The following is a 91,695-nucleotide window of genomic DNA, read 5'->3' as shown; positions in this document are numbered from 1 at the left end:
CGGTAGATGTCAACCTGTGTGGAGTCATTTTGTGGCGGGTTGGGGTCCGGTGGAGTTGATTCCTGACCAGTTCGGGGCGGGTGGGGCGGTTGGTGGTTGGCGGAATCGGTCTGGGTGTTCGGTGTAGTAGGCGTCGAGTGCTTGTTGCCGGCGGCGGTGGGTTTCTCGCCAGGATCCGTCGTGGACGTCGTTGGGTGTGTAGAGGCTGATGCCGCTGTGGCGGTGGTGGTTGTTGTACCAGTCGGTGTAGGTGGTGACGTAGTCGCGGGCGTCGTTGAGGGTTTCGAAGATGCCGGGGAAATGTTTGCGGTGTTTGAGGGTTCGGAACTCTGACTCGGAGTACGGGTTGTCGTTAGAGACGCTGGGACGTGAGTGCGATTCGTTGATCTTGTTGTTGCCGAGCATGGTTTTCATGGCATCGGAGCGCATCGCTGATCCTGAATCTGCGTGTACCCATTGGGGTTTGGTTCCTTCTGTGGTGAATGCGGTTTCGAACATTTCCACTGCCATGTAGTCGAGTTCACGGTTTTCGACGCGGTTGGCGATGATCTTGCGGGAGAAGATGTCGATGATTGAGTACACCTTGAATGCTTGTCCGCGGTAAGGGGCTTTGAAGTCGGTGATATCCCAGGACCAGATTTGGTTCGGTCCGGTGGCCAGCAGTACAGGTTTTTCGCGGGGCCCGGTTTTGGTGCGGTGGGTTTTGACTGGTCGCTGTGATTGTTCCAAGGCTGCGGCGTAGCGCCACCAGGTGCGGCGTGAGCCGACTGTTATGCCCTGGTCCCAGGCGGTGGCGTAGGCCTGGTCGACGGAGTCGCCGCGCGTCCAGGCCCGTAGTACGTGCTCCTCGATCGTGGTGATCTCGGTCAGATTCAGTGCGTGTGGTTGGTGGCGTTGGGGGTGTGAGATCGGGTTGCTCACCCGGTTTCGGGGGCGTTGGCGGTATTGCCAGGTTGACCGTGAAATATTCAGTACGGCAAGGGCTTTGCGTTGGCTCATCCCGGGTAACTGTGCAAGTAGGGTGACCAGCATGTTTTCGGAGGTCAGGAACTGGGTGGCTCGGGTGGAGTGGGGGTGTCGTCGGGCGTGTGCTCGCTCCACTTGTGCATGAGCCCGATAGCTTTTCCCAACGCGTCGTTGGCCGCTCGTAAGGAGGAGTTTTCCTCGTGGAGTTCGGCCAGTTGCGCGTCGTGTTCGCGTTGTTGTTGGGTCAGGAGTTTTTCCAGATCCTCAAGTCGAGCAGGGTGGCTGGTCATTCCTCGAGTCTTGCGAGGTACGAGGTCGCGGTCAAGGTCGCCGTGGAGATAGGCGCTGCGCCAGCGTGCTAACTGTCGGAGGCTGAACGGTTTGTCCTGCAGCCAGGCGGTCTTGCTGCCGTGGCGCTGTTGCAGGTAATCGAGGACGAACTCTCGTTTCTCATCGGTGGTGAAGGCGAGCATCGGGCTTCCTCTCGGTGCGGTGACTCACCTTGAGGCTGACACGGAGGGGTGTCGGCACTTTCGGCACGGTGAACGGTGATTTCGGCACGCTCGACGGGCGGTTCGGCACGCTCGACGGTGGGCGTTCAGTGGGGGCCGATGCTCTCCCAGAGGAACTCGTAGGCGAGTGCTGATTTGAAGGCCGCCTGCTTGTTGTCGGCGGCGCCGCCGTGGCCGCCCTCGATGTTCTCGTAGTAACTCACCGAATGTCCCAGTTCCTCCATGCGGGCGACGAACTTGCGGGCGTGACCGGGATGGACGCGATCGTCGCGTGTCGAGGTCGTCATCAGCAGCTTGGGATAGTCGACGTCACGGCGAAGTAGTTGATATGGGGAGTATTTCGAGATGAACTCCCACTGCTCCGGATCGTCGGGGTCGCCGTATTCGGCCACCCAGGAGGCGCCGGCGAGTAGCAGGTGGTAGCGCTTCATGTCGAGCAATGGGACCTGGCAGACCAAGGCGCCGAACAGTTCCGGGTAGCTGGTCAGCATCACGCCCATCAGCAGTCCGCCGTTGGACCCGCCCTGTGCCGCCAGTTGTTCACTGGTGGTCAGGCCGCGCGCGATCAGATCCTTGGCGACACTGGCGAAGTCCTCGTAGACGAGATGGCGGCCGGCGAGCTGGGCCTGGGTGTGCCATGTCGGTCCGTATTCACCGCCGCCTCGGATGTTGGCGATCACGTAGATGCCGCCGCGCTCCACCCAGCTGCGCCCGGAGACCGCGCCGTAGCTCGGTGTCAGCGAGTTCTCGAACCCGCCGTAGCCGTACAGCAGGGTCGGTCCCGAATCCACGTCGTCGCGTTTGACCACGAAGTACGGAATTTTCGTTCCATCGTCCGACGTCGAGAAGTGTTGGGATGCAGTGACATTGCTGGTGTCGAACAACGCCGGTGACTGTTTGATCGGGGCGACGCCGTCGGTACTCGTCCCGTGCAGCAGGCTCGGCGGGGTGGTGAAGCTGCTGGCCGACAGGAACAGTTCGTCGCTGTGGTCGGCGTCGGTGTCCAGGACCGAGATGGTCGCCAGCTCCGGAAGGCCGGCGAGCTCGGAGACCGACCAGTCCGACAGCGACAGCAGACGCACCTGTGTCTGCACGTCACGCAAGGTCACCAGCACCAGATGCTTGGACGTGAAGGAGAAGTTCTGCAGACTGGTGTGGTCGTCGGGCGAGAACAGCACGGTCGCTTCCCGATCCCCGGCCAGGTACGCGTCGTGGTCGAAGACCAGGAGCGTTCCGGTCGGGTATGTCTGCGAATCGCCCAGTTCCCAGGGCGAACGGGTGAACACCAGCAGCCACTGACGGTGAACGCTGGTGTGTGCGTCGGTGGGGACATCGATCAGCGTCGGTTCCGTGCCGTCGGCGAGGAGATAGAACTCCTGGTGGAAGAAGTCGGTCGACCGGACGACGAAGTGCCGTTCGAAACCGGGGGTGTCGTCGTACATCGCCTGTACCGCAACGTCTTCAACAGATCCAGCGAAGACGGTTTCCGCAGATTCCAGTGGGGTTCCGCGGGTCCAGCGCTTGACGACGCGGGGGTATCCGGAGTTGGTCAGCGCCGGTTGGCCGTCCGAGTGGGTTCCGAAATCGGTGCCGACGTAGACGGTGTCGTTGTCGATCCAGTCGATGTCGGATTTGTTCTCCGGCAGGGTGAACCCGCCGTCGGCGGCGTCGACCCAGGTCCGCGAGACCATGTCGAACTCGCGTACGACCGAGGCGTCGGCGCCACCACGCGAGAGCAGGATCAGCGCCCGCTCATGGGCCGGACGCAGAACCAGGGCACTTTTCCAGACCCAGTTCTCGTCTTCGGCGGCGGCGACCGCGTCGAGATCGATCAGTACATCCCATTCGGGGGAGTCGGTGCGGTACTGCTCCAACGTGGTGCGGCGCCACAGCCCACGCGGGTTGGCGGCATCACGCCAGTAGTTGTAGAGGTGGTCGCCGCGGCGTCGGACGTACGCAATGCGGTCGTCGGTGTCGAAGACCTCGAGGGCGGCGGCTTCTAGTTCAGAGAAACGGGTTGCGGTGGTCAGCCGATCCAGGGTGGGCTGATTGTGCTCACGCACCCAGGTCAGGGCGTCATCGCCGGTCACATCTTCGAGCCAGAGGTACGGGTCGGAATCACTCACGCCGACCAGTCTGCCGCACCCGACCTCTCGGTGTTCACCAGCGGTCCGGAGGCGCCGGGACCCAGGCGGGCCGCCATGACCGCGAGATTCATGCGCAGGATCTCCAGGGCCAGCGACGAGTCGATGGTCGAGAGGGTGTCACGTTCGCTGTGCACATCGGTGTTGGACCGGTCATCGGCCTCGATGGTCAGGACCGCCGGGATTCCGGCGTCGATGAACGGCACGTGGTCACTGGCGAACGGGTTCAGCGACGTGGTCACCGACAGCTCCGTGTAGGTGGCCGCGGCCGTGACCAGGTCGTTCATCAGCGTTTGCGAGTTCTGTCCGCCTTCGATCATGACCCCGAGGGCGGGTGAGTTCTTCCGGCCGATCATGTCCATGTTGATGACGGTGGTCATCCGGTCCCGCGCCTGCGGTGCGAGCGCGGCGACGTATTCGGTGCTGCCCAGCAGGCCCTGTTCTTCGCCGCCGAACAAGATGAGCACCACATCGTGCTGCCATGTGTGGCCCGCCAGGACGACCCCGAGTTCCAGCACCCCCGCCGACCCCGAGGCGTTGTCGTCGGCGCCCGGTGCCGGAAGCGAACGTCCGGCTTCGTTGACCGAATCCAGGTGGGCGGTGGCCAGGATCAGGTCACGGGGTTCGGGGCCGCTTCCGGGCAGGTGCGCGATGAGGTTCGCACTCGATTCGGAGCCGACCGCCACCGGCGTGCGGTAGACGGTGTATCCGGCACCGTCGAGTTCGACGGCCGCGAACAACATCGTGGACCCGAACTCCGGACTCAGCGAATGTCGGGTCAGCGGGGCGGCGATGGTTGTCAGGAAGCGGTCGTAGCGCGGGCGCGACAGGGCAGAGAGCAATGCGGCGATCTCTGGATCGGGCATGGCCCTGACCATCGGTGGGTGTTCGATCATCGGTGCGATTCGCATCGCCGCCGATCGTCGGCAGGTGCGTTCACGTCCGGCTTCGACGGTGTCCTCGGTCGGCATCACAGGGTTCCTTTCAGTGCCGGCGTCTCATGGCCGCCGGACCTCGATCCGGTCACTGTCGCGGTGAACGATCTCGGGTGCCGGAGCTCCGGTCGATTCGTGCAGCCGCTGCCCGGGTACGTCGTCGCGGCCGAGTCCGAGCTCGACCACCGATCCGTCGGGTTCGAGTTCGATGCCGCGCCGGCCCCTGGCCGGTGGGAACTCGAAACCGTCGGGGCGGTAGACGGCCACGTCGTCGTGGTCTTCTTCGAAGGAGTGCCACCAGCGCTGTTGGGCCACGGGGGTCACAGCACCGGAGTGGGCGACGTCGGGGCGGCGGCCTGGGCGCTTCCAGCCGCCACCAGCGCGGCCCGGGCGGTGTCGAGGCTGGCCCGCATCCGACTGACCTGCCCTGCGGTGAACATCATCATCGAGTCGTCGTCGGTGTAGTCCATGTAATCCATGAACAGATCGCCGTGCGGGGCGTTGTTGCAGCTGACATGGGGATAGGTCGGCTTGCCGGTGTTCTCGCGGCCCTGGTTGGGGGTGTCGGAGACCTCGTCGGTGCCGCCGCAGCCGCTCCCGTCGTCGCCCCAGATGTGGAACAGGTTGAGGTAGTGCCCGATTTCGTGGGTGGCCGTGCGACCGAGATCGAACGGCGCTGTGGCGGTTCCGGTGGTGCCGAACGCGGTGTGGGTGATCACCACACCGTCGGTGTCCGCGGGACCGCCGGGGAATTGTGCGTACCCGAGCAGTCCACCACCGAGTAGCCCGACCCAGACGTTGAGATACCGGTCGGTGGGCCAGGCGTCGATGCCACCACTGGCGGTGAATTTGATGGCATTGTCGGAATCAAAGCTCGGGAGTGTGGTCGAGGTGCGGGTGATACCGGTCGTCGGGCTGCCCGTCGGGTCGACGGTGGCCAGGGAGAACTCCACGTGAGCGTCGCCGATCCGGTCCTTGAAGAACTCCGGGACCCGGTCGATGTCGTCGTTGGTGGCCCGGAAGTCGCGGTTGAGAACCTCTATCTGGCTGTGTATCTGCGCATCTGAGATGTTCTCGGCGTCTGTCCGGGCAACCACATGCACCACCACCGGGATGTGGACCATCTCGGTACTGAGCCGTTCGAGGGCTTCGAGTTCGATGGTTGTGTTCTCGAGTTCGGCCCGCGCCCGACGGTAATCTGCCGACTCGGTGAGCAATCTGCGGTGTTCGGGCATTGCCCCGCAGCGGCGGGTGGTCGGGGGTTCGATGGTGGTCATGATGTTCTCCGATCAGAGGATGAGGTCTGCTGTGCGGATGAGTTCTCGTGCGATGTGGGAGCTTTCGATGTGCTCCAGCGGATCGGAACCGAGGTAGGCGCTCAGGTCGAGGCCGGCTGCGGTGGCGATCCGGCGGACCGGAACCTGGTAGGTACGGTACGCCCCGAAGGCAAAAGCTTCAGGCGCGGTGGCGAATTCGTCCAGAAGCGCCTCCTGGCTCAGCAAGTAGCCGGTGGACGACAGTGTGCCATCGGTTTTGACCATCGTCGCGACCTTCCAGAACTGCTTCGGAAGTTTGAACCCGCGGTAGGACGGGTCGTCGTCGGCGAATATCGGCCCGGTCAGGACACTGACCTTGAGGGCGTTGTTCTGTGCGCTACGCAGCAGATGGTCCTCCAGCCCCACCCACAATGTCCGGCCCGCATTGAAATCGTGGTGTTGCGGCGTGCAATTGGTGAAGTGGAAGGTGTCGTCGTTGGCGGCCTTCGCTTGCGGACCCCACGCCGGGTCGAGACGGCGTACGAGGTGCCCGCGGTCGAGGGGGTTGTCGCGGTAGAGGGCTTCGTCGGTCTGTGCGTCGGCGCCGATCCGCGGATCACGAATCCACCGGTCCGACTCCCGGGGCGGATCGTTCGCCTGACCACCGTCGATGTTGACCGCGGTGAACAAGGCCATCCGGCGCACACGGTGCATCACGACGCTGAAGTGGTGGTACCGAAGTTCTTCCGAAGCAACCTGTTTGATGGCCTCGGGCAGAACGGGCAACGGTACCGGCCGGGTGAGGAAACCGGGGTCGTAGCCACCGCGGGTGTTGTAGTCGGGGTCGATGGTGACCGCCTCGGTGCCGGTGTTCACGGTGCCCGCATCCGCCCGGATCGTGGTGGCGCTGCCGTTGAGATGCACGGTGATCTCCACCGGGAGCCGGATCGTCGTGGCCGTGTTCGCGAAGTGTGCCTCGCCGTGGTCCGATTGCCCGGCGCCGGGGATGTGCACCGGGGCCGGCGGCGGCGGGTCGTCGCCGAGTAGGGCGCCGGCGAGTTCGGTCTGCGCGGCGGTCAGGGGCTGTGCCCGCAGGTGGGCCAGGATGCTGCTGACGCGTACCCCTTCGTTGAGGAACCCGCCGAACTGCGTCTGCTGCGGGGCGGGCACGCCGGCATGGTGCAGCGCAACAACTTCCCACTGGTCGTTGAACACCGGGGAACCGGATGATCCGGGTTCTGTGTCGGCGGAGTAGTGGACGAAGCCCTCGGCGATGTCGACGAGTTTGTTCTCACGCAAGACGATCTGCTTCTTTCGACCACCGGGATGCTGGATGATGGTGACGGATTCACCGACGATCACCGTGCCCTGCGCCGAGGTGAGCCGGTTGTACCCGTATGGCGCCAGTCCTGCCGCCGGAGCGTCGACGGCAACCAGCGCGAAGTCCCGTTGGCGGTCTGCGAGGAAGAAGCGGTCGGGTGCAAAGGCGAATGAGTTGCCGGACAGCGCAACCCCGCCCACCCCGTCCTGGTAGTTGAACTCGATCCGACTCGTCCGGGCCGTCTCGGCGTCCGGCAGCACATGGTGATTGGTCAGGAGCAGTGAGGGGGCGACGAGGAATCCGGTGCCGAACCCGCGCGATCGGCCGGAGCCGACCCCGATGTTCACCCGGCCCACCGATCGCGCCGAGATCACGCCTTCGTCGAGGTATCGGATGCCCAAGAAATCAGGAGCGTTGATGATCTTCTCGAGGTCGGCGCCCTTCATGTCGAGCGCATCAGCGGCTCGGACCACTCCCGCGGCGATCGTGGGTTCGGGTGCCAGGGACGCCGAGCCGGGTGCGTAATAGCGGGCGATCCGGGCCAGGCGGTTGGTGATCCGCGCCGACGAGTCCGCGTCGGCCAGGGCGCCCCGCGCCACCGCATCCTCGTTGCCGCTGCGTTTGCCCTGGCGCTCGGCGATCCTTCGCGTGGCGGCGTCGATCTGAAGTCGATACTCGGAATCGAATGCGTCCAGGTGTGACTGCGTCAGCTCATCGGATTGCGTCTGGATGATCGTCATGGCATGTCCTCGTCGAGTTCGGGTCGAGGTGTTCGGGCGCCGAGGTGGAGGCGTGGTTCGACGATCCCGCGATCCGGCAGTCCGCGCGCGCGTAGTCCGCTACCCGAATCCGTCACCCGGCACTACGTGACCTGCCTCGAGGACGCGTCGATTCATGGGGTTGCCGATCGTCATTGCAGTGTTGGACCGCAACAAAGCGGCCCACAATGGACGAAACCAAAGGAGGCCGATGATGCGATACGCACTACTTCTGAGCAACCGTGAGCCCGGTGAAGGCGAGATCTCCGAAGCGGAGTGGGCCGAGTGTCAGGACGCTTTCGGTGTCTACGGCAACGCACTTGCCGCCGCCGGGGTCCTCGTGGCCGGCGAGATCCTGCAACCGGTGGGGGCGACCACCACGCTGACCCGACGGGACGGCAGCCTGCAGATCCAGGACGGCCCGTTCGCCGACACGAAGGAGGCCTTGGCCGGGGTCTTCGTGATCGACGTCCCCGACCTCGATGCCGCGCTCGCGTGGGCCGAGAAGAACCCGGGCGCCCAGTACGGCGTCATCGAGGTGCGCCCGGTCGGGATCTCGCTGGTGGACGGGCACTGGGTCTGAACCATGCCCGAGTCCGGGTCTGAGGTGGACGTACGCGCGGCCATGTCCGCGCGTACGTCCTACGGCCGGTTGCTGGCATTGCTGGCCGCCGCCGACGGCGACGTGCCTGCTGCCGAGGACGCGTTGGCCGACGCCTTCGAGCGGGCTCTGACGCACTGGCCGCACGCGGGGGTGCCCGACAACCCGGACGGGTGGATTCTCGCGGTCGCGCGCAATCGCCAACGGGATCGGTGGAAGTCTGCCGCCTACCGAAATTCGGTTGTGCTGGAAGAGGATCGACATGCCGGTGTGCACCTCGACGTCGTCGATCCCGACGTGATCGGGGACAACCGGCTGGCACTGATGTTGGTGTGTGCGCACCCGGCGATCAACCCGGCGGTGCACACCCCGCTGATGTTGAACACCGTGCTCGGGTTCACCTCCGAACAGATCGGCCGGGCACTGGCGATCCCCACCGCGACGCTGGCCGGGCGTCTGGTTCGGGCAAAACGACGGATCAAGCAGGCCCGCATACCTTTCCGGATCCCGGACCGTACAGTGCTGGCGCAGCGGATGCCGGCCGTCGCCGAAGCCGTCTATGGCACGTTTGCCATCGACTGGCACAGCAGCGGAACTCAGCGCAGAGACGATTTGGCGACCGAAGCACTGTATTTGGCCGAGACGCTGGCCGCCCTGGCGCCGGCGGACGATCGGGAGATCTCGGCCGAGGCGCATGGGCTCGCGGCACTGATCTGCCTGTCCAATGCGCGACTCCCGGCCCGGTACAGCCCGACCGGCGCATTGGTCCCGCTGGCCGAACAGGATGTGACGCGGTGGGATGTCGGCCTCATCGCACGGGGGCAGGAGCATTTACGGACGGCGCACAGATGCGGTGTGCTCGGACGCTTCCAGCTCGAGGCTGCGATCGAATCCGTGCACATCGCGCGGCGAGAGCTGGGAACCACCGATTGGTGGGCACTGCGCGACCTGTATCGGGTACTCGACACGGTGGCACCGACTCTGGGCAGCACCGTCGCATTGGCCGCGGTGACGGCGGAGGTCGACGGCCCGGCGGCCGGGCTGGACGTACTCGAGCAGGTTGCCGACCGGACCGGCCGCTTTCAGCCGGCCTGGAGCACCCGCGCCCACCTGCTCGGGCAACTCGGCAGAACAACGCAGGCCCGGGATGCGTTCGCCAAGGCCATTTCTCTGACCATCGATCCCGCGCAGCGTCACGAACTCGAACGGCGGCGCGGCGAACTCAGCTGACCGCCTCGGCTTCGGAGACCTCACCGGTACGGACCGGGCACCGGGTACGCGAGTAGATGGTCGGCATGCACAGGTTGCAGTGCACACATTTGGACACCGTCGTCGGGTCGGCCTCGATGCGCAGAAGGAGGTCGGGCTCACGCAGGAGTGCGCGACCCATCGCGACGAAGTCAAAGCCCTCGGCGAGTGCGAGATCCATCGATGCACGGTCGGTGATGCCGCCCAACAGGATCAGTGGCATCGACACGGCCGCGCGCAACTGGCGAGAGAGGGGCAGCAGGTAGGCCGGCTCGTAGTCGTACTTCTTCAGGAAGAACGGGGCGACCGCTTTGAGGCCCAAGCGCATCGCGCCGCGGAAGGCGTCGGCGAACTCCTTGCGGGGCACGTCGCCGTGGAACAGGTACATCGGGTTGAGCAGTGAACTACCCGCGGTGGGTTCGATGGCATCGAGGTAGCCGTCGGACTCGAACATCCGGCCGACCTCGCATGCCTCGTCGACACCGAACGATCCGGGGAAGCCGTCGTACATCCCGAGTTTCGCCCAGATCGCGACATCGTCACCGACCTCGTCCCGCACCGCTTCGCTGATCTCGCGGCAAAAGCGTGCCCGGTTGACCAGCGAACCGCCGTACTCGTCGCGCCGGCGGTTGAGCAGCGGGCTCAGGAAACTACTCGCGAGATAGCTGTGACCGAAATGGAGTTCGAGTCCGTCGAAGCCGCTGTCGACCGCGAGCCGGGCGGCCCGCCGGTACTTCGACACGGAGTCGGCGATGTCATCGGTCGTCAGCTTCTTACACAACGACATGCCCATGGGCGCCGGAATGCGGGACGGTCCATGGGCTTTGGCCTGATTGGAGATGGAGTTCGCAACCGGACCGGCATGCCCGAGCTGCGCAGCGGCGAGGGCACCCTCGGCGTGAATGGCCTCGGTCAGGTCGATCAGACCGGGCACGGCCTCCGGGCGCATCCAGATCTGGTGGCGGTCGGTGCGGCCTTCCGGCGAGATCGCGCAGTAGGCGACGGTGTTCATCGCGACACCGCCTGCGGCAACTTCCCGGTGGAACTCGATGAGTTCAGGAGTCACCAGGGCATCGGGTGTGGCGCCCTCAAACGTGGCGCACTTGATGATCCGGTTGCGGAGTTTGAGCGGACCGAGGGACGCGGGGGCAAACGGTGTGGGCTGCACTCTGCTGAGGGTATCCGCCATCGGATCGGTGAACAAGAACAGGTTCTAGTCCCGGCCGCCCGGGTGATTCCATCCGACTGCGGTCGGGTGACGAATAGAGCGTGGAGGTCCGATCCGGGCGACCGGGTGGACGCCGCCATGAATGGTGTGTCGGGGACTGTGGACGCAAGGGATGTGGCATGAAAGCGCAGCGCAAGGTGCATCTCGAGGTCTGTGACCCGGGCCGCGACGATGGACTCGAGGCACTGCCCGCCGACCCCGATGCCCAGGAGTTCGCCGACGGTGGTCGCGGATACGCCGCGCTGATGTCACCGCCGGACCGTTGGTTGTGGATCCCGGCGGGGTGATCGCCGACCGGGCGCCTGCGTCCCATTCACATGAAATCAGGCCCTGGCTAGGGGGATCTGTCAGCACGCCGTAGTGCAGAGACGTAGGGTAGAGCGCGTGGCTGAACACTTTGACACAGTTGTCCTTGGCGGAGGTCCGGGAGGTTACGTCGCTGCGATCCGGTCGGCGCAACTCGGGGCCAAAACTGCCGTAATCGAAGAGAAGTACTGGGGCGGTGTCTGCCTGAACGTGGGCTGCATCCCGTCCAAGGCGTTGCTGCGCAACGCCGAGCTGGCACATATCTTCAACCATCAGGCGAAGACCTTCGGGATGTCGGGGGACGTGACCTTCGATTTCGGCGCTGCGTTTGATCGCAGCCGTCAGGTCGCGGACCGGATGGTCAAGGGTGTCCACTTCCTGATGAAGAAGAACAAGATCACCGAGATCGACGGATACGGTCAGTTCACCGATGCGAAGACCATCAAGGTCGGCGACCGCGAGATCACGTTCGACAACGCGATCATCAGCACCGGCTCGGTGGTGAAGCTTCTGCCCGGCGTGGAACTGTCCGACAACGTCGTCACCTACGAGGATCAGATCCTCACCCGCGAACTCCCCGGCTCGATCGTGATCGTCGGCGCCGGCGCCATCGGCATGGAGTTCGGCTACGTGCTCGCCAACTACGGGGTCGACGTCACCATCGTCGAGTTCCTCGACCGTGTGCTTCCGAACGAAGACAAAGACGCGTCGAAGGAGCTGGCCAAGGCCTACAAGAAGCTCGGGATCAAGATCCTCACCTCCACCAAGGTGCAGTCGATCGATGACCAGGGTTCGAAGGTCGTCGTCAAGTACGTCGACGCCAAGGACAACGCCGGTGAGCTCACGGTCGACAAGGTCCTGATGTCGGTCGGCTTCGCGCCGCGTGTCGAAGGCTTCGGCCTCGACAAGACCGGCGTGGAGTTGACCGATCGTGGTGCCATCGCGATCGACGACCACATGCGCACCAACGTCGACGGCATCTACGCCATCGGCGACGTCACCGCGAAGCTGATGCTCGCGCACGTGGCCGAGGCCCAGGGCGTCATCGCTGCCGAGACCATCGGCGGAGCCGAGACGATGATCATCGACGACTACCGGATGATGCCGCGGGCGACGTTCTGTCAGCCGCAGGTCGCCTCCTTCGGTCTCACCGAGGACCAGGCCAACGACGAGGGTTTCGACGTGAAGGTCACCACCTTCCCGTTCTCCGCCAACGGCAAGGCGCACGGCCTCGGCGAACCCACCGGTTTCGTCAAGCTCATCACCGACAAGACCAACGATGAGCTGCTCGGCGGACATCTGGTCGGCGACAACGTCTCCGAGATGCTGCCCGAGCTGACACTGGCCCAGAAGTGGGACCTGACGGCCAAGGAACTGGCCCGCAACGTCCACACCCATCCGACGATGAGTGAGGCCATGCAGGAAACCTTCCATGGCGCCATCGGTCATATGATCAACCTGTAGTTTTTCATGACTGATGAAGGGCCCGGCGACAATTCGCCGGGCCCTTCATTCATTTCCCGGCTCTGGACACCGCCGGGTCCACTGGATCTGCGGGCCACATTGGGTTTGCATCGTCGCGGTAGTGGCGATCCGTCCACCAGGTTCGCCCCGAACGGTTCGATCTGGCGGGCGGTCCATACCCCGGACGGTCCCGGGACCCTCGCTGTTTCACCTCACGGTGCCGAGGTGCTGGGACGGGCGTGGGGTCCGGGTGGACCGTGGTTGCTCGAGCATCTGCCGAAAATGCTTGGCAGCGAGGACAACCCGGAGGAGTTCGTCGCCCACCACGCGGTCATCGCCAAGCTCGCCCGGCAGGGGCGAGGTTTGCGCATCGGACGCACGGATCGGGTCTGGGAGTCGCTGGCGGCCGGGGTGCTCGAGCAGAAGGTCACCGGCGCCGAGGCCTGGCGGTCATGGCGTTACATCCTGAAGAAGTACGGCGAACCGGCGCCGGGCGCGCCGAGTATGAGGGTGCCGCCGCCGCAACAGGTCTGGCGTGAGATCCCGCAGTGGGAATGGCATGCCAGTGGCGCGGAGCCGGCACGACGACGGACAATCGTCTCCGCCGCCGGCTACGACGTGGAGCGCAAGGCCGATCGACTGCAGCTGCTGCGTGGGATCGGGCCATGGACGGCAGCGCAGACCAGGGTTCGCGCGGTCGGGGATGCCGATGCGGTGCCGGTCGGCGACTTCCACTATCCGTCGATGGTCGGCGGCGCGCTCATCGGCAAACGGGTCGACGACGACGGGATGCTCGAACTCCTCGAACCCTATGCCGGACATCGCTATCGGGTGATCCGCCTGATCGAGTTGTACATGCCGATGCCGGCCCGGCGGGCTCCCCGGATGCCGACCCGCGACTACCGGGACCTCTGACCGAGCGCCCACCCCGCACCACCGTCGACCGTGCCGATATCGCCGTCGAGCGTGCCGAAATCACCGTCGAGCGTGCCCAAGCGGTCAACGGTATGCGCCGCGATCGCGTAGATGGTGCTCGATTTCGCGCAGCAGATCGTCGGGCTCGTCCCGCATGCGTTCTGCCGTGACCCGGATGTTGACCCATCCCAACCGCCTCAACTTCGCATCCCTGGCCGCGTCGTGTGCCTTCTGCTCGGCTGATCCGTGGAAGTCGATGCCGTCGAACTCGATGCCTATCTTGAAACGCCGATACCCGAGGTCGAGGCGCGCGAATTCGTAACCGCGCTCGTCGAGCACGCCGATCTGGCCTTCCGGACGAGGCAGCTCGCCGTCGATGATCAGCAGCCGAAGCCAACTTTCCGGGGGTGATTCGGACAAGGTGTCGATGTGGGGCATGAGGCCGCGGATCTGTCTGATGCCGCGGGTATCGGGATGATCGACGATGTACCGCCAAAGCGAACGGAGGTCGAGTCCGGTGGCCTTGACGAGGTCGTCCAGATGGCCCAGCGCGCGCCACCGGGGTGGTCGCCGGCCCAGGTCATAGGCGGTACGCAGCGCTGTCGTGATCCGGCGTCCGTCGATCAGTGTGATGTCGGTGGGGGCCAGATCCGCGCGGACGACCCGGATGCCGCCCCGGCAGCGCCCCTGTCCGGTGGGGTGACGACTGATCTCGACCGGGGAATCGTCGTCGAACCACCTCATTCCGTGGAGGAATGCGGCCGACAGGCCAGACAGTGCCGCGGTCGGGCCCGCGCGGAGCAGAGCGGCGTCGATCAGGTCGAGCGGCCCCAACGTCTTCGCGGAGTTGATCAGGACTCCGCGGTGAAGTCGCCGGTAGTCCCTCTCCATCATCCGACGAGTGATGCCATCCGGAAGTGGGGCGTCGGGGCCCCAGAACGGATTGTCGCCAAGTGTCATACCAGTGTCGACGCCGACAATCGCTGCGTGGTTCCGGTCACTTCCGGCCTGTGGACAACTTCGGCACGGTCGATGGTTGTTTTGGCACGGTCGACGGTGATATCGGCACGGTCGGCGGAGGTCTGGGTGCTGGTCAGACGCCCCTGCGCGCACTGTCGGAGTGGCAGGGCACCATGGGGACATGACCACTGGAATCACCGCCACCCGCGAGCAGGCTCAGACCATCCTCGAGCAGCTGGCCGGACCCGACGCCACGCTGCGCGACGACCAGTGGACGGCCATCGAGGCGCTGGTGGTCCAACGACGACGGGCGCTGGTGGTCCAACGGACCGGCTGGGGCAAGTCGGCCGTGTACTTCATCGCCGCCAAGTTGCTGCGGGCCGAAGGTCGGGGCGCGACCGTCATCGTGTCGCCGTTGCTCGCCCTGATGCGTAACCAGGTCGCCTCGGCGGAGCGGGCCGGGGTGAAGGCGGCGACGATCAACTCGGGCAACGTCACCGAATGGGACGACATCCATGAGCGGGTGAACAGTGGCGACCTCGACGTACTGCTCGTCAGTCCCGAGCGACTCAACAATCCGGACTTCCGCGACAACGTCCTGCCCGCACTCGCCGCCGACGCCGGACTGGTGGTGGTCGACGAAGCGCACTGTGTGTCCGACTGGGGCCACGATTTCCGGCCCGACTATCGCCGGATCCGGACTCTGGTCGCCGAGTTGGGCACCGATGTGCCGGTCCTGGCCACCACCGCGACCGCCAATGATCGCGTCGTCGACGACGTCGCAGCCCAGCTCGGTGTCGGTGGCGGCGACACGCTGGTGTTGCGCGGTGGGCTCGATCGGGAGTCACTGCATCTGTCGGTGGTGAAGGTGCCCACGTCGGCCGAGCGGGTGGCATGGCTTGCCGCCCATATTGATTCGATCGAGGGGTCGGGCATCATCTACACCCTCACGGTGGCCGCCGCCCGCGACGTCGCAACGCTGCTCACCGACCTGGGACACAAGGTCGCCGCGTACACCGGCGCCACCGATTCGGGGGAGCGGGAACAACTCGAAGCCGACCTGATGGCCAACCGGGTCAAGGCGCTGGTCGCAACCTCCGCGCTCGGGATGGGTTTCGACAAACCCGACCTCGGCTTTGTCATCCATCTCGGCGCTCCGTCGTCGCCGATCGCCTACTACCAGCAGGTGGGCCGTGCCGGCCGTTCGACGGCCAGTGCCGAGGTGATCTTGCTACCAGGCAGTGAAGACCAGGAGATCTGGCGATACTTCGCGTCGGTGGCGTTCCCCCCGGAAGCGTTGGTGCGCAGGGTGATCGAGGTCCTCGATACCGACCGTCCACAGTCCACCCAGGCACTCGAGCCGCTGGTCGACCTGGGCCGCTCGCGGTTGGAGATGGTTCTGAAGGTGCTCGACGTCGACGGTGCGGTCAGGCGGGTGAAGGGCGGTTGGCTCGGGACCGGTCAGCCATGGGCGTATGACGAGGACCGCTACGAGAAACTGGAGATGGCCCGCAAGCGCGAGCAGCAGGCGATGCTCGACTATCAGAACACCCCCAACTGTCGGATGGCGTTCCTGCGCGCCCAGCTGGACGATCCCGACCTGGTGCCCGACAGCAAATGTGGACGCTGCGACAACTGTGCGGGACAACGGTATTCGCCGTCCGTCGACAACAAATCCCTCGAGGCGGCGCGGGAACAGCTGCAACGCCCGGGTGTGGAACTGGCTCCACGTAAGCAGTGGCCGTCCGGGATGAAGAAGCTGGGGGTCGACCTGTCGGGGAAGATCTCCGATGGTCCGTCGATGGGGCGCGTGATCGGCCGACTCAGTGACCTGGGCTGGGGAAACCGCCTGCGCCGACTCCTCGATGAGCCCGATGCGCCGGCTCCCGAAGAGGTGCTGCGCGGCGCGGTGGCCGTCCTGGCCGCATGGCCGTGGCAGACCCGACCGACCGCCATCATGGGCCTCGACTCGGATACGCACCCCATCCTGATCGGCTCTGTCGTCGACCGGCTCTCCGAACTGGGCCGTCTGACCAACCTCGGGACGTTGCGGTACTCACCGGAACACCGCCCGGTCACGGCGGCCAACTCGGCGTACCGGGTTGCGGCCCTGGCTGATGCGTGGACGGATCCGGACCCTGCGGTGATCGCGCAACTCGCCGGCCCGGTGCTCCTGGTCGACGACCTCGCCGACACCGGGTGGACGATGACGATGGCGGCGCGTCAACTCCGTCGCGCCGGCGTCACCGAGGTGCTGCCGTTTGCGCTGGCGAGTACCAACTGAGGGTGTATCACCGGTGATACACTTGGGTATGGAGAGCGTGACAGTTCGCGCGTTGCGAAACCACGGTGGCGAAGTCTTGGACAAGGTCCTTCGCGGTGAGAGCCTCGTGGTGACCAGGGACGGTAAGGAAGTCGCGGAATTGATCCCCCGGCGGCGGTCACCGGTGACCACCGTGGAGTTGATCGCGCGGCGACGCACCCTCCCGCCGATTGATCCCGAACAGTTCCGGCGGGACCTCGATGACACCATCGATTCGTCGCTGTGAGTACCGGCGAGCCCGTGCAGACCGATGAACGCGGGTTGCTTGACACTTCGACAGTGATCCTGCTCGGGCGCCTGACGGATATCGACGAACTGCCGGCGCACTGCGAGATCAGCGCGGTGACTCTGGCAGAGTTGTCGGTGGGCCCGCATGTCGCTGCGACACCAGCGGAACGGTCCGGCCGCCAAGCCCATCTCCAGCAAGCCGAAGCCGACTTCGACGCCGTTCCGTTTGACGCCGCCTCAGCTCGGGCGTTCGGACGGGTGGCGGCGTCGTTGCGGCAAGCCGGCCGAAAGCCGTCCGCTCGGGCGTACGACGCGCTCATCGCGGCAACTGCGATTGCCCACGGATTGCCGCTCTATACCTGCAATCCGAGCGATTTTGCGGGTATCGATGACCTGGATCTGCGCCCCGTTACGCACCCCGACGGTCCTGCGACGAGTGGCTCCGAGCACTGACCACCGTTCCGCGGCTCTTCGAGTCGCCGGGCTTTTCGGTCAGCGCAGGTGGAGCCGCATCAGCACTCGGGGATGACCGGCCAGTACCGAGGTGGTGTCGGCGGCGTGGGTGAAGCCGGCGCGTTCGAAGTTCTTCCGGATCCCGGCGTACGCCATCGTCAGGTCGACCTTGGCATCACCGTTGTCGAGCGGGTACGCCTCGATCGCCGTCGCTCCTTGGGCGCGGGCGAACTCGACCGCTCCGGTGATCAGGGCGTGCGAGATCCCCTGTTTGCGATGACCGGGGCGGACACGGATGCACCACAGCGACCAGACCGGCAGGTCGTCGACATGCGGGATCTTGCGGTTGCGTGCGAAGGAGGTCTCCGAGCGCGGCGCCACGGCGGCCCAGCCGACCGGCTCGTCACCGTCGTAGGCGAGGACCCCCGGCGGCGGGTCGGCACGGCACAGCTCGGCGACGTACTCACCGCGGGCCGGCCCGCGAAGCTCGTTGTTGAGCTTGGACGGGATCCGGTAGCTCAGGCACCAGCAGACGTTGGCACCCGGCGACTTCGGTCCGAGCAGGGTGCGGACATCTTCGAAGTCTGAAGCCGGACGAACGTCAATGGTCATGGCGTTGGAGTCTGGGGAAGTTGGCCGGCAGTCGATCGGTCCGGATCCTGAATCCGGGCGAAGGGCTTCGCTGCCTCGAGTTCGAAAGCGAGCTCGAGCAGGGTGCGTTCGTCACCGTGGGCGGCGGAGAGTTGGACTCCGATGGGCAGTCCATCCCTGGTGCGCCCCATGGGCAATGAGATGGCCGGACCGCCGGCGGCATTGTTCAGGGGTGTGAAGCTGACGTAGTTGACCAGTCGCGGGAACATCACCTCGAATCCGGCAGCGGGGGAGAGGTAGCCGAGTTCGGGTGTGGTGTGGCCGACGACGGGTGAGAGTGTCACCTCGAGATCGGAGAACGCTGCGCGATACTGCTTTTCGCTGCGTTTCAATCCGCGGATCGATGCCGGCGTCAGCCACGGTCGGCGCAGGAAGTCGCGGGCCAACCCGGCTGTGAGTGGGTCGACCTTGGTTCTGTCGAACCGGTCTCCGGTCACCTGCTTGCCGAAATACTTCGAGGAGAACGCCAGCAGCGCCCAATAGTGGACGAAGTCGCGGACGAACGTCTGATCGGTGGGGACCGCGACCTCTGAAACGTCATGACCGAGCGAGGTCAACAGCTCCGCCGTCTGCAGAACGGCATCTCTGGTTTCTGCATCGGTGGGGTCGCCGACGATGGAATTGGTGATCAGACCGATTCGCAACCGACGATCTGACGGACCTTCGACCTGCCCGATCGGCTTCAACTTCTTTGCAGGCCGGTACATTTCGATGGCAGCGGCGAACGCTGCGGTGTCCCGTACGGTGCGCGTCAGAGCGCCGTTGGACACGATGTCGACCGGCATGGCCTTGCCCTGCATCGACCGCACCTCGCGGCCGCGGGTCATCTTCAGTCCCACCAGGCCGCACGCCGCGGCGGGGATCCGGATCGAGCCACCTCCGTCGTTGGCGTGGGCGATCGGAACGACTCCGGCGGCCACCATTGCGGCCGAACCGCCGGACGATGCACCCGACGAGTACCCGGTGTGCCAGGGGTTCCGGGTGGGCGGCAGGTCAACGAATTCGGTGGTGGCGTTGAAGCCGAACTCGGGCAGGGTGGTTTTGCCGAGCACGGTCATGCCGGTCGACAGGTACTGGTCGGCGTAGGGCTCGTTGGCCGTCTTCGGTGTGGGACGGACGGCCTGTGAACCGAACGCTGTCGGTAGACCGGCAATGTGGGTGTTGTCTTTGACGAAGGTCGGCACTCCGGCGAGCACGCCACGTGCCGGACGATCGGAAGCGGCGAGCGCGCGGTCGAAATCGCGCACGACCAAGGCATTGAGGTCTGGATTCACCTGTTCTGCCCGGACGATGGCGGCTTCGGCGGCCTCGCGGGCGCTGATCTCGCCGGCCGCGATGGCGGCGGCCAGGGACACTGCGTCATGCTCGCCCAGTGCATCGTCGGTGAACGCGTGGACGTGGGTGCGATCGGCCATGCGCACACGGTACTGCAGAGAATTGGTCTGACCACTTGACCTCTTACGGTCGGCGGTCCTACGGTCGAAGCATGCCGTTCCAGCCGATCGAACATCGCAGCGTCCCCGAGGACGTCTTCGAGCAGATCATCGAAGGCGTACTCAGCGGTGATCTGGCTCCCGGACAGTCGTTGCCCAGCGAACGGGAACTCGCGCGCGTGCTCGGTGTCTCGCGGCCCGCCGTGCGGGAGGCGTTGAAACGGGTGGCCGCGGTCGGGCTCGTCACGATCAGGCAGGGAGACGGCACCACCGTCCGGGATGTGCGGAAGTTCGGCGGTCTGGACCTGTTACCCCGCCTGCTCATCAGACAGGGCGAACTCGATGTGTCAGTGGCCCGTTCGGTCATCGAGGCCAGAGCTCACATCGGACCCAAGGTGGCAGAGCTGGCGGCGCTGCGTGCGAACGACGAACAGATCGCTGTCGTGCGTGATGCCGCGACCACGCTTGCTGATCTGACCGACCCCATTGAGCAACAGGTTGTTGCGCTGGACTTTTGGGATGCACTGGTGGACGGCGCGGATTCGATCGCGTTCCGATTGATGTACAACACGATGCGGGCCGCGTACGAGCCCGCTCTCCCGGCGCTGGCCGGTGCGCTGTCGGCGGAGGTCGGGAATTCCGGCGGCTACCGCGCGATCGTTGCCGCCGTTGAAAGGCATGATCCAGCCGGTGCTGCGCGCGCCGCGGCGGTGCTGCTCGAACCCGCCACCACAACCCTGATGTCGGCGTTCACCGAGATGGAAGACCTGCTCCGAGAGGACCCCGATGGTGAATGAACAAGCGGCAACCGGGCGCAAGGACCGCCGGAAGGTCACTCTGCAGAGCGCCTTTCGTGAGTTCGTCAGGTATCCCTCACCATGGATGATCATCGTGTTCCTGGGTGCTTCGGCAGTCGCACGCGTGGTGGTCGGTGATTTTTCCTGGACCGATGCGCTGGTCCCCGTCGTGATGGTTCTGTTGTTCCCGTTTGCGGAGTGGATGATTCACGTCTGCATCCTGCATTGGCGACCCCGGACCGTTGTCGGGCTGAAGATCGACACCCTGCTCTCGCGCAAACACCGGGAGCACCACAACAATCCACGCGACGTCCCACTGATCTTCATTCCCTGGCAGGTCCTGTGTCTCATCTTGCCGGTGGCCCTCGCGCTCGGTCTGTTGGCCTTTGGCAGAACGGGCCTGGGTTTGACGTTCATGGTGACGCTCGGGATTCTCGGGCTGATCTACGAGTGGACGCATTACCTGATCCACACCGACTACAAGCCGAAATCCGGCCTCTACAGGGCGACCTGGCGCCACCACCGGTTCCATCACTACAAAAACGAGCACTACTGGTTCACGGTCACCACGTCGGGAACCGCGGACCGGCTACTCGGTACGAATCCCGATCCGGAGTCGGTGGAGAAATCTCCGACCGCCAAGAACCTGCACGCGATGAGTTGAATCATCACGGGAGGTAGGGGCCGTCCTGCGCCAGATCCAGTGAGCGAAGGCGTTTGGCGTCCTGGCCTGGTGGTGCACCGAACATCCGTCGGTATTCGCGGTTGAACTGCGTCGGACTGTCATATCCGACGAGGTGGGCCACGCCGGTGACATCGCCGGCATCGGCGAGCAACAGGGTCCGCGCCTGCTGGAGGCGGATGCTCTTCTGGAACTGCAACGGACTCATCGCCGTGATGGCGCGAAACCGCCGGTGGAACGTCGAGGTGCTCATCCCGGCCATGCCTGCCAGGTCGGAGATGCGCACCGGCTCTGCATAGTTGCCACGGATCCACCGGATGGCGTGATTGATGTGGGTGAGATCGCTGTCGGGCAGGCCGATCTGACGGACGGCATCGGAGTGCGGGCCGGTGAGCAGACGCCAGAGAATCTCCTGCTCGATCAGCGGGGCCAGAACGGGAGCATCTGACGGGTGATCGATCAGGCGGAGCATCCGGACCACCGCGTCCAGTAATGCCGGCCCGGCCCGACCGGTGGTGATGGTCGCCGGATTGCCGGGCCTGCTGCGCCCCCAGGTTTCGGCTGGTTTCTGGAGCAGCAGTGGGGCGATCCGGTCCGGACGTAGCCTCAGTCCGACACCCAGCGCGGGTGTTCGAGTGCTCGCGCCGATGAAGTGACCCGTGACCGGTAGATCCGCGGTCACGACCAGGCACTGGCCGGCGTGGTACTCGAAAACCTTCTCGCCCAGCAGAAGTCGTTTTGCGCCCTGGGCCATCACCACAAGTAGCGGTTCGGTCAGCGAATGATCCGGTGTGGCCCTCGCGACCTTGGACACCAGCAGCCCGTCGATCGGAGTCCGCATGTCGGACCGGGCCGCCGCTTCGATACGCCGGCAGAGCTCGGCCAAGAGTGCGGCGGATTCGTCCATACGCAATCCAAGCATCCCCAGATCTGATCAGGCAACCTGTTTCAGGCGTAATCGGCAGGATTGGGCAAGACCGGAACAGGATTGCTCTACCGGCGCAGTGGCCGGTCGGAGTTGAGTGGTGGGTGACCCGATTGCAGTATTTCCAACCTGATTGAAGGAGTTCACCATGTCACTGGACCGCTACGTCACACTCGGCCGCTCAGGCCTGCGCGTCAGCCCATTCGCGCTCGGGGCGATGACCTTCGGCGAAGATCCGGGCGGCGCCGGATGCAGTGTCGAAGAGTCCGAGAAGATCCTCTCGACGTATCTCGATCTCGGCGGCAACTTCATCGATACCGCGAACTTCTATACCAACGGCCATTCGGAAGCCATCCTCGGCGACTACTTCGCGGCCCGTCCCGGACGACGCGACCGCGTTGTGCTGGCGTCGAAGTTCTTCACCAATCTCCATCCCGGCGATCCCAACGGCGGTGGTGCCGGACGCGCGTCGATCATCGCCCAGCTCGACGAGAGCCTGCGGCGCATGAAGACCGATCACCTCGATGTGTACTGGTTGCACAATTGGGACCGCAACACCCCGATCGAGGAAACCATGCGGGCACTCGACGACCTGGTGCGGGCCGGCAAGATCCGCTATATCGGGTTCTCGAACATCCCCGCCTGGGTGACCGCCCAGGCGCAGGTGACGGCGATGCTCAAAGGCTGGACGCCACTGATCGCGCTGCAGGTCGAGTACTCCTTGCTGGCGCGGACCGTCGAGGGCGAGATCGCCTCGCTCGCAGCAGATATGGGGATGGCGTTGGTGCCGTGGAGCCCCCTCAAGAACGGCTTTCTCTCGGGGAAGTACCGCAGTGGGGTCGAGGTCACCGATTCGGCCCGTGCCGCTTTTGTCGGTGGCCCCAGTGAGGCGGAGTACAAGGTGATCGACGCAGTGGCCGCGGTGGCCGATGAGCTGGGGACCAGCGCCTCAGCGGTGTCTCTGGCATGGTTGCGCGGCCGCAGCGGCACGATCGTGCCGATTCTGGGCGCTCGTCGCCTGGAGCATCTCACCAGTAATCTCGCCGCGCTCGAGTTGTCGCTGACGGCCGAGCAGATCAAGCGGCTCGATGAGGTGTCCGTGCCAGATCTGAACTACCCGGCTCCGGTGAACGGTGCGGTGCGCTCGATGCTCCAGTTCGGTGGAATCACCGTCGACGATGAGGAGTCCACCGCCTATCCGCCACTGGCACTGAGTGACACCCGCTATTGAGACGTGCGTCAGAAGTCTCGTTGGATCCGCAATGTGCCGATGGTGGTGGCCAGTGAATCGTATTGTCCGACAAGGAGGACGAACTCGATCAGCTGACGCTCGTCGAGGTGGGAGGACAGCTCTTTCCAGGTGTTGTCACGCAGGTCCTTCGTCTGCACCAATTCGTCGACGCCGCGCAGCAGGGCCGCCTCCAGGTCCGTCCAGCCGGCGTCCGGTCCGGCCAGGATGCGGCCGAACTCGGTGTCATCGATTCCGGCCCGACCACCGAGGCGCTTGTGGTGATCCAACTCGTACTGGCAGTTCCGCAGATGGGCAGTCCGGATGATGACCATCTCGGCGTGGTGCCGCGAGAGTTTGCCGAACGGCATCATCCGGCTCGAGAAATGCAGCCATCCCCGGAACAGGCCCTTGGCCCGCCCGAGTGTCGAGAAGATGTGCGCGTCGGGAACCCCGATGACGCGGGCGGCGCCTCGGCTGAACACCCAGTTGAAGGGCCCGAGCTGACGGAAGTTGCCAGGATCGATGCGTGGTGTGGTCACGTCTGCCAACGTAGCGGAAGGCGCGTCGAGTAATGCCTGATCACCGACCTGCTCGTTCGAGGACTAGAGTTCTATCGGTGCGTCGGATACTGATCGTCATCGCGGGAGCGATTGCTGCGATGTCGATACTGGCGGGCTGCGGGGATGACGGCGGTACCGGAATCACTCGGCTCGAGGAGTCGGGTGTGCTGCGGGTGGGCACCGAGGGTACGTATCCGCCGTTCAGTTACCACGATTCGGCCACCGGCGAACTCGTCGGCTATGACGTCGAAGTGGCGAAGGAAGTCGCCGAGAAGATGGGCCTGCGGGTCGAGTTCGTCGAGACACCATGGGATTCGATTTTCGCCGCGCTCGAATCGAACCGGTTCGACGTCGTTGCCAATCAGGTGACCATCACCGATGAGCGCAAGGCCAAATACGACCTGTCGACGCCGTACGCGATCGGCGAGGGCGTGATCGTGACGCGGGCCGACGACAACTCGATCACCTCGCTCGCCGATCTCAAGGGCAAGACCACGGCGCAGTCCGAGACCAGTAACTGGGCGCAGGTCGCGCGGGACGCCGGAGCCGACGTGGAGTCGGTCGAGGGCTTCACCCAGGCCATCAAGCTGCTCAACCAGGGCCGGGTGCAGGCGACGGTGAACGACAGCCTGTCCGTCCTCGCCTATCAGGCGACCACCGGCGACACGAGCATCAAGATCGCCGCGAACATCGGCGAGAGGAGTGAGCAGGCGTTCGCGGCGCGACGGGACAGCGGGCTGATCGACGAGATCGATGCTGCGCTCGAGGAGCTCAGGAGCGACGGCACCCTCGCAGCGATATCGCAGGCCTATCTCGACGCCAACGCCGCCGGCACGTCGGAACCGAAGACCGCGCCGAGTACGTGGGAGCTGATCGCGGAGAACCTGTGGCCGATGGCCAAAGCCACCATCACCGTGACCATCCCGTTGACCGCGATCAGCTTCTTCTTCGGTCTGATCATCGCGCTCGGTGTGGCGCTGGCGCGGATGTCCAAGAGTCGGGCGTTGTCGTCGGTCGCGCGTGTCTACATCTCGCTGATCCGCGGAACACCGCTGCTGGTCCAGCTTTTCATCATCTTCTATGCACTTCCCGAACTGAACATCCTGATCGATCCGTTCCCGGCCGCGGCGATCGCCTTCAGTCTCAATGTCGGTGGTTATGGCGCCGAGATCATCAGGTCCGCCATCGGCAGCATCCCGAAGGGGCAGTGGGAGGCCGCCGAGACCATCGGGATGAGTTATCCGGTCGCGCTGCGGCGGATCATTTTGCCGCAGGCGTTGCGCACCGCCGTCCCGCCGCTGTCGAACACGTTGATCTCACTGGTCAAGGACACCTCGCTGGCCTCGACGATCCTGGTGACCGAACTGCTGCGCACCGCCCAGATCGCCGCAGCACCGACCTTCGAATTCTTTGCCCTGTACGGCACTGCCGCCCTGTACTACTGGGTGGTGTGCCTCGTATTGTCGTCGGTACAGGGCCGCATCGAGATCCGACTGGACAGGTACGTGGCGAAATGACCGAAACTCCCGTGCCGAAGCGCCCAGCTGCCGGCGAGGTGGGCGACCTCGTGACCGTGACCGGTCTGCAGAAGTCCTACGGCGACAACCACGTGTTGCGCGGCATCGACTTCACCGTCCGAGCCGGCTCGGTCACCACGATCATCGGTCCGTCGGGGTCGGGCAAGACAACAATCCTGCGTTCACTCAACGCTCTCGACATGCCGGATGGCGGCCAGATCACCATCGGCGATGTGGCCGTCGACTTCGACAAACCGATACCCAAGGCCCAGCTGGTCAGATATCGGGCACAGTCGGGCATGGTCTTTCAGGGCCACAACCTGTTTCCCCACAAAACCGTGTTGGAGAACATCATCGAGGGTCCATTGATCGTGCAGAAGCGGCCCCGTGCCGAGGTCGTCGCCGAGGCGGAGGCACTGTTGCAACAGGTCGGGCTGTCGGACAAACGGGACCAATACCCCCATCAACTCTCCGGTGGACAACAACAGCGCGTGGGAATCGCTCGCGCCCTGGCACTCAAGCCTCGGCTGATGCTGTTCGACGAACCGACGTCCGCGCTCGATCCCGAGCTCGTCGGAGAGGTCCTCGGGGTCATGAAAGACCTTGCCACCCAAGGCTGGACGATGATCGTGGTGACCCACGAGGTTCATTTCGCGCAGAAGGTCGCCGACCAGGTGCTGTTCGTCGACGGTGGCATCGTGCTGGAGCAGGGTCCTCCGGCCGAGGTGCTCGCCAAGCCGAAACATCAACGGACGAAACAGTTCCTACGTCGGATCCTCGACCCGGTCTAGCCGCGTCAGCGCACCAGGTACGGCGAGACCGTGCTGCGGTGTTCGTCGATGTCGAGTTTCGCCCCGAGCGCCGGGAACGCGCGCTGAGGGCAGTTCATCCTTTCGCATACGCGGCAACCCGCACCGATGAGCGTCACATTGGCCTGCGGGCCGATCTCCAGCCCGTCCGAGTAGACCAGCCGGGCGGCATGGCGCTGTTCGCAACCGAGTCCGATGGCGAAGGTCTTGCCGGGCTGGCCATAACGCGCCGCCCGGCGTTCGACGGTCCGGGCGACCCAGAGGTAGTTGCGGCCGTCCGGCATCTGGGCGATCTGGGTCTGGATCTTGCCGGGCGAACCGAAGGTCTCGTACACATTCCACAGGGGGCACGTGCCGCCGCTGCTGGAGAAGTGGAATCCGGTGGCGGACTGTCGCTTCGACATGTTTCCTGCGCGGTCGACCCGGACGAAGGTGAACGGGACGCCCCGCAGGTTCGGGCGCTGCAGCGTGGAGAGCCGGTGGCAGATCGTCTCGTATGAGACCGCGTAGAACGCCGACAGCCGTTCGATGTCGTAGCGGTAGTCCTCGGCCGCGCCGTGGAACTGGGCGTAGGGCAGTACCGCGGCGGCGGCGTAATAGTTCGCCATCCCGAGCAGTGCCAGCGCGCGGGCCTCATCGGACGTGAAATTGCCCTCGTCGACCATGTCGCGCATGAGGTCACCGCATTCGAGATGACCCAGTTCGGCAGCCATCTTGAACACCCGCTGACCCTGCGAGAGGTGGCCGGAGATATCCAGGCGGCGCGTCTCGGGGTCGAAGTGGTGCAGGACCGTGTCGCCGAGGTCGACGCGTCGCACGATCTGCACGCCGTGGACGGTCTGCAGACGGTTCGCGATCTCGCTACGAACGTCGCCGGAGTGCATCCGCATCCGGGTCGTGAGCTCCTCGGCGGCGACGTCGAGCTCGTGGAGGTAGTTGTGTCGCTGATAGAAGTAGTCGCGAACCTCTTCATGGGGGGCGCTGATGGAACCCCTCATGGTGCCGTCGCCGCGTTCGTCGGTGGCCGCAGCGAGCTGTTCGGTGGCGATCCGATACCGGCGGTGGAGGTTCACCATGGCCTTGGCCATATCGGGATGTGTGGTCACCAGGTCGGTGATCTCCTGGGCGTCGGCATTCGCGCCGAGGTCCTCGTCCATCATCACTTCGCGCATCTCGGCGATGAGCCGGGCGTTGTCCTGAGAGTTGAAGAACCCGGTGTCGACCCCGAAGACCTCGCTGATCCTGAGCAAGACCGGAACGGTCAGAGGCCGGGCGTCGTGTTCGATCTGGTTCAGATAGGACGGAGAGATCTCGAGTGACTGCGCCAGCGCAACCTGGGACATGCCGCGCTCGGAGCGCAACTGTCGCAAACGTGCGCCGACGTAGGTCTTGGACATCCTTCTAGGGTATGCGGCGTGGTCACCGGACCAGCGCATGTCGCCCGGTCTGACACCGCATCGGCGGGCTCTAGGCTGTGGGGATGCGCGGGAAGCTGTCGGTAGCAGCGATGGGTCTCACATCGCTGTGCCTGTTCGGTACCGCGTGTTCCGAGGGTTCGTCGCCGGCATCGGAATCATCGGCGTCGACGGAGTCCGTGCCGAACACACCCGCTGCACTCCTGCTGCCCGCCCGGGAGTTCCCCAAGGGTTACCAGCCCGCTGATCTGGGCATCGTCGACCTGCGGGCGCAGAATGCCGCCGCGCTCGAATCGGCCCGATCGGCGCAGTTCGACCCTCCGCAGTGCCGACCGACCGCAGACGCCGATCTGAACGACCAGCTCGACGTGTCCAACGCGGCGCTCTCGGCATGGCAGTCACCGACGGGCGGCACCATCACCGAGCTGGTGACCACGGTGCCTCGCGACATCGACGCCGACGTGCGGGTCAGCGTCGGCGAATGCGCGCAGTTCACGATCACGGTGACGCAGGGCAGCACGGCCGGGACCACCGTGCTCACGCAGAATCGGCGCCTGACGCCCCCGGCCCTGCCGACCTCCCTGTCGCTGATGGTCGGCTCGGTGGCGACCACCACATATCCGGGGGGACGGACGGCCACGTCGCAGACCCTGGCGGGCTATGCCGTGGTCGACGGGATCACCGTGCAGTTGGTCGCCAACTCGACCGAAAAAGGCCTGAGCGACGTCGAATTCGCGGATTTGTTCGCCGAGGCAGTGGACCGGGTGGCCGCCGCGAACAAGTGATTCGCGGTCGTCGCCACTGTGATTCCGCTCACCATCGGCAGGCGCAACGTTGGAATGGCGAGCGCCGGTGTGCGCCGAGCGACGGGCCGGATGGAGTGAGAGTCGATTCGTATACTTGCAGTACGCGCGTACTTTTTGGCGTACTCGCCAGTAACTAAGCGCGAGTTGTTCACACCGAAATCTTCGCAACATTCGCAAGGCTCTGCGAAAAGCTGGCCTGAATTCGCATTTGCGGCTTGTAGACCTGCGGCTTTACCTGTGGCACTCTCGGTGAAGCAGACGCCCTCAGGGGTTACTAAATTGCTAAGTCGATCCGGACGAGTTCACTTCCACCGAACTGGTTCGGACTGCCTCACAGCACAAGCTCAACGAATATGGAGCGCGAGATTATGAGCACCGTCGGAAAACCAAGGACTGCCGCCGAGATCCAGCAGGACTGGGACACCAATCCTCGTTGGAAGGGCATCACCCGCGACTACAGCGCTGAATCGGTCGAGAACCTGCAGGGATCGGTTGTCGAAGAGCAGACTCTCGCTCGTCGCGGCGCCGAAATCCTCTGGGAAGGTGTCACCAAGGGTGACGGCAGCTACATCAACGCACTCGGCGCCCTCACCGGCAACCAGGCCGTGCAGCAGGTCCGCGCCGGCCTGAAGGCCGTGTACCTCTCCGGCTGGCAGGTCGCCGGCGACGCGAACCTCTCCGGACACACCTACCCGGACCAGTCGCTGTACCCCGCGAACTCGGTTCCCTCGGTTGTTCGCCGCATCAACAACGCACTCCTGCGTGCCGACGAGATCGCCCGCGTCGAAGGTGACAACTCGGTGGACAACTGGGTTGTGCCGATCGTGGCCGACGGCGAAGCCGGCTTCGGTGGCGCCCTGAACGTCTACGAACTCCAGAAGGCCATGATCGCTGCCGGCGCCGCCGGAACCCACTGGGAAGATCAGCTCGCATCGGAGAAGAAGTGCGGCCACCTCGGTGGCAAGGTGCTCATCCCCACCCAGCAGCACATCCGCACCCTGAGCTCCGCCCGCCTGGCAGCTGACGTCGCCAACGTGCCGACCGTGGTCATCGCCCGGACCGACGCCGAGGCCGCCACCCTGATCACCTCTGACGTCGACGAGCGTGACAAGCCGTTCATCACCGGCGAGCGCACCGCCGAGGGCTACTACCACGTGAAGAACGGCATCGAGCCGTGCATCGCGCGTGCGAAGTCCTACGCTCCGTACGCCGACATGATCTGGATGGAGACCGGCACCCCCGATCTCGAGCTGGCTCGTAAGTTCGCCGAGTCGGTCAAGAGCGAGTTCCCCGACCAGCTGCTGTCCTACAACTGCAGCCCGTCGTTCAACTGGAGCCAGCACCTGGACGACTCCACCATCGCCAAGTTCCAGAACGAGCTCGGCGCAATGGGATTCACCTTCCAGTTCATCACCCTCGCCGGCTTCCACGCCCTCAACTACGGCATGTTCGACCTTGCCTACGGTTACGCCCGCGAGCAGATGACAGCATTCGTCGACCTGCAGAACCGCGAGTTCAAGGCTGCCGACGAGCGCGGCTTCACCGCAGTCAAGCACCAGCGCGAGGTCGGCGCCGGCTACTTCGACCGCATCGCCACCACCGTTGATCCCAACAGCTCCACCACTGCGCTGAAGGGCTCCACCGAAGAAGGCCAATTCCACTAAGCTAGACCGCCTCTCCGATTCATTGGCGTACTAGTCAGGCGGTCCGCGACTACCCGTTGCGGGCCGCCTGCTGGTTTTCTACCGGCTTTTGGGCGTACCCCACAAGGGTTACCCTCATCTTGCCCTTATGTGTGGTTTCTTTTGGTTCAAAGATGTTGTGGCTCAGCAGTTTCAGGAGTTTGTGATGAGCGAGAAGATTACGCGGGTTGGTGTCATCGGTGCCGGGCAGATGGGCGCGGGCATTGCCGAGGTGTGTGCTCGTGCGCACGCCGACGTGCTGGTCTACGAGACCACTCGCGAACTCGCTGCTGCCGGACGCTCGCGCATCCTGCGTTCGCTCGACCGTGGCGTGAGCAGCGGCAAGCTCACCGAACGTGAGCGTGAACAGGCTTCCTGGCGTTTGCGTTTCACCTCCGACCTCGGTGACTTCGCCGACCGGCAGATGGTGTGCGAAGCCGTCGTCGAGGATGAAGCGGTCAAGACCGAGATCTTCAAAGAGCTCGACAAGGTGGTCACCGATCCAAACGCGGTGCTCGCCTCCAATACCTCGTCCATCCCGATCATGAAGCTCGGGATGGCCACCGCCAATGCACATCGCGTGGTGGGGATGCACTTCTTCAACCCGGTGCCGGTGCTACCACTGGTCGAACTGGTCACCACATTGGTGACCGCCCCGGAGATCACCGCCCGCGCCGAAGAGTTTGCCCACGACATCCTCGGCAAGCAGGTCGTGCGGTCGTCCGACCGGTCGGGATTTGTGGTCAACGCGCTGCTGGTCCCGTATCTTCTCTCGGCAATCCGTATGGTGGAGAGCGGTTTTGCCACGGTCGAGGACATCGACAAGGCGATGGTCCTGGGTTGCGCGCACCCGATGGGACCACTCAAGCTCACCGACCTGGTCGGCCTCGACACCGTCAAGGCCATCGCCGACAAGATGTACGAAGAGTTCAAGGAACCGCTCTACTCGCCGCCGCCGCTGTTGCTGCGCATGGTCGAGGCCGGCCGGCTCGGCAAGAAATCCGGGCACGGCTTCTATCAGTACGACGCAGCGAAGACCGGCGTCAAGAACTAGCGACGCCCGTCAGTTCCTGACCCGCGCGGGGCGGGGGGATCTGTCAGTCGATCGTGATCTCGCCCATCTCGGACCAGCCGTCGGCGTCGATCTGCTGACTGACGATCCTGGGTGTGGCCGTCAGTGCCTGCGGCATCTCCTGCTGCGTGGCCTTCTTGAAATGGTCGCTGTTGACGTGGGCGCCGGCCGCATCGTCGTCGAATGCTTCCACGAGCACGAATTCGTTGGGATCATCGACGCTGCGGGACCACTCGAACCACTTGTTGCCGGGCTCTTTCCGCGTTGCCTCGGTGAACGGACCGACCAGATCGAGCCACTTCTCGGTCCACTCGGGCTTCACCTGAAACTTCACCACGATGAAAATCACTTCGCCCTCCAGAAATGTCGACTACGGGTGCACCCTGCCAAAATGCTAGTTGTGTGGGGCGGGGATCTGGCAGGTATCCGGGGGAGTGGGCACTGTCGTCGCATATTGAGACCCCAATGACGAGAAGTGCCCTTCCCGTGATGGGAAGGGCACTTCTTGACGATGTTGCTGTAAGTGCGTGGAGATTTACGGGAACAGTCCGGGGATCAAGTTGCCCAATCCGAGACCGCCGAGTGAGCCGCTGCTGTCGCCGCCCGCAGAGCCGGTGGCCTTGAAGTTCGTGGTGCAACCGTTGAACGACACCGAGTCGACGTATACCGTTTCGCCGGGAGTGGCCGGCTGCGCGGAGACCCCATAATTTGTGACGACAGTTGCGCCGCCGGCAGCCTCGATCAACGCATCGAGTGTCGATGGGGTGCCCTTGGGAATGCCGGGCAGATTCCGGGTCGACCACCAGTTGGTTGCGTCGGTGGCATCCTGGTCGCCGGCGGTACCCGGGCTCGCCCAGGCAAAGGTGGCGAAGCCGTTCTCGGAGGCGGGAGCACCTTGTGTGTCAGCGCCGGTGACACGGATCTGCCAGTTGGCATTGCCTTCGGTCTGCTTGAACGTCAGCGACCCTTTGATGTCCGTGGCCTTGAGTTCACCCGCGGGGTGATACCAGGCCTTCCGCGCCGAGGATGGCTCGGTGGCCAGCACCAGCGAGCCGTCAGTATCGAGAGCGGTGGTGTCGCTGTACTTCGCTCCGGCCTCTTCCGGGAACGGGTTGCCCCAACCGTTGGCGTCGGTGCCGGTCGACACCGTTGCGCAGTTGGTGGCATCTACCGGTGCCGCCGTGGCCACGGCGGGAAAGAAGAGAGCGGCGGCGCTGACTGCGGCGGCAGCGGTGGTGGCGCGAACGAAAGTGCGGTTCATAGCTGTGAATCGACCCCCAAAAGGTTGGTTTGTTGCGTTTGTGTCACGTCAACTTAACAACTGTCATGTGGGTGAATGCAAACGTCGATTTCCTTGAATTATTCGACCTTTAGCAATGGTTCTTAGTTGGGGTGGTTCGAATATCAAGATCAGTGAGATCTGCTAATTAATTTGAAAACCACTGGGCTGGTCCAGCTTTGAGCAGGCTGTATGTCCGTATTTCGGTAGTGGAAAGCCGCCCTGTGGGGTTTGCTGGTCTGAATAGATTGAGCCATATCGATCCTCGTTGGTGCATTAATGTGTCCATTAACTGGGGCTTGAAGGAGGTCAATTGACCTGATATGGAAATTCGTCGAAATTCATATGACCCCATTACAGGGGGAGCCGGGTTGGCCACCGAAAATTCGCGCCACTTGCCTGCGTTCGCGCCCGTTGCAGCTGGCGCGAACGCAGGCAAGTGGCGCGAATTTTCGGTGGCTAGGGGTGGGGCCTACTGGCCGGGCGGGAACAGCGGTCCGCCACCGAACGGAGCCCGGTGTGACTTCGGCACCACGCCGTCGTTGTTGGCCAGGCCGTAGTCGGCGCCGAGCTCGGCGGTCACCAAGGTCTGTCCGTTGCGTTTGTCCAGATCCGGGTCTCGCCAGAGCCGGTCGATGACCCGGCCGACGAACTCGGGGTGTTCGGCTTCGCCGATCTTGAAGCCGGCGAACTCGTCGATACCCAGCGACAACAGCAGCTCGGTCTGAATCAGCCCCAGCCACAGGGAGATTGCGCTCACGCCGGTGCCGGACAACTCATGGCCCATGTCGAAGGCCATCTTGTCCAGTGCGGCTTTGCTCATCCCGTAGAGGACCGAATGCAGGTGCCCGCGGGTGCCGAACGACGAGATGTTGACCATCAGCCCATGCCCTTGCGGCACCATGAGCTGCGCCGCATGGACGCATGCCACGTAATGCGCGCGAAGGCCGACGGTGATCAGGGTGTCCCAATCGGAGACCGGACGCTCCCAGAACTTGTCACTGAAGCCGCCGAACCCCTTGGGTGCGGCCCAGGCATTGTTGACAAGAAGGTCGAGCCGACCTTGTTCGGCGGAGATCGTCCCGAACAGGGAGGCCACCGCCTCGTCGTCGGAGTGGTCGCAGCGCACACCGAACCCGGTGCCCCCGGCGGTGTTGATGTCGGCGACTGTCTGACCCAGCGGATCCGTCGGCGCGGTCCCACCGCGTGCGGTCACGTACACGGTCCATCCGGCCGCTCCCAGCGCCGTGGCCACCCCTTTGCCGACACCGCGGCTGGCCCCGGTGACCAATGCGACCGGAGCCGCTGACATTTCCTCACCCATGGGGGTCAATCTATCGGTGAAGGCGCCTCGGGGAGTGGATGTTCCTGCGCGTTGAAGTAGTCGCTGGAACCGCCGGCCGCTGCGATCCCGGAGATCGCCGACCACACCAACATGGTCAGGTAGTTGATCAGCTCTTCCTTGCCGAGGCGCTGCTCGACCATCCACCAGTGCACCGCGAGCTGGATCGCGCCGACCAGGCCGTAGGCCCACGTCTCCACACCGGCGGTCTCGGAACCCTGATCGACCATCCGGTTGATCATCACGAACGCCAGCATCTGCGCGACGAGCTTCTGCGAGTCGGCGAGTACCTGAGCACCCGAGCCGCCCGCCGTGACGAACGAGTAGATATGTGGCTCATCGGCGACGGTCTGGACATAGACGGAGATGACCATCCGGGTCAGGTCGAACTCTTCGAGATCCTCGTTGATGGCATCGCTCAGACGTGGGACCAGAACCGTTTCGATGAAGCGCATCATCGCGGCAGTGGTCAGGTCGCCCTTGTCGCTGAAGTATCGGTAGAGGACGGTCTTCGAGACGCCGATCTCGGCGGCGATCTCGTCCATGCCGGCGTCGGGCCCGAGCGTCCGGACCGCGGCGAGCGTGCCGTCGACGAGTTCGGTGCGGCGGGCTTCCTTGTGGCTTTCCCAGCGGCGCTTGCGACCGTCTGTCTTGACGTCCTCGATACCCACCTGACTGCGAATGGCCTTGGGCAGAGACACACCCTTGGCGGCGGCCGTCGCAGCCGCGGCGACCGCAGCACGCGCGGCTGCTGCCGGATTCGGTCGGGCGCACATCACCCGTCCACCTTATGTTCCCCGGCACGCGGGTAGTGCATTGAGAGCAGGGTCGCTCGTGCCATCTTCGATTCAACTGGCGAGATTCGGTAACACTGGATGAATGCAAACGACACAGGCGCCACCGGTCGTGCCGGCCGTGCCCAAGCGCAACATCGCCGGGATCGGGGGTGGCGACGCGCAGCGTAGGGCCGCACTGCGCCGAATGAAGATGGTCGCGACCGGGTTTCTGCTGCTGGCGGCGGTGATCTATTTCTTCTGCCGTTGGCTCGAAGATCGCGACGGGGACAACGTCGCGGCCTGGGTCGGCTATGTGCGCGCCGCGTCTGAGGCGGGCATGGTCGGTGCACTCGCCGACTGGTTCGCCGTCACGGCGCTGTTCAAGCATCCGCTGGGCATTCCGATCCCGCACACCGCTCTGATCCGCAAGAAGAAGGATCAGATCGGCGATCAGTTGGGCGAGTTCATCGAAGAGAACTTCATGACCCCGGATGTGATCGAGGAGAAGGTCACCCAGCTCGCCCTGCCGAAACGGGTGTCGTCCTGGCTTGCCGATCCGAAGAATGCACCTCGGGTGGGTGCGGAGGCCGCACGTGGGATCGCGTTCGCGGCGGAGATGCTCGACGATGAAGACATCGAACAGCTGATCCTGGCGGGGATGAAATGGGCGGCCGAACCGGAGTGGGGCCCGCCTGCCGGGCGCGTACTCGAACAGCTCATCGCCGAGAACCGTCTCGAACCGGTGATCCAGCTCGTCTGTGATCGCGCACATGACTTCGCCCTCGGCAGTGAGGAGCTGATCGATCGGGTGATCGACAAAGATGGGCCGGCGTGGGCGCCCAAGTTCGTCAATCATCTTGTGGGTGACCGGATCTACCGAGAACTGGTCGAATTCTCGTTCAAGGTCAAGACCGACCCGCACCATCAGGTGCGGACCGCCATGACGGCGATGATGGTGCAACTCGCCTACGACCTCCAGCATGATCCGGCGACGATCGAGCGGCTCGAGGCGATCAAGTCGGAGCTGCTCGAACGCGACGAGGTGACCGGGGCGGCGTCGACGGCCTGGAACGCGGGCAAGGCGTTGATCGAACAGCTCCTGGCCGACCCGAACGGAACCCTGCGCAAGACGCTCACCGACTCGGTCATCGGCGTCGCCGTGCGGATCCGCGATGACCACGAGTTGCAGGACAAGATGAACCTCCTGATGGTCCGGGTGGCGCGGCACGTGTCCGAGAACTACTCGCAGGAGATCATCTCGGTCATCACCGAAACGGTCCGGGGATGGGATGCCGATGACACCAGCAACAAGATCGAACTGCAGGTGGGACGCGATCTGCAGTTCATCCGCATCAACGGCACCGTGGTCGGAGCGCTGGCCGGGCTGGCGATCTACACCGTGTCCGTGTTGCTCTTCAACTGACCGAACACCCAAGAAGGACGGGTTGCTTTGTGGCCTTGGTCACGAATTAGCACATTGCTTGCAATTGCTAGCAGACGTGGCACCATGGTTACCGAAACCTGAAGGAGTCACCGATGGTTCCAATGCCAACTGATCCAGAAGACGGGCCGGTGGCGGCGGCCGCGAACGCGGCCCAGGACATCGCCCAGGACCTCAGTGCCAACGTTGCCACTGCAGCCCAAGACATAGGCAGCTTCATCAGGTCTCAGCGGATTGCCGCCGAGGTGTCACTGCGCCAGCTCGCCGAGCGTGCCGGGGTGAGTAATCCGTATCTCAGCCAAATCGAACGAGGGTTGCGCAAGCCTTCGGCCGATGTGCTGGCCCAGATCGCCAAGGGTCTTCGCGTATCGGCAGAAGTGCTCTATGTGCGGGCCGGGATTCTCGAAGAGCGTCCCGCGAGCCCGGTGCGCGACGCGTTGATGGCCGACACCGTCATCAGCGAACGCCAGAAGCAAGTGTTGCTCGAGATCTACGAGTCTTTCTGTAAAGAGAGCCGTGCCGAGGTCGAAAGTGGCACCAACACAACACAAAGCACTTCAAAGTCCACGCTGGAGGGACATGATGACCAAAGCTGATCGTAATCTTGCAAACCCGTTGTACGCCGCCGTCGGCGCCGGAGATCTGGCGCTCAAGCAGGTCAACGACGTGATCACGCAGTTGCGTGAGCGCACCGAGACCGCGCAGGCACGATTCGAGGAGACCCGCACCACCGCGCAGGCTCGTATCGAGGAGACCCGCAGCACTGCGGAGAAGCGTCTGGAAGAGACGCGCGAGCGGATTTCGGCTCTGCCGGAAGAGGTTCCGTCCAACATCGAAGAGTTGCGGACGAAGTTCACCAGTGAGGAACTGCGCAAGGTCGCCGAGGCTTACATCGAGGTCGCGACCAACATCTACAACTCGCTGACCGAGCGCGGCGAGGAGACCGTGGAGCGATTGCGTGCCACACCCGCCGTCGACGAGCAACTCAGTCGCGTCGAGAAGGTATACGGCGACGCGGTCGACCTCACCGAGGACACCCTGGGCACCATCTCGACCCAGACCCGCGCCGTCGGCCAGCGTGCGGCAAAGCTGGCGGGCATTGCCTCGACCCGGATCGAAGAGACGTCGGAGAAGATCGAGGACACCTCCGAAGAGGCCGCCGAGCAGATCGCCGGCGCCGCCGGGACCGTGGAGGCGAAGGCTCGGACCGCCGCTGACTCCCCGGCAAAGAAGATCGCCGAGGCCAAGGCCCCGGCCAAGAAGACTCCGGTCGCGAAGGCCCCGGCCAAGAAGGCTCCGGCCAAGAAGGCGACCCCTGCGAAGAAGGCCCCGGCCAAGAAGGCCACGACGAAGTAGGGCCGGCCGAGTTGGCTTCGGTTATTCGACCGGCCGCAACAATGCGACGCCGCGACCGTCAGGCGAATTGGACAGTAAGGTGAACGCGTGGACATTCTATCTTTCATGGGTTATGCGCAGAGCTTTGTCCTTCTCGCTCTGACGGTTGTGGCCGGCATTGCGGCGGCAGTCTCGCTGGTGCATGCCGCGATCCAGCGGCCGGATGCGTTTCCGGCCGTCGATCGCCAGAGCAAGGTGATCTGGGTGTCGATACTGGCCGCCGCGACGGTGTTCATCTGGCTCTTCGGTGCCATCGGTCTCCTGGGGATCGTCGGAGTCGTCGCGACGCTGGTCTACATCGTGGATGTTCGCCCGCGCGTCGATTCGATCCAGCGCAAGTCGTGGTTCCGCAAGGTTTGATCGGCGCCGTCGTCGTGGGGTCGACGCCGTCGGACGTGAGGCGACAGACCTTGACAACGCGTGGTGTCATATAGCACGCTGGTCCCATCGCCAAGAACCGCTGGTGGCCGACCTAGAATGGGCAGATGGCTGAATACCGGATCAACGAGCTCGCGGATATCTCCGGCGTCAGCGTTCGCAACATCAGGGTGTATCAGGATCGTGGGCTGCTGCCTCCGCCGAAGATCAAGGGACGCACGGGGTGGTACTCCTCCGAGCACCTGAGCCGGCTGAAGATGATCTCGCAGATGCTCGAGCGTGGCTACACCTTTGCCACCATCAGTGAATTGCTGATGGCAGCGCGATACGGCCTCAAGGTCGAGCACGTACTCGAGGGCGAGCCCAAACGTGGCAGTCGCTGGAAGAACTTTCGCCGGGTCGCGACGATCACGATCTCCGAGCTGCGCAAGGGCCTCGGGGCCACCGACAGCAGCATTGCCCTTGGGCAGCGGCTCGGTCTGCTGGTCAAAGAAGGCGCCGGATACGCCGTCACCAACCCGGAGGTCCTGGCCGGTGCCGAGGTTCTGGTCAAGGCCGGAATCGATCTGGAAGTCCTGCTCGATCGCTGGGAGCGGGTGCAGGACGATTTGCAGGACATCGCTGCGAGCTTCGTCTCGATCGTCACCGACAAGTATCTCGTCGAAGGGGAACCCTTCGAACTCGAGGAGAGCGAAGTGATCAGGCTCGCCGAGCTGGTGCAGACCGTTCGGCCGATGGCGCACGACATCGTCGAGGTCGCCTTCAGTAAGGCCATGGACGCCGAGATCTCCAGGGCTCTCGATCGTGGTGCCGAGATGATGATGGCTTCCGAAGACGAGAAGCCGGTTGCCACCGGCGATGTTGAAAGCACTAGAGAAGCATGAGGGGGTACGTGTGAACGGAAAGAAGATCGCGCTCGGGGGAGCGATCGCCGGGGGCGGAGTGGTCGCGGCCGGTGCGGCGATCACCGGCGCGTTCCTGGGATCGATCGTCCGCGCAGCGTTGCTGGCGCCGGATCCCGTTGACGACCAGCCTGATCCGCTGCTGGCGGTCCCTGCCACCGAGCCCGAGCGGATACCGGTCCGGACCGCCGACGGTACCGAACTCAACGTGCTCGCCTACGGCCCGCCCGACGGCGAGTTGCTGGTGCTCGTGCACGGCTGGACCTGCAGCACTCAGTACTGGTATCCGCAGATCAACGCCTTCGCTGATCGGTACCGCGTTGTCGCGTACGACCAGCGCGGGCACGGCAGTTCGCCGCGGGGGACCTCGAAACTGACGGCCGATCTCCTGGGGCAAGACCTGCAGGCCGTGCTCAGTGCGGTTGTCCCGCAAGGCCGTAAGGCCCTGATCGCCGGCCACAGCATGGGTGGTATGACAATTCTGTCGTGGGCGAACCAATTTCCCGACAGCGTGCCCGAATCGGCGCGCGCGGTGGTCTTGACCTCCACCTGCGCCGAACACCTGCTGCCCAACCTCGGCCTGATCCCGCTCGACCTGCCCGATGCGCTCTCTCCGATGGAGTACCTGACCAGCCGCCTCGTCGCCGGTGCCACCATTCACCTGCCGCGAACCAAGATGTCGCGCAAGGTCACCCAGTACATCGCGCTGAACACGACCTCCCGCGGATCGCATGTCGACTTCTGCGACGAGATGGTGTCGGCCTGCCCCGGACGATCGCGGGGTAAGTGGGGCAATGCGCTGGTCACCCTCGACGTCTCGGGCGGTTTGGACGCGCTGGTGGTGCCGACACTCGTCGTCGTCGGCGCCGACGACAAACTCACGCCGTCCGTGCATGCCGAATCGATGGCCACCGTGCTCCGCGGCCATGGCCACCTCGACGACCTCGTGGTGTGGCCGGGGATCGGGCACATGAGCAGCATCGAGAACTCGGCAGGTTACAACGCGCTGCTCACCGATCTGTTGAATAGAACGGCCGGCTGATGTCCGGGGGTCAGCCGTTGTTGCGGGCCCCGCGGATCGACGTGCGGCACACGGTCATCGACCGTCCCGGCGGCGCATCGATCGCAGTCTACGAACATGGTCCGGCCGACGGTGTCCCGGTGGTACTCGTGCACGGCTTCGCTGTCAGTGCCCGATATTGGAATCCACAGATCAACGGTCTGTCGGATCGATTCCGGGTGATCACCTATGACCAGCGCGGGCATGGCCGGTCTCGCCTCGGCAGCGCAGCCATGATCAATGATCACCTCGGCCAGGACCTGTCTGCAGTACTCGACCACACCGTGGCCGACGGCCGGCCGGCGGTGGTCGTCGGACACAGCATGGGCGGGATGTCGGTGATGAGTTGGGCCACGCAGTACCCGTCCGAGGTGGGGCGCCATGCGCGGTCGATCATGCTCGCCGGTACGGCGGCAACCTCGCCGGTGACCAAAGGTCCTATCCGCCTGGTCAATCCGGTCAGCGTTCTGCGTCGCGTCCAATACGAGATGGCGTGGCTGGCGTTCGGCGCCATCCACTGGCCCGGCGGTGATCTGTTGATGCGATCGGGCATGATGGCCGCCGGGGCGGTCTTCCCCGGGGCGACCCGGGCGCAACTGGCGTTTCTCGGCGAGATCCTGCGCGACACCGATTGGCGTACCAGGGAAAAGGTGGGCCGCTGCCTGGAGAACCTGAACGTGGTCCGGGGCCTGTCTGCGATGACGGTCCCGGTCGCCGTTCTCGTCGGTGGCCGCGATCGTCTCACGCCACCACGGCTCGCGGTCCCGCTCGCCGAGGCGCTGAGCCACCGAGGTTCGCTGGAACGGTTCGAAACCTGGCGGGACGCAACACATCTGCTCAATTGGGAGCAGCCGCACCGGTTCAATGCCGTCATCGCAGACCTGGCGGCAGCGCCGGGTGCGCGATGACGGCGCCGCGGGTGCTCTCCGTGTCGGTCGGCAGGGTGCAGTCATTGCGGTGGCATGGACGTGCCGTCCCGTCGGGGATCGCCAAAGTGCCGGTATCGGGCCCCGTCGCCGTGGGTAAACGCGGGGTGGTGGGTGACGAGCAAGGCGACCGGCGGAACCACGGCGGACCCGACAAAGCGATTCTGGCCTACCCGGACGAGCATTACCAGGCGTGGGGCGATGAGCTCGGTACCCGCGGTGTCCCGTCCTTCGGTGAGAACCTCACCATCACCGGGCTACTCGAAACCGAGGCCGTGATCGGTTCGGTGTACAACATCGGGACCGCGACCGTGCAGGTGAGCCAGCCCCGGCGACCGTGCTTCAAACTCGCGGCCTTCCACGGTGTCGACGACCCCGCCGTGGTGACCCAGCGCACCGGCCGCACCGGCTTCTATCTGAGAGTGCTTGTGCCCGGCCGGATTTCATCCGGAAACGTCATGGTGCTGCAACATGCCCCCCGCCACGGCATCACGGTCGCCGAGGTCCACCGCGTACTGAACATCGACCGCGGGGATGCGGCGGCCATTCGGCGACTGCTCGACGAACCCGGTGTGCTGCCCCAGTCGTGGTCGACTCTTCTGCGCAAGCGGCTCGCGGGGCGGCGGGAAAGTGACAGTCGACGCCTGCACGGTCGTCCGCCGGACGCGACGGGATGAGTCGCGCTCGGCGGCGGTGAGCCAAGGCTGGTTCAGCCTTCGGCGAAGCCGTGGAGGACGGCCCGCGATCCGGACAACCCGAGCCGGGTGGCGCCGGCCGCGATCAGCTCCGCCGCGAACTCCGCGGTCCGGATACCGCCACTGGCCTTCACCCCGACATGGGACGGCACCGCCGCCGACATCAGTTGCACGGCTTCGACACTGGCACCACCGGCCGGATGGAAGCCGGTGGAGGTCTTCACCATCGTCGCACCGGCCTTGACCGCGACCTTGCAGACCGCCGTCACGGTCTCGGGTCCGGCGAGTGCGAGGAGCGCCGCCGATTCGATGATCACCTTCAGGGTGATCCCGGCCCCGATGCCCTCACGCACCGTCAAGATGTCGGTGAACACCTCGTCGAGTTTGCCGTCGACCGCCGCGCCGACGTCGATCACCATGTCGATCTCCTGCGCACCGGAATCGACGGCCAGCTTCGCTTCGGTGGCCTTGATCAGCGAATGGTGTTTACCCGATGGGAAACCCACCACAACACAGCTCAGCGCCGACCCGGTGTTGATGGGGAGCATCGAGGGTGACAGGCAGACGGCGAGTACCCCGAGGTCGTTGGCCTCGGCGACGGTGGCCTCGGCGTCCGCGCGGGTCGCCTCGGGCTTGAGGAGTGTGTGGTCGACCATGGCGGCGACGACTGATCGGGTGAGTTGTGTACCGGTCGGGGTGTCGGGCATGAATCGAGCTTGGCACACTGGACAGTTGTGACCACATTCTCGCCGCCAGATCCGGCCGGCCATCGGTACGTGCTGACGCTCGGATGCCCCGACACCACGGGAATCGTTTCCCGTATTTCAGGCTTCCTCGCCGAGGTCGGTGCGTGGATCGTCGAAGCCGCCTATCACTCTGATCCCGACACCGGTTGGTTCTTCACCCGACAGGCCGTCCGAGCCGATTCGGTGGCGCTGACGGTCGAAGAGCTACGCGCCCGCTTCGAAGCCGAAGTGGTGGCCGAACTGGGCCCCGAAACCGAGTGGCGGGTCAGTGATTCGGCCGTCCCGAAGAAGACCGTGCTGTTGGTGAGCCGGGAAGGCCATTGCCTGGGCGACCTGCTGGGCCGGTCGTACCGGGGTGAGCTGCCCGCGGAGATCGGTGCCGTGATCGGCAATCACCGCGACCTCGAGGACTTCAGTACCCGCATGGGTGTGCCGTTCCACCACATCCCGTTCGACAAGGACAAGGCCGGGGCCTTCGAGGAGTTGCAGGCAGTGGTCGACTCCCATGACCCCGACGCGGTGGTGTTGGCGCGGTTCATGCAGATCCTGCCCGAGGCGCTGTGTGAACACTGGGCCGGCAAGGCGATCAACATCCACCACAGCTTCCTGCCGTCGTTCATCGGAGCGCGGCCGTACCACCAGGCCTTCAAGCGGGGCGTCAAGCTCATCGGTGCGACCTGCCACTACGTCACCGGTGAACTCGACGCCGGTCCGATCATCGAGCAGGACGTGATCCGCGTCGATCATTCGGACTCGGTGGCCGACATGGTGCGCCAGGGCCGCGACATCGAGAAGCTGGTGCTGGCCCGCGGACTGCGGTGGCACCTGGAAGACCGGGTGCTGGTGCACGGCCACAAGACGGTCGTCTTCAGCTGATCGAGCGGTCCCCGGTCGTCAGATGACGGTGCAGCTCTCGCTGCTCTCACCGGACTCGCTCGAGCCGGTCGTCTGGTTGTTCAGCGCGAGATCGCTGCCGGAGACCGCGAACTCGACACCCTTGTCGGAGACGGTGAGCTGTTCGAAGGTGAGCTCGTTGAACAGCGGCGGGAACAGACCCGCGCTGATCTGATCGACCAGGGCCTGGGCCCAGGAGTTCGGTATGCCCAGGGTGGCGGCGCTGGCCTGCACCACCTCGAACGTGAGTTTGCCGTTCTGGGTGACCGGTTTGAGCTCTGCTTCGGCCGGGATCGACAGCATCAGCAGCTGGAAGTTGCCCTTGACGGTGATCGTGCCCGCGGCGGCGTCGCCGGTGACGCTGTCCACGGTCATCCCGCCGCCCATCGCGCCCAGGAGCCCGCTCAGCCCGCCGCCGGAGGGTTCGGACGGCTCGGTGGGTTCTGCTTGGGGTGTCTGGCTCAGTTCCATGATGCGGGCGAACGGCACGTAGCCCGAGCCCTGGAGTTCACCGATGGTGGTTTCGTTGTCACCGCTCTGGATGTCGTCGCCGCGGGCGTGCAGGCGCATCGAGGAGTCGCCTTCGTTGCTGGTGTCGACCTGGACGTAGGGAACCGTTCCGGAGGCCCACTGGAGCAACATCGGCCGCTTGCTCAACGAGACCGACGTCGAGGCGCCGGTGAGTTCACCGAACGACTGCTCGAGGCAGTCTTGGGCCTTGTTCCGGATGACCAGCTCACTGCCCACGCCGATGATCACCAGCAGCAGCACCACGCTGAGCGCGATCGCACCGGCGATCATGCCGGTCCGGCGTTTGGGCCGCTCCGGCGAAATCGGCTCGTATGTCTGCCCAGCGGCGGGCGGGGGACCACCGGCATCGGAGTACGGCTCGAACCCGTCGGGCGGTACTTCGAGCTGCGAGGTGTCCTGGCGACCGCTCGAATAGGCCTCGGGGGCAGGGCCGGGCGCAACCGGTGGGAACCGGTCGGTGTCCGAGTCGCGTTCATCACTGGTTGCATTGTCGGACACACCGGGCGGCTGCGCACCCTCAGCTGGTTGTTCAGGCGCAGGTCCGTCGTCCGGAGTCGAGTCGGCGTCATCGCGGTTATTCATCACCGTCGATGATGCATGGTCAGCGCGCGACCGTGTTTAAGAGTTTACTGAGTTTCGGTATCGGCGCTGGTAGGGGCCAATTAATTCACGTCGCGACGATTCGGTAAAACGGCGATCGCACGACGGGCACGGTCGACTTCGTCGAAGTCGAGGTCGACGACCGAAAGCTCTGGTGCATCACCGAGTTCGACGTGCACGGTCCCGAAAGGCCCGGCCAGGATCGAGTGTCCGACGCCGGTGGGTGCGGTGGATTCGGCCACCCGGGGATCAGCCGGAACCGCTTGTCCCACAGCGGCGACAAAACATCCGCTGTCGAGTGCACGGGCTGCGGCAAGGGTTTGCCACTGCGCCAGCTTCCCCGGGCCGGCACCCCACGACGTCGGGACGACGATCAGCGTCGCGCCGCGGTCGGCGAGTGTGGTGAACAGTTGGGGGAAGCGGATGTCGTAACAGGTGGCCGCGCCCACGGTGACCGCCCCGACGTCGAACGTGACCGCGTGGTCCCCGGGTTCCACGGTCTTCGATTCGGCGAATCCGAAGGCGTCGTACAGGTGGATCTTGTCGTAGCCGGTGATCTGCCCGTCCGGGCCGGCGATGACCAGGGTGTTGCGTACCCGGTCGGCGTCGCCGGGGGTGAACATCCCGGCGACCACGGCGATCTGATGTTCGGCGGCGAGCTTGCCGACCGCGGTCGCCCACGGGCCGTCGAGTGGTTGCGCGACGGGACCCAGGGGGACCCCGAAGCGGCACATCGTGGCCTCCGGGAAGACGACCAGGTCTGCACCCTGTGCTGCGGCGGCGGCGGTCTGCTCCGACACCGTCACCAAGTTCTCGTCCGGGTCGGAACCGCTGGTGATCTGGGCGATGGCAATACGCATGACATCCACCCTACGACCGGTGGGCCGGATCAGACGGCGGGGGCGACCTGGTCCCAGGGGACGGTGACGATGTTGTCGCGATGGCGCCGACGATCGGGTGTCGGGGCAAAGCCGAAGGTGGACAACAACTCCAGCGTCCGGTGCCAGCGTTGTCGCGGGCCGAAGGGCGCGAACGGCGCCGCGATGTCCCAGCAGCGATCCAGGGTGGCCAGCAGGTTGTGGACCCGCTCGCCGGGCACGTTGCGGTGGATGAGGGCCTTGGGGAGGCGTTCGGCCAGGTCCGAGGGACGCGCACTGCGCGCGGGATCCCACGCCAGCGTGAAGGTCAGGGGGCGGTGCGCGTCGAGCAGGATCCAGCAGCACCGGCGGCCGAGTTCGTCGCAGGTTCCCTCGACGATGTAGCCGCCCGGGGCGAGTTGTCGCTGCATGCGCTCCCAGGCCGCGTCGACCTGGGATTCGTCGTATTGCCGCAGCACGTTGAAGGCCCGGACCAGTTGCGGTCGGAGGCCGGCCAATTCGAATCCGCCGACGGCGAACCGGACCCCGTCCTGCGGCGGGACCACGCGGGCCGGATCGATCTCGAGCCCGACGAGCTGGGTGCCGGGAACCACGGCACGGAGCCGGGACGCGAGTTCGAGTGCGGTGTCCGGGCGGGCGCCGTAGCCGAGGTCGACGGCCAGCGGCTGCCGCGCCGACTCCAGGGCAGCAAGTATCGGCCGGTGATGGGCTATCCAGCGATCGACACGACGGAGCCGGTTGATACCGGTTGTACCGCGGGTGATCGTCCCTTCCGGCCGCCGCTCAGAGATTGGCGTCGATCCACCCCGAGGTGAATTCTGCTTCACCTCGGAACAGATCGGTCAGGTTGACCAGCATGAGCTGCTCTAGCTTGCCGTTGATGAACGGGATGTAGACCTTGACCTCGGTGGTCCGACGGAGGGTGCAGCCGGTCTCGGTGGGGAACAGCTCCTGCACGCCGGTCAGGCTGCCCGGGCCGGCCGGGATCGACGCCGCGTACGTGCCCTTGGTGCTGTCCGGGTCGAAGGGGCCGAGTGATTCGGTGCGGGTGATGATCATGTCCTTGGACATCACCGTCTGCGCGATCGGTGGCAGTTCTGTGCGCGGGAGGACCTGCTTGAGGACGACGTCGACCCCGTTGTCGCCGACGATGTGGGAATCGATCTCGGACTGCGGGGTGAGCTTGCGGAACTCTTCCATCTGCGCCTCCCAGAACTCCCGGAGGGTCAGGGCCTCATACACCTTCTTCGGGGCATGGTGGTACCGGGCGGAGTAGGACAGACGTCGTGCCATGGGCACAGGGTAACCCGTGGGAACGTCAGGCCCGCGTTCCGCCTTGCGGTTGGGGGGTGTGCGGCGCCGGTCAGCGCGCGTTGATCCATTCGATCGTGTAGTCGTGCTCGGCCGAGATCAACTCGGTGATGTTCTCGATGATCGCCTTCTCGACCTTGCCGCCGACGAAGGGAATGGCCACGTCGGCGGTGCCGTCGAACGTGACGGTGCTGCCCGATGGGGTCGCGGCCAGGGTCTGGGTGCCGTGGACCTTGGCGGGTGCGCCTTCGACCACTGCGGCGAAGGTGCCGCTGGAGATGGCGCCGCCGGAGAGCGACCAGCTGACGGTACGGGCGATGTGGAGGTCGCCGGGCCGGACCTTCGTCACGATCGACGGCAGTTTGTCTTCTGGGACACGTTGTTGCAGCACCACGGTGACCTCGTCGTCGGTGACCTTGAACGATTCGAGCTCGGAGACGTCGGCTGCAACGTTGGCCACCAGGTCTTTCCAGTACTGCTCGGACGTGACCGCCGCAGCGAAGTCGGCCGGGGGACACGGAAAGTCGATCGAATGCTGCAGCTTGGTCGCCATGAGTGCAGGCTACCGTTGCGGGGTGGCCGCACAAACACATGACCGCCTCTTGCTGTCCGAGATCACCACCTTGCGCGTCGGCGGTCCCGCCCGCGACGTCGTGAACTGCGACGATTCCGAGTCGCTGATCGACGCCGTCGGGCGTCTCGATGCCGAGGGCACTCCGGTGCTGCTGGTCGGCGGTGGGTCGAACCTGGTGGTCGGCGACGACGGATTCGACGGGACGGTGGTCCGGATCAACAACACCGAACTCGACTGGCGGTCCGACCACGTCGTCGCCGACGCCGGTGTGAACTGGGATGCGCTGGTGGCCGAGAGCGTCGAGCGTGGATTCGGTGGCCTCGAATGCCTGTCCGGCATCCCTGGCGCCGCCGGCGCGACTCCGGTCCAGAACGTCGGTGCCTATGGGGTCGAGGTCGGTTCGCTGCTGCGATCGGTGCAGATCCTCGACCGCCGTTCCGGCGCCCTCAATTGGGTCGACGCGGGCGATCTGGGTTTCGGCTACCGAACCAGCCGGCTCAAACATCGCAATGACGAACTGGTGGTACGGGTCTCGTTCCGGCTCCGTGACGATGGGCAGAGTGAGCCGATCCGCTACGGCGAACTGGCTCGGGTCCTGGGCCTCGACGACGGAGAACGGGCGCCGGCGTCGAAGGTGCGGGAGACCGTGCTGGCGTTGCGGTCGAGCAAGGGGATGGTCCTCGATCCGGACGACCACGACACCTGGAGCGTCGGCTCATTCTTCACGAATCCGGTTGTCCCGCATGAATATTTGCCCAGGGTGCTGACCCAGATCGTCCAAGAACTCGGATCGGAGGCGACCGTGCCGCAGTTCCCCGCCGACGGCGGTGTGAAGCTCTCGGCCGGATGGCTGATCGAGCATGCCGGTTTTGCCCGAGGCTTTCCGGACGCCGATGCGCCGGCTCGGCTGTCCACGAAGCACGCGTTGGCGTTGACCAACAGGGGACAGGCCACCAGTGCCGACATCATCGATCTCGCGCGCCGGGTGCGTGGTGGCGTGCAAGAGAAGTTCGGTCTGTGGCTCGAGCCGGAACCGGTGCTGGTCGGCTGTTCGTTGTAGTCCGATCAGCTGACGCCATCGCCGCAGGTCAGTGGTGTGGCGAGTAGCGGCGACCAGCGGCGCAGGTACTGTTTGGCGCATGACAGATTACCGTGACCGTCTGCTGCTGTCTCGGCGCGCGGCCCTCACGGCGATAGCCGTCGGCGCGGCCGGAGTGACTGCTGCGGCCTGCAGTACCGGCGACGATTCGACCGATGGCGCCGGGCAGGGCAAGGCGCCTGCGGAGCCGAAGGCCGACATCACCTACAGTCCGGCCCTCGACGTGACCGACGCCTCACCCATCGAGGTGGTGTCGGTCAAGGTCTCGGAAGGCGTGCTCAATCCTGATGTGCAACTGACGAATGCTAACGGGCGGGTGGTCTCCGGCGAGCTGTCGGCCGACCGCACGACCTACACGATCACCGAACCACTCGGCTACGGCGGGCAGTACACCTGGGCGGGGTCGGCGATGGGTGAGGACGGCAAGGCCGTCCCGGTCGCCGGTACCTTCGGCACGCTCACCCCGGACAGCCAGATCGGGCTGGTGATCAACATCGCCGACGGCCAGGAAGTCGGCATCGCCGCACCGCTGATGCTGAAGTTCGACGGTGTCGTGTCGGACAAGGAAGCCGTCGAGAAGGCGCTGACGGTCACCACCACTCCGCCGACCGAAGGCAGCTGGGGATGGCTGGGCGAAGACGGCGGATCCCGCGTGCACTGGCGCACCAAGGACTATTACCAACCGGGCACCACGGTGTCGATGGTCGCGAAACTCTATGGCGTGAACTACGGCGACGGCAGCTATGGCGAGGCCGACGTCACGAGCGACTTCGTGATCGGGCGCAACCAGATCGTCAAGGCGGACGCCGACTCACATCAGATCGTCGTGGAGAACGACGGCAACACCCTCATGACGTTGCCGTGCAGCTACGGCGAAGGTGACCTCGACCGCAACGTCACCCGTTCCGGTATCCACGTCGTCAGCGAAAAGCACGAGCAGTTCTACATGAGCAACCCGGCGGCCGGGTACTTCAATGTGCTCGAACGCTTCGCGGTTCGAATCTCCAACAACGGTGAGTTCATCCACGCCAACCCGGCCACCCTCGGCGTCCAGGGGTCGTCGAACGTCACCAACGGCTGCATCAACCTCTCACTCGAAGATGCGGAGCGGTACTTCAACACCGCGATGTACGGCGACCCGGTGGAGGTCATCAACACCCGCATCCCGCTGTCGGAGGCAGACGGTGACATCTTCGACTGGATCTACGACTGGGCAACCTGGAAGTCGCTGTCGGCGATCGGTGGTGAGCCCGAGGCAAACTCGGCGCCGGCCACCCCGTCGAATGCTCCGGCCGTGTCCGGCATCCCGACGACAGCAGTGAACTCAGGGGCACCGCAGGCCCCCGTCGGCTGAGTCAGCCCGCGGCAGGTGCCGTCGACCCGGTGGTGGGTTCGGCGCCCGCTGTCGTCGGCTCCCCGGTCGGCGTCTCGGTAGCCGGTGCGACTTCGGGTTCCGGCGCGGCCACGGTGGCGGTCGGTAGGAGTGTCCACACCGCCTTTGTGATCGTCACCGTCTCGGTCGTCGGGTTCTCCGGATCGGTGATGTCGGTCAGTCCGACAGTCCAGACCCCGAGGCTGTCCGTCGCCGAGGCGACCGACGGCTGTGTCAGTGCGCTTGTCGACACTGTTCGTCTCACGTCGTCGGAACAGCTGAGTTCTGCCGTCGTGTGTGTCGGATCGGGGACCATGCAGGTCACCGATGCGTCCTCGAAGGTGAAGGTGAGACTCGAGACGATCTCACCGCTGCCGGAGAACGCAGTCGGGGTCGGGACCGCACTGCTGGTCGCCGGTACGGCCGAAGGCGCCACGGGCACTACCGGTTCGGAAGACGCGGGCTCTGCCGAAGCGGGCTGCTCAGGAACCGTCGGGACGGTTGATTCGCCGGGAACCGCGGTTTCCGGAGTCGCCACAGCGGTTGTCGATGACGCCGTCGACTCGGCTGCTGCGCGGCGCCGGACCTCGGGTGCCGGCTGTCCATCCGCCTGGATGCCGTTGGCTTCCTGCAACTCCGGGTCGTCGGTCGTGAACGGAGTGTTCAGGGATGCCGGTGTCGGCAGCGGCCGACTCAGTGGGGGAAGACCCTCGAGGTTCAGGATGCCGCCGACCGCGCGGATCAATGGCTGCAAGGTGTTCAGATCCAGCAGGGTCAGGGACACCGGAGTCGGTGCCGGTGCGGGCGCTTCGACGATGGTGGTGGTGTTGTTGGTGACGGTGGTCTGCTCGTTGGCGTAGGTCACGTACACGACCTGTGCAGGGGCGTACCCGGGCCACGGGTCGCCGACAGTGCGGTAACCGGCGACCGGTGTACTCGCCGGTGGCGCAAGCGGATTGCCGCATGAGCAGCGAACGCGGGGAACCCCGAACGCGTCGACGAGTACGGAGGTGCCGGCCTCGAAGACCGACTGGAACGCATACGCCCCGGAACTGGTGTAGCTGTGGTTCGTGACCCAGGTGTCGCGGGTCAGGACAACCGGGGTGAGTGTGTCGAGGTAGTACGGGATCTGTTCGGTGCCGATCCCGAAGACGCTCGCCCACGCGCCGGCCTTGGCCGGGTTGTCGGACAGGTGGTTTGCCAGCGCGGCGGTGTCGCAGACTGCGTCACCGTCGGCGGCGTACAGACCCGCTGTGGTGCCGTCGACGCCCTCGACGCCGCGGACCGTCGGCGCACCCGCGGGGGCGAGTCCGATGACGGCCCCATCCAGGGGACGGTTGCTGACCGCGACCGACGGGGTGAACGGGTCGGTGCCGGTGCTGTTGGCTGCTTCCAGCACGAGCTCGGGTGCCGTGGTGGCCTTGACCTTGCTGTCGGAGGCGGAGAACAGGTACGCCGCACCGATACCCAGGAACGTCAACAGCAATGCGGCAACGACCGCGAGCACGATGACGATCTGCTTGCGGTCGTTGGGCGGAGACGGGATCGGTCCGGTGGGCGCAGCGCTGTATGGATGGTTCACTCGAGTCTCCAGGGTCCGGTGCGGACCCTGGACCGCCGTGATGGGGGACCGGCTACCCGCTCAAGGATTATGTCTGGACTTCGGGCGGTGTGTGGGATGTGTTACCGGACTTCGCGATATTCATCCGAACATACGAGAACCTCTAGCCTGTCTTGATGTTTCGGCGGGCAGAGGCCTGGTCGCGGGGCATCAGCAGGATGGTATCGAGATTGACGTGCGGTGGGCGGCTCGCGACGAAGCCGATCACTTCCGCGATATCGTCGGCGCTGAGTGGCGTCAGTCCCTCATAGACCTTGTCGGCCTTCTCCGCATCACCGTCGAAGCGAACGAGTGAGAACTCGGTCTCGACCATGCCCGGCTGGATCTCGGTCAGCCGGACCGGCTTTCCGAGGAGCTCGGGCCGCAACGTCCGGTGCAGAACCGCTTGGGCATGTTTGGCCGTCGTGTAGCCGGACCCGTTGTCGTAGGCCTCGATGGCGGCGATCGAGCTGATGGTGACGATCAGACCGTCACCGGAGTCGATGAGTTTCGGCAGCAGTGCCTTGGTCACCCGTAACGTTCCCAGGACGTTGGTCTCCCACATCCAGCGCCAGTCGTCGAGGTCGGCCTCGGCAACGGAGGCCAGACCTTTCGCGCCGCCGGCGTTGTTGATCAGGACGTCGACCGCCGGGATCTGCGCACAGAACTTCTGGACCGATTCCTCATCGGTGACATCGAGGGGGATGGCCGTCCCGTCGATCTCTTCGGCCAGCTTGTGCAGGCGGTCGACGCGGCGCGCACCGACCACCACGTGATAGCCCTGCGCAGCAAGAACTCTGGCGGTGGCCTCGCCGATACCGGAACTGGCGCCGGTTACAACGGCGACCTTGCGATCACCAGTGTTGGACGCGGTGGTGGCTGCAATAGTCATGGTGTGCAGTGTAGGTGCGCCCGGACCGGTAGATTTTTGCACCATGGGGTCTGACGAAGCCGGCGGTGGAGCTCGAACGGCATCCCGGGCCGGTGGATCACGCACGGTGTCGTTTGAACGGGGTGAGGGCGCCGCCGCGGTGGTGTTCCGGGCCGTCCGCACCCAGGGCCCCGTCACGCGGGACCGATTGCCTGCGGCAACCGGTCTGTCACCGGCGACGGTCAACCGACAGCTGCAGGCACTTGATCGTCTCGGACTCGTCCGGGAACGTCCGGACCTGGTCGCGTCGGGGGCGATCGGACGTCCGAAGGTGCCGTTGACCCTCGACCGGGACCGGTTCTGCGTGATCGCCGTGCACATCGGTGCGCAGTCGACCCTGTTGATGGTTGCCGACCTCGGTGGCCGACCGCTGCAGACGGTCGCGATGTCGACGCCGGTCGGGCCGGCGAAGGAGGCCCTGCGGCTGATCGCGCGGCGGGCGGCGCTGGTTGCCGAATCGTTCACCCAGCGGGTACCGCTGTGGGCCGGGGCCGCCATCGGTGGCACGGTCCACCGGGACGGTAGCGTCGACCATCCTCAACTCGGTTGGCAGCGGGCGCCGGTCGGTGAAGCCTTGGAACGCGAACTGGATGTGCCGGTCTCGGTCAGCCAGCACGTTCAGGCCATGGCGGCGGCCGAGTTGCTCCTGGCCGGTGCCGACCACACCACCGGTACCGATCTGCTCTTCTACGTCCGGGAAACGGTCGGTCTGGCGATCACGATCGACGGCAGGGTCCAGGAACGTCCCGGCAACATCGGGCACCTGCCGGTGCATGCACCGCTGTTGACGGGGAAGCCGCAATCGCTGCTGCAGGATGTCGTCGGCCGCAAGGTATTCGACGATGCGGTGGCCGCAGGCGGTGATGCGAGTGCGCTGCACGACGAACGAGCCCGGGTGCTCGGTGAGATGGTGGCCCTGGTGCGCGACCTCATCAATCCCGATCGGGTCGTCCTGGCCGGCCAAGTGTTCGCCGAACACCGCCACGGTCTGGCCCCGGTGCAGGCGGCGTTCGATGCGGCCAGCGGGCTGGGGCCGATGGAACTGTCGCCGCCCAGGTTCGGTGCGCGCGTTCAGGAAGGTGCTGCCGTGGTGGTATCGCTCGGAGCGCTCTACGCTGATCCCATCGGGGCCTTGCAGAATTTCAGCGCCTGACTCGGCAGACCATTCGAAGGAAGGGAGCGTCCAATTCATGTCAGGTGATTCCGGACAAACTGCTCAGCGTGACGTCTCGGCCGTACTCGACGTGGTGGTGAACAAGGCCACCGACATCGAACTGCAGATCGCCGTGGCCAGGCTGCCCGGGCTGGAAGTGAACGAGACCCTGTCCATCTGGTTGGACGGCAACCGAATCGTCCCGGATGAGATCGTGACGGACAGCGGTAGTCGTATCCACTGGCTGCAGGTGGAGTCCGGTGAACTCTCCGTTCGCTACACGGCGAGCGTCCTGACACCGGCTGATCCCGCGCAGGTCACCGAGCTCGACCGTTCGCTCTATCTTCGGCCGAGCCGGTATGCCGAGGCCGACAAGTTCTTCGGCTTCGCCGCCGGTGAATTCGACACGAGTGTGCCGGCGGCCGAGCAGTTGGTCGCCGTCACGAACTTTGTCCGGCATCGGCTTTCGTACATCTTCGGTGCCAGTGACCCGATCGACGGCGCGGTCGACACCCTGCTGTCCGGGGCCGGTGTCTGCCGGGACTTCGCGCATCTGGTGGTTGCGCTGTTGCGGGGCTTGGGTATTCCGGCCCGGCTGGTGTCGGTGTACGCGCCGGGTCTGTACCCGATGGACTTCCATGCCGTGGCCGAGGCGTTGATCGACGGCCGGTGGGTGGTCGTCGATGCCACCGGGCTGGCGCCGCGTCAGTCGCTGGTCCGGATCGCCTCCGGTCGCGATGCCGCCGACACGGCCTTTCTCGACAGTCACGGCGGCGACGTCGTCCTGCGCAGCTATCAGGTGGGCGCGATCGTGGCCGGCTACCTACCGATCGACGATCCGTCCGCCCAGGTCCAATTGCGTTAGCCGCTCACAGGCTGTGACTGCGCTGACTGATCACAGGCTGTGACTGCGCTGACTGATCACAGGCTGTGACGACGGACCGGCGAACGCCAGGGCCGCGGCGTGGTGCATCGTCGCGGTCCGGCCGATCGTCGTGGCGGCGTCGGGGTATCGGCGTCCGGTGTGCAGGTCGAGCAGATCCACGTGAAGCTCTTCTCGCGTCGTGGTTGGTAGGTCATGTGACCACTGTCCACGGCGGCCCTTGGTGTCCACTTGGAGAGTGCTTGGTGCCTGGTCGCTATTCGCTCAGCAGCCGCGCACAACGGAGTAGTCCGATGTGGCTGTAGGCCTGTGGGTGATTGCCCAGGGCGCGTTCGGCAACGGGGTCGTACTCCTCCGAGATCAATCCGGTCGGACCGGTCACCTTGATCATCTGGTCGAACAGCGCTTCGGCGTCGTTGCGCCGGTTGATGAGGAGGTAGGCCTCGATCAGCCACGCTGCGCACAGGTGGAAGCCGCCTTCGTCGCCGGGTAGACCGTCGTCGTGGTGATACCGGTACACCGTTGAGCCACTGCGCAATTCGGCCTCGGTGGCGACGACTGTGGCGGTGAACCGCGGATCGGACGGGTCGATCAGTCCCGACAACCCGATGTGCAGGGTGGCGGCGTCGAGGTCGATCCCGTCGTAGGCCGCGGTGTAGGAGTTGGCCGCCTCGTTCCAACCCTGACTCAGGACCTGGCGGGCGATGGTGTCACGAAGGACCGGCCAGCCGAGCTCGGTGTCGCGGCCGAATTCCGCACCGAGCTTGAGGGCCCGGTCGACGGTCATCCAGCACATCACCTTGGAGTACACGTGATGGCGGGGGTTGCCACGGATCTCCCAGATGCCGTGGTCGGGCTCGGTCCACCGACGTTCCACCGCATAGACCATGTCCTGCACCAGTTCCCAGTCGGCGGCCGACAGGGGATCAGGATCGCCGACGGCGGCGCGGGCGTGGGCCAGGGTCGAGATCAGGTCGACGATGGGTCCGAAGACGTCGAGCTGGACCTGCTGGTTGGCCGCGTTGCCGACCCGGACCGGACGCGAACCGGCGTACCCGGGCAGGGAGTCGATGACTGCCTCCGGCGGAAGTCCGCCGCCGGCCAGCGTGTAGAGCGGATGCAGCCACTCGGGACCGGTGACGGTGCCGAGCACCCGATGGAGCCAGCCCAGATAGTCCTCGGCCTCTTTGAACGAGCCGACGGACACCAGCGCGGATGCGGTCAGCGCCGCATCGCGCAGCCAGCAGTAGCGGTAGTCCCAGTTGCGGACGCCACCGATCTCCTCGGGCAACGAGGTCGTGGCCGCGGCCATGATCGAACCCGTGTCGCTGTGGACGAGTCCACGCAACGTCAGTGCCGACCTCTTCATCAGGTCGCGCTTGATGTTGGGCAGGTCCAGCGTCGCGGCCCATTCGCTCCAGTAGGCCTCGGACTCGGCGCGGCGCTCGGCTTCCGGGACGGCCGAGGCTTCGAGATCATCGGAGCCACAGCGCAATTCGAGAACCAGTGGCTCTTCGGAAAGCTGGATCACCGCGGTGGCGGTCTGGTGGTGGCGGTCGGTTTCGATTTCCCAGGCGACACCCGGGGCGCGCAGGACGATCGGCTCGTTGGAGCCGGACACGCGCAGTCCCTCTTCGAAGATCTCGATGCGTACGGCGGCCTGACCGAACTCGGGCCGTGGGGCGAACCGCACCCGGGCCTTGGCGCTGCCACGGATCACGCGGGTCAAGTCGGTGCGCCCGACGTTGACGTCGTGCGGAAGGTAATCGGTGACCTCCAGGCCGGCCCAGCGGGTGCGGACGGTCATCGTCCCGTCGACGTAACGCTGGCTCAGTGGGAGAGGCTTCTTTTCTCCCTCGACCACCGGGCTGATCGAGAACTCGCCGGCCTCGTCGGTCCCGAGCAGGTTTGCGAACAGCGCCGCGGAATCGGGCTCGGGATGGCACATCCAGCAGATGTCGGCTTCGGGGGTGACCAGCGCGACGGTGCGCGGGGACGCGAGCATGGTCAGCCGCTCGATCGGGACCGCGGCGTCACCGCTGAGCCAGGTGCGGCGTTCCTCGACGAGGAAGGCCAACGCGGCGGCGACCTGCTCGGGATCGTCGACCCGATAGGCGGCCAGGGTGTCACCCTCACCGACCTTGATGCCCAAATCGGGTCCGTGGAGGCGTTGAAAGGCTTTTTCGTCGGTGACGTCGTCGCCGAAGAAGATGGCGGCGCTGGCACCGGCCTCGTGGCGCAGGATGTCGAGGGCCTGGCCTTTGTCGGTCTTGATGACCGCGAGCTCGATGACGCACTTGCCCTCGGTGACCTGGACGCCGTCCCAGGTCGCCGGGCCGGTGCGAGCCCGTTGGAGAGCTGCGTCGGCGTCCGCCGCGGTGGCGTTCCGCACGTGCAGCGCGGTGCTGGCCGGTTTGGTCTCCACGGTCACGTTGTCGAAGTCGGCGGCGATCGCGCGCAGTTCGACGATCAACGTTTCGAGGAGTGCGGTGGCCTCGGGGGTGATCTCGTGGACAAAGCCCACGTCGAACTCGCTGCCGTGGCTGCCCACGAGGTGGACCTCGGCGGGCAACCTCGACAGGGTCGCCAGATCGCGCAACGCTCGCCCGGAGATCACCGCCGCGGTGGTCGAGTCGAGTTCGGCGAGGGCACGCATGGCCCGTACCGAGTCGACGTTGGGTCGTGCATCTTGGGGGCGGGAGACGATGGGGGCCATGCAACCGTCGTAGTCCGAGGCGACGAGCAGCCGGGGCATACGAGCGATGGCTTTCAGGGCGCGCCGCAGTTCCGGAGCCAGGTCTTGTGCACTCACTACGCGAGTCTAAGTCTGCGGACCCCGGCGAAGTCCAATCCACTGCCTGGCGCGGGGGCAATTGCAGCGCTCATCACAGTTTTCGGGTGCGGGCCCGGCGCGTCGCCGGACCCGGGACGGTCACACGATGTCAAGTCCACGGTTCTCACTCGGCATCGTTTCGGTGTCGGCACCCAGTGCACCCAGGAAGCTCTTCGCCCAGCGCTGCACGTCATGGGTGAGGACCTGCCGTCGCAGGGCCCGCATCCGGCGCTTGCCTTCTTCGGGGTCCTGTTCGAGCGCTTCGGTGATGGCCAGCTTCACACCGTCGGTGTCGTACGGATTCGCCTGGAATGCCTGCCGGAGTTCGGCTGCGGCACCGGTGAATTCGCTCAGCACCAAGGCGCCACCAAGGTCGCTGCGGCAGGCGACATACTCTTTGGCCACCAGGTTCATGCCGTCGCGCAATGGCGTGACCAGCATGACGTCGGCCGCGACAAAGAACGCGATGAGGTCGTCGCGGGGGACCGGGCGGTGCAGGTACTGCACCACGGGATGGCCGACCTCACTGAAGCTGCCGTTGATGTTGCCGACAAGTTGTTCGATATCGCCACGCATCTTGATGTAGCTGTCGACGCGCTCACGGCTCGGGGTCGCCAACTGCACCATGGTGATGTCGTTGGGGTTGACCCGGCCCTCCTCGAGGAGTTCGGCAAGTGCCTGCAGGCGGACATCGATGCCCTTGGTGTAGTCGAGGCGGTCGACTCCCAGCAGGATCTTCTTCGGGTTCCCGAGTTCCTCACGGATCTCGGCCGCCCGCTTGCGGACCTCTTTGGATTTCGAGCGCGCATCGAGTTCGCCGGAATCGATGGAGATGGGGAAGGCGCCGACCCGGACCGTGCGGAAACCGACCTGCACGACACCGAACTTCGCCCGGACACCGACCTGTCCCTTGGAGGTGGCCTGGCCGGCGAGCCGGCGAGCGAGGTAGAGGAAGTTCTGCGCGCCACCGGGCAGGTGGAATCCGATCAGATCCGCTCCGAGCAAACCCTCGATGATCTCGGTCCGCCACGGCATCTGCATGAACAGTTCGACCGGGGGGAAGGGGATGTGGAGGAAGAACCCGATTTTCAGATCGGGGCGCAGCATCCGCAGCATCTTCGGTACCAGCTGCAGTTGGTAGTCCTGAATCCAGACGACCGCGCCCTCGGCCGCTGCCTTCGACGCGGCCTCGGCGAACCGCCGGTTCACGGCGACATAGGCGTTCCACCACTCGCGGTGGTACTCGGGTTTGACGATGACGTCGTGGTAGAGCGGCCAGAGGGTGGCGTTGGAGAACCCCTCGTAGTACTCGGCGATCTCTTCGGCCGACAACGGCACCGAAAAGAGCTGAAGCCCTTCTACCTCAGGGTGCTCCGCGGAATCCGGCAACCCGGACCATCCGACCCAGGCACCGGTCTGGGACCGGAGGATGGGCTCCAGGGCGGTGACCAGGCCGCCTGGACTCTGCTGCCAGCGGACAGTGCCGTCTGGGAGTACCTGTTTGTCGACCGGCAGCCGGTTGGCGACCACGACAAAGTCGGCGCGGGTGTCGGACTCATGCGTTCGCGTGGCTGCCACAGATCAGGCTTCGCCCGGTGCAATTCCCAGCATTGCCAGCAACATCCGGCATTCGTCGGCATCGACTGCATAAGCAGCGACCACCCGACGCGCGGAGTTGGCCGTCTCGTCGGCCACGGGTTCCAGATCTTCGTCGGCGATATCGGTTTTGTCACTGGTCTTGGCAGGCATGGCGAATACTCTACCTGCTCAAAGTCGTCTGTCGGTCAGGCCGGCGCGCAGGTCCGACTTCCGCAGTGGCTGGGTCTCCGCGTGGGCATCGACCACGGGTTTACTTGTGAAGCGACCAGGGCGGATGGCCGAGCGTGCGGTCAGCAGAGCGCGCGTCGGCTTTGTCGCAATCCGGGGGCGGCGCAACGTCCGGGCGACGAACTCGCCGAGGGTGACACCGGCGGCGAGCGAGCACCCGACGCCCAGCGCAGATCCGATCGCGGTGAGGCCGTCGACGGTCTGACCGCCGATCAATCCGTAAAGCCCTCGATAGATCGCCAGACCGGGCAGCAGTGGCGTGATGCCCGCGACCGCGACGACAAGTGGTGGGGTCAACGCCCGGCGGGCGAGCAGACCACCAACGAGTCCGACCATCGCGGCGGCAATTCCGGACGAGATGACAGGTCCGAAGTTGTAGTGAACGGCCGTCGCGACGATCGCTGCGCCCATGGCACCGCCGATGAATGCGGTCGGCAGGGCCCGGAACTCGGCGTAACTCGCGACGGCGAACGCCGCCGCCGCGGTTCCGCCGGCGATCACCCGCACGGGGGTGTTGGCGAGATCGAACGCGGTGGTCGAGGTGATCGTCGGCAGATAGACGCCGGTGGCCTCCATCAACCGGATGGCGATACCGACGCCGCTGATGATGCCGCCGGTCATGATGAGCAGCTCGAAAAAGCGGGCACCTCCGGTGATGGGGGCACCGGTGATCGCGTCCTGCACCGAGCCGACCAGCGACAGCCCGGACAGCAACACCACCACGCCTGCTGCGATGACCAGCGACGGTTTGATGTCGACGCCGAGTGCCTCGCTGTTCTCGTAGACGATCGCCGCGGGGATCACCGCGAAGAAACCGCCCGTCATCTGCTGGAAGAACAGTGGGGTGCCGATCTTGTTGAGCAGTCGGTTGGTTCGGTCGATCACGGCCGTGGTGAAGAAGGCCACCACCGCGACCAGCCAACCGCCGCCGAGCAATACCGACAGCGCGCCGGCCATCGACGCCCAGGCCAGAGTTGCGACCCAGCGTCGGTAGGGGTGGGGCGCGGCGATGATGGCGTCGATGACCGCATGCGCCTCACCGGGGTCGATCGCCAGGTTGCGGATCCTGCGCACCAAACGGTCGACTGCGGCCAGTCGGGTGAAGTCGAGGGAGCGATAGTGGACCGATTGCATCGCATTCACCGGTGGCATCGACGCGCCGCGACGCGCGCTGACCCAGATGGTGTTGTATGTCACTTCTACTTCGCAGTTTTCGACGCCGTACATGCTTGCGACGAAACGCACCTGTGTCTGCGTGTCGATCGCGCCGGTCCCCGAGTCGAGCAACACCGCTCCTACCTGGATCGCAAGGTTGAGTACCTCGGTCACCGCGGCGTCGTCGGTGAGGTCGATCGGTTGTCGTGGCGATACCGCTGGCTCGAACGGTTCGATCGTGTCGATCGTCGCTCGACGACTGCCGGCGAGGAGCCGGGGAAGTCTCGCGATATACTCACGCACGCAGTTGCCTCCTTAGCTCAGCGGTAGAGCACTCGCCTTGTAAGCGAGCGGTCGTCAGTTCAATCCTGACAGGGGGCTCCACAGATAACTCCATCGATAAATCACTGTTGACCAGTTGTTTTGTGTTCGTTCTTCGGCCGCCAGTCATGGTACTTGCAGAGCGTTCCGGTTCCCGGTGCGGTGTTGGATGGTCCACGCACGTCTTTCGGGCACAGATTTTCGCCCGGTGCGGGGTCCCATGCGGGACCGACCGACATCGGTTTGGTGGTCGCTGGGAGTTGTGCACAGGCGACAGCGCTACCTGTCGTCGAGCTCGGGGGCGATCAGCTCGCTCAGTCGCGCATGCCGGATCGGACCGGCGTTACGCGCGGGGAGTCTTCGGGTCGAGGAGACCGTTTTGCGCCAGCACGTGACGTAGGCGCTGCTTGAGTTCCTTGCTTGGCGCATCCGTATGGGGAGGCGCGACCGCTGCCCTGATCGTGAGGAGTTCGACGATGTTCTCGTCGAGTTTGATGCGTTTCTCGCGCGCCTCCGGCGTCATCTGATCGGGTTCGTGCGTCATGGAGGCCTGCAATTCGCTCAGTCGTTCCCTGAGCGCCTCGAGGGCGTTGTCGATGTCATCCACGAATTGGGTCACAACTCCATCATTGACGATGTACATCTTCGACGCCGGCGTTATGGCCGCTCGGGGTATCAGTCGGTCACGCCCGGGTACACGCGTTGCGCCATCACCGGTGCGAACCACACGCGGGACAGGTCGATGCCCGCGTCGCGGGTGGTCTCGAAGGGAACCAGGTGTTCGTCGACCCCGCCCGGCGACCAGTGTTCGTGCAGGTCTTCGACAGCAAAGATGAACGGAAGCCAATCCGTCATCTCCTCGGCGCGGGTGAAGCCGCCGGCGATCGCCCACGGCTGGTCGCCGTCGTGGTAGGCGAAGAAATGATCACCGTAGGCCGGGCTGACGCCGTCACCGACCACTGCGGTCAGGACAAACCAGTCGGTGGACGCCAATACCTTTTCGGACGCGATGTCGCGGGCGAGTGTGTAGTGGTGATCAACCGAGGCGAGTGCGTCCTCTTCGTCGAAGAAGACTTCGGCCTGGCTGATGTCGAGTCCGGGCCCGACCAACGCGTGGTCGGGCATGCCGAGAACAAAATAGGCGCTTTGCGGCGTGACACCAGGTCCCATGACGGCATTGTGCCAGTGCTGCGGGTCGAGTGCGGGAAAGCGCGCGGTGTCACGGGCGTCGATGCCCCAGCACTTAGGATTGCGGCATGTCATCAGTGCAGATCAACCGCCCGGAGAACAGCCACACCCGCAGCACTACGATTGCTCCCGGGAGTCTTGTTTTCACCGCCGGTGCCGCGCCGCTCGACGCAGATGGTGCCACCGTCGCCCCGGGAAACGTCAGTGAACAGACCCGCCGGTGCATGGCCAACCTGGAGCTCTCGCTGACCGAGGCGGGCGCGTCCCTGGCCGATGTCGCCAAGGTCACCGTGTATGTCGCCGAGCACCTGCAGGCCGATCTGGTGGTCGCCTGGGACGTGGTGACCGAGGTCTTCGGCGATCACAAGCCGGCCGGGACACTGCTGGGTGTCTCGGTGCTGGCTTACGACGACCAGCTGGTGGAAATCGAAGCTGTGGCCGCGATCCCGTCGTCATGACCCGTCCGGCGATCAGCACCGAGCAACGGCGCGCTCGACTGCTGCGACGACATCGGTTGATCGCCGACACGGCCGCGACGACGCCGGTCGAGACCGCAGAAGCGGTGGTCGCACTCCATGCCACCACCCCTGCAACGGTCTATCTGTCGGCATGGGCGCGGATGCCGGGCTTTGACGTCCCCGACATGGACCGGGCGTTGTACGACGACCGAACGTTGGTCAAGCAGCTCGCGATGCGGCGCACCCTGTTCGCGTTTCCCCGTCCCGCGCTGGCCGATGCGGTCAGTGCCGTGGGGCAGCGGGTGGCTGCGAGTGAACGTACGAACATGTTGCGGGATCTGCGCCGCAGCGACGAGTTTCCCGACCCCGAGGGCTGGATCGCGAAGGCGCGGGCAGCGGTCGCCGGTGCGCTGGTCGACGGGCGAACGGCCACATCGACCGAACTGCGCAAAGAACTGCCAGAACTGGCCGGATCCGTCACGCGCGGAGCAGGCACCCCGTGGGCGGGCGTGGCGCAGATGGCCCCGCGGATCCTGAACCATATGAGTGCGGCCGGAGAGATCGTCCGGGGACCCAACGACGGTAACTGGATGCGTTCACGGCCCAGGTGGACCTCGATGTCGGATTGGCTCTGCGAACCGTTGCCCGTGGACGATCCCGACACCGGCCATCGTGAACTGATCCGACGATGGTTACGTCAGTTCGGTCCCGGGACCGAAACCGACATCGTCTGGTGGCTGGGATCTACCAAAACAGCTGTCAGAAGAGCTCTTTCGGAACTCGAGGTGGTCGAGGTCGACCTCGACGACGGATTGGTCGGCTATGTCCTGCCGGACGACCTCGACGACGTGGAGATCGCACCGCCGACCGCCCTGCTGCTACCTGAACTCGATCCGACTGTGATGGGCTGGAAACAGCGGGACTGGTATCTGGGTCCTCACGGCCCGCACCTGTTCGACTCCAATGGCAATGGTGGACAGACCGTGTGGTGGGACGGACGGATCGTGGGTGGATGGCATCAACGCCCGGATGGGTCCGTCGGTACGCACCTGTTGGAGAAGCTGAATCACGGTGCATGCAAGGCGATTACGCGGCGAGCTGCGGAACTCGCTGAATGGCTCGGCGACCATCGGCCAAAGCCCGGGTATCCGGCACCATTTCACCGCGCACTCGACGCCTGACGGTCTCCGCTTTTCGCAGAATTCTTTTGTCGTACCCCCCCGTCTAGAATCAAATGTATGTTCGAGGGGGAGATCGAAGATGCAGGTGGGGACGATGAAATCGGTCCTGTCGAGTCGCTGGGTGTCAATGAGTTGTTGCGTAACACCGAGCTCGCGATGGCTCAGCAGTCGCGGATGGAGTGGGAGCGTTATGCCGCTGCGGCGATGCTGCACCGACATCTCGTTGAGCCCACTGCCGGGTCTGAGGCGGAGATGCGGGCGCTTGATCCGTTCGCGCAGTGTGCGGCGAGATTGTCTGCCGCACAGGGTCTGACGCAGCGGACCGCGGAGTTGCAGATCAACCGTGGGGTGGCTTTGCGGGACCGACTGCCGGCGGTGAATGAATTGTTGAAGGCCGGACTAATCGCCGCGCACCATATTCCTGACATCATCGCCCGGACTGAGTTGATCGAGGGTTCGGCCCATATGGCCGATATCGATCGTGGGATCGCCGAGGCTCTGGGTCGGCGTGGGTCGTGGTCGAAGGGTCGGATGCGGGACATGGTCGATGCGATCATCTTCCGCCGGGATCCGGATCTGGTTCGTAAGAACCGGGAGGATGCGAAAAACAATCGCGGGGTGTGGGCCAACAACATCGAGCACGGCATGGCGGTTTTGGACGCCCATTCCACCGCTGAGGAATTGACGTTGATCATGGCCAGGTTGGAAAAACTGGCGATGGCCACCTGCAAGGCTGATCCGCGGAAAAAGGCTGATCGGATGGCTGATGCGTTGTTTGCCACGGTGATGGGCCGGGAGTTCCTCTGTGAATGCCCGAATGACCCGAAGCATCCCTGCACCGCCGAGATTGTCACTGTCCCTGCCGGACAGGTCATCTCAGGTGTGGACGTGAAGATCGTGATGCACGTGATCGCCGACCAAGCCACCCTCGACGGTCGCGCCGAGAATCCAGGCTTCATGGACGGGCACGGTGTCATCTCCGGCGATCACGTTCGCGACATCGCGGCTCGCCCGGAAACGGTCCAGCGGCCGATGGGCAACAAGACTGAACCCGCACAGCCGGAACGTCCAGAGCCTGCATCTGCGTCTACATCTGCATCCGCACAACAGGAATCCACACCGCCCGAGCATCAGCCCGAACCCGGACAGCCGCAGCCGGAAACAGACCCGGCGCAACCAGCAGCCGAGCAGCCAGAATCTGTGCAGCCAGAACCAGCGCCCCAGGATGATTCACCGAACCCGAAGCGGCCGAAGATATACATGCGCGGACCGCAGAACCCACCAGCCGAGAGCGGCAGCAACGACAGCACGTCGTCACCGCCCCGTTCCCGCAGGTGATTCCGCTGCCGGCGACCCAACCCGGTGACCAGTACCGGCCGTCGGTTGTCTTGGACACCTTTCTTCGGATTCGGGATGTGTACTGCATGTGGCCTGGTTGTGAACACAAAGCGTGGGGTGCGGACCTGGACCACACCTGCGAGTACAACCACAAAGACCCCGACGCCGGTGGCTGCACCCATCAATCAGAAATGAAGACGCTCTGCCGTTTTCACCATCTGTTGAAGACCTACTCCGACTGGCTTGATGACCAGTACCCCGACCCTCGCACGGGGCGGACCCGGCTGATCTTCACCACACCCGAACGCCGCGACTACCACGGCCCGGGCTGGACCGGCGACGATCTCTTTCCGACGTTGAGGTTGATCGTCTTCGACAACCAACGCGGCTCACCGAGAACATCGCCGCCAACATCACCGCCAAGATCGCAGCCGCGTACCGCTGCCAAACACGCACGCCGGCAACAGGAACGACTTGCCAACCGCCGACAGCGTGAACGAGAAGCCGCCCGCCGCCTGGCACTCGGCGAAGAACGAGGAAGGATCGAACCGCCACCGACCTTTTAGGAGTTAGGGGCGATCACAGCTTCGTGGCCGTGGACCAGCACAACGGCCCGTTTCTGCGGTGTCTGGGCTCCGGCGACCGAGAGGGTTGGCAAGGTCGTGGTCAACGCGGCGCTGACGATCAGGGCAAGGCCGGACCCCCATGGAAAACGCATCTCGGCATCGCATCACGGGTGCGCGAACTGCGCACGGGTCTCGGTCGGCTTGATTCGAACATCATTCACAGGAACCTCGCAGGTTGCTGGCAGACTCGGGACAAGACGGCCAGACAGGGTGGCAGACATGAGTGATCAGGGTGCGCGGGTACTGGTGGTCGACGATGAGCCCAACATTCGCGAGCTCTTGTCGGTGTCACTGAAGTTCCAGGGCTTCGAGGTGCAGACTGCACCGGATGGACCGAGTGCGCTCGACATCGCCCGCACGTTCCGTCCGGATGCACTGATCATCGACGTGATGATGCCCGGAATGGACGGTTTCGGGCTGCTTCGTCGTCTGCGCGCCGATGGCGTCGAGGCCCCGGCATTGTTCCTGACCGCCCGGGACTCGGTGGAGGACAAGGTCACCGGGCTCACGATCGGTGGTGACGACTACGTGACCAAGCCGTTCAGTCTCGAAGAGGTTGTCGCTAGGCTGCGGGTGCTGTTGCGCCGCGGTGGGTTCGGTGAGAAGCCGGAGGTCAGTTCTCGCATCAAGTTCGCCGACATCGAACTCGACGACGACACCCACGAAGTGTGGAAGAACGGCGAACTCGTGTCGCTGTCGCCCACCGAGTTCACGCTTTTGCGCTATTTCATGATCAACGCCGGCACCGTGCTGTCGAAGCCGCGGATCCTGGATCATGTCTGGAACTACGACTTCGGTGGTGAGGTCAACGTCGTCGAATCGTATGTGTCCTACCTTCGACGCAAGATCGACACCGGCGAGAAGCGGCTGATCCACACCCTGCGCGGTGTCGGCTACGTGATGCGCGAGCCGCGGTGACCAGCGGTACCGAGGTCACCACGCCGCCAAGGCAACGCAGGGGCGTCCCTCTTCGGGTGTCGTTGGTGGCGCTGACGCTGGTCCTGGTCACCATGGGGCTACTGGTGTCGGGTGTGGCGGTCACGTCGGCCATGCGGGACAACCTGATGGACCGAACCGACAGTTCGCTGCGGGAGGCCGCCGCCGGCTGGGCCAGGCCGCGGGCGCTGCCCCCGCCGCCGATGGATCCCCAGGACGTCCAGAGCGGCCGTCCGCCGACGCCGTATTACGTCCAGGTACAGCGGTTGGACGGCGCGGTGATGGTCATCAACGACACCGGGGCATCGCCGGACCTGTCCGATACCAGCGAGTTCGGTCATGACCCGGTGACGGTGGATTCGACCGGCGACGGTCCGCGGTGGCGGGTCGTCAAAACGACGTCGGAGTACGGCAGTGCGATTGTGGCAGTTGAATTGTCCGACGTCGACGACACCGTGAACCGGTTGATCTGGCTGCAGGTCGGTATCGGTGCCGGTGTGGTCGTGGTGATCGGGGCGCTGGGATATCTGTTGGTGCGCACCAGTTTACGGCCGCTGGAGCGGGTTGAGCAGACAGCCCAGGCGATTGCCGCGGGTGACCTGGATCAACGGGTACCTCCCGCCTCGCCGAATACCGAGGTCGGTCGGCTCGCGGAGTCGCTCAACTCGATGTTGCATCAGATTCAGGGTGCCTTCGCCGCGACCGCGGCTTCCGAGGAACAGGCCCGCCGCTCCGAAGAGAACATGCGACGGTTCGTCGCCGACGCCAGCCACGAATTGCGCACCCCGTTGACGTCGATCATGGGATTCGCGGAGCTGTTCCGCCAAGGCGCGATGACCGACACCGAGGTGTTGATGTCTCGGATCGAAACCGAGGCCAAGCGGATGGGGCTGCTGGTCGAGGACCTGCTGATGCTTGCCCGGCTCGATGCCCGGCGACCACTCGAACGCGCGCCGGTCGATCTGCTGGCCCTGGCGTCCGACGTGGTCCACAGCGCGCGAGCAGCGGCCCCCGGCCGCGACATCTCGGTGGAGGTGTTCGACGGTCCCGGCGTTCCCGAGGTTTCCGGTGATGCCGGCAGGCTCGCGCAGGTCTTGAGCAATCTCGTCGGCAACGCCATCCTGCACACGCCCGACGCCGCATCGATCACCGTCCGCGTCGGCACCGTCGACAACGATGCGGTGTTGGCGGTGACCGACACCGGGCCGGGACTCAGCGAAGAGGACCGGGCGCGGGTGTTCGAGCGGTTCTACCGTTCCGACTCGTCGCGCCACCGCACCGACAACTCATCGGGCAGCGGCCTGGGCCTGTCCATCGTCGCGGCGTTGGTCGCCGCGCACGGGGGAACCGTGGGTGTCGAGTCAGCACCTGGCGCCGGTGCGACGTTCTGGGTACGGATCCCGCGGGACCAGGTCAGTCGCTGACGTACTCGTCGTGACCGAGGGTGCGCAGTTGCTCCCGGATCTTGGCGGCGGCGGCGTCGAGAGCCGCCGGATCGGGCTCCTTCTGCGCGTTCGCGAGGTCGAAGGTTTCCAGCTGCCAGGCCGGGAACACGTGCACGTGGAGGTGCGGAACCTCGAGACCGGCGATCAGCAGGCCCATCCGCGGAGCCTCGAACGCCGCTTTCACGGCTGATCCGAGGATCTGCGCGACCGAGGTGATCTTGCCGAAGAGTGCCGGGTCGACACCTTCCCAGTGGTCGACCTCCTGCCGTGGGACCACCAGGAGGTGACCGTCGGTGACCGGGTTGATGGTCAGGAACGACACGACGTCGTCGTCCTTCCACACAAATCGTCCGGGGATGTCGCCGTTGATGATCATTGAAAAGACCGATGCCATGATCCCGACCTTATCTCCGCCGGTGACTCCGTGGCGCCCGCATCAACCGCATGTTGGGCCGTGGCGCCCACCAGGACGGCCGGGCGGCCACAAACCGGTCTGATCGTCGTGGCCCTGGCAGCGGAACTGCTGGAGGCGTAGGTATGTGCCCCATGCGCTGGGCGGTAGGGTCAGGCACGTGCGAGTACTCGTCATCGGATCGGGCGGCCGTGAACACGCCCTCGTCCTGGGTCTGAACCGCGACCCGTCCGTCACCGACCTTCATGTGGCCCCGGGTAACCCCGGCACCGCAGCGTTGGCCACCAACCATGCGGTCGATATCGTCTCGGCCGATGCCGTTGTGGCCCTGGCCACATCGATCGGGGCCGACCTGGTGGTGATCGGTCCCGAGGTGCCGTTGGTGCTCGGTGTGGCCGATGCCCTGAGGGCGGCCGGCATCGCGACGTTCGGCCCCGGCGCCGAAGCGGCAAAGATCGAGGGCTCCAAGGCATTTGCCAAGGACGTGATGGCCGCCGCCGGTGTCCGGACCGCGCACAGCGAGATCGTCGACAACCCGGCTCATCTCGACGCCGCACTCGACCGGTTCGGACCGACCTGGGTGGTCAAGGACGACGGCCTGGCCGCAGGTAAAGGCGTGGTGGTCACCGCCGACCGCGACGCCGCCCGGATCCACGCCGCCGACCTCCTCGAGAGCGGACATCCGGTTCTCCTGGAGTCCTTCCTCGACGGCCCCGAGGTGTCGCTCTTCTGCCTGGTCGACGGCGACACCGTCGTTCCGCTGCTGCCTGCGCAAGACCACAAGCGGGTCGGCGACGGCGACGTCGGACCCAACACCGGTGGCATGGGTGCATACACGCCGTTGCCGTGGCTGCCCGATGAGATGGTCACCCGGATCGTCGACGAGGTCGTCAAGCCGGTCGCAGCTGAGCTCGCGGCGCGCGGCATCCCGTTCTCCGGCCTGCTCTACGCCGGACTCGCGATCGGTGCCGACGGCCCGGCCGTCGTCGAATTCAACTGTCGCTTCGGTGATCCGGAGACCCAGGCCGTGCTCGCGCTGCTCAAGTCGCCGCTAGGTGTGGCCCTGAACGCCACGGCCACCGGAACACTCGATCAACTGCCGCCCCTGGAATGGGAGGACGGCGCCGCCGTGACCGTGGTCGTGGCCGCCGAGAACTACCCTGGGCGCCCGCGCACCGGCGATCCGATCATCGGCTCCGACGCCGAAGGCGTGCTGCATGCCGGTACCGCGATCGCCGATGATGCCGTGGTCTCCGCCGGTGGCCGTGTGCTCAGCGTGGTCGGGGTCGGTGCAGATCTCGCCGCCGCCCGAGCGCAGGCCTACCGCCGGCTCGAGTCGGTCAAGCTGACCGGTTCACATTTCCGCACCGACATCGGACTGGCCGCCGAAGAGGGCCGGATCAGCATTTAAAGCCGTGGTGCCCTGAAAACTGTCGAATGGCGAGGCTCCGAGGGCTATTCACCCTCGCAGTCCCTCTATCGGACAGTTTCAGGGCGGTCAGTCGGCCAGGTTGCGTCCGAGGAAGGCGATCTGTCCGGGCAGGACACCCCGCCAGTAGCGGTTGGTGTGTCCACCCGGCGACGTCCCGAACGCCGGCGGCGGCCGGAGCGCGGCCATCCACTGGCGGGTGTAGGTGAAGAACTGATCGCTCGATCCGCACTCGATCAACAGTGGGATCTGGGTGAATGAACCCTGTTGTCCGAAAAGTGAATTGGCTTGGTAGTCGGCGATGTTGTCGAACGCACGGGGTGGGAAGTCGGCCGGATCGGCCCACAGCGCGGGGGAGCTGACAGCGATGGCCGCCACCCGGGGAGCACCGAGCATGGCTCCCAGGCGCAGCGCCCCGTAGCCGCCCATCGACCAGCCGAACAGGCCGATGCGGTCGGTGCGCAGACCCAGCGCCGGGTCGCCTTCGAGCAGCGGTAAGAACTCGTCGAGCACCATCGCGCCGCCGTCGGTGCCGTCGGTGCGCGGGTGATAGTAGCTGCGGGCGGCGTCCACGGACGCCAGTGCGAACGGGGCGTTGCCCTGGGTTGCCCAGTCCTGCATCAGGTTCTGCATCTCCAGTCCGCCCATGAACGCGGCCCGATGGTCTGTGTTCAGCGCGTGCAGGACAACCACAACCGGCAGTTCACCGGTCACCCCGGCCGGGCGGGCCACCATCCAATTCGTCTGGCGTCCGAGCATCTTCGCCGATTCGAAACTGCCGGTGAAGATCTCCGCCGTATCGACCGGTGCGGCGGCCTCCTGCGGTCTGGTCGACGGATTGTCCGCGCGCATCGGCTGCGGGGCGACGCGCTTCGGGTCCTCGTTGGAGCATGCCGACAGCAATCCGAGGGCACCGGCCGCGAGCCCGGCACCCAGCAGGGCACGGCGGCCGGTCACGGGGCCGCGGGGGTCTGAGTTGCCGGTGGTTCGGGGTGAGGGCGTCCGGTTCGCGGAGGTAGTCATCGCCAGGCAACGGTACCCGTGAGCGGCCCCTGAATGTCAGTCGATGCGGGTGATCGACCGGTGGCGGGCGAGAGCAGATAGTTTCGTTGTATGCGTTCGGAATCTCAACGATCTCAAGTCGACATGTTTCATGTGATGGACGTGCAGGCCGCGATCGCTGCGCGGCGGGCCCGTGGCCTCGACGTCATCTCGCTGGCGGCCGGTCAGCCGTCGACGTCCGCCCCGGCCCCGGTCCTCGCTGCCACCAAGCGCGCATTGGGCGAATCGTTGCTCGGGTACACCGAGTCGCTGGGGATCGCACCGTTGCGTGAGGCGATCGCCGGCCATTACCGCGAGCGCTATGACGTACCGGTGGAGCCGGACGACGTCGTGGTGACCACCGGCTCGTCGGGAGCGTTCACGCTGATCTTCCTCGCCGCGTTCGACGCCGGCGACACCGTCGCGATGGCCCGGCCCGGGTATCCCGCCTACCGGAACACACTGGCGGCTCTGGGCTGTGAGGTCGTCGAACTCGACTGTGGTCCGGAGACGAGGTTCCAGCCGACGGTCGCGATGCTCGATGCGCTCGATCGGCCGCCGGCCGGCCTGATCGTCGCGAGCCCGGCCAATCCGACCGGGACGATCCTGGACCCGGCCGAGTTGGCAGACCTTGCCCGCTGGTGCGACGCCCATGGCACGCTGCTCATCTCCGACGAGATCTACCACGGCATCAGTTACGGCCGCGAGACATCGTGTGCGTGGAGCACGTCGCGGCAATCGGTCGTGATGGGATCGGTCTCGAAGTACTTCAGCATGACCGGATGGCGATTGGGTTGGATGCTCGTTCCCGCGCCGCTGCGTCGCCCGGTCGAACGGCTGACGGCCAACCTGACGATCTGCGCGCCGGCGATCAGTCAGTACGCGGCTGTCGCTGCCTTCGGCCCGGAGTCGAAGGTCGAACTCGACGGTCACGTGATGCGGTATGCCCGAAATCGGGAGTTGTTGCTCGGCGGTTTGGCGGATCTGGGGATCGACGACATCGCCCCGCCGGACGGCGCCTTCTACGTGTACGCCGACCTCGGTGAGCGCACCGACGATTCGCTGGGATGGTGCGAGGGGGTCCTCGAACAGACCGGGGTCGCGATGGCACCCGGACTGGATTTCGATACCCGACACGGAAACCGGACCGTCCGGATGAGTTTCGCCGGTGCCACAGATGACATCGCACTGGCATTGGAGCGGCTCGCGCCGGTGTTGCTGTAGCGCAAACACCAGCTTATGGCCGGTATTTGGCGGAAATGACCCATCGCCGCGCGGCCTTTGCCACCATGGCGGGGTGAACTCCGCAGGAACTCCCAAAGGTGCGCGGCGCCGGGCGCTGCTGATCGCCGCCGCGGGAGAGTTGCTCATGGAGGGTGGTTTTGACGCGGTCCGGCATCGTGCGGTCGCGGATCGGGCCGGGTTGCCGCTGGCCTCGACAACCTATTACTTTGCCTGCCTTGAGGACCTGGTCGCCGAAGCCGTCGAGCATGTCTGCGACGACGACCAGACCGCGATCGCCGAGCGGAGTCGGGCGTTGCCGCGACGGCGGCGCGGGGCGGAGGCGACCGCGGAGGCGCTCGCCGAGGTGTTCGTCGGAGACAGCACCCCACGGACGACGCTGACCTGCCGGTACGAAACGGTGATCCTGTGCGCACGGATGCCGCGTCTGCACCAGATCCTCGCCGACCACCGGAACCGGCTCCGGAATGTCCACTTCGACGTCCTCGAGAAGTCCGGGCGCAGCACCGACCTGTCCGGGATCGCGCAACTGATGGCCGTCGAGGACGGTGTGGTGATCGGCGCCTTGGCCGATTCGGTCGCAGATGTCGTGTCCGCGGCGAAATTCGCGCTGTCCGAGGTCATCGACCACGTCGCACCGGTGACACCGGTCGCGGTGGGCTGACCTGCAGTGCGTGCGGAGAACGTTTCGGCGCGGGGCATAATGTACCGGTGTCTGATACCGAGCAAACCCTGACGAAGCCCCGCGTATCCAACGTTCTGGCCACGCGCTACGCGTCCACCGACCTGGTGAGACTGTGGTCGGCGGAGTACAAGATCGTGCTGGAGCGCCAGCTCTGGATCGCGGTCCTCAAGGCCCAGCGCGAACTCGGTATCGACGTTCCGGCCGAGGCGATCGCCGACTACGAGCGGGTACTCGACCAGATCGATCTGGAGTCGATCGCGCAGCGTGAACGGGTCACCCGGCATGACGTGAAGGCGCGGATCGAAGAGTTCAACGCGCTCGCCGGACACGAACAGATCCACAAGGGCATGACCAGCCGCGACCTCACCGAGAACGTTGAGCAGCTGCAGATCCTGCGCTCGCTCGAACACGTCCACGCACACGGTGTCGCCACCGCGGCCCGGCTGGCCGATCGTGCCGCGGAGTACTCGTCGCTGGTGATGGCCGGACGCAGCCACAACGTCGCCGCCCAGGCGACGACGCTGGGAAAGCGTTTCGCCTCGGCCGCCGATGAGTTGCTGATCGCGCTGACCCGTCTGCGCGAGCTGATCAACCGCTACCCGCTGCGTGGCATCAAGGGCCCGATGGGCACCAGTCAGGACATGCTCGACCTCCTCGACGGCGACGTGGGGAAACTGTCCGCGCTGGAGTCGAAAGTTGCTCAGCACCTGGGATTTTCGAAGTCGCTGACCTCTGTTGGTCAGGTGTACCCGCGCTCGCTCGACCACGATGTGGTCTCGGCGCTGGTGCAGGTGGCGGCCGGTCCGTCCTCGCTGGCGCAGACGATCCGGCTGATGGCCGGGCACGAACTGGTGACCGAGGGCTTCCAGCCCGGCCAGGTCGGCAGTTCGGCGATGCCGCACAAGATGAACACCCGCAGCTGTGAGCGGGTCAACGGCCTGCAGGTCATCTTGCGGGGATATGGCTCGATGGCCGCCGAACTCGCCGGCGCCCAGTGGAACGAGGGCGATGTGTTCTGCTCCGTGATCCGCCGCGTCGCGTTGCCGGATGCGTTCTTCGCCATCGACGGTCTGATGGAAACGTTCCTGACCGTTCTCTCCGAGTTCGGTGCGTACCCCGCGGTGATCGCCAAGGAACTCGATCGGTACCTGCCGTTCCTGGCCACCACGAAGGTGTTGATGGCGGCAGTGCGGGCCGGGGTCGGACGCGAAATCGCCCATGAGGCAATCAAGGAGAACGCGGTCGCCGTGGCTCTCGCGATGCGCGAAGACGGTCGCGAACCCGACCTGCTCGACCGGCTTGCCGCCGACGACCGCCTGCCGTTGGACCGGGCGGCACTTGATGCCGCACTCGCCGACAAGTCGGCGTTCATCGGTGCCGCCGAACATCAGGTGGCCGATGTGGTGGCCCAGGTCGCGCAGTTGGTGGAGCAATACCCCGATGCCGCGGGTTACGCGCCGGCGCCGATCCTCTGACTGACACTGAAAACTGATCCATAGCGGGGCGTCGAGGGTCAATCGCCCTCGGCGCCTTCCTATTCGACAGTTTTCGGGGCGGGCGGGGCGAGTAGCGCGTCGACGCTCTCGCTGACGACGTGCGCAGCGTCCTCGGCGGGCAGTCGGCCGACGCGGACTTCGGTGGCCGCGCCGTGCAACAGGTAATGCACGGCATTGACCAGCCACAACACCGGTAGGTCGGTGCGGAAGGCGCCGGTGTCCTGTCCGCGTCGGATCAACCCTTCGAGCCGCTGCGCGGGTGCCTCGTGGAGTTCGCGAATGCGTTCATCGCCGAGGGTTCCTTCGGCGGCGGCCAACAGTGCCGACGACCGCCAGACCAGCGACCAACTCGACAGCAGGAGTTCGCGCATCACCGCGCGGGGTTCACCGGTCAGGTCGACCTCTTCGAGGACTGCGTCGCCCGAGCCGAGGGCGTCGGCCAGGGTCGCCTCGATGAGGTCGGCCCGCGTCCGGAAATGCCCGTAGAGGGTCATGCGTCCCACACCGGCGGCGGTGGCGATGTCCTCGATGCTGGCCCGCGGGTTGATTGCGAATTGCTCACGCGCCGCAGCCAGGATCCGGCCGATGCTCTGCTGGGCGTCAGCCCGGCGTTTCGGACGTGCCGCAGAAGTACTCACGGAAAAACCCTAGCTCGTACACGGGTGTACGTGTTAGCGTCGATCTAACTCGTACACATCAATACGACTTAGATCCGTAGGGGGTCGCCATGTCTGATTCGAGTAAAGAACCGATCGCCTTCGATCCCGAGCCCCATCCGACTCGCTGGCGCATTCTGGGATTACTGGGAGTGGCTCAGCTGATGCTGATACTCGATGTCACCGTTGTTGCAATCGCGTTGCCGCACATCGGTTCTGATCTCGACATCAGTCGTGAGGCGGTCACCTGGGTCGTCAGTGCCTACACCCTGACGTTCGGGGGGCTGATGCTCTTGGGTGGCCGGATTGTCGACCTGGTCGGCGCGAAGCGGGTCGTTCTGGCCGGCCTCGTGGTGTTCGTCGTCGCATCGCTGGTCACCGGCCTCGCTGATTCGGCCGAGGTTCTCATCGGCGGGCGTATCGGCCAGGGTGTCGGGGCGGCAATGCTGTCACCTGCCGCATTATCACTGGTGGTGACGCTGTTCGCGGGCGATGAACGCAACAAGGCGCTGGGTGTGTGGTCGGCGCTCGGGGGAGGCGGCGCTGCGCTCGGCGTCCTCGTGGGCGGTGTGCTCACGGCCGGACCCGGCTGGCCGTGGGTCTTCTTCGTCAACGTGCCGATCGGCCTGATGATCATGGTGGCGCTCGCGCTGATGCTGCCCGCCCTGCCCGCAGGCGCCCCATCCGCCCGCCTCGATGTCCTCGGTGCCGCACTGGTGACCGCATCGTCGGTGGTCCTGATCTATGCGCTGATCGAGGCCGGCGACGAAGGATGGCTGACGGTGACCTCGGTCGTGCTCGTTCTTGCTGCGGCACTGGGATATGGATTGTTCGTGTGGCGTCAACGCACTGCCGCATCGCCCTTGATGGATCTGGGTCTGCTGACGCGGCGGCCGGTGGCCACCGGTGTGTTCCTGATCGTCATGGCAACCGCGCTGATGGTCGCGGTCTTCTTCCTCGGCACCTTCTACTTTCAGCATTCACTGGGTTACGGGGCTCTGCACACAGGCCTGCTCTTCCTACCCGTTGCGATCGCAACCATGGTGGGCGCCAACGCAACCGGGCAGCTCATCGGCCGGATCGGAGCCAGGGCGATGTCGGTGGCCGGGCTACTTGTCGCCGCGGTCGGGATGATCGTTCCCGCCCTCGAACTGCATCCGGTGGCCGTCACGATCGGTGTGAGCATCGCCGGCGCCGGTACCGGGGCACTGTTTGTCACCGCTTCGGCCACCGCTCTGGGGCAGATCGATCCGCAGGAGGCGGGTATCGCATCGGGCATTGTCAGCACGTTCCATGAGTTCGGCGCTTCGATCGGCGCAGCAGCGATGTCGAGCACCGCGGCGGCCAGCATCGTCGGGGTCACGCTGACCGGCTTCACCCGCAGCTTTGTCGCCGCGGGAGTGGCCGCCGTTGTGGCAGCGCTCATCGTGTTGGTCATCGCGCCCGGCAAGTCGCCTGTTGTCGCCCATGGGTGAGGGCATTTGGTGACGGGCGGGAATCGGGGGGTTGACGTATCGCCGCCTCGGACTATCATTCAACTCGTTGGTTGATAACCAGTAGGTTGAATAACCCGAGAGGGTGGAAAGCCGAGGCGGGGTAGCAGTGGCCGATCAACTCAGTGCCGTGTTCGCAGCACTCGCAGATCCGACGCGGCGGGCACTGCTGGAGCGCCTGGCCGACGGCCCGGCCACGGTGTCGGCGCTGGCCGAGCCGTTCGACATGAGCCTGGCCGCGGTGTCCAAACATCTGAAAGTCTTGGAACGGGCCGGACTCATCTCCCGGGGGCGCGACGCGCAGTGGCGTCCGTGCTCCCTGGAAGCTCGTCCGCTCGAGCAGGCCAGTGACTGGCTGGATGGATACCGACAGTTCTGGGACGCGAGATTCGATCGGCTCGAAGAACACATCAACCGGATCGCCGGGTCCGGCAACCAGGAGGAAGCACCATGAGCGACACAGCCAATCGAGAGTTCACGATCATCCGCGAGTTCGCCGCCCCGCCCGAGGTGGTCTTCGATGCCTGGGTCGATCTCGACCAGTCGTCGCAGTGGATGGCGCCCGAGGGCGTGACCACGCCTCGCGAACGCATGTACGGCGACGTTCGGCCCGGCGGCGGGTATGGCGCGGTGATGGTGCTCCCGGACGGACTCGAAGCGCACATAGGTGGCGTCTATCAGGAGGTCGACCGGCCGGCCCGACTGGTGTTCACGTGGTCCGATCCGACCATGCCGGAGAGTGTTTCGTTGTGCACGGTCACGTTTGCCGAATCGGCACCGGGCCGGACCACGATGACCTTCCATCTGCTCGCGCCGGGTCCGATCAGTCCCGACGACGGCGCGAGGCTCGGCTGGGACAGCTGTTTCGACAAACTGACACGGCACGTGGAGACGGCGCCATGACTGCCGCCGACGCCCTGCCGCAGGGTGACCTCGCGCTGCTCGAAACCGAAGTCGCGCAGGAATTACTGCACGCTGACATCCCGGCCCGACTCGCGTACGTCGCCGCCGACGGCACACCCAGGGTGCTACCCATCAACTTCTGGTGGAACGGCACCGAGCTCGTGATGGCCACCTTCACCGGTGCGGCCAAGGTGCCGGCGCTACGACGCCGTCCGGCAGTGGCCCTGACGATCGACACCGACCAGGCCCCGCCGCATGTCCTGCAGATTCGCGGGGAGGCCGTGATCACCGACGTTGACGGGATCGTCGAGGAATACGAGTTGATGATGCGTCGCGGTATGCCCACCGATGTCGCAGACGGGTACTTCGCCGAGCTGCGGGCGAGCGGAGCGACGATGCATCGCATCGGGGTGGTCCCGGCGTGGGTCGGGGTGCTCGACTTCGAGACCCGGTTCCCCGGTGCGGCGCCGGCTGCGGTGACCGAGCGCCGTTGAGGGGTCAGTCGGGGTTGGCCGAATCCGCATGGCCGAGGTTCCAGTCGGGCACCGCAATATTGCGGACCAGCTTCTTGAGTGTGACGATGTCGGGGAAACCGTTGTCGCGCTTGCGTTCCCAGATCTGGGTGCCGTCCACGTCGATGTGGAAGACCCCGCCGGTACCCGGGACCAGCGTGACCGACCCGAGCTCGGTACCGAAGGTGTTGAGTAGTTCGGTGGCCATCCATGATGCCCGCAGGACCCAGTTGCACTGCGTGCAATAGGTGATGGTGACGGCAGCTCTCGATTCACTCACCGGGTCATTGTCGCAGCCGGACCAAACGCTTGTACCGACGGCGAGGGCGTCGGTCCGGTCACGCCGCGCTCACCACGCTCCGGCACAGGAGTGCGAAGGAGGCGACGATGATGATGTAGGTCGTGATCCGGCTCACGAGGGGCAGTGACGTTCTCCGGGCGACGACCCTCCCCAGAATGTGCCCACACAGCAACAGTGGCGTCAATGCAGCGGCGGTGAGCAGATCAACCCGGGCGATACCGTCTTGGATCTCCACCGCGACCAGTGTCGCCGATGCCATCAGCAGAAAGACCGTCGAGAGAGTCGACCGCAACTCTGCCGAATCGGCCGGCCGATAGGTCAGCGACAACGGTGGCCCGGGTATGGCTGCGAGTGCACCCATGAATCCGGCCGCTGTGCCCCCGGCGGCAAGCGAGAGGCGGCTTCCGGCAAAAGAACTTCCGGCGAGCAGGGCTAGTCCGGCGGTCAACGCGACGATGGCGGCCAGCAGGTGCGCGATGGTGGCGTCCACCGAACTGACAAACCACAGTCCGACGATTATCCCGGGAATCATTGTGGCAGTGGCGGTCACCACTACTCGCACGTTGCAGTGCTCGCGTTCGGAGATCGTCACGAGAAGCATCATCGGAATAGTGAGAATCAGCAGTGGCACCGGAACCAGTTGCGGGGCAATCAGAAGCAGGGCCGGGCCGGCCACCAACCCGAATCCCGATCCCGTTGCCGACTGGATTGCAGATGAGCCGATGATGACACAAGCAACCAGGAAAAGAATCACTTGTTGATTCTCAGGGGCAATCTGGCACTGCCGGAAGATCCAGACCGTGCAAGCATTACAGGGGCCAGTACAAGGAGGTGCCGTTGCGAACACACGACAATCTCGACGCGATCTTGGCGGACAGATCAGTCCACCTGGATTCGGATCGGGCCATGCCGATGTACCGGCGGGTGCGCGCGATGATCGAAGACCTCTTGGCCCGCGGCGTGTTCGAGGGTGGGCGCCCCATGCCGTCCACGCGGTATCTGTCTCAGGAACTCGGCGTCTCGCGCAACACCGTCGTCGCGGCGTACGACGAACTGATCGCGCTCGGTGTCATCGAGAGCAGGCCCCGCAGTGGACTTTACGCGGCAACGCCCCTGACGCGAACATCGCCTGTCGAGTCTGAGTCCTCCGTCGAAGCGGTGGATTGGTCCACGTTGCTCAAGCCCCGCGAGAGCGTTGAGTTCACCCGCACGCTCGGGCATCCCGACGCTTTCGACTATCCGTACCCCTTCATCAGTTCTCAGCCAGAACTGCGTTCCTTCCCGGTTCGGGGTTGGTTGCGCGCTGCGAACGAGGCGATGACGGGTCCCCACCTTCGGTTCAGCGTGCGAGACGCCGTAGACCAGGACGACCCGTTGCTCGTCGAGGCGCTGCTCGGGGAGATCCTGCCGTCGCGAGGAATCACGGCGCGCGCCGACGAGATCCTCGTGACAAGCGGCACCCAGCAAGGGCTTTCATTGATCGCCGACGTCCTGCTCGGGCCGGGCAAGATCATGGGCTTCGAGAATCCCGGTTACCTCGACGCGATGCACATCTTCGAGCGCTCCGGGGTGGAACTCGCCCCGGTTCCGGTCGATGCGCGAGGAGCGGTCTTCGACCGGTCGACGCCGTTCGATGCGATGTACCTCACGCCGAGCCATCACCACCCGACCAACGTCACCTTGAGTCTGCCCCGGCGAAAGCTCCTCCTCGAACTCCTTGAGGACCGGAACGGCTTCGTGATCGAGGACGACTACGACAGCGAGTTCCGTTTCCGCGGCAGACCGACACCGTCACTCAAGTCGCTGGAGAACAACCGCCGCGTGATCTATCTCGGGTCGTTCTCGAAGTTCCTCTCTGCCGGCTTGCGTATCGGATACATCGTGGCGGACGCTCCCGTCATCGCGGCGCTTCGGGCCGAACGCCATCATCGGACCAAACACCTGCCCGGTCACATACAACGTTCGCTCGCACTCTTCATCACCTCGGGTGATTACCACAAGGTGCTCCGCTCCCACCGACGACGGCTTCGGCGGAACTGGGAGATCATCACCGAGTCGATCAACACGTACCTGCCTCGCGTCGATGCTCCGTCATTCCCTCCAGGCGGCGTCAGCGTCTGGTACACCGGCCCGGAGGGGCTTGATGCCGCCGAGCTGACGGACAGGGCGCAACAACAGGGGATCCTTGTTGCGGACGGCTCGCGTTATTTTCTGCCGGGCACGGGATCACGCAACTGTCTGCGCCTGGGTTTCGGTTCCATCGACCAGAAGTCGATCGAACCCGGAATCGCTCTGCTCGGCGGAATTGCTCATCGCTTACTCGAGGAGGGCAACCGGCTCGGCGGATGAGAACCGCTGCTGCACAACCATCAGCGGGTCCCTCACATGTCTTCCTCGTAGTAGGAATCGGCGACGTTGAGTGCGGTGTCCAGCATCGTGAGTGCAGCGTCGACCTGCGCGGGTGTCACGGTGCACGGCGGGACCACATGGATGCGGTGGTAGTTGTTGAAGACCAAGAGCCCGGCCTCGCGCGCGGCCGCCATCGTCCGGCCGATTGCGGCGTTGGTACCACCGTAGGGTGAAAGCGGTTCGCGGGTCCGCCGATTCGTGACCAGATCGAGCGCCCAGAACACGCCCAGTCCTCGGACCTCGCCGATGCTCGGATGCTTTTCGGCGAGTGCCCGCAGGCCGGGTCCCAACGAGGTGCGGCCCACGAGTTCGGCGTTCTCGACGATGGCCTCTTCCCGCATGGTGTTGATCGTCGCGACGGCGGCGGCGCAGGCGAGAGGATGGCCCGAGTACGTCATGCCACCGGGGTACGGGCGTTCGGCGAATGTGTCATAGATCTTGTCTCCCAGAATGACTCCGCCCAGGGGTACGTACCCAGAGTTGACACCCTTGGCGAACGTGATGAGATCCGGTGCGACGTCGTAGTGGTCGATGGCCAGCCAGGCGCCGGTTCGGCCGAAGCCGGACATGACCTCGTCGCAGATCATGACGATGCCGTAACGGTCACAGATGTCACGGACCCCCGTGAGGTATCCGGGCGGTGGGGGCATGATCCCAGAGGTACCCGGAACGGATTCGATGATGATCGCGGCAAACGCAGCCGGGCCTTCGAATCGGATCAGGCTCTCGAGGTGCTCGAGGGCACGACCGCACTCATCTTCCTCTGTCTCGGAACGAAACTCGGATCGGTAGAGAAATGGCCCGTGAAAATGGACTGCTCCAGAGTTGCCGTAGTCGTTGGGCCACCGACGATGATCGCCCGACAGGTTGATGGTTTCCGCGGTGGCGCCGTGGTACGAGCGATATGCCGAGAGGACCTTGTAACGCCCGGTGTGCAGGCGGGCCATCCGGACCGCGTGCTCATTCGCATCCGCACCGCCGCTGGTGAAGAAGACCCGGTCCATCCCATCAGGTGAAATCTCGGCGATCAGGCGCGCGGCCTCGGCCCGCGCATCGTTCGCGTGCGCGGGTGCGATGGTGCAGAGTTTCGCGGCCTGTTCTTGTATCGCGGTGACGACCTTGGGGTGCTGGTGCCCGACGTTCGTGTAGACGAGCTGGGAGGAGAAGTCGAGGTACTCTTTTCCGTCGCCATCCCAGAGGAGGCAGCCTTCGGCGCGCTCGACGACCATGGGCTGCAACGATTTCTGGGCCGACCAGGAATGGAAGACGTGTGCCCGGTCCAATTCAAAGGTCCGTTGTGACGCACTGAGTGCGGGGGCTGCCATGGCAGAAACCTCCTGATCGGATTGGTGGATCTTGCGGTGCAATCAATGATGGGGAATGCCGTTGGCCCTGCGCCAGATCCAGATCATCCGCGATAACGAGGGGCCAGTTACACAGGCGAACCACTGCGTTAACACAAGCCCAGTACGTTACGGCTGGCCCAAGAAAATGACCATGCACGTGGCACTGGAGAAGGTGCCAGATGAAGTGAACACTGATGGACAGTTCGTCAAGTAACAAGGTCTTTCGGGCCTTTCCGAGACCAAACATGCATCTAGGAGTTTGCCGCCATGTCTGTCATGAAGTCCCCGGTAGCCGTGGTCACAGGAGCCAGCAGTGGTATCGGCGCGGCCACCGTCCGGCATCTCGTCAAGGAGGGTTTTGACGTGGTGATGGGCGCGCGAAGGATTGATCGCCTTGATGAGTTGGCAACCGAAACCGGCGCTCACCCTGTATATCTCGATGTGACCGACGTCGCATCGGTCGACGCGTTCTGTGACCGGATCCAGAGTTGTGACGTGTTGGTCAACAACGCCGGTGGAGCGCTCGGGGCGGACAGCATCGCCGATGCCGTCGAGGCCGACTGGGCCGCGATGTTCGACGTCAACGTATTGGGCGTGCTGCGCGTGACGCAGCGCCTGTTGCCTCGCCTGCGCGAGAGCGAAAACGCCACTGTTGTGACCATCGGTTCGATAGCGGGCCGCGAACCATACATCGGCGGTGGTGGCTACAACGCGGCGAAACATGCTGTGACAGCGCTTACTCGAGTGTTGCGTCTCGAACTGCTCGGGGAGCCGATCCGGGTTTGCCAGATCGATCCGGGCATGGTCGAGACGGAGTTCAGCATCGTACGTTTCGGCGGGGACGAAGATCGCGCCCAGGCCGTGTATGCCGGGGCCGACCCACTGACCGCGGACGATATCGCGGAAAGCGTTGCCTGGGTTGTCACCCGCCCGAGCCGGGTCAATGTCGACTCGATGCTCATATTGGCGCGTGACCAGACCTCGGCACAGCGAGTGCACAGGAGGACCGCATGACAACCACCAGTTCCCCGCCGACCGTTGTGCCGCCACCGACAGGTGGGCGCGGGCCCGCCGGCTCCCTTCGGCGTAGAAGTCGAGTTTTGACGCCAAAGCGTCTGCGGTCCATCGGAGTTCGATTGGCGGCCTTGTTGCTGTTTGTCGTCTTGTGGGCCGTGATCACCGCGGTGGGCGTGATCGATGAGCTGTTCCTGCCGTCCCCGGTTTCGGTATGGGATGCGTTCATCAGAGCCAATACGTGGCACCAGATTGCGCCCGGTGTCGATCGTGAAGTGCTCGGTGAGCAGAACTACTTTCTCTGGGAGCATCTGATCGCCAGTGGTCAGCGTATTGCCGCCGGCGTAGGCGTCGCGGTGATAGTCGGCCCACTCATCGGCTTCGTGATGGGGATGTCGGTTCCGGTCCGCACGTTCGTAGAGCCCTACCTGAACTTCCTGCGTGCGTTGCCTCCGCTCGGTTACATCGGACTACTCATCGTGTGGTTCGGCATCGGCGACACCTCGAAGATATGGTTGCTGTTTCTTGCCGCGTTCCCTCCCATCGCGATCGCGACGCTCAACGGTGTGACATCGGTCAAGGTAGACCAGATCAATGCGGCGAAAGCGCTGGGCGCGAACCGAACCCAAGTGCTGACCAACGTGATTTTTCCATCGACATTGCCGGAAGTGATCAACGGGATCCGAATCGCAGTCGGGTTCGCGTGGACAACGGTGGTGGCCGCTGAACTGAACAACGGGATCCCCGGTATCGGTGGACTGGCATATCTGTCCGGGACTCAGCTCAATACGCCGCTTACCATCGCCTGCATCATTGTCATCGGTTGTGCTGCACTCATTCTCGACTCCGCTATCAAATTGATCGGGACCATCGTGGTGCCGTGGAAAGGTAAGGCATGACAATCAGCTGGAAGCGTGCCGCGTTGGCTTTGGTGGCAGCGGGTGCAGTCGGAACAACGATGACCGCGTGTGTGGAGACCGGCCGCGGTGAGACGAGCCGGGCGTTGGAAACGGCCACGATATGTCCGGTCATGGTGGACGAGTCGGTCACGACCACCGCCCGGATCGGCTACCAGGACATCCCCAACGGCGACCTGATCGTCAAGGACCAGGGTTTACTCGAAGCCTGCATGCCGAACGCCGACATAACGTGGAGCAAGTTCGCCTCGGGGCAGGACGTCGTCCAGGCCTTCGGCTCCGGCAGTCTCGACCTCGGAACGCTCGGGTCGAGTCCGGCGACGATGGCGTTGTCCTCTCCGCTGAACATGCCGATCCAGGTGGTCTGGATTCAGGACATCATCGGGAAAGCCGAATCGCTGGTGGTGAGGGATCCGTCGATTAGTTCACTGGAAGGGTTGCGGGGCAAGACGATAGCGACGCCGTTCGGCAGCACATCGCACTACAGTCTGCTGGCCGCTCTCGGTGCGGCGGACATGACGGCCGACGTCACCTTGATCAACCTCAAGCCGGACGCAATGCTCGGTGCCTGGCAGGGCGGCCAGGTCGATGCAGTATGGGTGTGGGATCCGACGCTGTCGAAGCTGACGGAAACCGGTCATGTCGTCATGACCAGTGAAGATGTGGCCGCAATGGGTGCACCCACTTTCGATCTGTCAGGTGCGACCACTGCATTCACCTCGGCCAACCCCCAGTTCATAGAGATGTGGACAAAACTGCAGGATTACGCCGTCGGCCGGATCAACGCAGACCCCACCGCCGCAGCCGTTTCGATGTCTGCGCAGCTGGGCATTGCCCCGGACGCGATCACGCCACAACTCGGCGGTTACACCTACCTCTCGGCGGCCGATCAGGCCGGTCCCGAACATCTCGGTGCGGACTTCGCGCAGAATCTGGCGGGAACGGCAGAGTTTCTCCTGCAGCAAGGCACCATTGATGCCGTCAGTGCGCCGGACAAATACGCCGACGGGATCTACGCGGACGCGGTCACGAAAGTTGGGCAACCATGACCACGGCCGGCGCCGGAACCGACAACACCGATTTCAGTACCCGGATGGTTCTCACCGAAGTCCGTAAAGAGTACGTCACCGCAGACGAGTCGGTAGTCGCACTCGCGTCAACCAGTTTGACCATCGAACCTGGGGAATTCGTTTGTGTCGTCGGACCGTCCGGCTGCGGCAAGACGACGCTGTTGCAATTGTTGGCCGGGTTCGAGGCAGCGACCGACGGAACCATCATGGTCGGCAACACCCACATCAAGGGGCCAGATCCCGATCGTGGTGTCGTGTTCCAGAACTCGAATCTCTATCCGTGGTTGTCAGTGCGAAAGAATGTCGAGTTCGGGCTCAAGATGAGGGGAGTCCCGCGCGCGCAACGGGCCGCTGAAGCCGACCGGATGTTGGAACTCGTCGGCCTGGAGTTGTACGGGAACCGCAAACCGTACGAATTGTCAGGTGGTCAACAGCAGCGATGCCAGATCGCCCGTGTGTTGATCACCGATCCACGAATCATCCTGATGGACGAACCTTTCGGCGCGCTCGATGCAATGACGCGCGAGAGGCTGCAACTCGAATTGCTCGATCTGTGGCGGGAACGGCGCAAGACGGTTCTCTTCGTGACACACAGCGTCGAGGAGGCGATCTTCCTCGGCACCCGGGTCATCGTGATGGGTGCCCGTCCGGGACGGGTCATCTACGATCGCAAGATTTCGTTCAAGGGGGACGGTCGCTCCACCGGGACCGGGATCCGTTCCACGCCGGACTTCATCTCGATGCGCGACGAGGTCGCGGCCAAGATCTATGAAGCACAAGGATTGATCGGGGCGACCGTTGCGAACCACTGAGCGACATCGGCCGGCGGTGGAGGATGTGCGGAAAAGACGATCGGTCGGTGCCGGCTGGAGCATTGTGGCGCTGTGCTTGGGGATGTCGTTGGCGGCTTGTTCTGGTGGTGACTCCTCCGATGGCGGGGAGTCGTCGGGGGAGCGGTTGTCACCGGGAACGCTTGTGACGGCGCACGAGCTCACCGAATCGGCGGCCCTTCCCAGTGCCGCGCGGAATGAACGCATCACGTACATGTCCGAGAACGTTTCCGGTGAACCGATTTTGGTGTCGGGGATGGTGGCGATTCCGGATGCGCCCGCTCCGTCAGGTGGTTGGCCGGTGATCAGTTGGGCGCATGGGACAACCGGTGTGGCCGATGCGTGTGCTCCGTCGGCCGATACCCCGGATGGTCCGGTGCATGACACTGTCGAGTTGGTGAGCAAGACCCTCGACAAGTGGGTCGGCAGTGGTTATGTCGTGGTCCAGACCGACTACGAAGGTATCGGCACGCCCGGTGGTCATCCGTATATGAACGGCACCAGCGAGGCCAACGCGGTGACCGATATCGTCCGGGCGGCCAGGCAGGTCGATGACAACGTCGGCAAGGATTGGTTCGCGGTGGGGCACAGCCAGGGCGGACAGGCGGTGGTCTTCACCTCGGCGATCGGCCCGGACCGGGCGCCGGAGCTGAACTTGAAGGGCGCGGTGTCGATTGCTCCCGGCAACGGGACCGGCAAGATTCCGCAGATGGTGGCCACCGGGGATCCGTTGATGGCTCCGGGTGTGCCGTTTGTTCCGATCATTCTGCTCGGTCTGCAGGCGGTGGACCCGACGATCGTTCCCGAAGAGCTGCTGACCGATCAGGCCCGGCCGCTGCTCGAGGCCGCCCGGACCGGATGTTTGGCGGCGGTGCGGGCTGTGTCACCGATACCTGTCGATCAGATTTTTCGTGAGGGTGCGGACCTGACGCCGCTGGCGGCGAATCTGGACCGGCAGGAACTCGCGACGGTGACGCCGCAGGTGCCGACGTTGTTCGCGCAGGGGACCGCAGATGTCCTGGTTTCGGTGGCGAGTACGACTGCGGCGGTCGACGATTTCTGTTCGAAGGGATCGGACGTCGAGTTCCAGAGGTACGAGGGTGCGGACCATCGGGGCGCGATCGCGGCGTCGTATGAGGATGCAAAGGACTTCGCGACGAGAATGCTGGCCGGGGACGCGGTGAGTTCAGGGGCCTGTTGATCGGCGGCGGATTCGGGTGAATCGCGACTAGCGAGCGAATCGGTACCCGACCACAGGGCGAGAGTCGTCGGTGGTCAATTGATCGAGGCCTGACTCGGCCCGACTGGGGGACCCGTCGGCGTGGCCGGTGCCCTGACCACGGCGGGTGATGTTCGGGCCACTAACCTCTACAGGTATGCGCCCTGCTCTGGAGTCCTATGAACACCTCGCAGCCGGGAAGGTGCGGGATCTCTATTCGATCGACGAGAAAACCATGCTGATGGTCGCCTCCGACCGGATCTCGGCCTTCGACCACATCTTGTCGACACCGATCCCCGACAAAGGCCGCATCCTGACCGCGATGAGCGTCTACTACTTCGGGGCATTGGGCGTTCCGCATCACCTGGCGGGCGGCCCCGAGGATCCCCGGATCCCGGCGGAGTTGCTCGGCCGGGCGCTGGTGGTCAAGAAGCTCGACATGTTGCCCGTCGAATGCGTCGCCCGTGGATACCTGACCGGCTCCGGACTGCTCGACTACAACGCCACCGGAGCGGTCTGTGGGATCGAGCTCCCAGCCGGCCTGGGGGAGTCGAGCAAACTACCCGAACCCATCTTCACGCCCGCATCCAAGGCCGAGATCGGCGAGCACGATGAGAACGTCAGCTTCGAGGCGGTCGTCGCGACCGTCGGTGAAGAGCTGGCCGTGCGTCTGCGGGATCTGACCCTCGACATCTATTCACGCGGCTCGGAGCTGGCCGCGCGGCGTGGAATCATCTTGGCAGACACCAAGTTCGAGTTCGGCCTCGACGACGACGGCGCTGTGGTGCTGGCCGACGAGGTGCTCACCCCGGACAGCTCGCGCTATTGGGATGCCACGACCTACACGCCGGGTCAGGTGCAGCCGAGTTTCGACAAGCAGATCGTCCGCAACTGGTTGCTCAGCGGAGATTCCGGATGGGATCGCGCCGGTGACGAACCGCCACCGCCGCTGCCCGATGACATCGCGCAACGTACTCGTGCCCGCTACATCGAAGCGTATGAACGTATTTCAGGTCTGTCATTCGATGACTGGCCGAAGGGAGAACAGTGACCGACACCTCGCAGGATTCCGCACCCATCGTGCCGCCCGTTGCGAAACGGATCCCATTCGAGCGCACCCATCACGGTGAGACCGTGGTCGACGAGTACGAGTGGTTGCGTGACAAAGAGGATCCTGAGGTCATCGCGTTCCTGGAACAGCAGAACGAGTACACCGCTGCTCAGACCGCCGACCTCGCCGATCTGCGGGCCGACATCTATGCCGAGATCAAAAGCCGTACACAGGAAACCGATATGTCGGTGCCCACGCGCCGCGGTCAGTACTGGTACTACGCCCGCACCGAAGAGGGCAAACAGTATTCGCTGAGCGCCCGGTGCCCGATCAGCGGTCCGAACGATTGGACGCCGCCGAAAGTCGAGCCCGGACAGCCTGTTCCGGGTGAAGAGATCCTGCTCGACTCGAACGTCGAGGCCGAGGGCACCGACTTCTTCAGTCTGGGCGCACTGTCGGTGAGCGAGGACGGCACGCTGCTGGCCTACAGCGTCGACAGCACCGGCGACGAGCGATACACGATGCGGTTCAAGGATCTCCGGACCGGCGACCTGCTCGCCGACGAGATCACCAACACCGCGCCCGGTGCGCTGTGGTCCCTCGATGGCAGGCACGTTTTCTATCAGACGGTCGACGAGGCCTGGCGCCCCGATACGGTCTGGCGGCACGATCTCGGTGCCGGCACCCCTGACGTCAAGGTGTTCCACGAACCGGACGAGCAGTACTGGGTGGGTATCGGTGGCACCCGTAGCGACAAGTATCTGATGATCACCGTCGGGTCGAAGATCACCTCGGAGGTCTGGGTCCTCGACGCCGGTGACCCGACCGGTGAGTTCTCGGTGGTGTGGCCGCGCGAGGAGGGCGTCGAGTACGGCGTCGAACATGCGGTCATCGAAGACCGGGACTGTTTCCTGATCCTGCACAACGCGAATGCCGAGAACTTCGAACTGCTCGAGGCCCCGATCAGCGACCCCACCGCCACCCGCATCCTGGTGCCACACGACACCGAGGTGCGCCTGGAGGACGTCGACGCCTTCGCCGGCCAACTGGTGTTGAGCTACCGCCGGGAAGCGCTGCCGCGACTCTCGATCGCGCCGTTGACCACCGGCGAACCAGTGTTCACCGAGGTCACGTTCGACGAGGAGTTGTATTCGGCCGGTCTCGGGGCCAACCCGGAATGGGCCGCGCCACGACTTCGCATCGGGTACACGAGTTTCATCAATCCCACCGAGATCTTCGATCTCGACGTCGCGACCGGTGAGCGAACGCTGCTCAAGCGGCAGCAGGTGCTCGGCGCCTTCGATCCCGCCGACTACGAGCAACGCCGGGATTGGGCGACCGCGTCCGACGGAACCAAGATCCCGTTGTCGGTGATCCGCAGGCGCGGCGCTGAATCCGGTCCGGCCCCGACGTTGCTGTACGGCTACGGCTCGTACGAATCCAGCAACGACCCGGGCTTTTCGATCTCGCGTCTGTCACTGCTCGACCGCGGCGTCGTCTTCGTGGTCGCGCACATCCGCGGCGGCGGCGAGATGGGGCGCCACTGGTACGACAACGGCAAGACCCTGACGAAGAAGAACACCTTCACCGATTTCGTGGCCGCGGCACACCATCTCATCGACACCGGAGTCACCGACGCCGACCATCTGGTGGGAGAGGGCGGCAGTGCCGGTGGGTTGTTGATCGGCGCCGTCGCCAACATGGCGCCGGAGCTGTTCAACGGAATCCTGGCGGTGGTCCCGTTCGTGGATCCGTTGACGTCCATCCTCGATCCGTCGCTGCCGTTGACGGTCATCGAATGGGATGAATGGGGAAATCCCCTCGCCGACAAAGAGGTCTACGAGTACATGCGGTCCTACTCGCCGTATGAGAACGTCCGGCCGCTGCCGTACCCGGAGATCTTGGCGGTGACCTCGCTCAACGACACGAGGGTGCTGTTCACCGAGGCGGCCAAATGGGTTGCCCGACTTCAGGCCAACACGACCGGGGATGCCCCGATCCTGCTGAAGACGGAGATGAAGGCCGGTCACGGCGGCGTGAGTGGACGCTACAAGCAGTGGGAAGAGGTTGCTTTCGAGTATGCCTGGGTCCTGCGGCAGACCGGTGCCGTCTGACGGTCGCAGTCGCCCCGAATACCAAAGCAGCGCCGCCCGGAACTCGTCCGGGCGGCGCTGTTCTTGTTCGAGCTGGGAAAAGCTAGTGCATCATGACCGGCACCGGCTGCCCGTCCGCATCGAGCGGCTTGGCAATGGCCTTGCGGGGCAGGAAGAACGCCGGGATGAAACAGATTGCGATCAGGACAGTGACCACGATGAAGGTGCTGGCGAAGCCATCTGCCGCCTCGCTCAGGGTTTCTGCGTCCTTGAGGTTGTTGACCAGGAGCACCGAGGTGATCGCGGTGCCGATCGAACCGGCGGCCTGCTGGACCACATTCATCAGGGTTGAACCATCGGGAACCTGCTTGTCCGACAGGGTTGCCAGCGCGGCGGACATGATCGGCATCATCGTCATACCCATACCGAGACCCTGGACGAACAGCGCGATACTGAGCAGCCAGAACGAGGTGTCCGCGCCGAGGAATATAAAGAAGCCCATGCCCAGTGCGATGAGCACGATGCCAGCCATGACCAGCTTGCCCGGCCCCTGCCGGTCGGTCAGCTTGCCGGCCATCGGCATGGTCAGCATCGCGCCGAGACCCTGTGGGGCCAGCAGCAATCCGGTCATCAGGGTCGACTCGCCGCGCACGCCGATGTAGTACTGCGGGAACAACAGCGCGGCGCCGAGGAACGCGATCATGAAGAACGTCATGGTGATCACGGCCATGGACAGCTTGCTGTTCTTGAACAGACGCAGGTCGAGCAGCGGGTTCTTGTGACGCAGGGCGTGGAAGACGAACGCGATCATCAGCAGCAGACCAACGGTGGCGGAGAGCCAGACCGGGGTATCGGTGAAGTTGCCGTGTTCAGCGCTCAGCGAGATGCCGTAGAGGAACAGGGCCAGGCCTGGCGAGAGCAGGAGCAGTCCGAGGAAGTCGAATGTCGGCCGGGCCTTTTCGTCTTGCCCGGGCAGAACTGCCATGGCGTAGAAGAGGGCAATGATGCCGATCGGCACGTTGATGAGGAAGATCCACTGCCAGCTGGCGTATTCGATCAGCGCGCCACCGATGATCGGGCCCATGATCGGGCCGAGCAGCATCGGGATACCGAGCACGGCCATCACCGAACCCACGCGAGCGGGACCGGCCGCCTTGGTCAAAATCATCATTCCGACGGGCATCAGCATGCCGCCGCCCAGACCCTGCAGTACGCGGAACACGGTCAGGGAGGTGATGTCCCAGGCCAGCGCACACAGTGCCGAACCGAGGACAAAGAGCACCAGCGACGTCAGGTAGACGTTCTTGGTACCGAATCGGGCTGCGGCCCAACTGGACAGCGGGATCACGGCGGCAAGCGCCAGGGTGTAACCGGTGATGGTCCAGGCGGCTCCGGCCTGATCGGTGTCGAACTCATCCTGGAATGTGTTCTGTGCCACAGACACAACGGTGGTGTCGAGGATCGCCATGATGGCGCCGAGCACGACGACCACGGCGATTTTCAGAATTGCCGGGTCGAGCTTCTGGCTCGGCGGCGCGGCCTTATCGGTTGAGGTCATAGAGTTGCTTTCTGGAAAAGGTTGGAAATTCTGTCGTCTTTGGTCCGTCGGCGATGCCGACGCGGTTCCTTACATGGACGCCCGGTCGTCGGCGCACGAAGCGGGAGCGAGGTAGTCGCCGGCCAGCACCGGCACGAGCGCGTTGTTGAGATTGGTCCGCAGATCGACGGGTAACGCGGTGATCAGATGCCGAATCGAATCCTGGCCCCGGTAGATTGCGTCCGCAACTGCTTTTTCGCCGGCTGAGGCGAGGGACACCCGCTTGATGCGGCGGTCGAACTGGTCCTCGCGACGGATGACCAACTCGAGACCGACCAGCTTGTCGACCGCTCGTCCGGTCGCAGCAAGCGAAAGGCGCAGCTCATCGGACAGTTCGTTGACCGAGAGCGGTCGGCAGTGGCGGCTCAGGATCAGCAAAGCCTTGAAGTGGCTGAAACCGAGTTCGGTGTCGATGATCTCGTTCATCGTGTCGACGTCCATGGCTGCCATCAGGCGGGACATGAAATCGTGGACGGTCTGGAAAGCCTCGTCGACCTCCACGCCCTCGGAAGAGGGTTGTTCGACCACACCTGTTGCTGACACTGGCCAACGGTAACGCCGACGCAACTATTGATGCCAACGCAAGCAATGTGTGTTCTGTTACATACCTCCCATGGTGTGAGTGCAGTCACCGACAGTGGTGGTGAGGCGAAAGGCTTTGCGCACCATCCATCTCGGCGCAACCCGTTGACCATCTGTGGCGGCGA

General features: G+C 64.8%; 92 protein-coding genes and 1 tRNA gene. 52 read left to right on the top strand and 41 right to left on the bottom strand.

Going from position 1 to position 91,695, the window contains the following annotated elements; genetic code table 11:
• Nucleotides 1-24: 24 nt before the first annotated feature.
• From AC51GR_RS13015 to AC51GR_RS12985, 7 genes are all read right to left on the bottom strand, one after another.
• Nucleotides 25-921: a transposase gene (locus AC51GR_RS13015; protein WP_496324072.1), complete on the bottom strand. Its 897-nt coding sequence runs from the start codon at nucleotides 919-921 to the stop codon at nucleotides 25-27.
• 122 nt (nucleotides 922-1,043) lie between these two features.
• Complete coding sequence (locus tag AC51GR_RS13010; protein ID WP_496324071.1) at nucleotides 1,044-1,439, bottom strand: hypothetical protein; 396 nt, start codon at nucleotides 1,437-1,439, stop codon at nucleotides 1,044-1,046.
• Between the two features lie 125 nt (nucleotides 1,440-1,564).
• Nucleotides 1,565-3,604, bottom strand: coding sequence for a prolyl oligopeptidase family serine peptidase (locus tag AC51GR_RS13005; RefSeq protein WP_496325046.1), 2,040 nt, complete (start codon nucleotides 3,602-3,604; stop codon nucleotides 1,565-1,567).
• The gene (locus AC51GR_RS13000; RefSeq protein ID WP_496325045.1) at nucleotides 3,601-4,593 is read right to left on the bottom strand and encodes a M28 family metallopeptidase; all 993 of its coding nucleotides are present in this window, start codon (nucleotides 4,591-4,593) and stop codon (nucleotides 3,601-3,603) included. Before AC51GR_RS13000 ends, AC51GR_RS13005 begins: the two co-directional genes overlap by 4 nt.
• A gap of 27 nt (nucleotides 4,594-4,620) precedes the next feature.
• Entirely contained in the window at nucleotides 4,621-4,872 is a 252-nt protein-coding gene (locus AC51GR_RS12995) for a hypothetical protein (RefSeq protein WP_496325044.1), read from the bottom strand.
• A gap of 5 nt (nucleotides 4,873-4,877) precedes the next feature.
• Nucleotides 4,878-5,834 (bottom strand): M43 family zinc metalloprotease, encoded by a 957-nt coding sequence (locus AC51GR_RS12990; protein WP_496325043.1) that lies wholly within the window; start codon nucleotides 5,832-5,834, stop codon nucleotides 4,878-4,880.
• A 12-nt stretch (nucleotides 5,835-5,846) separates the two neighbouring features.
• Nucleotides 5,847-7,874, bottom strand: coding sequence for a DNA/RNA non-specific endonuclease (locus AC51GR_RS12985; protein ID WP_496325042.1), 2,028 nt, complete (start codon nucleotides 7,872-7,874; stop codon nucleotides 5,847-5,849).
• A 232-nt stretch (nucleotides 7,875-8,106) separates the two neighbouring features.
• Between AC51GR_RS12985 and AC51GR_RS12980 the strand changes: the two genes are divergently transcribed.
• Entirely contained in the window at nucleotides 8,107-8,475 is a 369-nt protein-coding gene (locus AC51GR_RS12980; RefSeq protein WP_496325072.1) for a YciI family protein, read from the top strand.
• 3 nt (nucleotides 8,476-8,478) lie between these two features.
• The gene (locus tag AC51GR_RS12975) at nucleotides 8,479-9,723 is read left to right on the top strand and encodes an RNA polymerase sigma factor (protein ID WP_496325041.1); all 1,245 of its coding nucleotides are present in this window, start codon (nucleotides 8,479-8,481) and stop codon (nucleotides 9,721-9,723) included.
• On the opposite strand, the gene AC51GR_RS12970 is transcribed toward AC51GR_RS12975, so the two are convergent.
• Nucleotides 9,716-10,930, bottom strand: a complete 1,215-nt coding sequence (locus AC51GR_RS12970; RefSeq protein ID WP_496325040.1) for an NADH:flavin oxidoreductase — start codon at nucleotides 10,928-10,930, stop codon at nucleotides 9,716-9,718. The two genes, AC51GR_RS12975 and AC51GR_RS12970, sit on opposite strands and share 8 nt — an antisense overlap.
• Before the next feature lie 158 nt (nucleotides 10,931-11,088).
• Between AC51GR_RS12970 and AC51GR_RS12965 the strand changes: the two genes are divergently transcribed.
• From AC51GR_RS12965 to AC51GR_RS12955, 3 genes are all read left to right on the top strand, one after another.
• The gene (locus AC51GR_RS12965; protein ID WP_496325039.1) at nucleotides 11,089-11,256 is read left to right on the top strand and encodes a hypothetical protein; all 168 of its coding nucleotides are present in this window, start codon (nucleotides 11,089-11,091) and stop codon (nucleotides 11,254-11,256) included.
• Nucleotides 11,257-11,353: 97 nt separating this feature from the next.
• Nucleotides 11,354-12,739: a dihydrolipoyl dehydrogenase gene (gene lpdA, locus AC51GR_RS12960; RefSeq protein WP_496325038.1), complete on the top strand. Its 1,386-nt coding sequence runs from the start codon at nucleotides 11,354-11,356 to the stop codon at nucleotides 12,737-12,739.
• A gap of 6 nt (nucleotides 12,740-12,745) precedes the next feature.
• Entirely contained in the window at nucleotides 12,746-13,654 is a 909-nt protein-coding gene (locus AC51GR_RS12955; protein WP_496325037.1) for a DNA-3-methyladenine glycosylase family protein, read from the top strand.
• A gap of 84 nt (nucleotides 13,655-13,738) precedes the next feature.
• On the opposite strand, the gene AC51GR_RS12950 is transcribed toward AC51GR_RS12955, so the two are convergent.
• A complete protein-coding gene (locus AC51GR_RS12950) occupies nucleotides 13,739-14,614 on the bottom strand; it encodes a type IV toxin-antitoxin system AbiEi family antitoxin (RefSeq protein WP_496325036.1) in 876 nt (291 codons plus the stop codon).
• A gap of 181 nt (nucleotides 14,615-14,795) precedes the next feature.
• Between AC51GR_RS12950 and AC51GR_RS12945 the strand changes: the two genes are divergently transcribed.
• The 3 genes from AC51GR_RS12945 to AC51GR_RS12935 are packed head-to-tail and all read left to right on the top strand — an operon-like array spanning nucleotide 14,796 to nucleotide 17,618.
• A complete protein-coding gene (locus AC51GR_RS12945; RefSeq protein WP_496325035.1) occupies nucleotides 14,796-16,898 on the top strand; it encodes a RecQ family ATP-dependent DNA helicase in 2,103 nt (700 codons plus the stop codon).
• Nucleotides 16,899-16,926: 28 nt separating this feature from the next.
• Entirely contained in the window at nucleotides 16,927-17,163 is a 237-nt protein-coding gene (locus tag AC51GR_RS12940) for a type II toxin-antitoxin system Phd/YefM family antitoxin (protein ID WP_496325034.1), read from the top strand.
• A complete protein-coding gene (locus tag AC51GR_RS12935; protein WP_496325033.1) occupies nucleotides 17,160-17,618 on the top strand; it encodes a type II toxin-antitoxin system VapC family toxin in 459 nt (152 codons plus the stop codon). The genes AC51GR_RS12940 and AC51GR_RS12935 overlap by 4 nt, the downstream gene beginning before the upstream one ends.
• A gap of 39 nt (nucleotides 17,619-17,657) precedes the next feature.
• Here the strand turns inward: AC51GR_RS12935 and AC51GR_RS12930 are convergent, their stop codons facing one another.
• Together AC51GR_RS12930 and AC51GR_RS12925 are read right to left on the bottom strand one after the other, a co-directional pair.
• Nucleotides 17,658-18,230: a GNAT family N-acetyltransferase gene (locus AC51GR_RS12930; RefSeq protein WP_496325032.1), complete on the bottom strand. Its 573-nt coding sequence runs from the start codon at nucleotides 18,228-18,230 to the stop codon at nucleotides 17,658-17,660.
• On the bottom strand, nucleotides 18,227-19,684 hold the full coding sequence (locus AC51GR_RS12925) for an amidase (protein ID WP_496325031.1): 1,458 nt from the start codon (nucleotides 19,682-19,684) through the stop codon (nucleotides 18,227-18,229). The genes AC51GR_RS12930 and AC51GR_RS12925 overlap by 4 nt, the downstream gene beginning before the upstream one ends.
• 71 nt (nucleotides 19,685-19,755) lie before the next feature.
• Between AC51GR_RS12925 and AC51GR_RS12920 the strand changes: the two genes are divergently transcribed.
• Complete coding sequence (locus tag AC51GR_RS12920; RefSeq protein WP_496325030.1) at nucleotides 19,756-20,499, top strand: FadR/GntR family transcriptional regulator; 744 nt, start codon at nucleotides 19,756-19,758, stop codon at nucleotides 20,497-20,499.
• Nucleotides 20,489-21,163 carry a sterol desaturase family protein gene (locus tag AC51GR_RS12915; RefSeq protein WP_496325029.1) on the top strand — a complete coding sequence of 225 codons (675 nt, stop codon included), beginning with the start codon at nucleotides 20,489-20,491 and terminating at the stop codon, nucleotides 21,161-21,163. Before AC51GR_RS12920 ends, AC51GR_RS12915 begins: the two co-directional genes overlap by 11 nt.
• A gap of 4 nt (nucleotides 21,164-21,167) precedes the next feature.
• On the opposite strand, the gene AC51GR_RS12910 is transcribed toward AC51GR_RS12915, so the two are convergent.
• Entirely contained in the window at nucleotides 21,168-22,088 is a 921-nt protein-coding gene (locus tag AC51GR_RS12910) for an AraC family transcriptional regulator (protein WP_496325028.1), read from the bottom strand.
• Between the two features lie 166 nt (nucleotides 22,089-22,254).
• On the opposite strand from AC51GR_RS12910, the gene AC51GR_RS12905 reads away from it, so the two are divergent.
• Nucleotides 22,255-23,337, top strand: coding sequence for an aldo/keto reductase (locus AC51GR_RS12905; RefSeq protein WP_496325027.1), 1,083 nt, complete (start codon nucleotides 22,255-22,257; stop codon nucleotides 23,335-23,337).
• Nucleotides 23,338-23,345: 8 nt separating this feature from the next.
• Here AC51GR_RS12905 and AC51GR_RS12900 read toward each other — a convergent pair whose 3' ends face one another.
• On the bottom strand, nucleotides 23,346-23,876 hold the full coding sequence (locus AC51GR_RS12900) for a carboxymuconolactone decarboxylase family protein (protein ID WP_496325026.1): 531 nt from the start codon (nucleotides 23,874-23,876) through the stop codon (nucleotides 23,346-23,348).
• A 119-nt stretch (nucleotides 23,877-23,995) separates the two neighbouring features.
• On the opposite strand from AC51GR_RS12900, the gene AC51GR_RS12895 reads away from it, so the two are divergent.
• Together AC51GR_RS12895 and AC51GR_RS12890 are read left to right on the top strand one after the other, a co-directional pair.
• Nucleotides 23,996-25,414 carry an ABC transporter permease subunit gene (locus AC51GR_RS12895; RefSeq protein WP_496325071.1) on the top strand — a complete coding sequence of 473 codons (1,419 nt, stop codon included), beginning with the start codon at nucleotides 23,996-23,998 and terminating at the stop codon, nucleotides 25,412-25,414.
• Nucleotides 25,411-26,205 (top strand): amino acid ABC transporter ATP-binding protein, encoded by a 795-nt coding sequence (locus AC51GR_RS12890; RefSeq protein ID WP_496325025.1) that lies wholly within the window; start codon nucleotides 25,411-25,413, stop codon nucleotides 26,203-26,205. The genes AC51GR_RS12895 and AC51GR_RS12890 overlap by 4 nt, the downstream gene beginning before the upstream one ends.
• Before the next feature lie 5 nt (nucleotides 26,206-26,210).
• On the opposite strand, the gene ramB is transcribed toward AC51GR_RS12890, so the two are convergent.
• Entirely contained in the window at nucleotides 26,211-27,620 is a 1,410-nt protein-coding gene (gene ramB / locus AC51GR_RS12885) for an acetate metabolism transcriptional regulator RamB (RefSeq protein WP_496325024.1), read from the bottom strand.
• A gap of 83 nt (nucleotides 27,621-27,703) precedes the next feature.
• On the opposite strand from ramB, the gene AC51GR_RS12880 reads away from it, so the two are divergent.
• The 3 genes from AC51GR_RS12880 to AC51GR_RS12870 all read left to right on the top strand — a co-directional run bounded on the left by AC51GR_RS12880 (nucleotide 27,704) and on the right by AC51GR_RS12870 (nucleotide 31,180).
• Nucleotides 27,704-28,423 carry a hypothetical protein gene (locus AC51GR_RS12880; RefSeq protein WP_496325023.1) on the top strand — a complete coding sequence of 240 codons (720 nt, stop codon included), beginning with the start codon at nucleotides 27,704-27,706 and terminating at the stop codon, nucleotides 28,421-28,423.
• Between the two features lie 389 nt (nucleotides 28,424-28,812).
• A complete protein-coding gene (gene aceA / locus AC51GR_RS12875) occupies nucleotides 28,813-30,108 on the top strand; it encodes an isocitrate lyase (RefSeq protein ID WP_496325022.1) in 1,296 nt (431 codons plus the stop codon).
• Between the two features lie 184 nt (nucleotides 30,109-30,292).
• Complete coding sequence (locus AC51GR_RS12870; RefSeq protein ID WP_496325021.1) at nucleotides 30,293-31,180, top strand: 3-hydroxybutyryl-CoA dehydrogenase; 888 nt, start codon at nucleotides 30,293-30,295, stop codon at nucleotides 31,178-31,180.
• 43 nt (nucleotides 31,181-31,223) lie between these two features.
• On the opposite strand, the gene AC51GR_RS12865 is transcribed toward AC51GR_RS12870, so the two are convergent.
• From AC51GR_RS12865 to AC51GR_RS12850, 4 genes are all read right to left on the bottom strand, one after another.
• The gene (locus AC51GR_RS12865) at nucleotides 31,224-31,547 is read right to left on the bottom strand and encodes a putative quinol monooxygenase (RefSeq protein WP_496325020.1); all 324 of its coding nucleotides are present in this window, start codon (nucleotides 31,545-31,547) and stop codon (nucleotides 31,224-31,226) included.
• Between the two features lie 186 nt (nucleotides 31,548-31,733).
• Nucleotides 31,734-32,459: a hypothetical protein gene (locus AC51GR_RS12860; protein WP_496325019.1), complete on the bottom strand. Its 726-nt coding sequence runs from the start codon at nucleotides 32,457-32,459 to the stop codon at nucleotides 31,734-31,736.
• A gap of 490 nt (nucleotides 32,460-32,949) precedes the next feature.
• On the bottom strand, nucleotides 32,950-33,801 hold the full coding sequence (locus tag AC51GR_RS12855) for an SDR family NAD(P)-dependent oxidoreductase (RefSeq protein WP_496325018.1): 852 nt from the start codon (nucleotides 33,799-33,801) through the stop codon (nucleotides 32,950-32,952).
• A gap of 5 nt (nucleotides 33,802-33,806) precedes the next feature.
• Entirely contained in the window at nucleotides 33,807-34,595 is a 789-nt protein-coding gene (locus AC51GR_RS12850) for a TetR/AcrR family transcriptional regulator (protein ID WP_496325017.1), read from the bottom strand.
• Between the two features lie 103 nt (nucleotides 34,596-34,698).
• Here AC51GR_RS12850 and AC51GR_RS12845 point away from each other — a divergent pair, with 103 nt between their 5' ends.
• The 8 genes from AC51GR_RS12845 to AC51GR_RS12810 all read left to right on the top strand — a co-directional run bounded on the left by AC51GR_RS12845 (nucleotide 34,699) and on the right by AC51GR_RS12810 (nucleotide 41,374).
• On the top strand, nucleotides 34,699-36,018 hold the full coding sequence (locus AC51GR_RS12845) for a DUF445 domain-containing protein (RefSeq protein WP_496325016.1): 1,320 nt from the start codon (nucleotides 34,699-34,701) through the stop codon (nucleotides 36,016-36,018).
• 122 nt (nucleotides 36,019-36,140) lie between these two features.
• Nucleotides 36,141-36,632 carry a helix-turn-helix domain-containing protein gene (locus tag AC51GR_RS12840; protein WP_496325070.1) on the top strand — a complete coding sequence of 164 codons (492 nt, stop codon included), beginning with the start codon at nucleotides 36,141-36,143 and terminating at the stop codon, nucleotides 36,630-36,632.
• Nucleotides 36,619-37,392, top strand: a complete 774-nt coding sequence (locus tag AC51GR_RS12835; RefSeq protein WP_496325015.1) for a heparin-binding hemagglutinin — start codon at nucleotides 36,619-36,621, stop codon at nucleotides 37,390-37,392. The genes AC51GR_RS12840 and AC51GR_RS12835 overlap by 14 nt, the downstream gene beginning before the upstream one ends.
• 105 nt (nucleotides 37,393-37,497) lie before the next feature.
• A complete protein-coding gene (locus AC51GR_RS12830; RefSeq protein WP_496325069.1) occupies nucleotides 37,498-37,791 on the top strand; it encodes a DUF2516 family protein in 294 nt (97 codons plus the stop codon).
• Between the two features lie 125 nt (nucleotides 37,792-37,916).
• On the top strand, nucleotides 37,917-38,693 hold the full coding sequence (locus AC51GR_RS12825) for a MerR family transcriptional regulator (RefSeq protein ID WP_496325014.1): 777 nt from the start codon (nucleotides 37,917-37,919) through the stop codon (nucleotides 38,691-38,693).
• Nucleotides 38,694-38,703: 10 nt separating this feature from the next.
• Nucleotides 38,704-39,753 carry an alpha/beta fold hydrolase gene (locus AC51GR_RS12820; protein ID WP_496325013.1) on the top strand — a complete coding sequence of 350 codons (1,050 nt, stop codon included), beginning with the start codon at nucleotides 38,704-38,706 and terminating at the stop codon, nucleotides 39,751-39,753.
• Complete coding sequence (locus tag AC51GR_RS12815; RefSeq protein WP_496325012.1) at nucleotides 39,753-40,679, top strand: alpha/beta fold hydrolase; 927 nt, start codon at nucleotides 39,753-39,755, stop codon at nucleotides 40,677-40,679. Before AC51GR_RS12820 ends, AC51GR_RS12815 begins: the two co-directional genes overlap by 1 nt.
• Nucleotides 40,676-41,374, top strand: a complete 699-nt coding sequence (locus AC51GR_RS12810) for an MOSC domain-containing protein (RefSeq protein WP_496325011.1) — start codon at nucleotides 40,676-40,678, stop codon at nucleotides 41,372-41,374. The genes AC51GR_RS12815 and AC51GR_RS12810 overlap by 4 nt, the downstream gene beginning before the upstream one ends.
• 32 nt (nucleotides 41,375-41,406) lie before the next feature.
• Here the strand turns inward: AC51GR_RS12810 and deoC are convergent, their stop codons facing one another.
• Entirely contained in the window at nucleotides 41,407-42,099 is a 693-nt protein-coding gene (deoC, locus tag AC51GR_RS12805) for a deoxyribose-phosphate aldolase (protein ID WP_496325010.1), read from the bottom strand.
• Between the two features lie 27 nt (nucleotides 42,100-42,126).
• Here deoC and purU point away from each other — a divergent pair, with 27 nt between their 5' ends.
• The gene (gene purU / locus AC51GR_RS12800) at nucleotides 42,127-43,014 is read left to right on the top strand and encodes a formyltetrahydrofolate deformylase (protein WP_496325009.1); all 888 of its coding nucleotides are present in this window, start codon (nucleotides 42,127-42,129) and stop codon (nucleotides 43,012-43,014) included.
• An 18-nt stretch (nucleotides 43,015-43,032) separates the two neighbouring features.
• Here purU and AC51GR_RS12795 read toward each other — a convergent pair whose 3' ends face one another.
• The 5 genes from AC51GR_RS12795 to AC51GR_RS12775 all read right to left on the bottom strand — a co-directional run bounded on the left by AC51GR_RS12795 (nucleotide 43,033) and on the right by AC51GR_RS12775 (nucleotide 46,905).
• A complete protein-coding gene (locus AC51GR_RS12795) occupies nucleotides 43,033-44,145 on the bottom strand; it encodes an LmeA family phospholipid-binding protein (protein WP_496325008.1) in 1,113 nt (370 codons plus the stop codon).
• Nucleotides 44,146-44,225: 80 nt separating this feature from the next.
• On the bottom strand, nucleotides 44,226-45,023 hold the full coding sequence (locus AC51GR_RS12790) for a carbon-nitrogen hydrolase family protein (RefSeq protein WP_496325007.1): 798 nt from the start codon (nucleotides 45,021-45,023) through the stop codon (nucleotides 44,226-44,228).
• Between the two features lie 29 nt (nucleotides 45,024-45,052).
• Nucleotides 45,053-45,868 (bottom strand): class I SAM-dependent methyltransferase, encoded by an 816-nt coding sequence (locus tag AC51GR_RS12785; RefSeq protein ID WP_496325006.1) that lies wholly within the window; start codon nucleotides 45,866-45,868, stop codon nucleotides 45,053-45,055.
• The gene (locus AC51GR_RS12780) at nucleotides 45,825-46,334 is read right to left on the bottom strand and encodes a DUF2505 domain-containing protein (protein ID WP_496325005.1); all 510 of its coding nucleotides are present in this window, start codon (nucleotides 46,332-46,334) and stop codon (nucleotides 45,825-45,827) included. Before AC51GR_RS12780 ends, AC51GR_RS12785 begins: the two co-directional genes overlap by 44 nt.
• A gap of 70 nt (nucleotides 46,335-46,404) precedes the next feature.
• Nucleotides 46,405-46,905, bottom strand: coding sequence for a DUF2505 domain-containing protein (locus tag AC51GR_RS12775; RefSeq protein WP_496325004.1), 501 nt, complete (start codon nucleotides 46,903-46,905; stop codon nucleotides 46,405-46,407).
• On the opposite strand from AC51GR_RS12775, the gene AC51GR_RS12770 reads away from it, so the two are divergent.
• A complete protein-coding gene (locus AC51GR_RS12770) occupies nucleotides 46,904-47,986 on the top strand; it encodes a UDP-N-acetylmuramate dehydrogenase (protein ID WP_496325003.1) in 1,083 nt (360 codons plus the stop codon). The two genes, AC51GR_RS12775 and AC51GR_RS12770, sit on opposite strands and share 2 nt — an antisense overlap.
• A 79-nt stretch (nucleotides 47,987-48,065) precedes the next feature.
• On the top strand, nucleotides 48,066-49,379 hold the full coding sequence (locus AC51GR_RS12765; RefSeq protein ID WP_496325002.1) for a L,D-transpeptidase: 1,314 nt from the start codon (nucleotides 48,066-48,068) through the stop codon (nucleotides 49,377-49,379).
• 1 nt (nucleotide 49,380) lies between these two features.
• Here AC51GR_RS12765 and AC51GR_RS12760 read toward each other — a convergent pair whose 3' ends face one another.
• Both AC51GR_RS12760 and AC51GR_RS12755 read right to left on the bottom strand, forming a co-directional pair.
• Nucleotides 49,381-50,979, bottom strand: a complete 1,599-nt coding sequence (locus tag AC51GR_RS12760) for a DUF6777 domain-containing protein (RefSeq protein ID WP_496325001.1) — start codon at nucleotides 50,977-50,979, stop codon at nucleotides 49,381-49,383.
• A gap of 142 nt (nucleotides 50,980-51,121) precedes the next feature.
• On the bottom strand, nucleotides 51,122-51,889 hold the full coding sequence (locus AC51GR_RS12755) for an SDR family NAD(P)-dependent oxidoreductase (protein WP_496325000.1): 768 nt from the start codon (nucleotides 51,887-51,889) through the stop codon (nucleotides 51,122-51,124).
• A 43-nt stretch (nucleotides 51,890-51,932) separates the two neighbouring features.
• Between AC51GR_RS12755 and AC51GR_RS12750 the strand changes: the two genes are divergently transcribed.
• Together AC51GR_RS12750 and AC51GR_RS12745 are read left to right on the top strand one after the other, a co-directional pair.
• Complete coding sequence (locus tag AC51GR_RS12750; RefSeq protein WP_496324999.1) at nucleotides 51,933-53,081, top strand: ROK family protein; 1,149 nt, start codon at nucleotides 51,933-51,935, stop codon at nucleotides 53,079-53,081.
• A 37-nt stretch (nucleotides 53,082-53,118) separates the two neighbouring features.
• Nucleotides 53,119-53,946 carry a transglutaminase-like domain-containing protein gene (locus AC51GR_RS12745; protein ID WP_496324998.1) on the top strand — a complete coding sequence of 276 codons (828 nt, stop codon included), beginning with the start codon at nucleotides 53,119-53,121 and terminating at the stop codon, nucleotides 53,944-53,946.
• Between the two features lie 30 nt (nucleotides 53,947-53,976).
• On the opposite strand, the gene AC51GR_RS12740 is transcribed toward AC51GR_RS12745, so the two are convergent.
• From AC51GR_RS12740 to AC51GR_RS12720, 5 genes are all read right to left on the bottom strand, one after another.
• The gene (locus AC51GR_RS12740; RefSeq protein WP_496324997.1) at nucleotides 53,977-54,195 is read right to left on the bottom strand and encodes a hypothetical protein; all 219 of its coding nucleotides are present in this window, start codon (nucleotides 54,193-54,195) and stop codon (nucleotides 53,977-53,979) included.
• Nucleotides 54,196-54,220: 25 nt separating this feature from the next.
• Complete coding sequence (otsB, locus tag AC51GR_RS12735; protein ID WP_496324996.1) at nucleotides 54,221-56,776, bottom strand: trehalose-phosphatase; 2,556 nt, start codon at nucleotides 56,774-56,776, stop codon at nucleotides 54,221-54,223.
• A gap of 120 nt (nucleotides 56,777-56,896) precedes the next feature.
• Nucleotides 56,897-58,375: an alpha,alpha-trehalose-phosphate synthase (UDP-forming) gene (locus AC51GR_RS12730; protein ID WP_496324995.1), complete on the bottom strand. Its 1,479-nt coding sequence runs from the start codon at nucleotides 58,373-58,375 to the stop codon at nucleotides 56,897-56,899.
• A gap of 3 nt (nucleotides 58,376-58,378) precedes the next feature.
• A complete protein-coding gene (locus tag AC51GR_RS12725; protein WP_331884771.1) occupies nucleotides 58,379-58,546 on the bottom strand; it encodes a PIN domain-containing protein in 168 nt (55 codons plus the stop codon).
• A gap of 18 nt (nucleotides 58,547-58,564) precedes the next feature.
• Nucleotides 58,565-60,082, bottom strand: a complete 1,518-nt coding sequence (locus AC51GR_RS12720; protein ID WP_496324994.1) for a threonine/serine exporter family protein — start codon at nucleotides 60,080-60,082, stop codon at nucleotides 58,565-58,567.
• 6 nt (nucleotides 60,083-60,088) lie between these two features.
• Between AC51GR_RS12720 and AC51GR_RS12715 the strand changes: the two genes are divergently transcribed.
• Nucleotides 60,089-60,163: transfer RNA gene (locus AC51GR_RS12715), tRNA-Thr, on the top strand.
• 280 nt (nucleotides 60,164-60,443) lie between these two features.
• Here the strand turns inward: AC51GR_RS12715 and AC51GR_RS12710 are convergent.
• On the bottom strand, nucleotides 60,444-60,719 hold the full coding sequence (locus tag AC51GR_RS12710; RefSeq protein WP_496324993.1) for a hypothetical protein: 276 nt from the start codon (nucleotides 60,717-60,719) through the stop codon (nucleotides 60,444-60,446).
• Nucleotides 60,720-60,775: 56 nt separating this feature from the next.
• Complete coding sequence (locus tag AC51GR_RS12705; protein WP_496324992.1) at nucleotides 60,776-61,270, bottom strand: hypothetical protein; 495 nt, start codon at nucleotides 61,268-61,270, stop codon at nucleotides 60,776-60,778.
• An 86-nt stretch (nucleotides 61,271-61,356) separates the two neighbouring features.
• Between AC51GR_RS12705 and AC51GR_RS12700 the strand changes: the two genes are divergently transcribed.
• From AC51GR_RS12700 to AC51GR_RS12675, 6 genes are all read left to right on the top strand, one after another.
• On the top strand, nucleotides 61,357-61,746 hold the full coding sequence (locus AC51GR_RS12700; RefSeq protein WP_496324991.1) for a RidA family protein: 390 nt from the start codon (nucleotides 61,357-61,359) through the stop codon (nucleotides 61,744-61,746).
• Nucleotides 61,743-62,927 (top strand): winged helix DNA-binding domain-containing protein, encoded by a 1,185-nt coding sequence (locus tag AC51GR_RS12695; protein WP_496324990.1) that lies wholly within the window; start codon nucleotides 61,743-61,745, stop codon nucleotides 62,925-62,927. Before AC51GR_RS12700 ends, AC51GR_RS12695 begins: the two co-directional genes overlap by 4 nt.
• A gap of 57 nt (nucleotides 62,928-62,984) precedes the next feature.
• Nucleotides 62,985-64,265, top strand: coding sequence for a DUF222 domain-containing protein (locus AC51GR_RS12690; RefSeq protein ID WP_496324989.1), 1,281 nt, complete (start codon nucleotides 62,985-62,987; stop codon nucleotides 64,263-64,265).
• A gap of 86 nt (nucleotides 64,266-64,351) precedes the next feature.
• Nucleotides 64,352-64,831: a hypothetical protein gene (locus tag AC51GR_RS12685; protein ID WP_496324988.1), complete on the top strand. Its 480-nt coding sequence runs from the start codon at nucleotides 64,352-64,354 to the stop codon at nucleotides 64,829-64,831.
• A gap of 279 nt (nucleotides 64,832-65,110) precedes the next feature.
• Complete coding sequence (locus tag AC51GR_RS12680; protein ID WP_496324987.1) at nucleotides 65,111-65,809, top strand: response regulator transcription factor; 699 nt, start codon at nucleotides 65,111-65,113, stop codon at nucleotides 65,807-65,809.
• On the top strand, nucleotides 65,806-67,251 hold the full coding sequence (locus tag AC51GR_RS12675; RefSeq protein WP_496324986.1) for a sensor histidine kinase: 1,446 nt from the start codon (nucleotides 65,806-65,808) through the stop codon (nucleotides 67,249-67,251). Before AC51GR_RS12680 ends, AC51GR_RS12675 begins: the two co-directional genes overlap by 4 nt.
• Here AC51GR_RS12675 and AC51GR_RS12670 read toward each other — a convergent pair.
• The gene (locus tag AC51GR_RS12670) at nucleotides 67,241-67,666 is read right to left on the bottom strand and encodes an HIT family protein (protein ID WP_496324985.1); all 426 of its coding nucleotides are present in this window, start codon (nucleotides 67,664-67,666) and stop codon (nucleotides 67,241-67,243) included. The two genes, AC51GR_RS12675 and AC51GR_RS12670, sit on opposite strands and share 11 nt — an antisense overlap.
• Nucleotides 67,667-67,844: 178 nt before the next feature.
• Here AC51GR_RS12670 and purD point away from each other — a divergent pair, with 178 nt between their 5' ends.
• Nucleotides 67,845-69,095: a phosphoribosylamine--glycine ligase gene (gene purD, locus AC51GR_RS12665; RefSeq protein ID WP_496324984.1), complete on the top strand. Its 1,251-nt coding sequence runs from the start codon at nucleotides 67,845-67,847 to the stop codon at nucleotides 69,093-69,095.
• 87 nt (nucleotides 69,096-69,182) lie between these two features.
• Here the strand turns inward: purD and AC51GR_RS12660 are convergent, their stop codons facing one another.
• Complete coding sequence (locus AC51GR_RS12660) at nucleotides 69,183-70,136, bottom strand: alpha/beta hydrolase (protein ID WP_496324983.1); 954 nt, start codon at nucleotides 70,134-70,136, stop codon at nucleotides 69,183-69,185.
• A 90-nt stretch (nucleotides 70,137-70,226) separates the two neighbouring features.
• Here AC51GR_RS12660 and AC51GR_RS12655 point away from each other — a divergent pair, with 90 nt between their 5' ends.
• The 3 genes from AC51GR_RS12655 to purB all read left to right on the top strand — a co-directional run bounded on the left by AC51GR_RS12655 (nucleotide 70,227) and on the right by purB (nucleotide 73,556).
• The gene (locus tag AC51GR_RS12655; protein WP_496324982.1) at nucleotides 70,227-71,378 is read left to right on the top strand and encodes an aminotransferase class I/II-fold pyridoxal phosphate-dependent enzyme; all 1,152 of its coding nucleotides are present in this window, start codon (nucleotides 70,227-70,229) and stop codon (nucleotides 71,376-71,378) included.
• A gap of 73 nt (nucleotides 71,379-71,451) precedes the next feature.
• Entirely contained in the window at nucleotides 71,452-72,060 is a 609-nt protein-coding gene (locus AC51GR_RS12650) for a TetR/AcrR family transcriptional regulator (protein WP_496324981.1), read from the top strand.
• Between the two features lie 68 nt (nucleotides 72,061-72,128).
• Nucleotides 72,129-73,556, top strand: a complete 1,428-nt coding sequence (purB, locus tag AC51GR_RS12645; protein WP_496325068.1) for an adenylosuccinate lyase — start codon at nucleotides 72,129-72,131, stop codon at nucleotides 73,554-73,556.
• A gap of 59 nt (nucleotides 73,557-73,615) precedes the next feature.
• Here the strand turns inward: purB and AC51GR_RS12640 are convergent, their stop codons facing one another.
• Nucleotides 73,616-74,215 carry a TetR/AcrR family transcriptional regulator gene (locus tag AC51GR_RS12640; RefSeq protein ID WP_496324980.1) on the bottom strand — a complete coding sequence of 200 codons (600 nt, stop codon included), beginning with the start codon at nucleotides 74,213-74,215 and terminating at the stop codon, nucleotides 73,616-73,618.
• A gap of 89 nt (nucleotides 74,216-74,304) precedes the next feature.
• Between AC51GR_RS12640 and AC51GR_RS12635 the strand changes: the two genes are divergently transcribed.
• The 4 genes from AC51GR_RS12635 to AC51GR_RS12620 all read left to right on the top strand — a co-directional run bounded on the left by AC51GR_RS12635 (nucleotide 74,305) and on the right by AC51GR_RS12620 (nucleotide 77,123).
• Nucleotides 74,305-75,708: an MFS transporter gene (locus tag AC51GR_RS12635; RefSeq protein ID WP_496324979.1), complete on the top strand. Its 1,404-nt coding sequence runs from the start codon at nucleotides 74,305-74,307 to the stop codon at nucleotides 75,706-75,708.
• Between the two features lie 127 nt (nucleotides 75,709-75,835).
• Nucleotides 75,836-76,180, top strand: coding sequence for an ArsR/SmtB family transcription factor (locus AC51GR_RS12630; RefSeq protein WP_496324978.1), 345 nt, complete (start codon nucleotides 75,836-75,838; stop codon nucleotides 76,178-76,180).
• Nucleotides 76,177-76,629, top strand: coding sequence for an SRPBCC family protein (locus tag AC51GR_RS12625; RefSeq protein WP_496324977.1), 453 nt, complete (start codon nucleotides 76,177-76,179; stop codon nucleotides 76,627-76,629). The genes AC51GR_RS12630 and AC51GR_RS12625 overlap by 4 nt, the downstream gene beginning before the upstream one ends.
• Nucleotides 76,626-77,123, top strand: a complete 498-nt coding sequence (locus AC51GR_RS12620) for a pyridoxamine 5'-phosphate oxidase family protein (protein ID WP_496324976.1) — start codon at nucleotides 76,626-76,628, stop codon at nucleotides 77,121-77,123. The genes AC51GR_RS12625 and AC51GR_RS12620 overlap by 4 nt, the downstream gene beginning before the upstream one ends.
• Nucleotides 77,124-77,127: 4 nt before the next feature.
• Here the strand turns inward: AC51GR_RS12620 and AC51GR_RS12615 are convergent, their stop codons facing one another.
• The gene (locus tag AC51GR_RS12615; RefSeq protein WP_496324975.1) at nucleotides 77,128-77,421 is read right to left on the bottom strand and encodes an Rdx family protein; all 294 of its coding nucleotides are present in this window, start codon (nucleotides 77,419-77,421) and stop codon (nucleotides 77,128-77,130) included.
• 58 nt (nucleotides 77,422-77,479) lie between these two features.
• A complete protein-coding gene (locus AC51GR_RS12610; RefSeq protein WP_496324974.1) occupies nucleotides 77,480-78,196 on the bottom strand; it encodes a TSUP family transporter in 717 nt (238 codons plus the stop codon).
• An 83-nt stretch (nucleotides 78,197-78,279) separates the two neighbouring features.
• Between AC51GR_RS12610 and pdxR the strand changes: the two genes are divergently transcribed.
• A complete protein-coding gene (pdxR, locus tag AC51GR_RS12605; RefSeq protein WP_496324973.1) occupies nucleotides 78,280-79,791 on the top strand; it encodes a MocR-like pyridoxine biosynthesis transcription factor PdxR in 1,512 nt (503 codons plus the stop codon).
• Between the two features lie 32 nt (nucleotides 79,792-79,823).
• Here pdxR and AC51GR_RS12600 read toward each other — a convergent pair whose 3' ends face one another.
• Nucleotides 79,824-81,176: an aspartate aminotransferase family protein gene (locus tag AC51GR_RS12600; RefSeq protein WP_496324972.1), complete on the bottom strand. Its 1,353-nt coding sequence runs from the start codon at nucleotides 81,174-81,176 to the stop codon at nucleotides 79,824-79,826.
• Between the two features lie 288 nt (nucleotides 81,177-81,464).
• Here AC51GR_RS12600 and AC51GR_RS12595 point away from each other — a divergent pair, with 288 nt between their 5' ends.
• The 7 genes from AC51GR_RS12595 (at nucleotide 81,465) to AC51GR_RS12565 (ending at nucleotide 89,412) form a co-directional block, all read left to right on the top strand.
• The gene (locus AC51GR_RS12595; RefSeq protein WP_496324971.1) at nucleotides 81,465-82,211 is read left to right on the top strand and encodes an SDR family NAD(P)-dependent oxidoreductase; all 747 of its coding nucleotides are present in this window, start codon (nucleotides 81,465-81,467) and stop codon (nucleotides 82,209-82,211) included.
• Nucleotides 82,208-83,110: an ABC transporter permease gene (locus tag AC51GR_RS12590; protein ID WP_496324970.1), complete on the top strand. Its 903-nt coding sequence runs from the start codon at nucleotides 82,208-82,210 to the stop codon at nucleotides 83,108-83,110. Before AC51GR_RS12595 ends, AC51GR_RS12590 begins: the two co-directional genes overlap by 4 nt.
• Nucleotides 83,107-84,177, top strand: coding sequence for a taurine ABC transporter substrate-binding protein (locus AC51GR_RS12585; RefSeq protein WP_496324969.1), 1,071 nt, complete (start codon nucleotides 83,107-83,109; stop codon nucleotides 84,175-84,177). Before AC51GR_RS12590 ends, AC51GR_RS12585 begins: the two co-directional genes overlap by 4 nt.
• Nucleotides 84,174-85,010: an ABC transporter ATP-binding protein gene (locus AC51GR_RS12580; RefSeq protein ID WP_496324968.1), complete on the top strand. Its 837-nt coding sequence runs from the start codon at nucleotides 84,174-84,176 to the stop codon at nucleotides 85,008-85,010. Before AC51GR_RS12585 ends, AC51GR_RS12580 begins: the two co-directional genes overlap by 4 nt.
• Nucleotides 85,011-85,092: 82 nt before the next feature.
• The gene (locus AC51GR_RS12575; protein WP_496325067.1) at nucleotides 85,093-86,229 is read left to right on the top strand and encodes a lipase family protein; all 1,137 of its coding nucleotides are present in this window, start codon (nucleotides 85,093-85,095) and stop codon (nucleotides 86,227-86,229) included.
• A gap of 175 nt (nucleotides 86,230-86,404) precedes the next feature.
• The gene (locus tag AC51GR_RS12570) at nucleotides 86,405-87,298 is read left to right on the top strand and encodes a phosphoribosylaminoimidazolesuccinocarboxamide synthase (protein ID WP_496324967.1); all 894 of its coding nucleotides are present in this window, start codon (nucleotides 86,405-86,407) and stop codon (nucleotides 87,296-87,298) included.
• Nucleotides 87,295-89,412 (top strand): S9 family peptidase, encoded by a 2,118-nt coding sequence (locus AC51GR_RS12565; RefSeq protein WP_496324966.1) that lies wholly within the window; start codon nucleotides 87,295-87,297, stop codon nucleotides 89,410-89,412. The genes AC51GR_RS12570 and AC51GR_RS12565 overlap by 4 nt, the downstream gene beginning before the upstream one ends.
• A gap of 82 nt (nucleotides 89,413-89,494) precedes the next feature.
• Here AC51GR_RS12565 and AC51GR_RS12560 read toward each other — a convergent pair whose 3' ends face one another.
• A complete protein-coding gene (locus AC51GR_RS12560) occupies nucleotides 89,495-90,949 on the bottom strand; it encodes a DHA2 family efflux MFS transporter permease subunit (protein ID WP_496324965.1) in 1,455 nt (484 codons plus the stop codon).
• A gap of 69 nt (nucleotides 90,950-91,018) precedes the next feature.
• Nucleotides 91,019-91,531, bottom strand: coding sequence for a MarR family winged helix-turn-helix transcriptional regulator (locus AC51GR_RS12555; protein WP_496324964.1), 513 nt, complete (start codon nucleotides 91,529-91,531; stop codon nucleotides 91,019-91,021).
• Nucleotides 91,532-91,695 lie beyond the last annotated feature (164 nt).

The organism is Williamsia sp. z71, from assembly GCF_059553375.1.
The sequence above is the reverse complement of the archived record's forward strand: the minus strand, read 5'-3'. Positions and strand labels throughout refer to the sequence as shown.

Excerpts from the sequence above, each read along its gene's own strand:
- AC51GR_RS13010 (WP_496324071.1), bottom strand. The coding sequence starts at position 1,439 with ATGCTCGCCTTCACCACCGATGAGAAACGAGAGTTCGTCCTCGATTAC.
- AC51GR_RS13000 (WP_496325045.1), bottom strand. The coding sequence starts at position 4,593 with ATGCCGACCGAGGACACCGTCGAAGCCGGACGTGAACGCACCTGCCGA.
- AC51GR_RS12990 (WP_496325043.1), bottom strand. The coding sequence starts at position 5,834 with ATGACCACCATCGAACCCCCGACCACCCGCCGCTGCGGGGCAATGCCC.
- AC51GR_RS12985 (WP_496325042.1), bottom strand. The coding sequence starts at position 7,874 with ATGACGATCATCCAGACGCAATCCGATGAGCTGACGCAGTCACACCTG.
- AC51GR_RS12980 (WP_496325072.1), top strand. The coding sequence starts at position 8,107 with ATGCGATACGCACTACTTCTGAGCAACCGTGAGCCCGGTGAAGGCGAG.
- AC51GR_RS12975 (WP_496325041.1), top strand. The coding sequence starts at position 8,479 with ATGCCCGAGTCCGGGTCTGAGGTGGACGTACGCGCGGCCATGTCCGCG.
- AC51GR_RS12970 (WP_496325040.1), bottom strand. The coding sequence starts at position 10,930 with ATGGCGGATACCCTCAGCAGAGTGCAGCCCACACCGTTTGCCCCCGCG.
- AC51GR_RS12965 (WP_496325039.1), top strand. The coding sequence starts at position 11,089 with ATGAAAGCGCAGCGCAAGGTGCATCTCGAGGTCTGTGACCCGGGCCGC.
- AC51GR_RS12955 (WP_496325037.1), top strand. The coding sequence starts at position 12,746 with ATGACTGATGAAGGGCCCGGCGACAATTCGCCGGGCCCTTCATTCATT.
- AC51GR_RS12950 (WP_496325036.1), bottom strand. The coding sequence starts at position 14,614 with ATGACACTTGGCGACAATCCGTTCTGGGGCCCCGACGCCCCACTTCCG.
- AC51GR_RS12945 (WP_496325035.1), top strand. The coding sequence starts at position 14,796 with ATGACCACTGGAATCACCGCCACCCGCGAGCAGGCTCAGACCATCCTC.
- AC51GR_RS12940 (WP_496325034.1), top strand. The coding sequence starts at position 16,927 with ATGGAGAGCGTGACAGTTCGCGCGTTGCGAAACCACGGTGGCGAAGTC.
- AC51GR_RS12930 (WP_496325032.1), bottom strand. The coding sequence starts at position 18,230 with ATGACCATTGACGTTCGTCCGGCTTCAGACTTCGAAGATGTCCGCACC.
- AC51GR_RS12925 (WP_496325031.1), bottom strand. The coding sequence starts at position 19,684 with ATGGCCGATCGCACCCACGTCCACGCGTTCACCGACGATGCACTGGGC.
- AC51GR_RS12920 (WP_496325030.1), top strand. The coding sequence starts at position 19,756 with ATGCCGTTCCAGCCGATCGAACATCGCAGCGTCCCCGAGGACGTCTTC.
- AC51GR_RS12915 (WP_496325029.1), top strand. The coding sequence starts at position 20,489 with ATGGTGAATGAACAAGCGGCAACCGGGCGCAAGGACCGCCGGAAGGTC.
- AC51GR_RS12910 (WP_496325028.1), bottom strand. The coding sequence starts at position 22,088 with ATGGACGAATCCGCCGCACTCTTGGCCGAGCTCTGCCGGCGTATCGAA.
- AC51GR_RS12905 (WP_496325027.1), top strand. The coding sequence starts at position 22,255 with ATGTCACTGGACCGCTACGTCACACTCGGCCGCTCAGGCCTGCGCGTC.
- AC51GR_RS12895 (WP_496325071.1), top strand. The coding sequence starts at position 23,996 with ATGTCGATACTGGCGGGCTGCGGGGATGACGGCGGTACCGGAATCACT.
- AC51GR_RS12890 (WP_496325025.1), top strand. The coding sequence starts at position 25,411 with ATGACCGAAACTCCCGTGCCGAAGCGCCCAGCTGCCGGCGAGGTGGGC.
- ramB (WP_496325024.1), bottom strand. The coding sequence starts at position 27,620 with ATGTCCAAGACCTACGTCGGCGCACGTTTGCGACAGTTGCGCTCCGAG.
- AC51GR_RS12880 (WP_496325023.1), top strand. The coding sequence starts at position 27,704 with ATGCGCGGGAAGCTGTCGGTAGCAGCGATGGGTCTCACATCGCTGTGC.
- aceA (WP_496325022.1), top strand. The coding sequence starts at position 28,813 with ATGAGCACCGTCGGAAAACCAAGGACTGCCGCCGAGATCCAGCAGGAC.
- AC51GR_RS12870 (WP_496325021.1), top strand. The coding sequence starts at position 30,293 with ATGAGCGAGAAGATTACGCGGGTTGGTGTCATCGGTGCCGGGCAGATG.
- AC51GR_RS12860 (WP_496325019.1), bottom strand. The coding sequence starts at position 32,459 with ATGAACCGCACTTTCGTTCGCGCCACCACCGCTGCCGCCGCAGTCAGC.
- AC51GR_RS12855 (WP_496325018.1), bottom strand. The coding sequence starts at position 33,801 with ATGGGTGAGGAAATGTCAGCGGCTCCGGTCGCATTGGTCACCGGGGCC.
- AC51GR_RS12850 (WP_496325017.1), bottom strand. The coding sequence starts at position 34,595 with ATGTGCGCCCGACCGAATCCGGCAGCAGCCGCGCGTGCTGCGGTCGCC.
- AC51GR_RS12845 (WP_496325016.1), top strand. The coding sequence starts at position 34,699 with ATGCAAACGACACAGGCGCCACCGGTCGTGCCGGCCGTGCCCAAGCGC.
- AC51GR_RS12840 (WP_496325070.1), top strand. The coding sequence starts at position 36,141 with ATGCCAACTGATCCAGAAGACGGGCCGGTGGCGGCGGCCGCGAACGCG.
- AC51GR_RS12835 (WP_496325015.1), top strand. The coding sequence starts at position 36,619 with ATGACCAAAGCTGATCGTAATCTTGCAAACCCGTTGTACGCCGCCGTC.
- AC51GR_RS12830 (WP_496325069.1), top strand. The coding sequence starts at position 37,498 with ATGGGTTATGCGCAGAGCTTTGTCCTTCTCGCTCTGACGGTTGTGGCC.
- AC51GR_RS12825 (WP_496325014.1), top strand. The coding sequence starts at position 37,917 with ATGGCTGAATACCGGATCAACGAGCTCGCGGATATCTCCGGCGTCAGC.
- AC51GR_RS12815 (WP_496325012.1), top strand. The coding sequence starts at position 39,753 with ATGTCCGGGGGTCAGCCGTTGTTGCGGGCCCCGCGGATCGACGTGCGG.
- AC51GR_RS12810 (WP_496325011.1), top strand. The coding sequence starts at position 40,676 with ATGACGGCGCCGCGGGTGCTCTCCGTGTCGGTCGGCAGGGTGCAGTCA.
- deoC (WP_496325010.1), bottom strand. The coding sequence starts at position 42,099 with ATGCCCGACACCCCGACCGGTACACAACTCACCCGATCAGTCGTCGCC.
- AC51GR_RS12795 (WP_496325008.1), bottom strand. The coding sequence starts at position 44,145 with ATGAATAACCGCGATGACGCCGACTCGACTCCGGACGACGGACCTGCG.
- AC51GR_RS12790 (WP_496325007.1), bottom strand. The coding sequence starts at position 45,023 with ATGCGTATTGCCATCGCCCAGATCACCAGCGGTTCCGACCCGGACGAG.
- AC51GR_RS12780 (WP_496325005.1), bottom strand. The coding sequence starts at position 46,334 with ATGGCACGACGTCTGTCCTACTCCGCCCGGTACCACCATGCCCCGAAG.
- AC51GR_RS12770 (WP_496325003.1), top strand. The coding sequence starts at position 46,904 with ATGAGTGCAGGCTACCGTTGCGGGGTGGCCGCACAAACACATGACCGC.
- AC51GR_RS12775 (WP_496325004.1), bottom strand. The coding sequence starts at position 46,905 with ATGGCGACCAAGCTGCAGCATTCGATCGACTTTCCGTGTCCCCCGGCC.
- AC51GR_RS12765 (WP_496325002.1), top strand. The coding sequence starts at position 48,066 with ATGACAGATTACCGTGACCGTCTGCTGCTGTCTCGGCGCGCGGCCCTC.
- AC51GR_RS12755 (WP_496325000.1), bottom strand. The coding sequence starts at position 51,889 with ATGACTATTGCAGCCACCACCGCGTCCAACACTGGTGATCGCAAGGTC.
- AC51GR_RS12750 (WP_496324999.1), top strand. The coding sequence starts at position 51,933 with ATGGGGTCTGACGAAGCCGGCGGTGGAGCTCGAACGGCATCCCGGGCC.
- AC51GR_RS12745 (WP_496324998.1), top strand. The coding sequence starts at position 53,119 with ATGTCAGGTGATTCCGGACAAACTGCTCAGCGTGACGTCTCGGCCGTA.
- AC51GR_RS12725 (WP_331884771.1), bottom strand. The coding sequence starts at position 58,546 with ATGCCTGCCAAGACCAGTGACAAAACCGATATCGCCGACGAAGATCTG.
- AC51GR_RS12705 (WP_496324992.1), bottom strand. The coding sequence starts at position 61,270 with ATGGGACCTGGTGTCACGCCGCAAAGCGCCTATTTTGTTCTCGGCATG.
- AC51GR_RS12700 (WP_496324991.1), top strand. The coding sequence starts at position 61,357 with ATGTCATCAGTGCAGATCAACCGCCCGGAGAACAGCCACACCCGCAGC.
- AC51GR_RS12695 (WP_496324990.1), top strand. The coding sequence starts at position 61,743 with ATGACCCGTCCGGCGATCAGCACCGAGCAACGGCGCGCTCGACTGCTG.
- AC51GR_RS12690 (WP_496324989.1), top strand. The coding sequence starts at position 62,985 with ATGTTCGAGGGGGAGATCGAAGATGCAGGTGGGGACGATGAAATCGGT.
- AC51GR_RS12685 (WP_496324988.1), top strand. The coding sequence starts at position 64,352 with ATGTGGCCTGGTTGTGAACACAAAGCGTGGGGTGCGGACCTGGACCAC.
- AC51GR_RS12680 (WP_496324987.1), top strand. The coding sequence starts at position 65,111 with ATGAGTGATCAGGGTGCGCGGGTACTGGTGGTCGACGATGAGCCCAAC.
- AC51GR_RS12670 (WP_496324985.1), bottom strand. The coding sequence starts at position 67,666 with ATGGCATCGGTCTTTTCAATGATCATCAACGGCGACATCCCCGGACGA.
- AC51GR_RS12660 (WP_496324983.1), bottom strand. The coding sequence starts at position 70,136 with ATGACTACCTCCGCGAACCGGACGCCCTCACCCCGAACCACCGGCAAC.
- AC51GR_RS12655 (WP_496324982.1), top strand. The coding sequence starts at position 70,227 with ATGCGTTCGGAATCTCAACGATCTCAAGTCGACATGTTTCATGTGATG.
- AC51GR_RS12635 (WP_496324979.1), top strand. The coding sequence starts at position 74,305 with ATGTCTGATTCGAGTAAAGAACCGATCGCCTTCGATCCCGAGCCCCAT.
- AC51GR_RS12625 (WP_496324977.1), top strand. The coding sequence starts at position 76,177 with ATGAGCGACACAGCCAATCGAGAGTTCACGATCATCCGCGAGTTCGCC.
- AC51GR_RS12620 (WP_496324976.1), top strand. The coding sequence starts at position 76,626 with ATGACTGCCGCCGACGCCCTGCCGCAGGGTGACCTCGCGCTGCTCGAA.
- AC51GR_RS12600 (WP_496324972.1), bottom strand. The coding sequence starts at position 81,176 with ATGGCAGCCCCCGCACTCAGTGCGTCACAACGGACCTTTGAATTGGAC.
- AC51GR_RS12595 (WP_496324971.1), top strand. The coding sequence starts at position 81,465 with ATGTCTGTCATGAAGTCCCCGGTAGCCGTGGTCACAGGAGCCAGCAGT.
- AC51GR_RS12590 (WP_496324970.1), top strand. The coding sequence starts at position 82,208 with ATGACAACCACCAGTTCCCCGCCGACCGTTGTGCCGCCACCGACAGGT.
- AC51GR_RS12585 (WP_496324969.1), top strand. The coding sequence starts at position 83,107 with ATGACAATCAGCTGGAAGCGTGCCGCGTTGGCTTTGGTGGCAGCGGGT.
- AC51GR_RS12580 (WP_496324968.1), top strand. The coding sequence starts at position 84,174 with ATGACCACGGCCGGCGCCGGAACCGACAACACCGATTTCAGTACCCGG.
- AC51GR_RS12575 (WP_496325067.1), top strand. The coding sequence starts at position 85,093 with ATGTCGTTGGCGGCTTGTTCTGGTGGTGACTCCTCCGATGGCGGGGAG.
- AC51GR_RS12570 (WP_496324967.1), top strand. The coding sequence starts at position 86,405 with ATGCGCCCTGCTCTGGAGTCCTATGAACACCTCGCAGCCGGGAAGGTG.
- AC51GR_RS12560 (WP_496324965.1), bottom strand. The coding sequence starts at position 90,949 with ATGACCTCAACCGATAAGGCCGCGCCGCCGAGCCAGAAGCTCGACCCG.